Source organism: uncultured Paraglaciecola sp. (genome assembly GCF_913058035.1).
In the GTDB taxonomy this organism is placed as follows: Bacteria; Pseudomonadota; Gammaproteobacteria; order Enterobacterales; family Alteromonadaceae; genus Paraglaciecola.
This window is the reverse complement of the sequence record NZ_CAJXPA010000001.1, coordinates 1-90,265: the sequence shown is the minus strand read 5'-3', so window position 1 is coordinate 90,265 and position 90,265 is coordinate 1. Positions and strand designations below refer to the sequence as shown.

Genomic DNA, 90,265 nt, shown 5'->3' with positions numbered 1-90,265 from the left:
TTTTAATAGTATATATAGTTGCAAATTTATTTTTAGGCCTAGTGATAGGTAAAAGAATTAAAACCGATAATGATTTTTATATTGGTCAAAAGACGACACCTTGGTGGGCAATTGGTATTTCTGTGGTCGCCACCTACGTTAGCGCAATGACATTTTTGGGCGCCCCAGCTTGGGCCTATAAAGACGGACTCAGTGTCATCGCTATTCACCTTAATTACCCATTGGTAATAATGATCGTTATTATCTTCTTTTTTCCTTTCTTCTATAACTCAGGCGTAGCATCTATCTATGAGTATCAAGAAAAAAGATTTGGTAAACGCGCTAGGGCCTTAATCTCCTCTATTTGGTTAGTGTCGCAAACTATGTCTTCCGCTGCTGTTCTTTACGCAACTTCTGCAGTATTGAGTTTTATCACTGGTGTCGATGTTATAGCCGCAATATTTATTGTTACCACTATTGCATTGGCTTACACCGTTCTCGGCGGAATTACTGCGGTAATATGGACTGATGTAATTCAGTCGGTCATCTTATTTGCTGGTGCGGGTATTATCTTTTATGCATTACTTAATGAGAGCAGTTTTTCGGTCATGGATTCTCTAGTACAACTTAAAGCCGAAGGCAAACTCAACCCGCTGATCACTGATTGGGACTTTAATGCTACCACCACAGTATGGAGCGGTATTATTGCTATGACGCTCTACCATACAACGGTTTATGGTACTAACCAGATGATGGTTCAAAGAACGTTAGCCGCTAAAAATATAGGCGACGCTAAAAAATCCTATTTACTCATGGGTTTTGCTGCTTTCTTTATCTATTTATTTTTCATAATTTTAGGAGTCCTTTTTTACAGTTATTATCAAGGTAAAACATTTGATAATGAGAACCTTATTATTTTAGAATTTGCAGCTGAATATGGAATGCCAGGTTTAATGGGGCTTATAGCGGCTGCCGTAATGGCTGCATCTATGTCGAGTCTTGACTCAGCCTTCAACTCATTGTCGACTGTTACCACCATTGATTTCTACAAAAAATATTTCAAAAAGGGTGCTCCAGAAGCTCATTATTTAAAAGCATCCAGATTCTTTACGCTATTTTGGGCGTTGCTTATAATATTCCCTGCCATTATGTATCACCTACATAGTTCGGGTTCAATTTTAGAAGTGTTGAGTAAGGTTGGATCCTACTTTGTAGGTGCTCAACTTGGCATGTTTGGACTAGGATTTTTCTCTAAACAAGCGACTGAAAACGGTTTGCTTGTGGGTACTGCTGTTGGGTTTGTAACAGTCGTAGCTGTTGCTATTGGGACAGATGTAGCATGGCCTTGGTATTGTTTAATTGGTGGTGGTGCTAATGTGATTGTCACTATTATTGCGAGTCGTATTATTGATGGCAAACAACATGAATTATCAGAATACACAGTCAAAGGTCAGCAATTAAAGTTTGCTAGAGAAGGATTAGCAGAAAAAGAAAATGGGTGGTATCGCATCCCCGGTAAAGTTGACCGTGTTAACTACTGGTTATTTGCATTCTTCATTTTGACCCTGATTTTTTTATGGTCTATTCAGTACATGGTTTAACAACGGATTATTATGTCAATAATTAATCAATTTTATGATGCTCTTAGGCGCAATTTACCGCTAACTGACATAGTTAGCGAAGATATAACGTTATACGCCTGTGAACCGATGAATAAACTTCACGGCATTGATGCGATAAAGGAACATTATTGGAATGTTTTATCTCAATCATTAGACAACCTCGAACGTAGGCCATTTATTGAATTTGATAGTATTGACAATAATCATAAATGGATAGCCGCTACTGGCTATTTCATAGGTGATTTTGTGAATGATTTACTTGGAATACCTGCCACTAAAAAACCTGTCTATTTAAGATTTACAGAGATGCTGCAGTTGCAAAACGAAAAAATAATCAACTATTATATTATTATAGATTTTTTAGACGTTATGAACCAAGCAGGCGTTAATCCCTTACGAAAAAGCCTCGGGCACGATGGTTTGATGATGCCGCCATCCACTATGGATGGATTAAACCCCGTAGAATCCTATGTTGATCAAAACCAACAATCAGAGCAACTGGTGTTATCTATGCTCGAAGAACTAGGTCGTTTTGACGGTAAATCACTGGTTAGTATGCAGTTAGAAAATTACTGGCATCCAGACTTTATGTGGTATGGGCCTGCAGGCATCGGTACGACTAGAGGCATTAGTGACTTTCGAAAGAATCATCAAGGCCCATTCGTTTTTAGTTTTCCTGACAGAGTGGTTGACCATAAAGCAGCAATCATCAAAAAAGGAAACTATGTTTCAACCGGTGGTTGGCCACATATGCACGGTACACATTTAACTGGAGGCTGGCTAGGACTACCACCTTCAGGAATAAAGCTTGAGCTCAGAGTGATTGATATTTGGCGTAGAGAAAATCATCTTTTAAAAGAAAATTGGGTTGGAATAGACATCATTCATATGTGTAAACAAATGGGCTTAGATGTTTTTGCAATGATGAAAGACGCGTATCACCTTAGATGAGTATCTCTATACAAATAGATACAACTTCAGAGCCATCATCAACGTTAATTATTTATAAACGGTATAACCATGCAACAAAATAATATCACACAAGTATATTGGAAAAACTTACCAGAACTACTGTCACCTCAGGGTAAACCAAACCAATCATTAAAGAACTTTGATCCAGAGTTTATTGATATTGTGGATTATATCATTCGCATTACTCACCGTATCTGGGAACAGAAAAACATCGCGCTGTGTAACGATTATTATGCGGAATATTGTCCCGTACACACACTAGGTGGATACTCTGATGATGTTGCTACCGTAATAAAAAATACATTGTTAACTTTAGCCGCATTTCCTGACCGTACCTTAATTGGTGAAAACGTTGTGTGGCGCGACTTAGGCGAAAATAATGGTTATTACTCATCACATCGCATTACAAGCATAATGACTAATAAAAATCCTTCTGAATTTGGTGCTTCCACGGGTAAAACTGGTCGTGTTACAACCATCGCAGATTGCATCTGTTGCGAAAATAAAATTGTTTATGAATGGTTAATGCGAGATAACAGTTTTCTGGTGAAACAGTTAGGCATCAGCCTTATTGATGCGGCAACACATTTTGCTAACTTGCCCACAAATGAAGATTTTGAAGTATGGCGTGCGCAAGAAATTATCCGAATCAAAGCTCAACAAGCAACGACACATCAGTGGCATACACCATTAGATGATAGTAGTGAAAAATTTGCTCAGTTTTGGGTGAACACACTTTTCAATAAAAAAGCCCTCGGTGAAGTCAAAAATATTTATCATAAAAACGCTAAGTTACAATGGCCGGGAGGCGTAGAAGCGGTGGGTATTCCTGCTATCAGAGGGGTATTTATTCAATGGCTAGCACAGAGCCCTGAAGCGTCAGCAACTTGCGACCATATTAGTGTTGTTCCCTTTGAAGATGACGCCACAGACATTGCAATTCGTTGGTCAGTAGCCGGCACGTTTACACCTAAAAATGAACAGTTCTCTAGGTACACAGGGCAATGTTTTTTTGTAATGGCAGCAACACATATGCGAATAATAAATGGTAAAATTAGCGAAGAATGGACAGTGTTTGATGAAGTTGCAGCTTATGCAAACATGATCAGAGATTACAACAACAGCGATGCTAACCAGGGAGGTGAATAATGTTAGATATGCTGATTAAAACATTCACTCAAGGCGATGTAGCCAGTTTCAAAACAAGTTTGTTGCACTCCTCATTCTGGTCTCAACACAATACTAAAATGTTTGGAGAAGATAAGCTAACCTCTGTGCCATTAACTTGGTTGACGTCTGCAGGCCGTTGTCAAGTGTCGCAAAGCTTAGTTGTGCAGCAAGCTAATATCTCAGTTATACACTTAAAATTTAAAATACAAGATTACGATTTACCAATAAATTATACATTTTGGCTGCAAAATAATGGTGTTGTCATCAAATCCGTACATGCCATTATTGATACATTGCAACTCGCTATTGCCAAAAATATCCCTGTAGATGAAATAACGTTATCTTTACCAGAACCCGATCCATTAGTGATCCCTGATTATGATCAGCAAGATAACTTGCAGGGAGAATTTGCACTACCTTCTTGTCTTATTCCAGGGCCGTGTTCACTCAATGTTTTATTAGATTCTTGGTGGACGATTTGGGGCAACTCGCAACTATCGACCATTGATAACGTCTATACAGAAAAATCTGATATTTCTTTACCTGGATCTTTTCAACAAAAAAAACGTGGTGACATATTTGAGTTTGTGTTGTTCATCAAGTCAAAATTAACGCGTGTTTTTTGTCAATTAGAGGATGTTGTGATTGAGGGTAACAACGCAGCAGTAAAATGGTTTATTGATGGTGATGAACGTGGGCAAAAAATAAGACTACCACTCATTACTATCTTAAAAACAGATGCTGAACATATCACCTCTGAAATAATCACCTGCGACATTTTAGCCTTTAATAAACGCTATAATCATTCAAAAATTTTTGAGGTGTCGACAGTGTCAGAACTTTTTGACAAGTAGCTAAATAGTGCAAATCAACATCTAAACTCTGTTGCTTTGTGATATGTCGGAGTCGCAGCTAGTTTGCGGCTCTATGTCGACAAAGAATTATCCTCAGAGACGTTGATAACCTCCTCCAAGAGGTATATTAACTTCTACGGTGATTCTGAATTTGTTTATGGGAAGAAAAATTTGTATCAATATGACGTCACTATTTGAAACAGGTCAATTGAAGAAATTAAAGACAATTTAGCGCCTCGCTAAAAGGCTACGTGACGCAAAAACACAGCTTAGTAAATCAAGTTCACAATCGCTGTCCGCAACATCTAAAATCGTAATATTGAACATACTTTTTATTAGTCGCCAAGAGCTAGATTAACAACAAAACAAAATTTCACCTGTGAGCTGCACAAATCTTTCTGTTTTTAGTCGTTGTTAAAAACACCTCATTTTCTCAGAACACATATCAAAGAAGCCAGCAGACCGACAGAATATTCATAACTCAGTAGTTTGTTTACTATTCTTTTCCTTATATGTATTAAACTAGATCATGTATTCTATGGAACCCTCGGACTGGGTATTCGAGGTTACCTCACTGCTACCTTTGACCCTAAAAGTGACCATCTTTACATGTAACTCTGTAATAGCTTTACTACCTGTTTTAATGCACAGCCCCGGCACTAAAGCATGAATAAAACAGGCAATTGCTGCTTTAAAAAGTTTCATTGAAAAACTCATTGCAGTAAAAAAGTGTTGTATGTAAGTTTCGTTGACAGACTTTGGATGGTTAATAAATAGTTTTTTAAACATGCTTGTTTCCTATTGCTAAGCGTAACTGACTAAATTAGCTTTATCACTCAGTGTGAGTAAAAATGCCTACTCGGGTAAGGACGGATAAGTTTTGGCGCAAATATCTTAAAAATAATTTTGCACATTGATTATCGCGACCTTGTTCTTTATGAAAATTAGTTGGATTCAGGCGAAACACCATAAGCGTTCAATAACTAAACGTCTACCACAAATATCTGGAACATTGGTACTGCCCAATATTCTAGGCTCTGATTTCTACAACAACAAAAAACGCTTGGTTAGGCTTGGGTATTGACTGAGTCATTGCCCATGAGCATGGCAAAGTGTTATATGCGTTATTATGTGAATGCTGTCAAAATGATATATTGGGTCAAGGACAAAGCCGTTGTCATGTTAAATTCTATTTACCTGTGTAATAACTCTCTGATGATCCCCGCATATCGAGGGTTTTGTTACCTTAAAGTGGTGTTTCATTAAATAAAAAATCGGAATTATAACGAACAAACTAGCGCGATTTTACTATTATTTGAGTTTGTAGCCAGGCGGGTTACCCCTTTAGGACACACATCAGAAACGTCAGCAAATGTCTGCCAACCTTTATCAGTATTGGTTTTATCCCACTGCATCAATATACTATCCACTGCTGCGATAGCATAACCGTTTCCAGCCCAAGCATAATAGTAGGCTCCGCTAGGCAAAGTGGTCAGCCGTTCAATCTGGCCTGTTTCAGGGTGATAACTTTTTAACTGCCACTGAATATCCTCCCCTTTACCAATAGACGCGGTATAGCTCATCAATGACGAAAGAGGTATTGCGAATAAACTTGGACCAATATTTTCATCTAACACCTGGCTAGTCTGTGTTTGTATATCAACCAGTTGTAACGTGTTTGGTTCTCCCAAAACAAATAACATCACCCGATTACTATCTACCCATGCATGATACCCAACTGGGTTAATATTAGTTAGTAACTCACTTGCAAGCTCAGAAAACTGCTTTTCAGGGTTCAATGGGTAACGCCAAAGTTTTTGTTTATTATCGGCAGCCCGAATGACAGAAAAGCTTTTACCCGCAGGCATCAGTGTGGGTGAATATTCACTTTCTATCGAATTAGTTAGATTTGAAACCTGTCCGGTCTTAAGTGAGACAAATATGCTATCTGTTTGTTCGGCCATTTGTACTCTTTTTTGCCCATCTTTTTGCCCATCTTTTTGCCCGTCTTTTTTGCTTGTTAGTGCAGCAGTATAAAGTAGTGAATCTCCATCAGGCATGAACAAGGGCTGGTTATCATATTCTGATCTTTTGGTGAGGGCTTTAAGATGACTCACCTTAAGTCGATTATCATGAAGCTCTACATCACCCACATAAATATCAAACCCCGGCATCTTTGCTGATGCCGAGAAGATCATTACGCTTAACAAACCAGTCATTAATTTCATATCTGTCCTTTAGCCGTCAAGCATTAGTGTAATCGTATTTTATCTTAACCTTAACTTTATTGAAAATGAGCACCCTACTGTTACTAACCATCTTTAAAATAGAGTTTTAGAGATGTCACCTGAACATAGCACGCCGAATTTATTGCATTTAATTGCCGAATTTATCTTAGGTTATAAAGGCCTCTATAAGCTAGCATGATTAACATAATATTAACTTTTAGTTTTTGTTAAAGCTATGTAATAGATAACCGGTGACACCATGAAACAGTCTAAAAAAGTAAGAATGGGAATGGTCGGCGGCGGTAAAGATGCTTTTATTGGTGCAGTGCATCGAATGGCAGCCAATCTAGATGGCAATATTGAATTAGTGTGCGGCGCTTTCAGTTCAGATCCAGCTAAAAGTATATTCTCTGGTCAAAGCTTATATTTACCCGCAACACGCTGTTACGCTGAATATACACAAATGTTCGCCGAAGAAGCGAAATTACCCGAAACCGAAAGGATGCAATTTGTCTCTATAGTTACGCCCAATCATTTGCATTTTCCAATTGCTAAAGCGGCACTAGAGGCAGGATTTCATGTGCTTAGCGATAAGCCCGCTACCTTCACACTTCAAGAAGCATTAGATCTAGCTGATGTATTAAAAACATCAGGTCAACTTTATGGACTCACACACACTTACAACGGTTACCCTTTAATCAAACAAGCCAAACACTTAGTCGCGACCGGGGCTTTGGGAAAAATCAAGAAAGTAGTAGTGGAATATAGCCAAGATTGGTTAGCTAATAAAGATGATGAAATTAGCAAACAAGCACAGTGGCGTGTAGATCCATTAAGAGCAGGCGTAAGTTGCTGTATGGGCGACATTGGGGTTCACGCTGCAAATTTGGCTGAATATGTGACAGGTGCAGATATTTCAGCCATGTGCGCAGATTTAAACGCCATAGTCGATGGCCGTCAACTTGACGACGATGGCACCGTATTATTACGCTTTAATAATGGAGCTCGTGGGATATTAATGTCTAGTCAGATAGCGATAGGCGAGGAAAATAACCTGCGTTTACGGGTCTATGGAGACGCAGCAAGTATCGATTGGTCACAAATGGAACCTAATAGTTTATGGCTTAGGTCTAACACCCAATCTACCCAATTGATCCGAACTGGAGTAGGCGACTTTTGCCCCGCGGCACAGTCAGCGATGCGCGTACCTGCAGGGCATCCTGAAGGTTACTTAGAGGCCTTCGCCAATATTTATCAAAATTTCGCAAAACAGATCCGAGCGTTTGAACAAGGTTTACCATGCTCAAATGCAACATTCGACGTACCCGGTATTGATGAAGCAATCCGCGGCATGGCCTTTATTGAAAACACAGTGAAATTTAGCCAATCAGCCATAAAATGGCATGACTTCGAAATATCTCCCTCAACCGTTTCAGGAGTAGCCGAATGAAACAAATCAAAGGCCCAGGCATATTTCTTGCACAATTTACCAGCGATGAAAAACCGTTTAATTCTTTTCCTGAAATTTGTCATTGGGCGGCAGGATTAGGTTTCAAAGGTATCCAAGTTCCCTCATGGGAAGGTCGATTGTTTAACTTAGAAACGGCAGCAAACAGCCAAGACTATTGCGATGAAATCAAGGGCATTGCCAGTGAAGCGGGGCTAGAAATTACCGAACTTTCTACCCATCTTCAAGGCCAGTTGGTAGCTGTGAACCCTACTTATGATCAGATGTTTGACGGTTTTGCACCTAAACATGTACAAAATAATCCTAAAGCCCGGACTGAATGGGCTATTCAACAAATGATGTATGCTGCTAAAGCCAGTCAAAACTTGGGTTTAAAAGGTCACGCCACTTTTTCTGGCGCTTTATTGTGGCAGACCATCTATCCATGGCCTCAGCGCCCCGCAGGTTTGGTTGAACAAGGCTTTACAGAGTTAGCAAAACGTTGGCTACCTATTTTGAATGCTTTTGATGAAGCCGGCGTAGATGTTTGTTACGAGTTACACCCAGGTGAAGATTTACATGACGGTGTGACTTTTGAACGCTTCTTAGAAGCAGTCGGTAATCATCCACGTGCCAATATTTTGTATGACCCTAGCCATTTTGTTTTGCAACAACTCGATTACCTTGCCTTTATCGATATTTATCATGAGCGTATTAAAGCCTTTCATGTAAAAGATGCTGAATTTACTCCTAATGGGAGAAGTGGTGTATATGGAGGCTATCAAGCTTGGATAGATAGGCCGGGACGCTTCCGCTCTCTAGGCGACGGTCAAATCGACTTCAAAGCTATCTTCAGCAAAATGACCCAATATGATTTTGATGGTTGGGCCGTGATGGAATGGGAATGTTGCATTAAACATCCACAAGATGGTGCCGCAGAAGGCGCTAAATTTATTAGTGAACACCTGATTAGACCAACCGATAAAGCCTTTGATGATTTTGCTGGTGTAGCGCACGACATTGAAATGAATAATAAGATCCTGGGTTTAAAATGAGACTTTTAATATGAGACTATCAATATGAGACTATCAATATGAGACTATCAATATGAATAGCACCGCAGAGTTTACTGAAGCTCAAGCAAAAAGAGTATTTTTGGTTAGTTGCATAGCACTGACCGTTACCTCAATGACTTTTGCTATCCGTGCTGGGATCATCGGGGACTTAGGCATTCAGTATGGCCTTACCACAGTTCAAATGGGATGGATTTTAGGTATGGGAACCTTTGGATTCCCAGTGGCAACTATGTTGGGCGGGATTTTATATAATGCTATCGGGGCTAAGAAAATAGTCTGGTTTGCCTTTGCTGGTCACCTCATTGGCATAGGCTTAACTATTAGTTCAAATAGTTTTTGGGGTTTAATAATTTCCACATTTTTGGTTAGTTTTGCTAATGGTTTAGTCGAAGCAGGATGTAACCCCATGATTGCTGATTTATACCCAAAAAACAAAACCACCATGCTCAACAAGTTTCACGTTTGGTTTCCCGGTGGTTTGGTCATCGGTTCGCTCATTTCAGCAGGCATGACCTCCATAAATTTGGGATGGGAATTACAAGTTGCAGTCATTATTATTCCAACATTAATTTACGGCGTACTGATGCTGGGATGTGTTTTTCCGGAGTTTGATAAAATAGCTAACTCTACGTCTAACAATATTAAACATTTATTTTCACCTATGTATTTATTTTTAATTTTTTGCATGACCCTAACAGCCACCAGCGAACTAGGCACTAGCTCTTGGATAAATCAAATACTCGGTGCGTCTGGCGCGCACCCAATGCTGATATTGGCCTTAGTCACAGGTATCATGGCGGTTGGTCGTTTCTATGCTGGCCCCTTGGTTCATCGCTTTGCTCCTGCAGGTGTATTACTTATTTCCGCCATTCTGACCTCTTTCGGTTTATTCCTGATGATCCAACTTCAAGGCACTGCTGTGTACTTCGCAGCGGTAGTATTTGCACTTGGCGTAACTTATTTTTGGCCAACGATGATTGGTTGCGTGGGTGAATACGTGCCTAAGTCTGGTGCCTTGGGTATGTCGCTGATGGGTGGTGCAGGTATGTTGTCCGTCACAATTTGGAGTCCAATTATCGGCAGCTGGATTGAAAGTGCAGCTACCGAAGCTGAAGCTATCGGATTAACGGGCAACGATCTAGCTCTTGCATCTGGCCAAGCAGCTTTGAGTAATTTAGTGATATTCCCGCTAATTTTGATTGCTGCATTTACAGGGTTTTATTGGTTCATGCGGAAAAAACAGACTCAAACAGCGACCCTTTAATCAAAGAATCATGGGCGTAAGATATCATTAGCCCCCTAAAATGGTAGGTAAGACTTATGAAAAAATTGAACGGACAGGATGAAGATCAACCAACAAAAGGCACCGATGAAATCAGTCGACGCAATTTTATGCAAAAAATGGTTGAATTGTTTGGGGTGACTACAGCAGCAGCGGTGATGTCGGGTTGCAGTGTGTCAGTGGCGAAGCAATTTGCAGCACAAAGACCTAACCCACCAAAAAATAGTAAGTTGTTTTCAGAACACGAATTGACTGTTCTTTACAGTTTGTGCGAGACCATATTACCAAGAACAGACACGCCCAGTGCAGTCGAAGTTGGATGCCATGAATTTGTTCAGCATCAGCTGCAACACTGTCACTCTGAACAACAGCAAGAAGACTGTATCAACATCATAAATACGGTGGACACCTATGCGAATAGAGAATTTGGTAAAACCTTTCCACTATTGCAACCACAGCAACAGCAGCAACTTTTAACAAAAATTGAAATTGATGATAAGTCGTCAGATATTCAAAAAGAACAATTTAGTTTTCTAAAAGCGCTCATAGTATTTGGCTATTTCACCTCTGAGGTAGGTGCGACTCAAGCACTAAATTACCAAGCTGTACCTGGTAGTTTTATCGGTTCAATACCCGCTAATGCAGATACAAAATCTTGGGGTTCGCTAGCTTATTATTAAATGTTAATTGGAAGCCAGCAAACGGGCATAACCGAACAGGATCACGGGTAGATAAAATGACAACAGACTTATATATTCACGAGAGCGACCAAGTATACGACGCCATAGTAGTAGGTTCAGGTATTACCGGAGGCTTCGCTGCCAAAGAATTTTGTGAACGTGGCATGCAAACGTTAATGATAGAGCGCGGTCGCGTCGTCGAACATCGAAAGGACTATATTACCGAAGGTAAAGCTCCATGGGAGTTTGAAAACCGCACCAAGGTTGACAACTTGCTCACCGAAGAAAAATACGCCGTACAGAAAAAATGCTACGCCTTCAGTGATATGACCAAACACTTTTTTGGCAATGATAAAGACCTACCTTACAGCACTGAGCAAGGCACTGGCTTTGACTGGATAAGAGCCAACCAATTAGGTGGAAAATCTCTTCTATGGCATCGACAATCTTATCGTTTTAGTGATTTTGATTTTTCTGCCAATAAAGCAGATGGACACGGTAACGATTGGCCTATTCGTTACGAGGATCTTGAGTCTTGGTACAGCTATGTAGAAACGTTTGTAGGCATAAGTGGTAGTGATGAAAATCTTGAACAATTACCGAACAGTGAGTTTTTGCCACCACTTGAAATGACTGCACCTGAAATACATGTTAAGCAGAAAATTGAGCAACACTTTCCTGATAGGCAACTAATTATGGGCCGCACTGCCCACTTAACAAAGCCTACACAACTTCACTTGGAACAAGGCCGTGTGACTTGCCAGGCAAGAAGCGAATGTCATAAGGGGTGTTCTTTTGGTGCGTATTTTTCTACCCAAAGCTCCACACTCCCCGCTGCGGCTAAAACAGGTAACTTGTCTATTGCCCCTAACAGTGTTGTGCATAGTCTAATCTATGATGAAAAAACCAAACGAGTTAAGGGTGTCAGGGTTGTTGATAACGACGACCTGAGTACCCGTGAATATTTTGCTAAAGTGGTTTTTTTATGTGCTTCAACTTTGGGTTCTGCACAAATCATGCTAAATACCAAAACGAAGTCTTTCCCAAATGGTATTGCTAATAGCTCTGGAGTACTCGGCCATTATTTGATGGACCACAATTTCAATGCGGGGGCCATCGGCACCGTTGAGGGTTTTGAGGATGAATATTACTCAGGTAGGCGCCCTGGAGGTATCCTAGTACCTAATTTTCAGTACAAACCTTCATTATACAAGCAAGGTTATGTTCGTGGTTATGGGTTAGCAGGTGGTAGTCATCGAGAAAACTGGCCGACCAACGCCCATCAACCAGGTATAGGCGCAGACTACAAAGCCAAGCTGACCAAACCAGGAAGGTGGAGAATGGACCTTAACGCACAAGGCGAAATGTTACCTCGTTTCGATAATTACATGGCTCTGCACCCCACTAAAACAGATAAGTGGGGTATACCGCTGATACATATTGACTGCACTTGGTCAGAAAACGAAAAATTAATGATGGCAGACGCCGAGCAAACTGCGGTAGATATGCTAACCAAAGCGGGTCTGATAGAAATTGAGAGTTATAATTCGGTCGATACAAGGAACCCGGGTATCGCCATTCATGAGGTAGGAACGGCGAGGATGGGACGTGATCCAAAAGACTCTGTGCTGAATAGTTTCAATCAATGTCATGATGTGGACAATTTGTTTGTAACCGATGGAGCCAGCTTTTGTTCAACTGCGGTACAAAATCCCTCTCTTACATTTATGGCAATAACAGTCAGAGCGGTAGATTATTGTGTGAAAGAAATGAAAGAAATGAGGATATAAATCTACTCTGACTCTATAGAAATACTGCACTTTATAAATACTGCACTTTGGAGGCACTTCTATTAACAATGAGATGCTCTACAAAAAAGGCTAACCATCTTTAGCCTTTTTTTCTGAGTAATAAACGTTTTAATTTATTTTTAGCTGGTGTCCAAACGGTGAAAGGTTTCCTGGGTGCCACAGTTAACACGTGTGCAATGTCTCGCTCGGCTAATTGTACTTCGCCACCATGTGCCAACATGATAGAAGCAGGTTGCAAAGCTTGCACTTTTAAAATTGAAGCTCGATATTGTTCAGGGAAATGAACTGGAATAGGCGGGATAAAACGGTCTTTTACCTTGACCAATAAATCTGCCACATAGATACGTTTTGAAGGTCGATGCAACACAGATAAGTCCCGATCCGTGTGCCCCTCAGTCGTCAACACACACCAATCATCAAAACCAGGAACAGTATCTTGATCCATTAATGCATAATCAATTTTGAGGTGTGGTGAATACCATAAGTTTCTTCTAACTTTGCGCATTCTGCTCGCCACCCATGTGGCTAATGCAATATCGATTAGGTGTGACAATCTGCCGCTTAGTCCTGAGTACCATTGTCTCGGCATATTAGCGCTAGCAATTTTACAACCGGTAATTTTACGCAGTTTGTGGGCTGCCCCTGCGTGATCTGGATGCATATGGGTAACAACAATCATTTTTAAATCAGAGAAAGACCTGTTTAAGTCGCCAGTAATAAACTGCTCAAGCATCGTGATATCTGCGCGACAACAGCCATCAAGTAGCAACAACTTTTGCGAGTATTCGACTAAATAAATCGATTGAATATGCCCTTGTAACTGATGAATTTTCAAGAGAAAAAAACGTTAATTCTCATCACCAGAAGCAACTTTTTGTTCAATATACTCAATGGCTTTTTGTAAACTGCCAAAGGCATTAACTAAATTTTCCCGGCCTTTATTCATCAATTCTGGCTCGTTGTTTTCGGACATCATCCACACCCAGGTGCGGATCAAAGATTCTGGAGGCACATTATTCATGACGATCTTCGTATCTCTTATTATTATCAGGCAAATAAAGATTATATCGTGCTAAATCGATGTAATCGAGTAGTGTTTTAATATTTAATTTGGCTGTTAATGTTACCATTTCTTTTTTATTAACATAGTAATTTTCTAGATTGACCTTTCAAAACCTTAAAGGGATGGCATGATTAAAATTGTAGTTGGGTCAAAAAACCCAGTAAAAATTAACGCAGCTAAAGCAGCAATATGTGATATTTTTTCTTCAGATGAATTGGAGTGTGTCGGTATAAACGCGCCCTCGCAGGTAGCAGATCAACCAATGACAGTTGACGAAACACAACTAGGCGCCATCAACCGAGTTAAATATTGTCAACAGCACACCCAGGCTGACTTTTATTTGGCGATTGAAGGCGGCGTCGACCAATTTAAATACGGCCCCGCTACTTTTGCATATGTAGCCATCGCTGATCAAAAAAGAATATCTATTGGACGTAGTTGTAACCTACCTTTACCACCTGCTATATATCGAGCTCTCGAAGGTGGTGAAGAACTGGGTGATGTTATGGACAGATTTTTTAATACTGATAACGTCAAACAAAAACAAGGCGCAATTGGCCTTTTAACCAATGGTTTAGCCACAAGAGAAAGTGTATACAGACAAGCTATTTTACTCGCCATGGCGCCTTTTATTCATTCAGATTTATATAGTGAATAAACACTCAATGTTTATTGGATGGATTATCTGCGGTGTAGAGGAAAGTTAACGAATACTGAGACTAAACTCTTGGTTTTTTGAATTTAGCTGGTATCGTGTTGACCTTCAAAGTCATTGTATCAAGTCATTAGATTACGTCACAAAACCATAGAGGTTAGGTATGCAAAAAGCACCCAAAGAATCGAACTTTTCACTTTCCAAGTATCTAAGTAAAGTCGAGATATTTGGTTGGGGACTGTGCATTTTTTCTATGATGACGATCGTTTTTGCCCAACAACTTTCACCTGCAACGGAACCCTATGCTTGGATCGGCGCAATAATAGGTGCTGGCATCATAGGTTGGGGGATGGCACGTAAACACAAACAAGGCTAAATTATACTTGTGTAGATAAAGTACACCTTAAATCTTTAAATCCTTAAACACTAAAGTCACGACGACTCCAGATTGATCCTTAAGATTGTCTATTCTTATATTACCTTGATGATATCGTGCAATGATTTTAGCGATATACAAACCTAAGCCCAAATGTGATTGTTCGGTATTTTGCTGCTTACGCACTGAAACCATTGAATCAAGTAATTGGTGCTGCATATTTTTTGGTAACAAGATACCTTGGTTGGTGATGGTTAACACATAACCCGGTTCACTATTCACCATTTGTAGGTTAATGGCTGAATTTTCTTCACTAAACTCAACTGCATTAGCTATGATTTTATCTAACATCTGAGCGAATAGCTCAGGTGAACCGTGAAACGTCGAATGAGACACCGACACTTGCACATCGAATGTTCTATTGGCATAAACTAAACGATAACCAGCCACGCAACCTTTCAATAATTCCTCTAAATCAAATGTCTCATGATCGTTGCTTTGAATTGCTTGCTCTAATCGTGTTGCTTCGCTCATATTTGTGAGTATTTTACTTAACCGGGTAATACCTTGTTTAGCGCGATCTACGTATTGTTTAGTCTCTGGGTTTTGTTGTTCCAATAACAAGATATCTAAAGAGGAATTAACAATTGCCACAGGTGTTCGTAATTCATGGGATAAACGCGAAGCCATATTCTCTAAATAAGTATTATATTGACTGAGCCTGCTTAGCACATGAGCAAAAGTCCGAGATAAGTCGCCTATTTCATCTCCGGCGGATGAAGGGACTATATCTCCAATGATTTTGCCTTGTTGATCAATAGCATTTTCGGTGTCATCTCTAAGTTTACGAATACGCCAAGAAATACGTGAAGCAATTAAAAATAATGCTAATGTACTGATCAAAATAACCAGTAAAATATAATGAAACTGTTGTTCAAGCGCTTTATTTCTAAGAGTACGAATACCGTTAGTTGTTTGTTCTATTACAACTGCGCCCATAACTTTTTCATCAATATAAATAGGATGTGCAGCCGACATGATTACCGCTTTATTATCTGAGCTTAAACGCCACAATGTGCTTGGTTTACCACTTAGTGCTTGGCTTATATCTTGCCCTTGTAAGGCAAATGCGTCGCGCAAGTCATCCACAAAATCTGCAGGTGGCTTCGTCAATATTTGATAATAAAGTGGTAACAACCAGTTCTTTTCTATATATTCCCAGCCACTTTTTTGATGGTCTAGATCATTATTGCTGAATAAATTGTTGAGTGAACCACTGTGCACTCCAGATGATTTTTGAATATTTCCCGAACGTGCGAGCACTCGCATATGTTTATCTACAACCCATACTCTAGCGTTGGAGTACTGAAGCCCTTTAAGTATTTTTTCTATTTCTGGTGAAGGTACCAACACTGTGCCTAATGAATCTAATTGAGACGGATTAGCAGTGCCCATGATCTGTTCCACAGATCTAGTTTGTGGATCATCAACGTCAACAATTGCAAAGGCAATTTTGCTTGATATCATAGCTAAAGGAAAACGTAATTCGAGTTGATAACCGCTTACTGTATTTCGCCATTGGCCTTGAATTTTGGTTTCTAACCTTTCTGGTTGTAATGAGTCCAAGTCATCTTTTAACAAATATGCATTTACCCAACCTGGTTGGGTTGGCGCGATGATATAGCGCTGAAATAAACCACTTTGGTCGGTCATGGCTATTTGTAAATGATCATTTTTATCAATACGTAAACTGTTGGTTGGCCTAAGTAATACTTTGTTATCAGTGACATCAAACATCGCATACAAAAATCTATCGTACTGTCCGACCATATGTGTAAAGTGCAGGCTGTCTAATTGGTAATCTTGGATTGAATCAATTAGATTTTGCTCGTCATACGCAATGGATAAGTGTCGGTAGTCTTGCCAATCATCTAACTTGCCATCTAATTGAATAGGGTAGGCAATTTTATGGGCATACAAATCAGTACCTGGTTTAACGTCAGTCAGGTAGGCAGATTGACTATCAAACAGAGCCGGACGTTCATGTAGAGCTGTGGCTACAGCACGAGCCGTTCCCACCATAGTTTGTTCTTGACCTATCCGCAGATACGTTTCCATCTCCCACACATATTGATAGCCCAACCAAGGTATAGTTAATAAAAATGAAGAGAAAAAAAGTAATTTAAGGCGCAGACCAAAACGTAGTTTACTCATCGGTCTAACACCCAAAACGCGCAATCTAGAAGAGATAACATGTTTAAGCACTTTTCCATCTATAACCCATGCCGTAGACAGTCTCGACGTTGTCAAAATGTTGATCGACCTGCATAAATTTTTTACGAATACGTTTGATATGAGAAGTAATGGTGGTGTCATCTACTACCATTTTTGATTCATCCATCAATTGTTGGCGACTCTTGACATGCCCTGAAAACTTAGCAATCGCGTGTAACATCCAAAACTCGGTGACCGTAAGTTCAATGCCCTGCCCTTTCCAGCTGACCGTCATACGTTTGCTGTCTATCGACAGGTCGCCAGTTTGAATAAGGTCAGTTTGTGTTTGTGGCCTGTCTAGTAACTCTGTTCGTCTAAATAGTGCAGCTATTCTGGCCAATAAATGCGGCAAGCTGATATCTTTGGTTAGATAATCATCAGCACCCATTCGCAGACCACAAATAGTGTCGTAATCATTGTCTCGTGCAGTAAAAAAAATAATAGGCAAAGTCTTAGATAAATTTCTTAATAGCTGACAAACAGCAAAACCGCCGTCAATTTCATCCTCAAGCCCAATATCGATAATTGCTAGATCTGGTAATTTTTCGGAGAATGCTTGTTCTGCGCTACGTCGATTAGCATAAGGTTGCACCTCATAACCATGTTTGTTAAGAGCAACGATATAATTTTCTCTAAGTGCTTGGTCATCTTCAACCAAGGCAATACGTTTTGACATAACCTACGCCTGTTTACTGACTTTTTTTATTTTCGAAAATTAACTATATAGTAAACTTGTATAGGTTAAGTCGATAAATTGATTAAAAGTGTAATTTCCATTTTTTCGCCACAATTGACCTCAAGATTGCCATATTGTCTCCCTAAATCAGCCATATAATTTTTGTTTACTAATGAGGAACAAACAACCACCCTCTTGGAGAAGACAATGAAACTGACAAATACTAAAATCACAACCGCTATCGCGCTCACCTGCTTATTGTCTGGCAGCGCCATCGCTGAGCAACAAAAGAAGGAAGAAAAGACTAATGAAATAATTGGTTTGAGTTCTGGTGTAGTAATCGGTGCTGCCATAGCCGGACCGATAGGCGCGGTCATTACAGGCATCTTTGGTGTGATGTTAGCTGAAGACATAAACTCTGATAAAAGACTGGAAACGGTTAACCATTCGCTTCAACAAAAAGACCAACAATTATTTGTGATGCAACAAAATTTTGAACAGGCACAGGAACGCTTAGCAGTGCAAATTGCTTCAATGGATAATGCATTAGAACAAGCCTCTTATAAACAGATAGTCCCAGAAATTGAAAGTAATATTCAATTCAAAACCGCTTCCTATGTTCTGGAGGAACACTATAGGTCGCAACTCGACTTAATAGCTCAAACGCTGAAAAAAAATCCCACGTTAAGTATTACATTATCAGGCTTCGCTGATAAACGTGGCGATAGCACATTTAACCAAGCCCTTTCAGAACAGCGTGCGTTAACAGTTAAAAATTACTTAGTAGATAATAACGTTAGAAAAGAACAGGTAATCACTCAATCATTTGGAGAATCTTCATTGGTTAGCGCAGGTGTGCATTTTGAAGATGATTTTTTTGACCGTCGAGTAATGTTAAAAGTATCTGATGACCAAACAGACATGACAGCGGCCAATCAATAAATTTGATTACGTGCTTTTGATTATGTGCTTTTGATTAAATGCTATTTAAGGAACCGTTTTATGTTATCACTGCCTAAACTTGCCGTTATTAGTTTGGTAGTTATTGTGAAGGGGCATCGCAATTTGCAGTGCTCGCTTTTACCAGTAAAAAAAGGTGACAACCCTTTTAAAGACAGTCGCAACAACGATTAAAAAACAAGATAACGGTCTAATAAATCATCCCATAAATAATTATAAAGATGCCCAAAGTGGCACTTTGTATTTGATGCACGAACAATCTGAACAAGGCGAAACATCTCAACAACACTCACTTAGCCTGTTGCTTTAAATTAAAATTGATATCAAAGTGACAGCTACCGTCGCTCGAGCTTCATAGTCTCAAACGTTCAAAAATACAGGTGAAGATTGGGTTAATGTTCTTCACGTATTCCCCTTATCAAATAGTTCCACCGTTGATCATTTTTTGATAACGGTGGGGAAGCGAAACATAGAAGGGCAAATTAACGAAAAATATGAAGCAAAAGATATTTATCCTCAAGTCAAAGGCAAAAAGCGAGTTTAATAATACAACAGCGGCTCAGTATGTCTTCTAATTCCATGCCCAATATCGGCCCTGATGAAACAATTGAAGTGGAACTTGGATACCAGCAAAAACTAAACTTTGAGCAGCATCAATATAGTCTGCGGTTTTCTGCGACCATTACAAATCGATATATGCTCAGCGGTTCGAAAGAAACGCTGAGCATATATTAATAAAATCCAATCAAATCAGTTAAGCCAGCCAAATAACCTCATTGAATTGCAAGTCAGCTTGCACGCGGGTTTTAAAGTGCAGGATATTAGAAGTGCAGGACATTAAAAGTGTATTCCATGCTGTCGTTTCTTATCGGCTAAAAAACGGCAGTGAATAAGTGCAAGAATCAGATAGCAATATCGCTAATCCTGGTTTTGTATTAAGTTGGCGGCCAAAATTAAGATCAGCACCACAGTCTGCGCACTTTTTTCTGGTGGGGTTTTATATATTTGCTAAAGCAGAGTTAGCGCGATACTTAATAGCTGATGCTTGGCATAGATACTTTAGCTTGATAAAAAACACAAACCTTGGCCGTGGGTAGATACTCATCCGGTTGCTGAACTTATTATCAAGAGTAAAAGTGGGTATGTATTGACTGGTTCAAGTACCAAAAACCTAGCATTTGCATCTACCCACGACAGTTCAATAGCTCAGCCGGGAGAAAGGGGTAATAACATATTATTATGCCACCGCTACACACCGTTTAGCAGCCTAAAAAACCACGAAAAACCATGAAAAGTCACGAAAAGTCACGAAAAGTCACGAAAAGTCACGAAAAGTCACGAAAAAGTACAAAGAGGTGATGTTATCGAAGTAAAAACAAAACACAGGCGTCAGCGGTTTAAGGTGAAAATTCTAAGGATGACTTCATACTCATAGCTGGATTATATCCCAAGTAACATTAATAACGACACCTTCGATATAGACTAACCCAATTTAAAGCCGATTACTTGTTATCCATTTGACGCTGTGTTAACTGAACCAGTCCATAGGTATATCGTGGGAGCAGTAGCGATATAGAAATCACTGGTTGTGAATTAAAGACATAAATAAAAACTTTTCCCCTCTAATATGACGTAACCTTAACCCGCCCTTTATTCAACAATGTATTGGAAAAATGGAACGAGGGCCACTTTGTATGAACCAAGTGCAAATCAAGCGAAATACTATTAATAAAAATACAATTAGGAATAACATGACATTTTCAAAAATTATCCTTGCAATAATATTTGCCGTACTCAGTATCGGACTAAGCGCTTGTACTGAGAACCAAAAAGAATCAGCTAAAGAAGTAGGTTCAGAAGCAGAAGAAATCGCTACTCAAGCAAAAGAGAAGTCTTTGAATATGTATGACAAAACAAAGAATGGCGCGTCTGAATTAGCTAATAAAGCCACTGTTATGGCAAGTGAGCTAAAAGACAAAGCTATCAACACATATGATGTTACAGCCGAAAAAGCGACTGTTATGGCAAGTGATATAAAAGATAAAGCCAGTGACAAGTATGATGCCACAGCCGAAAAAGCGTCTGACGTGATGTATGCAACGAAGAAAAAAGCGAGCGAGTTAAAAACAGATGCATCTACAAAAATAAAGGAAACCTGCATAGCCACAAAGGAAAAGTTAGGCCAAGACCCAATAGACTGTTAATTGGGTTAGATTGCAAGTCGCAACAAAAGGGCGCCTGCCCTTTTACTTTTAAAAGTAATTGGAAAAAACTAACATTAAACGTCTGCACAAAATAAACACTTAGCCACAATCACCTATTCGCTGAACAAACCTAAAACAATTCACACAAAGCTTGAATTACTGATAGTAGGCACAATACTATACAACCCAAAATCTTCTTATTTCTTCTCAAAAATAAATACCACTTATGTCCTTTTAAGTCGTTGTAAGTGTTTACATCTACTAACGCGGTCTCAAAATGCGTAATTATTTTACAGTTTCGATTCAACACATTAGATGGCAGTCAATATGAACGCATTAAGTATCAAAGGATTAACCAAAACTTATAAGGGTGGTACAGAAGCCTTAAAAGGGATTGATTTAATAGTAAAACAAGGAGATTTTTTTGCCTTACTTGGACCTAATGGCGCAGGTAAGTCGACTGCGATAGGGATCATCAGCTCCCTAGTGAACAAAACACAAGGCGATATTGATATATTTGAGTATTCTTTAGCGACTCAGCCTATTGAGGCAAAATCTTGCATTGGGTTAGTACCACAAGAATTTAACTTCAATCAATTCGAACCATTAATACAAATCATGCTGAATCAAGCAGGGTATTACGGTGTTCCAAAAAATATAGCTAAACCTAGAGCCGAAAAATATCTTAAACAACTCGATCTTTGGGACAAACGCAACTCACCGGCTAGACAACTTTCTGGTGGTATGAAAAGACGGTTAATGATCGCTAGAGCCTTGATGCATGAACCTAGAATGCTTATTCTTGATGAGCCCACCGCAGGCGTAGATATTGAAATACGCCGCTCAATGTGGTCTTTTTTACAAGAAATTAATCAACAGGGTGTGACCATTATTTTAACGACTCATTATCTTGAAGAAGCTGAAATGTTATGTCGTAATATCGCAATTATTGATAAAGGTATTATTGTTAAAAATACCAGTATGAAAGCCTTGCTTGCCACCTTAAATATTGAAACTTTTGTGCTGGATTTGTCTAAGGACATGAGTTCCCTAACCTTAGATGGTTTTGAAAGCCGTTTAGTTGACGAACATACTTTAGAAGTAGAGGTGCCCAAGAAGGCCGGTCTTAACTCAGTTTTTGAACAATTAACTCAAAAAGAGATACAAGTATTAAGTATGCGTAACAAATCAAATCGACTAGAAGAACTATTTGTTAGAATGGTCGAATCTGGAAGAGCCTCTGTAGATGATAACATGACTACAAAACACCTTACAGGAGACACACATGAGTAGCCTTGAGCGTATACAGGGCTTTAAGCCTATGAACAGTCTTAATATGGTGGCCCTCAGAACAATGTGGCGCAAGGAATGTTTACGTTTTTTAAGGATTTGGATCCAAACTCTGCTGCCACCTGCGATTACTATGTCACTGTATTTTGTGATATTTGGTAATTTAATTGGTAGCAGAATAGGCAAAATGGGGGGCTTTAGTTATATGGAGTTTATTGTTCCCGGCTTAATAATGATGGCAGTTATCACCAATGCATATTCCAATGTATCTTCTTCTTTTTATAGTGCTAAATATCAACGCAACATAGAAGAGTTATTGGTTGCACCTGTTTCTAATTGGATCATTATTGCAGGTTTTGTTGGTGGTGGTGTAGTTCGAGGAATGATAGTAGGTGTAATAGTCACAATTGTATCGCTGTTTTTTGTAGATATACATATTCATAATTTTCTTATTATTATTATAACACTACTGTTAACCACAGTTCTGTTTTCTACAGCAGGTCTAATTAACGGCATTTTTGCCAACTCATTTGATGATGTAAGTATTGTACCAACCTTTATCTTAACTCCATTGACTTACTTAGGGGGTGTTTTTTATTCATTAAGTTTATTGCCTGAATTTTGGCAGTGGGTCAGTAAAATTAATCCTGTTATTTATATGGTAAGTGGTTTTAGATACGGTTTTCTTGGTGTTTCAGATATTAGTTTCTATATGTCGTTAGGCATATTGATAGGCTTCAATGTAGTGTTACTTTGTTGGGCTTATTCCCTTATCAGCCGTGGTGTAGGCATTCGAAGTTAATGCAACAACCAGCGCGCTCAATCAGTACCAACCAAACAGGTATTCATCAGAATTTACAAAAAGTTGTTACTCGTCAACTTTTAAGTGTAAGTCAAAGGCCACTGTCTTCGCATACCCAACAAGCATTTGAAGAAGCCATTAATTGGCTCGGGAAATGGCAGGGTGAGCTGATATTGGACTCTTGTTGTGGTGTGGGTGAAAGTACAGTTAATATAGCGCAAGCTCATCCAAATGCTCGGGTTATAGGTATTGATAAATCGGCACTGCGCACAGACAAACACACTTCATATGCCAGTGCGTTACAAAACTATCTGGTGCTGCGTGCAGATCTCAATGATTTTTTAAGATTACTGGTTGCGAATGATAAGAAACTAACTAAACACTATTTATTGTATCCTAATCCATACCCCAAATCGGCACATCTTCAACGTCGTTGGTATGCCACATCTGCATTAAAAGATATACTAGAACTGGGCGGTATACTTGAGGTCAGAAGTAATTGGCAGTTGTATATTCAAGAGTTTTCTGCCGCTTTAGATATTGCACATGTTAAGAATCAAATTGCACTATTTGAGAGTGATAAAGCCATGACACCCTTCGAACGAAAGTACTGGCAAAGTGGTCAAAGTAGTTGGCAGCTAACGGCTCATTTATAATAATAAAGTAATGCCAATGGCTACATTTAATGTGAACTGATGCAAGGTGATAATTCATTTTTACCCTAGGTTGGCAAAAATAAAATCTTTGAGCGCATCAAATACCTGTTGTTGCGCATCTTTTTTGATCCTCAATCTGTTCAGCTACCACCACGATATTGTTACTAGTGAAAGAACAAATGAGTCCTTTGACAAAACCTTTTGTTTTTACATCACTTGCTGCCTGATCAAATAATACCCAGAGCATCACAAAATTCAGAAAACAGACTGAGTTTAGTATTATTCATTAATGTATTTTGCGCGGTAACTTCAATAAAAATCCGATAATGGTTTGGGTAATGCACAAGTTGAGATTAAGGAGAGTTGAGATTAAAGAAGTTGAGAGTGATTGAGTCAGTTATTTTCGACAACTTAGATTAGAGTTCCAAGTCATCTGGATGTCTCTAAAAATAATCGATACTGCGACTTAGTACAGTTTGAGTTACTTGCTCGTTGATTGTTGTCTTTCAACCAAAAATAAAAATTATACCAGTGAGTAACAATGTTCATCAGGTGGTAAAAATCCAGCCTGATATGCATAGCTTCAGAACACGTTATTTTTAATTCATGATTAGATGAAAATTAGATGAAAAGAAGGCACTACGTCATAACGAGTGAAACTATCGATCACTTATTAATTTAAGTAAGTTGCATACAAAAATCGACTCATACCTCAGTTATTTAGATCATAATATAACCCGTTTAACATTCTCGGATAATACCTTTGACTGTTTAATTTGTGGTGTAGACACCTATTGGTCTATTGCAACAATTAAGGTAAAATATTTGACTTGGTTTCTTGTAGACAGGTTGGAAATAGTGGGCGGAGCCAAGGTTAGTTTAGAGCATCTGTATAAAGTATTCACCATGCCTGAAGGCAAGGACTCTAAGCTGGCACAAATTGAACAACACCTATCTGATAATTTGTCAGATTTCTTGTCACAACATGTTGTAACCAAGGTTAATTCTCTTGCACAAATTGAGAAAAATTTTGCTGAGTATGCAGTCCCTGAAACTCCAGAGTTCGTATCAAAACATGCTGAAGATCTTCTAGAAAAGTTAGTCGCTAACTCAGTTAATACATATTCTCCTAGTTTTATTGGTCATATGACCTCGGCATTACCGTATTTTCACCTGACTTTGGCAAAATTATTAGTAGGCTTAAACCAAAATTTAGTGAAAATCGAAACGTCTAAAGCATTCACTCCGCTTGAGCGGCAAATGCTGGGCATGATGCACGAGTTAGTGTACAAACAACCCGGAGATTTTTACCATACCTATTTACATAGTGCGAACCACGCTTTAGGTGCATTTTGCTCCGGTGGAACTATCGCCAATATCACTGCATTATGGGTCGCAAGAAACAAAGCCCTTCCTTCTACCGTTCAATTTAGAGGCGTGGATCAAGAAGGGCTAGCCGCAGGAATGATGCATTATGGTTATAAGAAAATGGGTATCATTTCATCTAAACGTGGCCATTATTCGTTATCAAAAACAGTCGATCTATTGGGCCTAGGCAAACAACAGATGATTACCATCGACTGTCCCTCTCAACGCTTGTCTGCTGAAAAAACGTTAGCTGTAGGAAAACAATATCAAGCAGATGGTAACAAAATACTTTCTATTATAGGTATCGCAGGAACAACTGAAACAGGGCATGTTGACCCACTAGATGAACTTGCAGACGTAGCAAAAGAACTAGGCTGTCATTTTCATGTAGACGCAGCTTGGGGTGGAGCAACATTGTTTTCTCAAGAGCACAGAGGTTTGCTTAAAGGTATTGAAAGAGCAGACTCAGTGACTATTGATGCCCACAAACAAATGTATGTGCCAATGGGAGCTGGAATGGTGTTATTTAAAAACCCCAATGACAGTAATGCGGTTCGCCATCATGCTCAATACATATTGCGCGCAGGATCGAAAGATTTAGGTGCTACCACGTTAGAAGGCTCTCGAAACGGTATGGCAATGATGGTGTATGCGTCGTTACATATATTTGGTCGTCAAGGTTATGAGTTACTCATTAACCAGAGTATAGAAAAAGCCAAAAAATTTGCCCGAATGATACAGTCACACCCCGATTTTGAGCTGATCACGGCGCCTACGTTGTCTCTATTGACCTACAGAGCAAATCCTGAGGTTGTCCAAGAAAAAATGGAGATGCAACCAGAAATTAGCCATATTTTAAATATGGAACTGGATAATTTAACGGTAATTGTGCAGAAAAAACAAAGAGAGGCAGGTAAGTCATTTGTCTCGCGAACACGATTAACAACTGAAAAATACCCCGACCAGGCGATTACTGTTTTCAGGGTAGTGTTGGCTAATCCGTTAACAACACATACTGACTTACAAAATATTTTGGATGAACAATTTACTATTGCCAGCAATACTAAGGCTTGGCGAAAACTTTATATTGAACATAAATAGGCAAGGAAAGTTAACTTGCCTATATTTCAAATTTTTGCTTTTAACCGAAATTGTAGATTATCAATCAAACGGGTTTTTCCTAAAAACGCTGCTGCCAACAAAACCAAGTCCTGATCTTCATGGCCTGGCTGTAACAAATTTTCTATATTTCGAATTTCAAGGTGGTCAGGATTAAACCCTAGTTTGGATAATTCTAATTTATATTCTTGTGTTAGCTTAATAAAATCTCTGCGACCGGTTTGGATTTCTCCTACCAATTGTTGCATTTTTTCGTAAAGAGTAGGCGCTAACTTACGGTGTGCGCCCCTTAAATATTGATTTCTCGAGCTCATAGCTAAACCATCATCTTCTCTGGTAGTTGCCACGCCAAATACTTTTAGATTCATTGATAAGTCGGTCACCATAGCTTTAATAACCTGCAATTGCTGAAAATCTTTTTCACCAAAGAAGGCTAAGTTAGGCTGTACCATATTGAATAGTTTACACACTATTGTCGCCACTCCACGGAAATGTCCTGGTCGACTGGCCCCACAAATCATATAAGATAAACCTGGTACTTCCACAAATGTTTGTTGCTCTAACCCTCTAGCATAGATGTCACTGGCGTCAGGCATAAATAGCACATCGACTCCTAAACTTTCCAGTAGACGGCTATCGCTTTGCAATGTTCTAGGGTAAGCCTCTAAATCCTCATCAGGACCAAATTGCATAGGATTAACAAATATTGACACCACGACTATGTCTGCTTGTTTTTTGGCTTCACGAACAAGGTTAAGGTGACCTTGATGTAGATTCCCCATAGTAGGAACAAAAGCAATCACCTTGGCACTGTTTTGCCAAGTCCGTCTTGTTTCCCTTAGGTCTAAAATTTTAGTGATAAGTTGCATAGTGATAAATTACTTTAATAATGAGTTGCTATTGCATACTGTAAAGATACAAACGAGCATTAGTTGAAACTGTGTTCATCTGATGGGAAACTCTGATTTTGAACTTCTTTGATATACTGGCTGACCGCTTCACGCATATTGTTAGTTTGCTGCAAATAGTTCTTTGAGAATTTAGGCATATAGTTTGCGCTAATACCGAACATATCGTGCATCACAAGAATCTGGCCATCTGTTTTCGCTCCAGCACCAATTCCTATAACTGGGATACTAAGGCGTTGAGATATTTTGGCCGCTAAGTCTGTTGGGATACACTCCAGTACTAATAACTGGATACCTGCTTGTTCTAATTCTATGGCTTGTTCGAGAATGTTTTCGGCTTGTAAGTCGTTGCGGCCCTGCACTTTAAATCCACCAAATACATGCACCGATTGAGGTGTTAGACCTAAATGCCCACAAACGGGTACACTACGTTCATTCAACCCCCTAATTGTGTGAAGTAACCAACTACCTCCTTCTAATTTAACCATGCTTGCTCCTGCACGCATCAATTCGGCAGCACTCAAATAAGTTTGTTCGGGTGTCGAATAAGACATAAAAGGCATATCCGCCACGACAAATGCTCTCTCAACGCCCTTTTTTACAGAGCGAGTATGATAAGCAATATCTTCAAGGGTAACACTTAATGTATCGTCATCACCTTTTAGTACCATCCCAAGTGAGTCACCAATCAATAAAACATCGATGCCTTGCTCATCAAACAATTTAGCAAAACTCGCATCGTAAGCCGTTAAAGCAGTGATTTTCGTATGCTCTTGCTTCATTTTAAGCAAGGTTGAAGTCGTTACTTTTTTCATTAGATATACTCCAATTTTGATGTCATCAAAAAATACTTTCTACTGCCTGGTAAGTTACGAATGGTAACGCACTATACGATTAATTTCTGAACTTCTAAATCACCACTAAACGGGCCATTTTATGTAAACCATTTTTCGGACACTTTTTGACGAGCTCTGATAGTTTATCACCGCAAGGCAGAATCAAATCGGGAGCTATTTCAAAAAGCGGATAAAGAACAAATTCTCTTTGTTTCATACCACAATGAGGAACCGTTAAATAATCGTTATCAATCTGTTGTCTACCGAACAACAGCATATCCAAGTCCAAGGTTCTAGGCCCCCATCTATCAGCCTTGCGTATTCGACCTTGCTGATTTTCTATTAATTGAGTTTGTTGCAACAAGGTGTCTGGCGAAAGCATCGTTGTGATAAGTGCAACCGCATTCACATAATCTGGTTGATCTTGCGGACCCATGGGTTGACTTCGATACAAACTTGAACACCTAATCAATTCAGAACCAGGTAACGCAGCCAAGCTCACACATGCTGCCTGTAATTGCTCTTCAGGAAGCGCTAAATTACTGCCCAAACCAATATAAACTTCAATCATACTTAGGTTTAGGTTTTTTACGATTACGTCTTGGGCGTCTGGCAAGAGCACCTTCTTGAACACGCAGGGCTTCTAGCATAGTTTTACGCTGCTCTTCATCTGCATCTTGAAAATCAGTCCACCATTGAGCCAGTTCAAATAAGTCGCCTCCTTCTATCTGACCACGTAACAATAAAAAGTCATATGCGGCTCTAAATTTTGGGTGCTCAAGTAATTGATAAGCTCTACGGCCATAACGCTTAGGTAAACGATTTTGAAGCTGCCAAATTTCCCGAATGGCTGAACTAAAGCGCTTAGGGATCATAATGCGTTGAATTTGGCGATGCATGACGTCATTTAATGCAAGGTTAAAAGCATCAAAGTGATTTAAGCCACCTTCAACCATTAATTCCTGACATCGTTCTTCTAATGGATACCACATTAAGGCAGCAAAAATAAATGCAGGAGTGACTCTTTGTCCAGTATTAATCCTATTATCAGTGTTAGTAAGCACTTGCTCTACAAATCGATTTTCGCGACTGTCGGCCTGAAGTAATAAAGGCGCTAATTGTGGAAACAAAGGTTCAAACAAATGAAACTCTGTTAATAGTTTATAGGTCGCTAAACCTTGCCCCGCTAGCAATAATTTAAGGATCTCTTCGAATAATCTGGCCGCTGGAATATTTGCCATTAAAGGTGCCAGACGTTTAATAGGCTCAGCACTTTCTTCACTTATATTCATATCAAGCTTGGCAGCAAATCTTACAGCTCTGAGCATTCTAACGGGATCTTCACGATAGCGGGTTTCAGGATCACCTATGAGTTTAATTTGTTTATCTTTAATCGCTTGCATACCGCCAGCAAAGTCACTGATTGAATAATCAGCGATATTGTAATACATGGCATTAATAGTGAAGTCTCTGCGTTGCGCGTCTTCTCCAATGCTACCGAATACGTTGTCACGCAGTAACTGGCCGTGGTCGCTCTGCTTACTGACTTTTGACTCGCCTTCATCATTGTTTTCATGATGGCCACGAAAAGTAGCGACTTCGATAATTTCACGACCAAACACAATATGCGCTAATCTAAATCTTCGTCCAATCAATCGGCAATTACGAAACAACCCTTTAATCTGCTCAGGTGTGGCATCAGTGGTGACGTCAAAATCTTTTGGCTCTTTACCTAGCAACACATCACGAACACAGCCACCAACTAAATACGCTTTATAACCACTGTTATGCAGGCGATAAAGTACTTTGAGCGCATTTTCACTCATTGAATCACGGGAAACGGAATGTTCTGCACGAGGAATGACAGTCGCAACAAGTGTAGCGGGTTTGTTTATGGTTTTAGTGCGAAGAGCACTCCTGACTTTGTCAATTACGCGAGAAATAATATGCTGTGCTCCTTATTTATTCTAGTTGCTCTATTATACACCGCCGGTTTGAGCGGAAAAATTCGGCGCTAATCATATACTGTCTGCTTACCCAATTCTATTATCAATGCATTCTGTTTTAGCGGGTATGTTACTCAAGTCCCACTCACAGATAGCCCATTCTAATATATTTTGTGCAGAATCTTGTTTCAGCTCTTTTGAAGGTGATAAACCAAGAAATGCAAGTGCGTTTATTAGGTTATTACTAGCATCATTATTGTTTATTTCACAAGCATGATTTTGCTTGCTCAGTTTTTTTCCGAATTCACTCACCACTACAGGGAAATGTAAGAACTTTGGAGCAGGACAATCAAACCCTTTATACAGTGCAAGCTGAAATAATGTTGCATTTAATAAGTCGGCCCCTCGCACTACCTCGGTAATGCCTTGTTCTATATCGTCAACCACCACAGCCAACTGATAGGCAAACAAATTATCTTTACGCTTAACGGTAAATTGCATAGGCACATCATGCCTAGGCAAATCAACTTTCCCTAACAACTCATCATAAAACGGCTTTTGGTCATCATAAGATCTGAATCTAACTGCACTATTTTCAAAGCTCATATTTTGATCAGCACAAACACATAACCGGCCAAAATCGGGGTTTGCTAACTGGGCACGAGAACACTGACATTGATAGGTTAACCCCTGCTCAGTCAAATATTGAATTTTTTCATTATATAAGTCGCCTCTACTACTTTGATAAACAATATTACCGTCCCATAGTAAATGGTGCGCTTCAAGGCAACGCTTGATTGACTCACTAGAGCCGGCGACTTCCCTAGGCGGGTCAATGTCTTCTATTCTGAGTAACCATTGTCCGCCTTGACTTTTCGCCTGTAAAAAACTGCCTAACGCAGTGACTAAAGAACCAAAATGCAGGTCACCAGATGGGGATGGTGCAAAGCGGCCAATATAACCATGGCTGCGTGAAGCAATTTTTGTACGGGGATGTTTGAGTGCAGTGATCATAAAAAAGTTTATCACCCCAAGCAGCCAGTGATGAATAAATCGCCACTTGGGATAAAAGGCAATGTTAGCCCTGAAGTTGTTTTTCTTTAATTTCAGCCATAGTTTTGCAATCGATACACATGTCTGCAGTAGGCCTCGCCTCTAAACGACGCACACCAATTTCAATACCACATTCATCACAAAAGCCAAAATCGTCTTCATCAATGCGCTTGAGTGTTTTTTCAATCTTTTTAATTAACTTACGTTCTCTGTCTCGGGTTCGTAACTCAAGACTAAACTCTTCCTCTTGCGCTGCTCTGTCTACAGGATCAGGAAAATTAGCTGCCTCATCTTGCATATGGTGAACGGTACGGTCTACTTCTTGACGAAGTTGCTCGCGCCATGCTTTAAGTAATAAACAAAAATGCTCCATTTGCTTTTCGTTCATGTACTCTTCGCCTTTCTTCTCCTCGTAAGGAAACAAACCGGCTAGTGATAATAATCCAAGTGTTTTGTTAGTTTTTGCTGTTGGCATATGCCAATTCTCCTAAACTACGGCAAGAGCTGTTTTGTGTATGAGGTTATGTATATCAAAAACTCGTATCACAGGCAATCGCTTGCTCTTAACATCTTCCGTTACAGTGAAAACGATTCATTAGCTGCCAATATGGAGGCCTTGCTGAAAAAATCAATGTCTATATTATGAAAAAAAACATAAATTCTGATTTATATAAATTTTTTCCGAATTTATGTCGCAACCGTAACATAAAATCTGGACTCCGTTTAGCATAGCCTCTTTGAGCTCTTTAGCGTAATCAGGATCAATATGCGTCGCTATTTGTACTGATTTAATGCCTGAATGTTGCACACAAAAAAACAATACGGCTCGTTTCCCTTGGCTGGAAATATGACTAAGCTCTCGCAGATGTTTTTGTCCACGTAAGGTCTTTGCGTCTGGAAAATACCCCGCACTCCCCTGTAAGGTATCTTCTTGTAATAAAGTGACGGATTTCACTTCAACATAACAATCATCCTTTTCAGGATCTGTGAGTAAAAAATCAATCCGACTATTCTCTTCCCCAAACTTTACTTCAGCCTGCAAGGTTTTGTATCCTAACAATTCAGATATTTTATTTTGTTGTATGGCTTCTTTGACTAATACATTAGCTTTTTGAGTATTGATACCAATCCAATGATGTTGATCAGTTAACACCACTTCCCATGTATACGACAACTTACGTTTTGGATTATCACTGGGCGACAGCCATACCTGCCATCCAGGCTCTGCACACCCGGTCATTGCCCCTGTGTTTGGGCAATGTGCAATAACGATGCTACCGTCAGTCAGCTGTACATCAGCTAAAAATCGCTTATAACGTTTGATCAATGTGCCTTGAATAAGAGGGGAAGAGAACTGCATAATAGCTACTTATAATGATGTTGGGTTAAAAGCGTCATGCTATTCTACCCACCTTTTTCTAGATGGAGTAGTTATGTCTTTTTTATCTGTTTTTATTACCAATCAAGCTGCAGCTGATTATTATTCATCCGGTACTGTTTTATCTGTAAATGGTCAAGCTGCACAAATTCACTTAGTGGAACATCAAAATGATTTAGACCTTGTTAAAAAAGCGGCACGTAAGCTTGATAATTTGGGTGTGTTACAAGTTGAATTGTCTGGAAGCTGGGAAATTGAACAGCAATGGGCTTTCGCTTTAAGCTTTACTACCACTAATAAGCAGCACCATATTAAGTGGTGTGACGATGCTAATATAAACGAGTTATCAAATCGATATCGAGCCATGATTTTCACTCGAAACATCACCAATGCAACACCTGAAGATTTATCTCCAGAAATACTTGCTAATACCTGCGAAAATTGGCTTTCAGGTATAGATGAAAAGCATATAAGCAGCAAAAGGTGGGTGGGTGAAGCACTCAAAGAGCAAGGCTGGATGGGTATTTATCATGTGGGTCGCGGTAGCACTCGCCCCCCAGTGTTAATTGAAATTGACTATAATCCTACAGGCGATATCAACGCACCTATTTCAGCTTGCCTAGTGGGTAAGGGCATTACATTCGATAGCGGTGGGTATAGTATCAAAAGCAGTGAGGGCATGCTGAGCATGAAATGTGATATGGGCGGCGCAGCAACCGTCACTGGCGCACTTGGCTTAGCTATGTTGCGAGGCTTAAAAAAGAGGGTTAAGTTATTTTTATGTTGTGCTGAAAACCTTATCAGTGGTCATGCTTATAAATTAGGTGATGTAATCACCTACAAAAATGGCACAACGGTAGAAGTAGTCAATACCGATGCTGAAGGCAGACTAGTTTTGGCCGATGGCTTAATGGCTGCTACTGAAACGGGTTCTAAATTAATTATAGATGCAGCCACACTGACAGGCGCGGCAATGGTGGCGTTGGGCGAAGAATACAATGCTTTTTTTGCCTTAGACAAAGTGCTTCAGCAAAGAGTTTTAGAGTATTCAGTACAAGAGTTTGAACCTTCATGGTGTTTACCTTTAGAAAAATGGCATCGATATAAATGCCCGTCTGCTTTTGCTAATACTGCTAACAGTAAATCTCAAAAAGGGGGCGGTGGAGGTGGCGCATCCAATGCAGCAGGTTTCTTATCGAGGTTCGTTAATGAAGAAGGTACCGGATGGTTGCATATTGACTTAGCCGCGGCATACAACGCCAGTGGCTCCGTAACTATGCCTGTAGGCGCAACGGCGCAAGGGGTTAGAACAATAGCGCGTGCTTTACTAGAAGAGTAAGCACCATCGAAGGAGCGTGCATTATCACGGCCGCTCCTTCGGTTTTAGGACAATTCCCAGCCCCTTAAACGCACAATAAATATCTTTTAGTCCTTTTTATTCTTTTTGTCCTTTTTATTCTTTTTGTCCTTTTTACAAAAATTGATTTTTATCGGCAGCATTCAGCAGACTCTTGCTTATCAATCGATTGCCGCATCCTAAATAACTAGAAACTCGGCTACTTACTTGACAATCATCGAACCCACTATTCAATTTTCAATTTTCTTATTATATTTTGATGAAACATTGATAAAGCGCAAAGTATGCAAATAAAAATTACCCAGCTATTCATTTGAATTCAAATCTGCATCCACTATTCACCCTTTTTCATATAATTATCAAGCTGTTGAAAATAAAACTAATCTTAGGGTGTAAGGGTGAGATAATATAAACTAATAAAAAACAATGTAATTTTAGAGTCACTGATGGATATTTGGTCTGCTGCAATCACCTTATTTTTGATTATGGATCCACTGGGTAACATGCCAGTATTTATGTCCGTGTTAAAAACAATTGAGCCTAGGCGAAGAAGAATAGTATTAGCGAGAGAACTGTTATTCTCTTTGATTATTATGTTTACCTTTTTGTTTAGCGGACAAGCTGTGTTGAACTTTTTAAACGTTCGCCAAGAAAGCGTGAGCATAGCCGGAGGTATTATTCTATTTTTGATCGGTTTAAAGATGGTATTTCCGCAGCCAGGAGGCGTGGCAGGTTTAACCTCTGATGAGGAACCATTTATTGTGCCATTAGCTATCCCAATGATAGCGGGTCCTTCCATATTAGCAGCACTTATATTATTGGCAAATCAAGATCATAACCGTATGCTAGATTGGTCTTTAGCTTTAGGAGCGGCATGGTTAGCCTCAGCGACTATCCTGATGTTATCTAGCACACTACATAGGATATTAGGTGAAAGGGGATTGATCGCCATAGAAAGACTGATGGGCATGATTTTGATCATGATTTCTATCCAAATGTTATTGGACGGTATAGGACAATATTATTCTCTCGGCTAGTTAAGTATTACATGATGTTATTTTTAATTTTTTTACACTTTGCGCTCTAAGTATTCTGTTTATTTGAATACGATGAATTTTGTGAGAAACCTTTTACATATTTGAGCTTGCATCATCCGACGCAGGCTCGTACAAATAATAATGAGAGTAACTTTGAAAAAAAAACTGAATATATTCCAACAAGTTAGAGAACTAGAAGGGTGGCATGCAGTTGCCTTTTCAGCCACACTTTTGGAACGAATGTTACCCAACTATGTGCTGTTTTGTGAAGCCACCGAATTTGCTGATCCTGCTCAATATCGTAATAGTCTGAATTCAATTTGGGAATGGTTAGCTGTGCCCAAAGCAAAAATAAACTTTTCCGTTCAACTAGAAAAAGTTGAAGACGCAGTGCCTGATGCTGTGGACTTTGATAATTATGGTGTCTATCCAGCAATTGACATGGCTATGTCCCTATCAGCGACCATTTTACTGATTCAAGGGGAAGATCCACAAGGTGCAGTTGTTGTTAGCAAATTATCTCAAGGCGGGGTAGAGGCGTTTATTGAAGCCAGTACTGAAGAAGACATCAGCGACGTAGATATTAAACAACACCCATTGATGCAATGGGAAATCGAAACTCAACAAGAGTTATTAATATTTTTGTCAACGTGCGCAAAAAATGCCGAAAGCTGTAAACAACTTAAACAATTAGCCACCGCAGAGGGTATGAGCAACATTGGTTTAGAAATCTAAATAACCTTAGCTGATGCGTTGATAAACTCTAGCCAAGATCTGCGCACTGTGTTTTTCTTTGAGCATTTTCCAGTTTTCAGGAACTGAATAAATTATACCTTGGCCTTCACATTCGATATAAATAACACCATCGATAGCTAATAAGTCTTTTTCAACGATACGTTCAATCGTTTCAGGTAGTAAATTTTGATTAAAAGGCGGGTCTAAAAAAATCAACTCATATGGCCGTTCCGTGTTACTAAGCGTCATCATCGTATTTAACGTATTACCTTGGATGATTTTCGCCTGTTGCGCAGATAAACCCAACAATTGAATATTAGCGGCTAGATTTTTTGCCACACTTTTATCTAACTCAATAAAAGTACAGCAATCTGCATAACGCGACAACGCTTCAAAACCCAAACCACCACTGCCAGCAAATGCGTCTAAACATCTTGCATCCGAGGTGTATGGGGTCAGCCAGCTAAATAACATTTCCTTATTTTTATCCGTTGTTGGTCGCAAGCCTTGAACATCGAGTACCGGTAATCTACGTCCACGAAAACGCCCACTAATGATCCGTACTAAGCCACTAGGTTTTGAGCCGGCTAGTGTATTACTCTTTGTTGAACGTTTTTCGTCTCGCTTCATTTGGTATAGAAATGCTATTATTATGAATTATTTAAATAGTTTACCCAATTACTTAGGATTTCTCACCGGTATGTCAAAGTTTTTCAAATGGCTGAAAAAAGAAAAACAACATGAAGAGCCTTCTGTTGTTGATCAAGCTCCTATTCAAACGACAATTGAACATGTAAATTTAAAGCCAGAATTAATAGAGAATGATAATTCCATCTCTACTACTTCCACCTCAAACGAGCCCATTGCCAAACCCAATGAGATAACTAAACCACAACAAATTGAAACAATGGCGAGCTATGAGTCTACGATTAATACTCGAAAGATAGAGCCATTAACAGTCAAAAACAATTGTTCCAGTAATAACACTACCTCAGAAAGTATATTAGAAAAGGGCAAGGAAACTATTGATCCTGAATCAGGTCCTGAACCTGTTGTTACTCAAGATGTGATTACAGATAATCTCAACTTGGACAACAATGTTTTAGAAGAAAATGAAGAAACATTAGATAAATCACCCATCAAACAACAAGAATTTACAGATACTGAAAAGGTTGGATTTTTTAGTAAGCTAAAACGTGGATTGTCTCGAACCAAAGAAAGTATCGGCAGTGGCATTGTTAGCTTGTTTCGTGGCAAGGCCATTGATGATGAATTGTTTGAAGAGCTAGAAACACAGCTATTGGTGGCGGATGTAGGAATGGACACAACAGTTAAAATCATCAAGCAACTAACTGAAAGTTCAAATCGTAAACAATTAAAGGACGGTGACGCCTTATACCAATTATTAAAAGAACAAATGGGCGATATATTGAAGAAAGTAGAGTCCCCGCTCACCCTTAAAACGGAGTCTGGTCCATTTGTCATTTTAATGGTCGGGGTGAATGGCGTAGGTAAAACCACCACGATTGGCAAGATGGCTAAGCAATTTCAGCAGCAAGGTAAGAAAGTGATGTTGGCAGCAGGAGATACTTTCAGAGCAGCGGCGGTTGAACAACTTCAAGTCTGGGGCGAGCGCAATAATATTCCAGTAGTTGCACAACAAACTGGGTCAGACAGCGCATCAGTCATTTTTGATGCATTTCAATCCGCCAAGGCAAAAAATATCGACGTGTTGATTGCAGATACCGCTGGCCGCTTACAAAACAAAGAACATTTAATGGAAGAGCTCAAGAAGGTGGTGCGAGTGATTAAAAAAATTGCACCTGAAGCCCCACACGAAATCATGCTGACTTTAGATGCGGCCACAGGACAAAATGCGGTAAGCCAAACTAAGCTATTTGATGCAGCAGTAGGCTTAACTGGAATAAGCTTAACAAAATTAGACGGTACCGCAAAAGGCGGGGTAATTTTTGCCATAGCCGATCAATTTACTATTCCTATTCGATATGTCGGTATAGGTGAAGGCATTGACGATTTGAGACCTTTTAATAGCCAAGATTTTGTAAATGCGTTATTTTCAGAGCCTGAACGTCAGCAATAATAAACAAATTAAGCCATTTTATGATTAAGTTTGAACAAGTCAGTAAAACCTATCCCGGCGGACAACAAGCTTTGAGAAAGGTCGATTTTCATATTGAGCCTGGAGAAATGGCTTTTTTAACTGGGCACTCAGGCGCCGGAAAAAGCACCTTGCTGAAGCTGATATCCATCATGGATCGACCGACTGTAGGTAAAGTATTAATCAATGGACATGATTTAAGTAATATTCAACGAAAACAAATTGCTTATATACGCCGAGATATTGGGATGATTTTTCAGAGTCACCAATTGTTGATGGATAAAAGTGTCTTTGACAACGTAGCGTTACCTTTAATTATTGAAGGTTATTCACATAAAGAAACAGCGAAACGCGTTCATGCAGCATTAGAGATGGTAGGTTTAAGAGATAAGGTTAAAAATTTGCCTGCTATGCTCTCAGGCGGTGAACAACAAAGAGTCGGTATTGCCCGAGCCGTAGTAAACAAACCACCTCTGTTATTAGCGGATGAACCAACAGGTAATTTAGACCCCAAATTATCAATGGAAATTATTCGTTTGTTTGAGGATTTTAATCAAGCAGGTGTATCCGTATTTATCGCGACTCATGACCTTGGACTGATTGCACGCATGAAATATAGAACACTCACACTCAAACAAGGTCAGATGATAACTGATGGTCTGACTGACGAAGTTCAAAATGGCGATCTTTATGTATAACCTTTTCTTTAATTTAGCTTTTAGCTTTGTACTAGATACCTCATTGTGTAGGTTAAGTAGATGAGCATATTGTTTAAAGGTCGAGTGCAAGGTGCACAAATTTCACAAATATCTGCATATCAGCGTTTTTTGATGTTTTTTGTTAGCCATTTTAGACAAGCACTGGCTAGCTTGGGTGAACTATGGCGCTCAAAAGCCTCGTCACTGATGACGATAGGTGTACTAGGATTAAGTATTACTTTACCTAGCACACTCTACGTAATGGTAAAAAATGCTGAAAATGTAAGCTCTGGTTGGGAACAAGCTTCTCAAATATCTTTATTTTTAAAAGAAAAAGTAAGTCAAGGAGACATAGAGCAACTTTTAAAACGAATTCAACTCTGGCCAGAAATTGATTCGATAAACTACATATCGGCAGACCAAGCACTTGATGAATTTAAACAATTATCTGGCTTTGGTGATGCTATTGCTTACTTAGATAAAAATCCATTGCCTAATGTGTTATTGGTCACACCCACAAGCCGCCATTCCGGTCCTGTTGCCGCTCGTTTACTTTTAGATAAGCTCAAAGACGAAAGAGAAGTTGATGTGGGCAAGTTAGATATTGAATGGCTTGAACGCCTGCATGCTTTGCTTAATGTCGTCAAAGATTTGGTCTCAGTTATCGCTCTTTTACTGTTCCTTGCCGTTGTTCTCATTATTGGTAATACGATAAGACTCAACATTATTAGTAAAAAAGACGAGATTTTAGTGATGAAACTTGTCGGTGCAACAGATGCTTTTATCCAGCGTCCCTTTATGTACACAGGCTTTTGGTATGGATTTTTAGGTGGTTTACTAGCGTGGATAGTGGTTATATTACTTTTATGGTGGATGAGCAGCAGTGTTAGTGCAGTCAGCGAGTTATATCAAAAGAGTTTCAATTTAACCGGTGCTGACCTCTCTACTTTCTTGTGGATGTTAGGCCTGTCAGTCCTTCTAGGTCTGACTGGTTCATTGTTATCAGTCAAACGTCATGTTAGAGAAATTGAGCCCAAGTAATTTTGAGGTTTTTGCCCCAAAATCCAATATTAAGGTAGCAGTATTGTGCTTGTAGGCACTATTTTAAGGTTCCCCAAAATGATTAAACTGAAAGTCCGTGGATAAGCCACTTAATTCCAGGCCTTATGGTCAGGACACTACTCTGAAGAAAATTAGCAATCTTGTGCCATTAAATATTGCACATTTTTAATATCTCCATCCGTGTTAGATGGTTTTATTTTTAAAGCGCAGGCCAATAATCCATATATTTCTATGTTATCGAAAGGTGCGGTCGTCAGCTTCTTATTAAATGCTGGGCCACTAGCTATGAAGATGGCGTGCATCAATGGGTCTTGATTATCATAACCATGAGTGGCAACAGGGCGACCTAATTTAGCCATTGGTTCCGGCTTTCGTTTATCTCGACTGGCATAAATACTCCAACCAGGATCAGCTAACAGCATCAGATCAGGTCCTCTTTGTGGATGGTCAAAATGATAATTAGCGGGGAAATTGCCACGTCTTAAAACGCGCATGTTGGGATGGGCCTTGTGTAATTTTGTATATGCTGTATCTACTGAAACAGGTGCTGCATAAAGATTTAGAAACGGAGCGTGTACTGAGCTTCTCTCATCTGACCAATCGGGAATAATAAAAGTTGATAAGTCCAACCACGGGTCAATATTAATCACACGTTGATCAGACAAATTAACCATTCCATGGTCCGCTACAACCACTATATTAGTTTGTGGTTCAAGTCCGAGCTTGTTGAGTCCGTGCAGCAAATCACCAATATGTTGGTCAACCTTAGCCACAGCATCTCGTTCTTGCGCTGAACCCACACCAAAATCATGTGCTGCACTGTCGACTGCTGAAAAATATAAAGTAATTAGCCTTGGGCGCTCTTTTTCAGGAAGAGCAAGCCACCCTAACACCTCTTCAACACGTTCTGCGTAGTCTTTATCTTGTTGATATGGTTTCCAAAATGATGGACGAACACCATCGATTTCAACTTCTGAACCGACCCAAAAATACGTTGCCGCTTTGACACCTTGTTTTTCAGCGGTTATCCAAATAGGTTCGCCGCCCCACCACTTAGGATCGCTTACGTCTGTTTGACGATTGAATTTACGTCCTATTTTTCGGTCATAAGGATAATTTGAAACAAAGCCATGATTTTTTGGGTGTAAACCTGTTGCTAAAGAATAAAAATTCACGAAGGTTTTTGTCGGCATAGCTGGGATCATACTGGCACGAACGCCAGAATCTGCTAATGACCGCAAATAAGGTGCAGGCATTCGTTCCAATGTATCTGCTCGAAGTCCGTCAATGCCAATCATAATGACAATAGGCTTTTCATCAGCCTCTTCCTTAGGCTCTGCAAAAGAGGTACTAAAAAAAGTCAATAAAACAAGCGCTAGCAAATACTTTAAAAAAATATTGGACATGTATATGAGACCTTATTCAGTCAACTAAAAAGTGAAGTGAGAGGCGTTTGATAGCGAAGAAAAGCGGATGAAATCGTTGCATCCACTTAACAGTGAGTCTGTTATTGCAAAGATAAACCCGAACCGTTGTTATCGGTAGGATCGATTTCATCTGCCTGAGTAGAAGCTACCCCAGCTTTTACAACTTCTATTCCGTCGACTCGCTGTAGACCTCGAGGTAATTTATTTCCGCGTCTGCCTCGATCTCCTTGATAATGTTCAAGATCAGCTGCGGTTAACGTCATACCTCTTTTACCCGCTAAGATTTTAACATTAGCGCCTTGCGGGACTACTGCTAACACTCTTACATATTCTTCTCTGGATTGTACCTTTGCCGATGGAATACTCAGCAGCTTGTTACCTTTACCTTTACCTAAACTTGGCAAATCTCGTAGCGGAAACATTAACATTCTACCTTCGCTCGAAATAGCTAAACACCAATCAGTTTTGAGATCGGATACTAGCTTTGGCCCAATAATTTTAGCGGCTGTAGATAGGGACAAATAGGCTTTTCCTGCTTTATTTTTACTGACCATATCGCTAAATTTACCAACAAAACCATAACCAGCGTCAGATGCCATTAAATACTGCTGATCATCACTCCCCATAACCATATGTTCAACATTTTCGCCACTGACAATATTAAATCGACCTGTTAATGGTTCTCCTTGGCTACGAGCTGAAGGTAAACCATGGGCGTCACAAGAAAATGTTCTACCTGAAGAGTCTATAAATACAACTTGTTGATTACTTCGTCCTTTAGCACTAGCCTGATAGCTGTCACCAGCTTTATAGCTCAGACCTTCTACATCCACATCATGGCCTTTAGCACAACGTGCCCAGCCTTTTTCAGACAACACTACTGTGACTGATTCCGAAGGAATTAATTCTTTTTCAGTTAACGCTTTCGATTCACCTCGTGCAACAAGTGGCGAACGCCTATCATCACCGTATATCTCTGCCGCCTCTAATATTTCTTTTTTGATCAGCGTTTTTAAACGTTTATCAGAACCTAACAATAACTGTAATGCATCTCGCTCTTTCGCTAATTCTTCTTGTTCACCTTGGATCTTAAATTCTTCTAATTTAGCAAGGTGGCGTAATTTTAAATCCAGAATGGCTTCAGCTTGAATATCTGACAGACTAAATTGTGTCATTAGTTGTTGTTTAGGTTTTTCTTCAAAACGGATAATGCGGATTACTTCGTCAATATTTAAGAAAGCGATCATCAAAGCTTCAAGAATGTGCAGTCTGGCAAGTACTTTGTCTAATCTAAACTGCAACCTGCGAACAACTGTACTTTTTCTGAAGCTCAACCATTCTGTTAATATCATCCGCAAGTCTTTGACCTGAGGTCGGCCATCTAAGCCAATCATATTAATATTAACTCTATAACTTTTTTCTAAATCTGTTGTGGCAAACAAATGTTGCATCAATTGTTCTACATCAACACGATTTGATCGGGGTGTAATCAACAACCGAGTTGGATTTTCGTGATCTGACTCGTCACGTAAATCACTGACCATAGGTAATTTTTTAGCCTGCATTTGTGCAGCAATTTGTTCAAGTATTTTGCCACCAGATGCTTGATGAGGGAGCGCGGTAATTATAATATCGCCACCATCTTCTGAATACACGGCTCGCATTCTGATGGAACCGCGGCCAGTTTCATAAATTTTAATAATATCTGATTTTGCTGTAATAATTTCTGCATCTGTAGGGTAATCAGGACCTTGTACAAATTCTAATAATTCGTGTAACTCGGCTTTACTATTGTCTAACAAATAAGCACAAGCGTTGGCAACTTCACGTACATTATGTGGGGGGATATCAGTTGCCATACCTACCGCAATTCCGGTAATACCATTTAACAATATGTGCGGTAAACGTGCAGGGAGTACCTTTGGCTCATCTAACGTACCATCAAAGTTAGGCTGCCAATCAACTGTTCCTTGACCTAACTCAGTTAATAGAACCTCACTAAATTTAGATAATCGAGATTCGGTATAACGCATCGCAGCAAACGATTTAGGATCGTCTGGCGCTCCCCAATTACCTTGTCCATCGACCAGTGGATAGCGATAGGAAAATGGCTGTGCCATCAGTACCATAGCTTCATAACAGGCTGAGTCCCCGTGAGGGTGAAACTTACCTAGTACATCGCCAACAGTACGTGCTGATTTTTTATATTTAGCTGCGTTATTCAAGCCCAGCTCAGACATGGCGTACACGATACGTCTTTGCACTGGTTTCAAACCATCACCAATATGTGGCAATGCTCTATCCATAATGACGTACATCGAATAGTTTAGGTAAGATTCTTCAGTGAATCGGCGCATCGTTAACTGCTCGATGCCATCTTTATTAATAATGGTTTCTTGACTCATGTTTGCTTGCTTTTACCACTTGTTCTTGTTTAAAATTTTGGTTGAAAGTAACTATTACCTAAGACCACATTTCTATATTGAATAGACTACCCTATAAATGGCACTGATTACATCACCTAAGTTTATCTTTAGTTATGCAACTACCATCAAAATAAAGCTAAGGTTTGCTATAGGTATTAGTGTGATGGTTTAATGCTGTTATCTATTCCACATACCGACTTAATTTGATGTCTTATCGAGTTTGTAGATTTTTATTGTTAACTACTTTGTTAACTACTTTTTTAACTACTTTGTTAATTCCTCTGTTTGCCATCGCTCAGGGGAATGTTCAGTTAATTACCACCAATGAATCGATTAGATTATCTCCTCAACTAAAGGTATTCCGAGAAACAGATAATCCATTAGGACTATTCGACGTTAAACAAAAACTGGATGAGTTTGTATGGCGACGCAGTAACAACCCAAACTATGGCCTCTTCGACAAAGGAATGTGGTTGCACACCACTATCAGCAACGTTACCGAAAACAAAGAATGGGTCATCGATGTTGCGTTTACACAAATAGAAAAAGTAGACATCTACGTAATGCTCGATAATGAAGTTTTGGGTCATACAAGTCACGGTAAAATTCGACAGAATCCTAAATATCGTTTCCCAACATTAAAAGTAGTGCTGCCTTATGCGGAGACCGTCGACTTATTCGTGCGTGTTGAGAGTGACCGCTCTTCCTTAGTAGCGCCAGTTGATATTCAAACCTATGACCATCACCAAAAAATCAATTTTTATGACAACCTTATATGGGGACTATTTTACGGTGGACTTCTCATGTTGGCTGTCTACAACATTATTCTCTATTTAGGATTAAGGGAAAATAGCTTGTTGGCATATGTGGGTTATATTTTTTCCGTTCTACTGTGGCAATTTGTTTGGGGTGGTCATTTACACTTATTGATGCCTAGTTCTATCACCATGTGGGTAGCCCCGCATACAGATTTGATTTATGTGATCGTTGGTATTTCTTCCGGATTATTTACTATATCTTTTTTAGAAATGTCTAAATCAGCACCTAATTCGTTAGTTTATATTAAGATTTGTATTGGTCTGTTGACAATCCTAGGCCTGCTATCGATATTTAACATATTACCTCCAATTTGGCAGAATAGATTGGTTTACCTCGCCAGTGTCCTAGCTATTATTTGTTATACTTATGCCGGTTTTGAGAGCTATAGAAATCAGTTTTATGCCGCTCGATACTTTATTTTTGCATGGGGTATCCTAGCTGTTTTTGCACTTATCGGTATGTTAAGTCTCATAACTGTTCTACCATCAAATTTCTTTACTGCTTATTGTTTTCAACTAGGTGTTTTCATTGAGGCAAGTCTATTTTCACTAGCCATAATGGACAAAAGTCGTCACCAGTTAGAGCAAGAAGTAGAACAAACAACAGAAGATTTAAGAAATAATATTGAACTTGTTGAAGAACAAAACGTTCGTTTAGATATTGCTCGCAAAGACGCGATTACAGCGAGTAAAGTCAAGTCACAGTTTTTAGCCAACATGAGCCATGAAATACGCACTCCTTTGAACGCCATATTAGGCTTCAGCAAAGAGTTACATTCAGAATCACTACCGCCAGAAAAACAAGAGCAAGTCAATATTATTAATGCAGCCGCCGACAATTTACTGAGTATTGTCAATGATGTATTGGACTTTTCTAAAATCGAAGCTGGTAAGTTGAAAATCAACAACCATCCTTTTTCACCAAATGAAATGTTAGAAGATATGGTCAGCATCATGGCTAAATCAGCTCACCTGAAAAATTTAGAATTTATTTATAACCTAGAACCTTTACCAGAAAAGCTGATTGGTGATAGTTATCGAATTAAACAGGTTTTGAACAATCTTCTAGGTAATGCGCTCAAGTTTACTGACTATGGTTTTGTCAGTCTTTCAGCCTATGGAAAAGAGCGTGAGCATGGTATTTACGAACTTGTTCTTAAAATTGAAGATTCCGGAATAGGCATAAGTCGCGAAGATCAACGAAAGCTGTTTGCCGCTTTTTCACAGGTTGACGATGCCTTAAGTCGGTCTTATCAAGGCACAGGGTTGGGTCTGGTAATCTGCCAAGAACTGGTCAAACTGATGCGCGGAGAACTCACTCTTCAAAGCGTACCGCATTCTGGTAGTGTTTTCACAGTGACAATCAGATCCAATCTACTAAATACTAATCTTTCACTTAGTCCGGACAGTGAATGGTTAGATAAGAAAATTATTTATTTTGACCCTTTTCCTCAGTCTCGCCATTGTGGTGTGAAAATACTGACATACTTAGGCGCAAATGTTACCGGTGTTGAATCACTAGCCTACCTGAGAGAATTAAAGCAACATTACGATTTAGTATTTATTTGTGTACCAAACAATAAAGAAAACATTCTACCTAGTATTTTAGAGGCCACACGACACCTTAATACAGATAAAGCCATATTGTTGTATTCAGGTGTCGAGTCATTATCAAATCGAAGCGACTTATCACAATATTTTTCACATCAAATGCGTCTTCCATTAACTTTAGGCAAATTGAATAGCCTACTGCGTGTGCCAGAAGAAAGTCCAACTGACAAGTTACAACAGCGTTTAGCTTCATTACCCAGTGCTAAGGTTTTAGCTGTGGATGATATGGAGATAAATTTACGCTTACTGACGACTTGGTTGAAAAAAACTAATTTGCAACTTACTTTGGCATTTAGTGGGGCAGATGCGGTTGCACAATGCAAAGAACATGAATTCGATTTAATCCTCATGGACGTACAAATGCCAAACATGGACGGGTTAACAGCCACCAAATATATACGTCAAACAGACTTGAACTTAGGCACACCTATAATCGCAGTCACTGCTCACGCTTTTAAAGAAGAACAAGACAGATTGCTGGCTTCAGGGATGGATGATTATTTGCCTAAACCGATTAACTTGTCGGATCTTATAGACTTAATCAAACGTTGGTGTCAGATACCGGATCCTATTAACGCACAACAGCCTAGTTTTGATTGGTCACTCGCGCTTAAGCGCGCTTATCAGAATGAAGATGCAGCAAAAGATATTTTGCAACAATTTGTACAACAATTACCGGGGCTAGTAAATTCCATAGAAAAAGCGAATCAAACTGAAGATTATGAGGAAATGCAAGCCAAGGTACATCAATTGCACGGTGCCTGCTGTTACACAGGTGTGCCAGTGATGTTAGCGCTGTGTAATGATATGGAAGGTGCATTAAAACGTAAACAAATTGAGTTAGCAAAATTACGAGTTAACAGATTAAAGAATGAGTCTCACAACCTATTGTTGGCTGTAAGACAAGCGAAGATTATTTAATCTCCGCTTTAGGAACTACTTAGCTTCATTATCTGAGTTTGACGAAGTTAATACTCGCTGCTGGCACTGCCGCATTAAATCGACAAATTTCTGTTCTGGGCGGTCTAACTCAGAACCCGCAACAAAAATATCATACCCTAAACGTGTTCTTAACTTACACATACGATTAGCAAACATAGCCTGAATACCCTTGTACTGTGTTCCATTACTATCTTTAAAATAATCGCTCTCCAACATATCGTCACTATTGCAACTTCCGCTGGCGCAGTCTTTTGTTGCAGACATATCGTAAAACAATAATGGACGCTGTTCCATCAAGATATTAGTCATTAACCGTGGCGAAACACCCTTTAAAAAGGCTGAGTAATCTTTAATCTTTATCGCTACCATATCCAGTGATTTATGCTCTAATCCCTGCGTCACTTTCGGTACATCAACACGCTGAATATTACTCCAATCAAGCTGCCATTGGCCGTGTCGATGTTTGTAAAGAATAGACGTTTTAGAAAGAAGAAAACTAAATTGGGGCTCTCTATATTTGACCCAAGCGATCAATAATGCCACTAGTGATGCACTGGTTAAAAATACTCCAATCACGTACATTGTTTCAGGTAACATCGAGAACGCGATGCTTGCTAAAAACAAGCCTACTAAACCGACTAATAAGCTGACTATCACATTACGTTTGGCTTGCCTTTTAATTTCAATCGTGTCTTGCATAATGTCTACTTTATCTCCAAAACCAAAGGTAAATTACACAACTGAATATTGCCCAAATTAGCAAAGCTCTTATCCGCTTACATCTCACACAATCAGTTTGCCACCAGCTAACCCAAAATTTTTCCACAGATTTCGTCCTCCCCTAGCAGCTACTTTGAAAATGAATCCTACCTCGCAAATAAGATATCAAGCAACAACCTTGTGATTATTTATCCCACAACACATATTTCTAGACGTATTGTAAAAAAGACTTACTTGAACGCTCGCATTAAATACCTTGCGCTGGTCTATATAATCTGGATACAACTAAAGGTGTGAATACCAAAGATAAAATAACCGAAAAGCCTACACCTCCAGCCAAAACAACGGCTAATGGCGGCCAAAAAGTGCCATCACTAAACAATAATATAGGTATAAATCCCCCTACCGTTGTGAAGGTTGTAGATAAAATATGCCGACTACAACCCATAGTTTCTTCTACAATCTGCCCAATATTGCCTGCTTTCGCTAGTGGATTGGCATTAATGGCAGCGATAACCACAATTGAGCCATTGATAGCCACACCAATAAGTCCCGCACACCCCAGCAAAGGGTTAAAACCGATAGGTAAGCCTGATAACCAAAGACTAAACATGCCTAAACCTACAGATAAAACCGCAACAGACCCAATGACCAAAGCTAATCGCAGACTTCGAAACGATAATATCAACGTAGTAATCATCAATACGAGTAAAACAGGAGCGTATGTCGCTAATTGGCCTAATGCCTCTTGTTGTTCGTCAGCATCACCAGCCAATTTAAATCGATAGCCTTTGGGCATGGTAAAATTCATATCTTCTAAACTTTTTAATACTTGTTTACTCACATCTATGGCGGTGGCACCTGGCAGCAAATAGGCTTCAACCTTATTAACTCGCTCACCGTTTTCTCTTCTAATACCCGCGACTGTTGGTTTCAACAAAAAGTCACCTAAGGCAGATACTGGCATCCACACACCTTGGCTAATCAGTTTTTCACTCAACAAAGGTAAACTCTGAATTTGTGCGAGTTCACCTCTGAGTCTGTCACCCACCCTAATTCTGATGGGAATTTCTTCAGTCCCTTCCAATATCGAGCCACCTACTTTTCCGTCCAAGGCATATTGTAATTGTTGTGCAACGTCGACTAAGGACATTCCCGCCATTTGACTCGCATCTTGAGTTGCCTCAAGTACCCACTCTGGTTCACCAAACGTGACAGAAGTAATAGAATGGGATATCCCCGGTACTCGTGACATCGCCAACCTAACTTGATCACCTAGCAGGTTTAAAGTATTGATATCTGGCCCCAGTATTTTTATTCCCACCGGGGCTGATACAGGTGGACCTTGACCAAATGCGCGTACCACGATTTTACTTTGTGGAAAGGCTTGGTCTAACTCAGTTTGTAATTGTCCTATTAATGCCTTGGCGTCTGAAACACTTTTTGCCTTTACCACTCCATTAGCGTAGTGGGCTGAATTATCTTTATTCATTGTTTGATTATAATACACAGATGGAAATGACCCGCCCACTAACCAACTAAGTTGGTCCACTTGTGGTTTTTTGCGGATCAGTTCATCTACACTTTCAACCACAGTTTGAGTCTGATTAATTGATGTGCCCTCTGGCATCCACAAGTATATTTCAAATTGATCTCTGTCAGCACTAGGGAAAAACACATTACCTAATTGTCCAGCTAAAATAAATCCAGATACTGAAATGGTAAGACACGCTAATATACCCAAAAAAGGTCTTTTGAGCGCTTTCTCTAGTGCATTCCTGTAGCCAAGACTAATTGATGGTGCTTGAATTCCAATGGAATACCATGCAGATGACACCTCTGACTTTCTGGGTAAAAATCGCGCAGCAAGTGCAGCGATAATCGTTAATGAAATAAATAATGAGCCAATCAGCGCCATAACAACGCTTATAGCGATAGAGCCAATAAAGTCACCAATATTACCTGGCAATAAAAAAATCGGCATAAAGCCTAAAATGGTGGTCAAAGTGGATGCTAGTAAAGGGACAAATAAATGTTGGATGCTTTTTAGTAAAGCATCGATTCGGCTGACATCTGGGTTGATGAGTTTAATTCTAATTTCATCGGTAATGACAATCGCGTTATCAATTAACAAACCAATGGCGATGATAATACCAAATATCGACATTTGATGAATTTGTTCGTTAAAAAAACTCAACGAAAAAATAGCAAATGCTGCGCAAAGTGGTAATGACAACCCCACTATCCATGAAGCCTTTATCCCCATAAAAATGAATACCACTGCCATAACTACTAAGCTACCAAGCAGCAAATTTATGGTTAGTTCAGATAAGCGGGTTTCAGTGTAGGTATTTTGTTCAAACACGATATTTGCCTGAACGGTGCTACCATACTGAGCATTAAACCTACCCACAATTTCTTTGGCATTGTTGGTCCACGTATCCACCCGTAGAGTCGTTTGCATTCGTGATGCAACGAATATCACCTGTTTTCCATTGACCAAACCAATCTCATTAACCGGTGACCGAGCTCCCCTTTCTACTGTTGCTATGTCGCCTATTCGCAAATACCTGCCCTGCTGTGTTACGCGTAGCGGTAAGTTTCTAATCGTAGATACGCTGTCTAGTTCTTGTGCGATTTGCATGCGTATGTTCTGTTCAGTCGAATACATCGTTCCAGCAGGTACTTTTGGATCAGCTCCAGTAATCAGTTCACTGGCTTGGGCAATAGTTAAACCTGAACGGGTTAATTGTTGAGGGTTAATCGTAACTTGAATTTCTTCATCAAGCTCTCCGTATATTCTGACTAACTCCGTACCAGGTACATTGCGTAATTGGTCCGATAAATGATCTGCCATCCGACTGATGATAGACAAAGGTGCAGTATTATCTGGCGTAGCTTGTAAACCCACTAAGAGAGTGAAGGCAGTAGATCCCCTGCGCTCATCAAGAAAAGAATCTCCGGCTCCTTTCGGGAAACTAAGTTTAGCGTTGTTTAGACCATCGCGGATTTTAGAGAATATTTGTTCATTACTGGTATTATCTACCCATGCCTGTAATTCGATAAAAACAACAGAGGTACCAGAGCGTGAGGTAGAGTTTATCTCCTTTATTTCATACAACTGTCTAAGTTCGTCTTCAATAACATCTGTGACTAATGCTTCAACTCTCTCTGCTGATGCCCCTGGATAGGGAGTGATGACTAATACGTTGCGGGTATCTATTCTGGGATCTTCTAAACGTGGGATGTTATTGATCGCAGATAACCCCGCCACCACCAGCACCATAATACTTAGAACTAACAGGTGCCCATTACGAAAAAACAAGCTATACCAGGGGTATTGCTGCTGATCATTCGACTGAATAGGATGAGACATTATAATGAACCTAAAGTAACGCTAGACAGCTTTTGAGTGTTTTCATTGATTAATACTTTTTGCCCAGATACTACGCGTTGTACACCATCTATTACCACCGTTACACCATCTTGCAAAGCCCCGCGTACGTATACTTTTTTGTCATCTGCATGCACTATTTCAACTAGCTTAGTCACTAATTGCTGCTCGCCATCAATCACTTCGACAACAAACAAACTCCATAACCCCCTGACCCCACTAACTAACGCTTTACGCGGTACCCAGAATCCTTGCGCATTGATGTTAGTACTGATAGCAATATGTAATAAGTCACCTGGTAGAATCGAGTGGATTTGCTCTGTTAAACTAACGATCACATCGACTGTACGAGTATCTAATCTGCGCTGCTGGGCAATGGATTTAACTTTTCCTGATATTTGCTCTGACTGTGTTGATAGTGTCATCAATTGATTGAGTGAAAGTTTGTCCACATAATCAGATGAGAGAGCAAATCTAGCTTCAAGTTGACCGTTTTGCTGCAGATTAAATAACGTTTGCCCAGCACCCACCACCTTACCCTTATCAACTAAACGGGTAACAACACTGCCATCGAAAGGTGCCAGTAGCTTGGTTTTTTCTATCTCAACAAATAAAGTTTGTTGGCGGGCCAAAATTTCTTCCACAAAAGCCTTGGCCGCATTGACTGACTCTCTTGATTCGTCTAAACGCTGAGCTGACTCAAGTTTTTTGTTTACCAATTTAACTACCCGCTTGAGTGAAATTTCAGCCAAATTAGCTTCAGATTTAGCACGATTTAAAATGGCAGACAACTCATTCATCTTTGCCCTAAGTCTTTGTTCGTCAAGTTTAGCGAGTATCTGTCCTTCAACCACCACATCCCCTTCATCAACCAGTATATCGACCACAGAGCCAGATAATTCAAAACCAATTTCTGCTGTTTGAAGGGCTTCAGCATATCCAACTACTAAAACTTCTTGGACATATTGATCATGCCATTCAATAGGCATAACATTAACTAGTAGTTTTTTGACCTCAATTGGCGATTGTTGATCTTGCCCATTACCAGATGCTTTCATTAACAAAACCAATGCAGTTAGTGCAATAAAAGGGAGCAGCCAAATCAAATATTTCTTGTAGCTTGGTTGTTGTGGCAACTGATTAGCATTTGTCATAAAATTCTCTGTTAATTTGATAAAACAAAATAAATTAAATACTAGACTGTCTAGTTTGATATATAATAATGTTAATTTCCGACGTTGCAAATACTTTTTTAGATCACCAGAGGTTTATCGTTGCTAAATAAAGAGACCAGTAAGGCTGGGAGGCCCAAAAGTGCAGAAAAGCGTCAGCAAGTATTAAATTCTGCAGGTAAGCTATTTTTGATGAGTGGCTTCAATGGCTGTTCTATGGACATGGTAGCTAAGCAATCAGGCGTATCTAAACAAACCGTTTATTCGCACTTTAGCAATAAAGAGGCATTATTTTCAGCTGTAATTGAGGATAAGTGTGCCGAATATCAACTAGATAATAGACACCTCGAGAGCGAAGATTATGCTTTAACTCAGGTTCTGCAAGAAAGAGGATTGCAGATAGTTAAGTTACTGCATGACGACCAAGTGATTGCCATTTATCGGGTGATAATAGGTGAAGTAAACAGCAATCCCAGAGTTGCCGAATTGTTTTACCAAGCAGGTCCAAAACATAGCCTCGAGTATTTCAGCAAGTGTTTTTTAAAATTTACTACACAGCCTATTACTGAAGAGTTTGCACATAAATGTGCGACGACTTTCCTTAGTCTGCTGCAGAGTGAGTTTCATATCAAAAGTATTTTAGGGTTAGACTTTGCGTTGTCTGATAAGGATCAAGTAGCTCATGTAGAATTTGCCATTCAACTGATTGTGAGGCTACTTGATTCTAGTGAAAGCTGAGGCTGTTTATGCATAGTCGAGACATGAACATACTTTATAAATTTTAATCAGTCACAGATGAACATACATAGAGTCTAATGTTCCTGCAGAATCGTTTACTTACCCGTCTGTGAGTTCAGTTACTCAGTTTCATTCATTTTCTATTTAATTGAAACATTTCATCAATTTAATTGGTCCTTGAGGTACATATGCAAAGTTTAGTGGTTCTATTTATGCGTCTAATTACTCGTCAATTGATACTTTTATTTACTCTCAGCTTTATCAATTTTTCAATTCAAGCTGAAACACTATGGCAAGAACAAGTTACCCAAGCAAAGTCAAAACAAGTAAAACCGCTGCGCGCAATAGCTGACAACGCAAAATACATGTACATAAATGAAGATCTATTAAACGAAACGTTTTCTAATTTACACTCGTCCACTACGATCACGTTACCTTTGCCTAATGGTTTAAACATATCAATCATACTCAACCCTTCGCCTATTTTGAGCACTGACTTAGCCGAACAATACCCACAATTTATGACCTATCAAGCACAACAAGTTGACCAACCCAAAAACATTGGGCGATTCAGTATTTCTCACCTAGGCTTGTTTGGTTTGTTTCGGTATAAAAATCAATGGATGTTATTATCACCTCGCTACCAAGAAAAAACACAGGATTATGTGAGCTATTGGTACAAAGATGCGCCTAAAGAGTATAAAAAAGGAACACTTCCCGCTGATTTTTTACTGGCAGAAACCCAACTAGAGGAGCTTAAATTAGCTCAAAAACTAGTGAGTAGTGGGGACACATTGCGCACCTATAAGCTGGCTATCAGCACAACTGGGGAGTATACCCAGAAATTAGGTGGCACGGCTGAAAATGTGATTGCAGAATTAATGAATTTAGTTAACCGCATCAATCAGATTCTATTAGTAGATTTAGGCATACAATTTGAACTCATTGATAACCAAGACATCATTTTCTTTGATGCCATTAACGACCCTTTCACTAATTCTGATGCCGCTACTGATATTGAGTTAAATCAGGATATTGTCGACCAAGTTATTGGCAGTCAAAACTACGACATAGGTCACTTACTGGGGACTAACCCTGGAGGGTTAGCCTATGTTGGTGAAGTCTGTGACAGTGAATTCAAAGCTCAAGCCTACACAGGTTTAAATAATCCGCAAGGTGAACGATTTTTTATTGATTTAGTCGCCCATGAACTAGGGCATCAGTTAGGTGCAACACATAGTTTTAACGCAACTAACTCTAAAAGTTGTGCTGAAGGACAACGCGACAATAATTCAGCTTATGAACCCGGAAGTGGCTCAACTATTATGTCTTATGCAGGCATCTGTGAATCGCAGAATCTGCAAAATGAAAGTGACCCTTATTTTCATGCCATATCCATTGAAAATATTCGTGACTATCTTGATAGTTTTTCACAGCAAAACTGCGGTGTTGAGACAGACATCAACAATGCTATTCCAGAAATACAACTTGCAAAAATTGCTTATACAGTTCCTGCTAACACACCTTTTGTTTTAAATGGTAGTGCCAATGATGCTGATGACGATTCATTAATATTTACTTGGGAACAGTTTGATAACGGTGGGATTTTAGGCGCAACAATGAACCTTGATGAACTCAGTAGTGATAACGGCAATAACCCATTGTTTCGTTCTTACAGGCCAACAGACAAAGCACAGCGTTACTTTCCGAAGTTGAAAGACGTTCTCGCAGGACAAACGAGCCTTGGAGAAACTTATGCCACTACTGACAGGAATATGCGTTTTAGACTGACGGCTAGAGACAACAAAGGCGGGGTAAGCCAACAAGACGTAGTTATTACTGTGACTACTGCCAACCAATCATTCAATATTGACTCTCCCTCCCAGTGGCAAGCATTATCGGAACAAACAGTGACTTGGGACACAGGCGACACACTAGGCCCACCTATCAATTGTTCTAACGTCGATATCTTACTGATTACTGATACAGATAACCCTTTAGAAACCTCAGTACTTTTAGACACATCCAATGATGGGCAACAAAACATCCGCGTACCCAATATAATCAGTCCTAAAGCACGACTCGTATTAAAATGTAGCGATAATGTTTTTTATGCACTTAGTGCTCAAGCATTCTCTATTATTGGTATTGAGCCTGTTGCACCCCTGATAGATAGTCAGAACACCATTAGTCTTAGTGAAGACTCAGAGAGACAAATCGATTTTGCTGATTTAAACGTCTCCGATGCAGATTCTGCTTATCCACAAGATTTCACTCTGACCATACAAAACGGCGACAATTTCATTATTAATCAACAGACTCTGATACCAAATGCGAACTTCAACGGAATACTTAGCGTATCGGTTGTTGTTAATGATGGTAATCTTGACAGCGACTTGTTTGTACTTCAGGTGCAAGTTACAGCAGTCAATGATGCACCGGTTGCGAACAACGACAGTATTTCTATTCAACAAAATAGTGCTTCTGTAATGATTGATGTATTAAGCAATGACAATGATGTGGATGTGGATGTGTTAAACATCGACTCATTTAGCTACAGTGGACGAGGTCAAGTATCAATATCAAATCAACAATTGACGTATACACCAGAAGTGGGATTTTCTGGAACAGACACCATAGTGTATGCAGCAACGGATGGCACATTAATGGATGAAGCAGTACTGAGTATTCAAGTGAATTCGGTAACACCAGTTTCAACAGAGTCTGGTGGAGGAAGTGTGCTATTCCTAAGTTTTTTGTCTTTTGTTTGTTTATTTATAAGAATGTTTAGCTCACCTGCTATGCGAAAGCCATTATGAATAATTGGTTATACTTTTTAATGTTTGCCATTGCGATAGGATTTTTAACACAGGGTTGCAGCCAAACCAATGACTCATTTTTATCTAAAACAACTGAATCAGTTCAAGATGACCGAAGCCAACACATCACTCATAATCGAAGTGGTGATCTCAAATGGCTGCATTATGCAGACCCTAAAGTGGATGCAAGTTTGGCGATTCAAAAGCAAGACTTTGCTTTGTTAGCCTTTGCTGGCAGAGCAACCTCTATTCCGGGCATTAATAATGAATCATCCTCACTAAGAAAACACTGTGGTTACCAACTGATTGCGGGAAGTGGTGATGTCTTAAAGTCAAAAAATGATTTAAAATTACGTAAACAATTATACCAATACGCAGCAACCTATAATCAATTAGTAGCAGCGGCCTGCCAAAAAATTAACGTCCACTAGTTCGAGTAAGAGTGAAGATAGGACCAGTCCATAACTCGCAATGCAAGTTATGGACTGATATTTTAGTCTGTAAATAAAGGTTACTTTTCATTAGAAAGATATTTATATACTTGTGATGATTTGCGTTGCTCTGAAAATGACATCAAATCAACACCATTACATTCCATTCCATTGGAAGAAATCAATTTTTTTAGCACGCCTTGAGAACTGCTTGCTAAAAGACCTACTTTGTCACGTACACTTCTTTTAAGCATGTTGACATCATCTTTGACAACGGCTTCACAAAACTTTTTATAAGACAAGTCGCCAGCGTATTTCACATTGTTCTGTGAGCCAAGTTTGGCATTGGCATTAAATGTAAAAATTGACATTGATATCACAGATAGTGCGATTAGTTTTTTCATCAGTTTTTCTCCAGTGAGTTCGTGTTTTGGGTAATCCCCAACTACATTTATGACTGATCGACGAATAAAATTCTGTGATTTTATTGTATACAACTAGTAAAAGTTATGTAAAACAATGGGTTAAAAATTTGTAACAGCTGTATACAATTGAAAAACATAGCTTTTTCAATCACTCTTATATCTAAAATGTCAAAAAATGATATTAATCAATCTAAAAAATAGCAAAATAAAAACCTGAAGTTCCTACGTAAATTAGTGATGTTAAACTTTGTTAACGATTTTAAGTTGAATAAATGGCAAAACATGACCCAAAAGAGTTGAACAAGAGTCAAAAACAACAAAACAAGACGATAGCAATGTTAGTAACCCAAGCTTGTGTTAGGTATTATAAGACTTGGCTATCCTAAACGAATGACACACATGTCTGACAACTATCAACTGATACCCGAATGGGCTCAACAAGAAGCCGTTATACTGGTATGGCCAGATAAATACACCGATTGGGAGCCTTGGTTGGACGCTGTACAAAATGTGTATCTACAAATTATTGACTCCCTCAACCATGCTAATACCGGTGTTGTGTTGTTAGTCCGTAATGAAGAAATTAAAAATAGCTTAAGCAGCTTGAGTATTTCTAGCCAAGTATTGATTGTGGATGCACAGTTTAATGATACTTGGATAAGAGACTACGGCTTTTTGAGCTGTATTGATGGGTCAGGAATGCAGGCTATTGAGTTTGTATTCAATGGTTGGGGAAAAAAGTTTGATGCCACTATAGATAATCAAGTCAATCAAAATGTACTGAGTCAGCTTTGTCAGCAACCGATCAAATCGATTGATCTAGTCGTTGAAGGTGGCGCATTGGAAATTGACCAATACGGTACGTTATTATCTACCGAACTATGCCTGACAAACCCCAAACGTAACGGTGATAAATCTATCGCATCTTACCAGTTAGATTTTGAACGATTTTTGGGCACTAAACAAAGTGTCGTTTTAAGGAACGGTCATTTAGATGGTGATGATACAGATGGACATATTGATACTTTGGTGCGTTTTACCCCAGATAACGGTCTAGTTATTCAATCGGCTTTTAATTGCCCGGACGATAGTCATTTTGAAGGGCTATCGGCTTTAGTCAAAGAATGTCAATATAATTTCCCCAGACACAAAATTTTTGAGTTGCCACTGCCGTATGTTGCTAATTTAAAGGGGGTCAGGCTTCCCGCGTCCTATGCAAATTTTTTGATTTCTAACCAACATATTTTATGCCCTATATATCTACAAACAGAGGATAAATTGGCTTTACAAGTTATACAAAACGCCTACCCCAGTTTTACTATTGTGCCAATAAATTGCCTACCCTTGGTTCAACAATTTGGAAGTTTGCATTGTATAAGCATGCAAATACCTTGTGGCATACTTAAACCAGAAATCTTGCAATCAATCGCTAACGGAGTCAGCGTATATGAATAGTCACAGTTTAAAGGTCGGGGTGGTTCAACAAGCCGTTGTTGATAATGATAAAAATGTGAACTGGGCCCGTAGTGCCGAACAAGTGAGTGCTTTAGCTGATCAAGGCTGTGAACTTGTGATGTTGCAAGAATTGCACAGCACAATGTATTTTTGCCAACAAGAAAATACTGATTTTTTTGACTTAGCTGAACCCATACCCGGTGCTGCTACTGATTATTTTGCTGCGCTTGCGGCCAGACTCAACATCGTGCTCATTACCTCATTATTTGAAAAACGTGGCTCAGGTTTATACCACAATACTGCTGTAGTGTTTGATCGCCAACAAGGTTTAGTCGGCAAATATCGCAAAATGCATATTCCTGATGATCCTGGTTTTTACGAAAAATTTTACTTTACTCCAGGTGATCTTGGTTTTGAACCTATTCAAACCAGCGTAGGCAAACTAGGTGTATTGGTATGTTGGGACCAATGGTACCCAGAAGCAGCAAGATTAATGGCGATGGCTGGTGCCGACATGTTATTTTACCCTACTGCAATAGGCTGGGATAAAAACGATACTGCAGCAGAACAGGCTCGCCAACACGATGCCTGGCTAACTATCCAGCGCTCTCATGCTGTAGCTAATTCGTTACCCGTAGTGGTAGCGAACCGCACAGGTTTTGAAGCGTCTCCTGTTGCAGGCGATCCTGGTATTCAATTTTGGGGGCAAAGCTTTATTACTGGTCCACAGGGAGAAATGTTAGCCCAAGCCAGCAGCGATAAAGAAGAAAACTTAATAGTAGACATCGATCTAAACCGCACAGAAAAGATCAAACGCATCTGGCCATATTTTAGAGACCGTAGAATAGATGCTTATGATGACCTAACAAGAAGATGGCGTGATTAGAACCAATATTAAATCGAATAATACCGTTTATTCATCGAACGTTAATACTATTGAGAAGTGTCCGTTATAGTCAAACTGTGCTGCAGAACTGATCATTGGCGTCCTCACATGATTAGTCATGCTGAGTTATTTAATGTTGACATTGTACCAGCCACCGATACCGCTATCCTGACGATTAGACAACTTACCGCACCAGCAAATTTAGGCTTTTGCACTTGCACGACTGCTGACTGCGGCATACCATCTTCTAAGATTAGTTTGTTCCTCAGTAATCTTAATATTCACAACTCTGGCAAAATCGACTGCGCACATAGCAGTAATATCAGCTATGGTGAATCGGCCAGCAGCAATAAACTCAGACACAGCTAAACGTTTTTCTAGTTCGTGAAGAAAACCAGCAGCGTTTTTACCCGCGACTACACCGTATTCTTTAACGGGTGTCATACGGTCTTTAAAATAGCCTGTTGTATGTTGAAAACACATACCTACTTGACCAAAAAAATAGAGTTCAACCTGTCGGTGCCACATGTCTATGGTGGCTTTTTCTAGAGCATCTTTTCCCAATAAATTGATTTCTGGATACAACTCTTCAAAATATAAACAAATTGATGCACCTTCACTAATACAACTACCATCATCTAACTCTAAAATTGGTATTTTCCCCATTGGGTTTTTCTGGCGCATTTGTGGTGATATGTTTTCCCCTTTTTGTAAATCGACCTGCACATATTCCATTGGAATATTTTTTTCTGCTAAAAAAATGCGCACCCGTCTTGGTGAAGGTGCTGTTTTAGTATCGTATATTTTCATAGTAGTTCTTCTTAGATTTTGAGTTTTGCCAAAAGCAGCAACTGAATTTAAATAGTAATTTTATAAAGACAATAACGTTTTCAATTGTTTACACACGGGTATTTTTTTACGTTTTTAATTAACTTAAGAATCATTAAGTGCAGACTTCTTGGTAACAAAAACGTACATATCTCTTTAATTAATAATATAACGTAATCGTGTAGCTAACTTCATCAAGTCGGTTATTAAACCTCAAGAATGTTATAATTTTTACTCAATCAATTAAAATGTGTAATCAATCTCTATGCCAAACGAAAAAAATGTATTAGACCAACCATTAAAACTTTGCTGTGGAAACAGTGGGTTTACCCGTGAGGGTTTTTGTTACGTGCCTTCAAGCGACCATGGAAATCACAGTGTTTGTGCTATTATCACTCACGAGTTTTTAGAGTTTTCAAAGTCTAGAGGCAATGATTTATCAACTCCGATACCACAATATCAGTTTGCCGGATTAAAAGAAGGAGACAAATGGTGTTTGTGCGCTGCAAGATGGCAGGAAGCATTTAACGCCAACTGCGCACCGAAGGTAGTACTTGCGGCGACCAACCAGGCCTGTTTAGCCATTATCAAACTAGAAGATTTACAGTCTTGTTGCGTCGCTGAATAGATGAGCTTGTCTAGATACCTTGAGACTTTTCCCACTCTTGCAAAGCTTGCTGACTGTTAGCCTGAATTAGCTGGTGGTTCTGGCTAACCCACCACTTTTCCATAATGCGTACATTTTTCTGATTTGATTTATAAAATATGTCGACTAGATCACCTACAAATGGAATTAAGCCAAGCAAAAAATCGACACCAATATTTTTTAGCATAGCGATACGTAATGCTTTTGGAACCTTCATGCTTTTAGCCATAGCAACAATACTAATCGACACTGCCACCATAATAATGTCACCCACAATGGGAATCAAACCGACTAAAAAATCTAACCCTAAACGAATACCCAAAAATGGTATGCGTATCTTGGAATCGGTCAGGTTAGCCAATTTCTGCGCCTCTAAAAGAACTTTGGGCGCCTGAACTGTTTCGGTCATTTTTGCTCCTTGATGACTATATGCTGACTAAAAATCATTATGTCTGGTTAATCACTTGCAAAATTTGCCCACAGAACCAAGCCATATAAGTGCCAACTGTATAACCAAATACCGCTAACATTACCGCAACTGGTGCCAATGAAGGATGAAATGCAGAGGCAACTATAGGTGCCGAAGCTGCACCGCCCACGTTGGCTTGACTACCTACCGCCATATAAAATAAAGGAGCTTTGATGAGCTTGGCAACAGCTAACATAAGTGCAGCGTGAATTAACATCCAAATGGCTCCAATCACAAAGAATAGAGGCTGATCTGCAATCATGGTGATATCCATCTTCATACCGATAGTTGCAATCAATATATATAAAAAAGCAGAACCTATCTTTGATGCTCCTGCCCCTTCTAGCTGTCTAACCTTAGTGAAAGATAATCCTACTCCGACTGAACTAGCAAAAACAATCATCCAGAAAAATTTACTATGGAAACTAAATTTCTCTGTTCCAGGAAAGTTTTCAACAAAATATGGCACGATAGAATCTGCAAACATATGTGCAAAACCTGTAACGCCCAATCCGACCGCTACAATCAGCATAATATCGGTTAATGTGGGGACGCGAGAGTGTTCAGCCTGAAAACGCTTAACTTTTGCTTTCAGTTCATCAATTGCTGAGGTATCGGCACCCGTTCTAGCATCAATGGACTTAGCATTGGCCGCCATAATTAACAGCACAGCCATCCATAGATTTGCCACTATAATGTCAACCGTCACCATAGCTGAGAACATCTGATCGCCTGCTCCATAAATTTCTTTCATCGCCACTTGATTAGCACTGCCACCAATCCAGCTACCTGCTACGGTCGTCATGCCTCGCCAAACCGCATTGGGTCCGTCAACACCTAATAGCTCAGGGAAAAAGGAAGCCACCAACAACAGCGCAATTGGCCCGCCAATGACAATACCCACAGTGCCTGTAAAAAATAGGATGATAGCCTTGCTACCTAATTTAGCGATAGCTTTTAAGTCGACACTAATAGTTAATAATACTAAACAAGCAGGCAGCAGATAACGGGAGGCTACATAATAAAGCTGTGAGTTCTCGCCATCGATTAGGCCAAAGGTATTAAGTAATGAAGGTAAAAAATAGCAAAGTAAAACTGACGGCACAAACATATAAAACTTGCGCCAAAAAGAAGCTTGGCTGTTAGCAGTGTAAAACACTAAACCTAATAAAATCGCCAAGATACCCATAACGCTAGCATCGTTGGTAAAAAGTGGTGTGTGGACCAAGACTTGGTCAGTGATAATTTGTGTAGACATGGAAGTTCCTGTTCTGCATCCGCTTTATCAACCCATACTGGGTTTGCGCGGCTTTTCTGATTATTATCTCGTAAGCTGTGCTGTGTTATCTCTATAATTATGACAACATGAGAGGCATACAAATGTAAACGTCATGTTAACACAAATTGTGTAATTCGGTCTTGTTAGCTATGAAGACCGAATTAAGTCGCCTTTATTACTTCTCAGCGCCTATTGATACTGCCAGTTCACTTCGAAGTTGAGTATTTTCTGGGGTAGTTGTCCATCCCTGTAGATGGGACTCAAGTAGATTTGTTAATGCTTGAATGTGCGCTTCATCGGCATTGAGCGCTGCAATATATTCGTAACGTTCGCCTCCCGCTTCAATAAAATATTCACGATTTTCTTCGCCAATTTCTTCAATTGTTTCTAGACAATCAGCAGCAAATCCTGGGCAAACAATTTGCACAGACTTAACACCTTGCTTAGGAAATGCTTTAAGCGACTCATCAGTATAAGGTTTTAACCATTCCTCGCGACCAAAACGTGATTGAAAGCTAGTGAAATGCTCATCTGCCTTTATTCCTAGCGCCTGTGCAATAAGACGTGATGTTTTATGGCATTCACAATGATAAGGGTCACCGTTTAACAGATAACGCTTAGGAATACCGTGATAGCTAAAAATCAATTTTTCAGCTCGTCCATGCTCGTCCCAATGAGCTTTAATCTTATCGGCCACAGCATTTATATAATCTGGGTTGTCGTGATAATGCGTAACAAAACGTAATTCAGGTATCCAACGTCTTTTGCTAAAACTATGAGCAATCGCATCAAAAGTTGAACCAGTGGTGGATGCGCAATATTGTGGATACAACGGCAACACTAGTAATTTTCGAACGCCTTGCTGCAACATTTTATCGACTACGGAGTCTACAGAAGGTGATCCATATCGCATGGCAAAATCAACCACTACATCGTCGCCATGTTGATGCTGTAACTTAGCTCGCAGAGCATTGGCTTGGTCGTGTGTGTAGTACATTAGCGGTGAACCACGATCTGACCACACAGTCTCATAAGCCTTAGCTGAACGCTTTGGACGAATATTTAATATGACTAAGTTTAAAATCATCCACCATAACAATCTTGGTACTTCAACCACTCTTGGATCGGATAAAAATTCTTTTAAGTAACGTTTTAACTCAGCTTTTTTAGGCGCATCAGGTGTGCCCAAATTTGTGACTAACACGCCCACTTTGTCGTTTTGGCTATGGGTAAAAGTAGGACTGCCTTGGTATTTCATGAAGAACTCTTGATGATGTTTAATAGGGGTGAATGGATAATTTTTACATAAAAACTCGTATAAAAGCCTTTTATGAAAAACTATTTATGAAAAACTATTTATGAATCTATTTATGAAAAATCCGTTTATGAAAAAGTTAAAGTGTGCGAATTTTCTTTTACCAGACAACAAACTTAAATACGAAAAAATTGTTATTTTGGACTAGTTCTATTAAAAATCAATGTATTAGTCAATTGGACTCAAAGAGCTGACCAAACGCTATCTATAATATTCAATATTTTTGATGGCGTCTTAGCTTTTAACTATTATCTGATGCTTAGTAAAATTTATGGCTAATGATCCTAAGATACCTTGTTGTTATCCATAGACAATATCTGCAACTGCAATTTTGATATTTGTTCAGATATTTCCTTGAGACTTGGTTCCCCCTCTTCTTCTAGTGCTTCGACGCGCGCTTTAGCATTTTCTTGCTCCATAACATTCACGACTATACCAATCACCATATTTAAGAAGGCAAAAGCCGTGAAGAAAATAAAACTTAAATAAAATATCCAACTGAAGGGATAAACTTCCATTGTTTCGTACATCACGTCAGTCCAATCTTCAAAGGTCATAACTCTGAATAAGGTCAACAGTGAGATGATAATATTACCCCATAAATCTGGGTTAATTGTAGCAAACAATGTGCTCCCAACCGCCGCGTAAATATAGAAGATGATAAACATCAACAACATCACATAACCAAGCTGTGGCATCGCTTTGATTAATGACACTAATAAAATTCTGAGTTCAGGGATGATGGAAATCATTCTTAATACTCTAAATACTCTGACTAACCTTGCAACCAACGCCAGCTCTGTATCATCTGCAGGTATCAAACTAATTATCACAATTAAAGTATCAAAGATGTTCCAGAAGTCTTTGAAAAAATTTCGCTTACGATGCTCAGCCAGAAACCGTATAGTAATTTCAATTAGGAAAAAAGCGCTAATAAACCAATCAAAAAACTTAGCGATAGCATAAATAGTTGCTGACATTTCGTAGGTTTTCGCTCCCACTAGCAACGCTGAAAAAATGATTACGGAAACCACAAAAATTTCAAATAGTTTGTTTGAGCGGATTTGAATAAATTTGGCTTGTAGGGTCGAAGCTTTCATATAGGGAAGTGAGTCTCGGATAATAAAAATCATCAATAGATTATTGAATTAGGTTTAGCTGTCAATCAATTATCAACAGCCAGAACAAATTTTATTTAAACATCATATTCAAATGCGTATCAAAATGGATAAAAATACAGTGACAGAAATAAAAAAGGGCAGCAAAGCCACCCTAGCGGTTATATTGCTCTTGATTAACTAATTTTATCAGACATTAACCCGCGGTTAATGTCTACTAAGTCTTGTTCGGTTAGATTACCCGAAGCACGTTTTAAATCCAAAATAGCGCTAATGAAGTCATAACGAGCGCTTGCAAGACGCTGCCTAGCATCAAACTGGTTTTTCGTACTATTAAGCACATCAACTATGGTCCTAGTTCCCACATCAAAACCTGCTTCAGTGGCTTTTAATGCGCTGTCTGCTGAGACAACGGCTTGTTTTAAGGCACGAATAGTAGAGGTAGCGGCAATCACATCATTATAAGCTGAACGCACTGAGCGAACTGTCGAACGGAAAGTAAGTTCTAAGTTCTCACTGGCAGCTACAAAGCGATATCTAGCTTGAGCGGTTTGTGCGTTCACTGCACCACCTGAGTAAATAGGGACATTTAACGTGACACCGATAGAATTCGAATCAGTAGATGGAAAACTGATACCATTTGTTTCCTCTTCTACCCTTTTACCATAACTACCTGACAGAGATAGTGTTGGATAATGTCCAGCTTTGGCAGCGGAAATATCTTCTTTCGCAATATCCTTAGCAATATTACGCACCATTAAATCAAGATTCTTTTCTTCTGCAATTTTTAGCCAATTATCAACACCTTCAGGAAATGGGCGTGAAGCACTAAAACTTTCAGTATTTAATACAGAAATGTTGCCATGATATTTACCAGTAATTTCGCGCATCTGCTCCAAGCGTAATTCAACTACATTTTCAGTAATAATTTCTTGAGCTACCGTACTGTCAAAGTTTGCCTGTGCTTCGTGCACATCTGTAATAGCCGTTAAACCTACATTGAAACGCTGTTTGGTCTGTTCCAATTGTCGCTCGATTGCGCGTTTTTCAGCTCTAACAAATGTCAAACTATCTTTTGCCCTGAGGATAGCTAAATAGGCATCTGTTGTTCTTATGATTAAGTCTTGCTTAGACAATGCGTAATTTGTGTCGCTTTGCTGTGCCACTTTCTCGGCTCTGTTTAATGCAATCCAATTTTTATGGTCGTAAATAGACATGCCTAAGTTAATATTCATATTAACCGCTTCGGAATTTTGACTAAAGTTAGCAAACACTTCTGGAGAATTTGGGTTAGCTGCCGTAGGGCCTGATATTTGTTGATTAGACTCTCTACTGCTATCGCTATAGGTAATAGAACCAGAAATTTGTGGTAATAAGCTTGCTCGGCTTATGGATATACCTTCAAAAGCGGCATCTCTATCTGCTTTGGCGCGGTTAGTGGTGGGATCTTTCTCAACAGCCATTTGATAGACTTGATACAGATCATCTGCAAAAACAGGTGAAGAGAGTCCTATGCCGATCAATAACGACAAAAATGTTTTTTTCATTGGTAATCCTATCTGTTTCTGAATCAATCTAAGCCAAATATTCAAAAAGAAGTATGCCTAGTCAAATACTAATAATAATATGTGTATTCAAAGTCTAAGCAAATCTCGTGTTAAGTAATATTGCTTTGTCGTAACACTTCGCATTCAAGTGTAACAGAATATTATGAATTAACAGACCCTAGGCGAACCAGCATATGAAACTTTGTTATGCTAGTCTTAGTCTTTTAAACGTTTAGATATGGTCTATTTATCTTAAAGATTAGTACTTAAACAATCGGAGAAAAGTTTGCAAAAAGGCCACCAAAAAATTCAACAATTTTCAGCTAAAGATATACAAATATTGAATAAGGAAACCTTGTATCAAGGTTTCTTCAAAATGGTAAAATACGCTTTTAAACACAAGCTATTTGAAGGTGGCTGGAGCAAAGTAGTCACACGAGAAGTGTTTGAACGAGGACACGCCATAGCTGTCTTACCGTACGATCCTGTTTTAGATGAGTTTGTGTTAATTGAGCAAGTGCGAATTGGTGCATTGCCCACTTCCTCTTCGCCTTGGTTGCTTGAAGTGGTTGCAGGTATTATTGATGAGGGTGAAACACCTGAAGAAGTCTGCTACCGAGAAACAAGGGAAGAAGCTGGTCTTGATATTAAAAAGTTACATAAAGCCTTGAGTTACCTATCTAGCCCTGGCGGAACGACAGAGCGCTTACACATTTTCATAGGTTTAGTCGATGCCAGTAATGCCAAAGGTGTGCATGGGCTAGAATACGAAAGTGAAGACATCTTAGTACACAGAGTACCTTCAACACTGGCGTTTGACTGGCTCAACCAAGGTAAAATCGATAATGCTGCTGCACTGATTGCACTTCAATGGTTTGCTATGAATAAACAACAGCTTTTGGAAAATTGGTCTCATGACTAAAGAAATAGGTCGTAAATATGTTCCCAAACTAGCCAACATGCACCAAGTATGTGAGGTTAATTATGGTCGTCTGTTAAAGTTGCTTCCTGATTGCGATACAGAAGACTTACAGTATCAATTTAAAGTAAACGCTAGTTTGCTATATACCATCAAGATTATTGAATGTAGTCGCTATACCAGCACTTTAGAAATGTCGCAAAAAAACCAGATAGGTTATGAATTTCTTCGGCCAGTAGTGCAGGTTAGGTTATATCACGATGCTAAAATGGCAGAAGTAATTAGTGCTCAGAATATTGGTTCTTTGAAGCCAAGCTACCAGTACCCCAATACCAAAATGTATCAGAAAAACGAAAAAGAAATGGTTAATTTGTTCTTAGCTGAATGGTTACAGTTTTGTTTAACGCAAAGTAGCCAATTATATTCTTCTGAAGCCTAAGTCATTCTAAAAATGAATATTATTCAAATTACAGATTGTCATTTATTTTCAGAAATCCAAAAAAATGGTTACAACAACATCAATCCTTATCAAAGCTTACAACACATATTGGCGGAGGTTACACTTCGCCAGCCGGATGTGTTGTTAGTTACGGGCGATATCAGTGGTGACGGTTCTGGGCAAAGTTACCAACACTTTTCTAAATTGCTTTACGAGACAGGTATCAATTGCCGAATAGGTATCATTCCGGGCAATCATGACAACCAAGCACAGATGAAATCACATATTGATAGTGATTATTTGTGGATAAATAAACATCGATTGATTTTGCCCAATCGATGGCATATTCATCTATTAGACACACAATATCAGTATGCCATGGGACAAATATCAGAATCTAACCTTGCATCTTTAACTGAATATTTAAGCCTTCATTGTAATGATTATCACTTATTAGCCGCTCATCACCATCCTATCCCTTGCGATGGTTGGATGGACAAACATGAATGGACAAACCGGCAAGAATTTAATGCGGTAGTAGCCGCAAATCCATCTATAAAAGGTGTGGTGTATGGTCATATCCATATGGCAATCGAACAACAAAAAGACCAATGTTTATATATGGCATGTCCCTCAACCTGTTGGCAGTTTGCTACTGAGTCATCTTTTGCCACAAGCGATTTATTGCCAGGTTATAGAGTGCTTAAATTGCTAGATAATGGTCAAATAGTCACATCTATTCACCGACTAAAAGCATAAGGATTGACTTTGCAATACGTTGTTATCTATTTACACGGATTTCTTAGTTCACCGCAGTCGAAAAAAGCTTCGCAAACTATCGAGTTTGTGAAGGCTAATTACCCCGATTTAATTTTAGAAATACCACAACTTGCGAACTACCCTAATGATGCCGTCGCTATTATTGAACAGAAAATTGCTGAACATCATGGCAAAAAATTACGTTTTATTGGTAGCTCATTAGGTGGGTTTTTAGCGTCGTTCATGGTGGAAAAATATTCAGGCAAAGCAGTTTTAGTTAATCCAGCAGTGCGACCTTTTGATTTATTAGTCGACTTTTTAGGCGCCCATATTAATCCGCACACGCAACAACCTTTTTTACTAAAAAACCAACATATTGACGAGCTTCGTTATCTGGATACACCCACTTTGAATCCCAAGTCTGATTATTGGGTGTTGTTACAAACTGCAGACGAAACGTTAGACTACCGCCAAGCAGAAACTAAGTACCAAGACTATAAACTAAGCATAGAGCAAGGCGGTGATCATAGTTTTCAAGATTTTCAGCGATTCTTACCAGATATTTTTAGGTTTCTACTGCAAGACTAATTGAAGCTTGGTATAACATATAAAATGCTTTTAGCATTGCCGCACATCCACCGTACGAATAACGAGAGCTTTGATTAATAAATATGTCAAACGAATATAACGCAGACGCTATTGAAGTATTGAACGGCCTAGAGCCAGTTCAACGCCGCCCTGGTATGTATACGGATACCACACGCCCAAATCATTTAAGCCAAGAAGTCATTGATAATAGTGTTGACGAAGCCTTAGGCGGATTTGCCACCACAATTCGAGTGGTACTGCATTCAGATCAATCCATTGAAGTCACAGATGATGGCCGTGGTATGCCTGTAGACATCCACCCTGAAGAAGGTATTTCAGGGGTAGAATTGATTATGACTAAGTTACACGCGGGTGGTAAATTTTCAAACAAAAGCTACCAGTTTTCTGGTGGTTTACATGGTGTTGGCATTTCTGTGGTCAACGCTTTATCCAAAAGAGTAGAGGTGAATATTCGGCGTAATGGCAACGTACATCAAATTGCTTTTGAAAACGGTGAAAAAGTTCAGGAGTTAGAAATTGTCGATACCTGCGGTAAACGCAACACAGGCACCAAAGTTCACTTTTGGCCTGACCCAAAATACTTTGACTCAAGCAAGTTTTCTGTCACTAAATTATTACATGTGTTACGTGCTAAAGCGGTATTATGTCCTGGTTTACGAATACGATTTGATGACAAAATCAGTAATGAAACTACCGAATGGTATTTCGAAGATGGTTTGCGTGACTATTTATATCAATCGGTAAAAGAATATGTGACCTTGCCACAAGACAGTCCATTTGTAGGCACCATTTCAGGTAACACCGAAGCCGCGGATTGGGCTGTTATGTGGCTGCCTGAAGGTGGCGAAATGATTAACGAAAGTTATGTCAACCTTATCCCAACGGTTCAAGGTGGCACGCACGTTAATGGTTTGCGTCAAGGCTTATTAGAATCGATGCGTGAGTTTTGTGAGTTTAGAAACTTATTACCGCGTGGAGTCAAACTCACACCAGAAGACATCTGGGATCGTTGTAGTTATGTTTTATCTACTAAAATGCAAGACCCACAATTTGCAGGGCAAATAAAAGAACGCTTATCTTCGCGTCAAGCTGCCGCTTTTGTTTCAGGTGTGGTTAAAGATGCTTTTAGTTTATGGTTAAACCAACATACCGATGTCGCTGAGTTACTGGCTGATATGTGTATTAACAATGCACAAACTCGATTACGTCAAAGTAAAAAAGTAGCCCGTAAAAAAGTGACTCAAGGACCTGCTTTACCCGGCAAACTTACCGATTGTTCTACCCAGGATACCAGCCGCTCCGAATTATTTTTAGTGGAAGGAGATTCAGCTGGGGGCTCTGCAAAACAAGCCAGAGATAGAGAATTTCAGGCAATCATGCCACTTCGCGGCAAAATTTTAAACAGCTGGGAAGTCGACTCATCTCAAGTGTTAGCTTCACAAGAAATACATGACATTTCTGTGGCTTTGGGTATAGACCCTGACTCGGAAGATTTAAGTGGCCTGCGTTATGACAAAATATGTATTTTAGCCGACGCTGACTCTGATGGTTTACATATTGCCACCTTACTGTGCGCATTATTTGTTAGACACTTTAGAACCTTAGTTAATAAAGGCCATGTTTACGTAGCTATGCCTCCACTATTTCGAATTGACGTCGGCAAAGATGTCTATTACGCGTTAGACGAAGGGGAAAAAGAAGGTATTTTGGACCGCATAGCCGCTGAGAAAAAGCGTGGTAAGGTAAATGTTCAGCGTTTTAAAGGGTTGGGTGAAATGAACCCCTTGCAATTGCGTGAAACTACCATGGATCCCAACACCAGAAGATTAGTACAGCTTATGGTGGACGATGCAGATCAAATGTTAGAAATGATGGATATGTTATTAGCCAAAAAACGCGCACCAGATCGCAAACAATGGTTAGAATCTAAAGGGGATATGGCGATTGTTTAATCTTGTGTTTTTTCAATCAGACATACTAGTTATCAAGCCTGAAGGAAAATATCTTGGCTAAGCTATTTAAAACGATTAGTTTTTTGATTCTATTGTTAACAGTAGCCGTCACGTATCTTTTTTTTACCGTTATTGAGTCGCATCCCAACGTTATTGCTAGCAGTAGTGAACAAGTCAACCAAGCTGATTCAGTTAAAAAACTGATAAAACAACTTAGTGATAGTGTTAAAAATAGAACTAACAAACAAGACATACATATTAGTCAAAATCAGCTAAATAGTTTAGTGGGTTTTGCACAACGCGCCCATGAAAAAATTAATGGTCGAGTACATATCGGCCCTAATTCAACCAGCATTTTAGCTAGCTATTTATTACCAAAAAATTCTGTAGGTCAATATCTGAATATTGACATTTTATTGCTACCTGGCCCTGGCATTAATGTCAGCCATGTGAAATTTGGGCCTGTTAATGTGCCTGGGAGTTTCGCTCTAAGCACTATTATTTATTTAGCTAATTGGTATACCAACAGCGATATCGCTAGTCAATTTGTACAACAAGTAGAGACTGTCTCTATGACTGAAGGTCAGATGCGATTGTCTGTTCTACCACTTGATCAATTTCTCAAAGAATTGAATGATATCAAAAAAAGTGTGGGCGGAACTGGTGACGAAGAAATGCGCCTTAGAACTACATATTATTTAAAACAACTTTCCCTACTAGAAGTAAGCAAAAGCCCAACACCCCAGTCTTTGGCAAAGTATATTGGTCCAATGTTTACTTGGGCAAAGAATCGCTCAACTTTTGAGACTGCGCCTAAAGAAAACGAGGCCGCCATTATGGCACTAGCAATATATGCAGGGAACCATAGGTTTGCCAATCTAGTAGGTGATGTGCAACCAAGAAAAGGCAAGGTGGCGTTTCCTAACGCTATTCCTAGGTTAAAATCTCGAGCTGATCTCCATCAACATTTTATCTTTTCTGCTGCCATCAAAATACTTTCCGAACAGGGGTTAAGTATAGCTATTGGTGAGTTTAAGGAGTTAATGGATAGAGGCGACGGTGGAAGCGGCTATAGTTTTGTCGACTTAGCAGCTGACATTGCTGGGGTGGAATTTGCGATTGCTGCATCAAGCCCCTCCAACGCTAGCTCGGTTCAAAATATATTAGCCGGTAACATCGATGAAGACCTATTTTTCCCAAACATTAACGGATTTCCTGAAGGCTTAGACAGAAGCGAATTTAGCAAACAATTTACCAAGGTCGACAGCCCTGAGTACCTTAAGATGGTAAGAAGTATCAGGCAAAGAATCGCTGAACTACCGATTCATCAGGTACGTTAAAAATCAAAAAAAGCAGTAGATTATCGAGCAGATTTCTGAAATTTACTTAACGTTTTTAACATTAACTCTATTTTCATTACCAGGCTGGGTAATTGTTCTTTTAGAGATTCTTGAGTAGCTTGTTCTAGTGCTAATACTTCATTCGCTAGTTCTTCTACATAAGGTTTGAAAAGTCGACTACTGGTAGTGAAACCTGCATCTTTGGCAAAAACTGCACTGAATTTTCCTTTGCCATCATATTGTAAACGGCTAATGACCTGATCGGCATCAATAGATTTTCGATAAATAACTTGAACGTTTTCACTGAGAGTTTGAATAATAGTTTGCATAGCTAAAGTTTTACTTAAGGTTGTCGATATATTTCTTGTGAGCAATTTTGCCCGCTTTTGTACCTTGCTACAAGTAATAAGGAGCACTGTATGGATATTTCAGGAGCGAGTCAGTCGTCGGTCAGTTCTACGCTTGAAATAAAATCTCTACAACTTGCTAAATCTCAGCAAAAAATAGAGGGTCAAGCGACAATAGAATTACTTGAAGCAGCTGCAGCACCTAAAACTTCGTCTGCCAATTCAGCAATTGGGTCTATTGTCGACACGTTTGTTTAATACTAGTGAGGCTCTTTTATTGAGTTTTGTTAAGGATGAAGCTGTAAGTCAAGCGGCGTTTTGCCAGGCTGGCCACCTATTTCTCTCACGAGTTTAGGCACCAGATAACCTGGCTGACGCTTTATCAATTCTCGCATGAGTTCTTTTGCTTTACTGTCAGGCGAATCGAAATGTTCAGCCCCCTGCACCTTATCTAAAACGTGTAAATAGTAAGGCATCACACCTATTTCAAACAACCCTTCGTTTAAAGCAATTTGTTGATCTGCCGTATCGTTGATCCCTTTCAACAGCACCGCCTGATTGAGTAACGTTACCCCTGCCTGCTTTAACTTTTGCATTGACTTTGCCAATCCTGTATCAATTTCATTGGCATGATTAACGTGCAACACCATCACAGGTTTTAACCGAGTCTGCGTGAACCATGAAATAAGCTCTGTCGTAATTCTAGAAGGGATAACCACGGGTAAACGAGTATGAATACGCAGTCGTTTGATATGTGGGATGGCTTCAATCTGGGTTGTTAGCCAGGCTAAAAAGTCATCTTTCGCCATTAGTGGATCACCACCAGAATAGATCACCTCATCGATTTGTGGATTAGCGACGATATAATCTAACGCTTTTTGCCATTGTTGCTTATTTAAATGATTGTCACTGTAAGGAAAATGTCTTCTAAAACAATATCGACAATTCACCGCACAACCGCCCCTTACTAATAACAAAAGACGATTATGGTATTTATGTAAAATACCGGACTGTTTGTTGTTTTGTTCTTGTAACGGGTCGGTAGAAAAACCTTGTGCAGTGTCAAATTCTTTACGGCTAGTGAACACCTGCATAAATAATGGATCTAAAGGGTTGCCTTTTTGCATCCTAGCAGCAAAAGGGCGCGGTACTCGCATCGGAAAAAGTTGCCGTGCTTTGATGTCATCTGTGAAGTCTTCTAGAGGTAATTCCAAATATTTAAGCAATAAAACAGGGTCAGAAAAAGACATTGCCAGTTCTTTTTGCCAGTTACTCTCTACAGTCATCAGTTTTTTAGGTATTATTTGCAACAATTACAGACTCAGCATAGTTATATTACGGGGACACATGGCGAATTTCAGCACAAATGAATTTAAATCAGGCCTAAAGATAATGCTCGACGGCGAACCTTGCAACATTCTTGAAAATGAATTTGTTAAACCAGGTAAAGGTCAAGCCTTTAGCCGGGTTAAAATTCGCAAGCTTATTTCAGGAAAAGTCATAGAAAAGACATTCAAATCAGGTGATTCGGTAGAGGGTGCAGATGTCATCGATACTGAACTCGCTTATCTGTATACAGATGGTGAGTTCTGGCACTTTATGAACAACGACACCTTTGAACAAATTGCCGCGGATGAAAAAGCCGTTGGTGAAAACGTTAAATGGTTAGTAGAAAACGACACGTGCACTATTACCCTTTGGAACGGTGCACCTATTGTAGTACAACCAGCTAATTTTGTTGAATTAGAAATTACTGAAACTGATCCAGGCCTTAAAGGCGACACTGCAGGTACTGGAGGTAAACCAGCCACTTTGTCTTCTGGTGCTGTTGTAAGAGTGCCTCTATTTGTACAAACAGGTGAAGTAGTTAGAGTCGACACGCGTAACGGCGAGTATGTCTCTAGAGCACAAAAATAGTTTGTCTATCAAAATTCAAAAGCCCACGTTAGTGGGCTTTTTTATTATTTAAAATAGGATAATAATGCGCATAGACAACTGGCGGCCCAGTGCCTCAATTGCAGTGTTAAAACAACGTGCCTTAATCTTGCAAAAAATTAGATACTTTTTTGCAGAACATGAGGTACTTGAAGTGGACACACCCGCACTAAGTCACGCGACTGTCACAGACGAACATTTACATTCTTTCTGTACTCAGTTTAATCATCCTTTTGCGGTGCAAACATCACCTTTATATTTACAAACCTCACCTGAATTTGCCATGAAAAGACTCTTGAGCGCTGGCAGTGGTCCAATTTATCAAATATGTAAGTCTTTTAGAAATGAGGAAGCTGGGCGTTATCATAATCCTGAATTTACAATGCTTGAGTGGTATAGGCCGGGTTTTGATCATCTGCAGTTAATGACCGAAATTAATGAAATCATACAAATGGTCTTAGGTTGTGATGAAGCAGATCGTGTCACCTACCAAAATATATTTGAACAACATCTGGGTTGCTGCCCATTAACCTCTACTCTGTCTGACATCAAAACCTTAGCTTGCCAATATGGATACCATGATCTGGCAGCCGCTGAAGACAACAAAGACATTTTACTCATGTTATTGTTTAGTCAACATGTAGAGCCCCAAATTGGGCAAGAACGCCCTTGTTTTGTGATGGAGTTTCCTGCTAGCCAGGCTGCTTTAGCAAAAATAAATCCCATTAATCCATTAGTAGCCGAACGGTTTGAGTTGTATTTTAAAGGTATAGAATTGGCTAATGGTTTTCATGAGTTGACTGATGGCCAAGAACAACTCAGACGCTTTGAACAAGACAATGTTAGACGACAAAATATAGGTTTAGATATTATGCCCATAGATAAAAACTTTATAGCGGCGATAAACTTTGGCCTACCAGCTTGTGCAGGTGTGGCTCTTGGGATTGATAGACTTTTAATGCTTGCATTAAGTTGCTCTGATATTGACCAAGTCATTGCTTTTGAAAATAGCCGAGCATAGATTGAACATTTTTGCTCAACACACTGTAACAGTTCTTGCTAAAGTATGAAATCTGTCGATTATCAATAAAAAAGTTAATGAATAACCTATGTCTGATGAACAACCTCACATATTACAAAGTGAGTGGATCACTTTACAAAACCAATTCGACAGCTATGAAAAATGTTCTTTAGCCATTAAGCTTTTTAACATTTTAGTTTGCTGTATTTTAGTTTTCGTATTAGATACAAAGCTATGGCCATTAGCAGTTGTTGCTATTTTATGGCTTCAAGACGGCATTTGGAAAACATTTCAAAATAGGATCGGGCGACGCTTAGAAGTTGTCGAACGAGCGATTCAAGGCAACCCAAACCACATGCCAGATAATGCATCACATATGGGTATGCAATTTAATCTTGCATGGAATCAATCTAGGCCTCATGCCGTTGGATTGGTAAGCGAGTATATCAAACAAGCACTTAAACCTACGGTAGCCTATCCTCATGTGGTTTTAATGGCATTAGTAATTGGAGAGTTGTATGTCAATTAAACAGAAACACTACCTTGTGGGCTATGGCAGTTTACTCAGCCATGATAGTCGCTCACGTCATTCAAATATTTTTTGCCCCAACATGCCAATTGTCGTAAATGGATGGCAACGGGAATGGCTAGCAAGAGGTATAGCACACTTACAGACTGCTTTAGGAGTATCCCCAGTTGAAACAGCTAACTTGAACGCAGTGTTATTGCGCATAGAACAAATATCACCTGAACTTCGCGACCGTGAGCAAGACTATCAATTTGTTGAGGTCGACCCTAATACTATAGTGGCCGCCCAAGAATCTGAATTAGCGCAGATTGAACTTGCCAATATTCGAGCTAACCCAGACACCTGTAAAATATTTATATGTGCCAATATGAATAAATTACAAGCCAACAGCCAATATCCTATCTATCAAACCTATATAGATACTTGTTTAGTAGGGTGTTTTGATATGGGTGTCGCCAATTTTGCCTCAGAGTTTATCCAAAACACTCACTTTTGGGAGCATGGTTGGATAAATGACCGCCATGATTGCCTTTATGCTAGGCCAGCGATAGTTACGCAACAGCAACAAGAACAAATAGACCGACTATTAGAGCAACACCAAGTTTTAGAATATCGCCAAGAAACAAAACGTTGAACGTCATAACGCCGTCCAAATTGAGGTCACGAAACTAACAGTAAAAGATGCGAATCTTATTAATAATCTGCTACACGTCTAGATTGACTAAAGATATTGGCGAGCGATAAGCCAAAACAGACATTAAATTGTTGTTTTTATGCAACAAGAGCCTCAAGTATATATCACTAATATGGCATGGGTTTGTTAGGAGAACTATCACAAACCCATCAACAACCTTTTGCTTTATACCGATTATTAAAACGTACTAGATTGCACCATTCAGATCTTGGCTAATGCTCAAAAAATCTTTTGAACTACTGAAAATACTAGGCCTAAGTTTTAAATGACTGAAATACTTACAAAAAAAAGTATAGAAAAATTAAGACGATTGAAGTCGGAAATCAAATCATAAGCAAAGCGCCACCTATATATAACAAATAAAAAAGCGACCATCAGAGGCCGCTTTTTATAGGACTAATCCCCACCCTGTTTAATTAAAATTGGGTGTTATACCTAATACCGAATTCACTCGCATCATTACTTAATACTTGCAAAATATAGTCGCCTGTATTTAAGCGGGCATTATCGTAACGCTCGTCAAATATATTTTTTCCGTAGAAAGCCACTTTCCAATCACCTTCAGCAGGCATGTAAGTTACATTAAAATTAACTAGCTCTCGGCTGTCAATTTCAGTTAATCTGCCGGGATCTGAGCTAGGCTCTCCATACATGTCACTACGAAATGAATAATCAATTCTAGTGTTAATAGTCGCGCCACCGGCTAGCTCAAATTCATATGACGGGCTAATTGATGCAGTCAAATCCGGAGTTAATGGTGCAACAGGTTTAATTCCATCTTGTTCAGTTACGTCAACATCCATATAACCAAGGCTAGTATGCACTTTAAAATTTTCACTAAAATAAAGTGTACTTTCCCACTCTATTCCCCGTGATGTTTGTTCAACCACTAGGTTACTAGTATCGAAACCACCTTCAGAAGTAGTACTAACTTGATATGGCAAGTCTTCATATTCAGTATTGAATATCGCAACACTCATACTGAAATCATCGGTGACTTGACCTTTAAGACCCAATTCATAATTAACTGCCGTGATATTATCTGATGCAACAAAGCATAAGGGGTCACCGAACAGACAAAAAGGTCGAGCAGGAAATTGACCTGATTGATAACCACTTTGCACACTACCGTAAAAATTAAGGCCATTTTCTAAGGTATAATTTGCTGATAGTTCAAAGCTAAGTTCATTCCAATCATCTTCTGAGGTGAAAGGGCCAATTCCCACATTTGCTGTAGCTATTTTTTCATCTTTGGTATATCGCACACCACCCGAAATACGCAGGTCGTCTGTCACTCCATAACCTAGGTTAACAAACACTGCACGACTGGTTGTTTCTTGATCAAGCTCCAATAAGTTGCCACCTCCGTTAAAACTGGAATCTGCCCCTTGACGATTACTGCCTTCTTCATTGAACCAATATATGCCAGAGACAAAATCAAATTCGTCGTAATAGCCATTTAACTGCAACTCGATTGAAGTCTGATCGGCATCACCTTTTTCAGGATAATGGTCAAGGGCAAAAATGGTGCTATCATCATCTAAACCTGCTTTATACTCAGAAGTACGATGACTCACTATTGCTTTGGTTGATAACGTATCTGAAAGACTCCAGTCTGCTGTCAATGACAGTCCTTGCGCTTCATTAGTCACGGTAGTGACTTCCTTAGTGCCTGTAGCGTTGTCGTAGGGGTCTGCCGATACATCAGTATTGCGTAGCGGTCCTACTGGAGTGGCAGAGCCAAAACGCATGCCTGTATAATAAGCTCCTGTGGGAATTTCATCAATTAGGGTCGTGTAAGGTCTGAGTCCTCCTTCACCGTCATTTGCATCAGCAGTCAACACCACACTAAAATCATCGTTGGGAGCATATTTCACTGATAAACGCCCGTATAATTCTTTGGTCTCGCCTACATCATATTCCGCATCTGGAATGTTTATAAATTCGCCTAAACCATCGCGTGCATTATATCCGGCATTAAAATTAAACGATACAGAATCACTGAGTGCCCTATTCACAAAAACATCAGCCTTAACACGGCCACGAGTACCAGCTTGAACGCCTAATTGAGTTAACGCCTCAGCATCTGGCTGTTTAGTGATGATATTGATCGCACCACCGATGGAGTTTCTGCCATAAAGCGTCCCTTGTGGCCCACGTAATACCTCGATACGTTCAATATTATTTAAATTCCAGTTCTGACCAACTTGACGTCCAAGATAGACTCCATCAACGTAAACGCTGACGCCAGGATCAGTGGTAATCAAATGGTCTTGCAAGCCAATACCACGAATAAAAGGATTGGCCGAAGAGGTATGTCCCGCTGAAAAGCCTGTCACATTGAGGTTAGGAACAAACTTTCCTATATCCGTCAAATCGCTAATGCCTTGTGCTGCGAGTGCTTCACCGCTAAAAGCGCTGATAGAAAGAGGGACTTCGTAAATCACTTGTGAGCGTTTGGTTGCAGTCACTGTGATAGATTCAATTCTATCATTGTTGTCTTTTTCAGCCGTTTTTTGTTGTGCATTCAACGACCCGCAAAAGCTAATTGAAATGGCACTGGCCAATAAAGCCAACCGGAAAGCCGGTCTGAAAGTTAGGTTGTTATGTGTACTATTCAACGTTGTTCTCCAATGTTATTATTTTAATGTTATTTTATTAATTGCTATTTGTTTTTCTTGGTATTGTATAATTATATTTCTTTAGGGTTTAGCTAAAATTGAACCATCATCAGGCATTAGCGACTATCAAGTATTTGCGTATTCGAACGTTAGGCTGCCACGGAATTACGCGCACAAGACAGAGCGTAGTAGGAAAGTTTGCAAAAAAATCACAGACACAGAACACCTAAATTAAGGATTTTTGTATTCATAAAAGGTTAAACCGCATTTGTAATGACAACAGAAATTATTTTTTAGTCAGTTTATTCCTGTCTAATGCTCATCGATGGGGCTTAAACAATATTAAAGTTTTTATACAGGTGGTAAAACAATCACTTTTTCCAAAATAACTTGCTCTACCGGTACATCTGACCAGCCATGTGTTGAGTCGAAATCTGTTTTTACATTGACCATTTTATCTAATACTTCGTAACCTTCGACAACCATACCAAATACAGTATATCCCCAATTTCTTCCAGGATCTAAGCTATCGTTATTATCCATATTAAAGAAGAATTGGCGGGTAGCAGAGTGTGGGCCCTTCTCTCTTGCCATGGTAATATTGTACATCTTATTTTTTAAGCCATTACCAGACTCATTAAATATTTTTCCAAATGATGGTTTTATTACAAAATTGGTATCGTAACCTCCACCTTGTACAACAAACTCAGGCACTATTCGATGGAAGATGGTGTCTTCGTAACTACGTTTGTCTACGTAACGCAAAAAATTATTAACGGTAATAGGCGCTCTAGAACGGTCTAATTCAACAATAATATCCCCCATGCTGGTGATCATTTTAACACGAGGGTAATAATTATTAGGTTGAATATGTGAACCATCAATTTTAGTTTTTGCAACAACTAGATTCGGGATAGTGACAAATAAACTGACAAGAAGCACCACAAAGAAAGGTGCAAAAGAAGGGCCAAAGAAAGCGGCAGAAAGTGTTTTTAACATTGTAATATTCCTAAGGCCTATTGTTTAGTAGCAGATAAAATACTAAATTTTTGATTAGTTGCAATCATTGTTGCATTGCCAAACAATCTTTTTAGTTTATTCGGGTAGTCTAAGTGGCGATTACCCACCACAAACAATTGCCCACCATTTTGAAGCAGTGACTCAGCATCTTTAAACATCTGCCACGCGATATGATCAGTAATGGCATTTTGTTGGTGAAAAGGCGGGTTACATAACACTGTGTCTACGTCAGAAAATTTAGATTGTTCAGTGAAGTCATCCAAGCAGTTGTTCACTAGGAACTCTGACTGAGACTCTTTGTCAGCTAGATTGACCAATACGTTTTGTTTGGCAGAGGCAACCGCCATATATGACTCATCAGTAAACACTACCTTGGTTTTTTTATTTTGATTTAAGATATGTAAACCCAACACACCATTACCACAGCCCAAATCAATCACTGTTTTGTTATCCATGTTCGTTAATTTAGACAAATTTTCAAGCATGAACCGTGCGCCAATATCCAGTTGCTGGCGGGCAAACACATTGGCCATATTACTGATTTCAAACCGAGGTTTATCTGTAAACCAAACAGTTGGATAAGGACTTAAATGTGATTTGTTACAACTAGGTTGACAGAAAACCAAACGTGCTTTTTTCTTAGCTAATGAAGTGGTAGTGACACCTAAATATTTTTCAAACAGGGCTAAGGTAGATTTTTTTATCAGTGCGGCTTTGCCTGCAGCGATGACTTTAGTCGATGGCAAAATCCTTGTTTGTAAGTCAATTAATTGTTGTTCAAGTAACGCCATAGTTTTGGGGATTTTCAGTAAAACAAGTTCTACTGGTAAATCTACTGGGGTGACTGAATCATAAAATTTTACTGACTCAACGGGGATGTTATTTTGCTGCAGATTAACCAAGCAAGATTGTTTAGCCACGAAAGAATCACTTATCCAAGAAGGGTTCAGGTGGGCAAACCAACACGCTAGTGAGCCAAAATCATCATTGTAAATACTCACAGTTTGGCTTTGTAAGTCTTGAATATTTTTTTCAACATATTCAATTAGGTATTCGTCTGCAGCATCCCACGCTTGCCAGCTTGGATGTTGCAATTCTTGTGGATACCTAACTAACTGCAAGTTTCTGTCTAAAAGCGTTAAACTGGTGTTCATTTATGTCCGAATCTGGTGGGTTATGCAAAAGTCACTGTTTGAATCACAATATGATAACACGCCAATACATCTGGATATGCTTGATGCAAATCTAAAGTACTATCCTAATTTTATTCCGCCACTAGAAGCAGCAAACATCATGTGCTCACTGCAACAAGAGGTAGACTGGCGCCAAGAGCAAATTACCTTGTACGGAAAAACCTTCAATGTACCAAGATTACAAGCCTGGTATGGCGATGAAAATGCGGACTATCAATACTCAAATTTGAGTATGTGCCCTTTGCCATGGAGTCCAGCATTACTTGAACTTAAACAAAAATGTGAAAACACCAGCAATAGCCGTTTTAATTCAGTATTGGCAAATTTATATCGCAACGGCCAAGATGGAATGGGACGTCATGCAGACAATGAGCCTGAACTAGGCCAACAGCCAGTGATTGCATCGCTAAGCTTTGGCGAGGTGCGCAATTTAGATTTCTATCACAATCAAACTAAGGAGAAAGTTAGATTGCCTTTAGTCAGTGGTAGTCTATTAATCATGAGTGGCGATACGCAAAAGTATTGGCAACACAGCATAGCAAAAACCAAGAAAGTGTTAGCAGCAAGAGTCAATCTCACGTTCAGATACGTACTCAACATTGGCCGTGGTTAGTACCAAATCGTATAGAAACACGTGTAAAATCTAACAAAAAAAATATAGCTAACTGTCAATCAGTTATGCTCAGTCAGCCATAAGCAAAATGTCGTACCACTTTTTTAAAGCTAAAATGGATAATACAAAAATTAATGGTGATTTAGAGCTTAAATTACCTTGGAGAATATATGAAGATTCAAAATAATATTGAAAAAAAATTACTCAATCACTTTAATCCACAACACCTTCAAGTCATTAATGAAAGTTCTATGCATAATGTGCCCGCTGGGTCAGAGAGCCATTTTAAAGTGGTCATAGTCACGCCTAGTTTCAGCGGCGAACGCCTGATAAAACGCCATAGAGCGGTTAACTCAGTACTAAAAGAGGAGTTAGCAAACGACATACATGCTTTGGCATTGCATACTTACACACAAGAAGAATGGCACAACCTATATGGTGAATTTCCAAACTCACCTAATTGCCTAGGTGGCAGTAAATTAGACCAATAATAGAATAGTTGTAGAGTAATTGTAGAATAGTAAAAAGGCGTCATAGAGACGCCTTTTAATTCACAACACATTAACGTTTGTTATCGTGTAATTACTGGTTTCAGATACCTAGAACTTATAAGTAGCTTGGAGGTAGGCAAACCTACCCTGTGCGTTATGTGTTCCTGAAACATAACCGGTCCATGAATGATAACTAAACGGTGGCTCTTCGTTGAAAAGGTTTGTTACACCTAAAGTCAATGTTGTATTTTCCAAACCTACATAATTAACCGTTGTATCAACCGTTATCATAGCTTCAATATCAGGTGCTATTGTGCCGTCTGAACGATTTCGGATAGCAGAGTCTTGTTCAAACTCGCCGATATAATTGATGGCAAAATTTGCGCTCCAGTCTGCTTTTACCCATGAACCAGAGGTTGTCCAACGGATTTCAGGTTGCTCAAATCCCCCTTCTTGGGTATCGATACGACCGCCAGTTCGAATATCTTCGTAATTCAATACGTAATTTAAGACGTAGTTGAACTTGAAATCGCCCATGTCAGAAGACATTTTGTAACCCAAATCAAGGTCTAAACCAGATGTTTTAAGATCAAATAAGTTCTCAAAGCGGTCATAAATACGAACCACTTGTCCTGGGTCACCCGCAACAGTTGAAGGTAAACGTTCAACAACCGCCGAATTGTTACCTTGAGTGGTAAATACGAACTGGGTATCTTTACCGATTACGTCTTCAATGTCGTAATTATAATAATCTAAAGAGAAATCAATATCCTCTGTGACTTCATAAATAACACCCAAGTTATAGCTCTTAGACTCTTCAGGCCCTAAATCAGGGTTACCAGCCAATATGGCCGTGTATTCAAAAATTTCACAGGCTTGGTCAACATTACCTACTGCAGCGCATCGAACAGAATCGACCAAGCTAGGTGATTCGTCAGTACTACCTAAACCTATTTGACTAAGAGAGGGCGCACGGAAAGCAGTACCATATGAACCTCTTATCGATAGTTCATCGGTAGGTGTCCAAATAAATGCAACTTTAGGATCAGTAGTCGTACCAAAATCGCTATAATCTTCGTGACGCACAGCTATCTGAATGTTGAGTGTTTCAGTTACGGGGATGGCTAGTTCAGCGAAGATAGAAGTATTATCACGCTCACCATTTGCCTGTGTTGCTTCTGTTCCAAATACATCACCACGAAGGAACTGGTCATCTGGGTTATCACTAATAGTTTCTTCACGGTATTCAGCGCCTAAAGCCAACATAAGCTCGCCTGCAGACATATCCATAATGGGACCAGATATTTTACCGTCAAAAGACTTGCTGGTTGATTTACCATAACGTGTAGTTTGAGTTTCTATAAAATCAAGGGATTCCTGACTGTTAGAAGAGGGCTCAAAGGGGTTCCATAAACCACTATCAATTGCTTCTTGAGTTCTACGAGAGTTTGGAAAACCATTGACTCCACGTTCAATCGAGTCACTTTTTATATAACTGTAAGCCGTTTCCCAATCCCATCCAGATAATTCGCCTTGAAAGCCAAAAACACTTCGATAATAATCTGAATCAACACGTTTTTCACGGTTTCCAATTTCAACCAAACGACGACGCATAGTCAATTCTTGTTCATGAAATATACTTGTATCATCATTGGCAAAAGGATGATTGATATTATCAGCAGACATAAATAGCTCATTAAAGCTTGGACTAGCTGCCCCTCTAATAGTTGTTTTTGAGTTTTGTCCATTCAACTCTACAAACGCTCTTAGAGTATCGTTAATTTCAAAATTACCCATGTACATAAAACTCACACGCTCAGATGCGGGTACAGTGGTACTCATTGGTGCATAATCGTAACGACATAAAGTGCCTACAATTTGATCAGCAGGACAAACATCATTACCAAATGTATCTGGTGTACGAACAGTATTGTCTGAAGCAAGGGCTATTGTACCTGGGTAACCTGACGAGCTTCTGCTGTCTGATACATAAGGGTCATTAGGTCTCAAAGCAGTTTGATTTGACGAACTAGTGTAAAATCTATCGGCATTAAGTATTTCTTCACGATCAAAGTAATCCAACACAAAGGTATGATTGGATTTTTCTGAGCTGCTACCAAACAATAGACTAGTGTTAGATTCTTTGCCGCCACCATCGGCTGTGTCACCAATTTTTGTAGAAACTTCTAAACCATCATAATCGTCTTTCAATATGATGTTAATAACCCCGGCAATTGCGTCAGAACCATAGGTAGCTGATGCACCATCCTTCAATATATCGACTCGTTTAATAGCAGCTAATGGAATGTTATTAATATCAACAAAGGCGGTATCTATTTCATTAGCAAAAGGAGAAACAGAAATACGACGACCATTTACAAGTATCAGAGTTGAATCTGCACCCAGACCTCTTAGTGATACACTTGAACCACCGTTACCTGTTCCATCACTGCTATTACCTTGAGTAGAAAAAGTACCTTGCCCAGCCATCGGCAGCTTAGTAAACAGACCGATTAAGTCAGTAACACCTGTTTTGGTGATGTCATCGGCAGATAATGATGTGACAGGTGAAGGGCCTTCCATATCGGTTCTTTTAATATGCGAACCGGTAACTTGTATACGTTCGACCTTATTGATTTCTTCTGACTGTGCGTGCACAGCTATGCTGCTCGAAATGGCAGTAGCTAGTAGTGTGAGTTTTAATATGCTGTGTTTCATTATTATTCCTGATAGTTTTTTATTTACTCAGGAATTGAAGTGAACTACTTCCTCAATTCCGTTGAAGTGAATTCAAATTTTATTCCATGAAATCGAGACAATTTTACGACAAAAAAAATGTTAAAGACAATGATAACTATCTAAAAATAAAACAACTTTGTAAGTAAACATTGATTTCCACCAGCAGATTAAAATTTTTGGAAGGCTTTGTAATAATCGACAAACTACATTTATTTTCAAGTATTCTTTTGTTAAAACATTTAACATCTATAAGATACTAGGCCCAGTTTTTCCAACATGGCATTAACACAATAATAAGAATACATAACATGCGCGATTTTTCGACTAATTTTGGTCTTCAGTGGATTGATTCTCTGAATGAATTTCTATGTAAAATAGTGAGCTGGTTTACCTTGACGATGGTATTACTCACATTTCTCATTGTAGTGCTCAGATACGGCTTTAATCTTGGCTGGATTGCCATGCAAGAGTCAGTAATGTATTTACATGCTATGGTTTTTTTATTGGGTGCAGCCCACACTTTGCGCGTCAATGAACATGTAAGAGTCGATATTTTTTATCGTCGCTTTAGCCCGAAAAAACAGGCTAAAGTAGATATTTTTGGAAGCTTGTTATTGCTTATGCCAGTGAATATTTTCATTTTCATGGTTAGTTTAGAATATGTATTGCGGTCCTGGCGAGTTATGGAAGAGTCTCAAGAAGCTGGTGGTATGCCTGCTGTCTTTCTGTTAAAAAGTTTAATTTTAATATTCCCGCTGACTATGTTGCTTCAGGGAATAGCCGAGACAGTGCGTAATGTCGCAAGATTATCATTAAATAAACACTTATCAAAAGATATCAATAAGTAATGGAATATATCTCGCTGTTGATGTTTTTAGCCGTATGTTTGGTGTTGTTATTAGGTTATCCCGTTGCCTATTCGCTGGCAGGCACCGCACTCATTTTTGCTGGTATAGGTGCCCTATTTGGGGTGTTCGATACTTCTTACCTACAGGCAGTACCCAGCCGCTTATTTGGGATAGTCTCTAACCAAACGTTGATTGCTGTTCCGCTATTTATCTTTATGGGTGTGATGCTAGAAAAATCTCGAGTAGCCGAAGATTTACTGCTTGCCATGGAACAAGTTCTCGGCAACTTGAAGTCAGGGCTAGCAGTTTCTGTGGTGTTAGTTGGTATGTTATTAGCTGCCAGTACAGGCATAGTCGGTGCCACGGTAGTCACTATGGGGTTGCTTTCTTTACCGACAATGCTTAAAAAAGGCTATTCACCATCTTTTGCTTGCGGGGCAATATGTGCTACCGGCACGCTGGGACAGATCATTCCTCCATCGATTGCTTTGGTTCTATTGGGTGATGTGTTATCTAGTGCTTTCCAGCAAGCACAACTGAATATGGGCATATTTTCCCCACGATCTGTATCAGTCGGTGATTTATTCGTTGGTGCATTGATTCCAGGCTTTTTGTTAGTCGCCATGTATCTTCTATATGTCTTAGTTTTTGCAAGTAGGCATATACACCCGTCACTTGAACAAAATGACCAACCACCTATTTCTATTGGTGGTTTATTTGCAGCGCTATTTCCACCACTTTTATTAATTTTCATAGTGCTCGGTTCAATTCTAGCTGGCTTCGCTACACCTACTGAAGCTGCCGGTGTTGGTGCAGCAGGTGCATTAGTGTTAGCGTTGACCAATAAAAAACTTGATTTACAAAAATTAAAAGAGGTCATGTTATCGACAACCAAGGTCACGTCTATGGTGTTTTTGATCCTGATTGGCGCATCTATATTCTCATTGGTATTTCGTGGTTTTGGTGGCGAGGAGTTAATTGAAAAATTATTTGCAAGTTTGCCAGGGGGGGTATTTACTGCGGTATTATTGGTAATGGTGGTGATATTCTTACTTGGCTTTATTTTAGATTTTATTGAAATCACTTTTGTCGTTGTCCCTTTAGTTGCTCCAGTATTATTAGCAATGGGAGTTGACCCAATTTGGCTGGGGATCATGATAGCAGTTAACTTACAGACCTCGTTTCTAACACCACCATTTGGATTTGCTTTATTCTATTTACGAGGTGTAGCACCACCAGAGGTCAAAACATCACATATTTACCGAGGTGTTGCACCTTTTATACTTATTCAACTATTGTTGCTAGCTTGTTTGGCAATTTGGCCAAATCTGGTAACTTGGTTACCTTCTAAACTTTGAGTATGACCTTCGAGAATCTATATATGAAATTACTGCAATTATTTGTTTTGCTTACAATAAATACCTTCTTGATATCTTGTGGAGGGCAATCTTCTGACGTTCCCACTTCGCGAGTAGAACAGCAAAACTATGAATGGAAACTTGTAACGTCTTGGCCAAAAAACTTCCCAGGTTTAGGTAGAGGGCCAGAAACTTTTTCCAAGTATGTTGAGCGCATGTCTAATGGCAGGCTTAAAATAAAAGTCTTTGGTGCTGGGCAAATGGTGCCCGGGTTTGAGGTATTTGATACTGTTTCTAGTGGTGCAGCTGAAATGGGTCACGCAGGTTCTTATTATTGGAAAGGAAAAGCTCCCGCATCACAGATTTTCACTGCTATTCCTTTTGGAATGAACGCTACCGAAATGAATGCATGGCTTCATTACGGCGGTGGGTTGGAATTATGGCGTGAAGTATATGAGCCTTTTAATTTAATCCCCTTTGCTGGTGGCAATACTGGGGTACAGATGGCAGGGTGGTTTAAAAAAGAAATTGATAGTGTTGACGACCTCAAAGGTTTAAAAATGCGCATTCCTGGGTTAGGTGGCGAAGTACTTAAAAAGCTGGGTGGTATTCCTGTTGCACTTACAGGAGGTGAACTATTTACTTCCCTCCAGTCTGGCGCGATCGATGCCACTGAATGGGTAGGTCCATACAACGATTTGGCGTTTGGTTTACACAAAGCCGCCAAATATTATTATTACTCAGGTTGGCATGAACCTAGCGCTAATTTAGAATTTATGGTTAACAAACAAGCATTCGAAGCTCTGCCAGATGACTTACAAGCTATTATTGAAGTAGCAACTCGTGCAGTTAATCAAGATATGTGGGACGAATATACTGCTGCTAATAATTCGGCAATGCAGGCCTTAGTCGAGACACATGGTGTTAATATGCGTCCTTTGCCTGAGGATGTGATGTTAGCATTAAAGAATGCCTCAATTGATGTGATGCAAGAACAGTCGGCCGCCGACCCGATGTTTAAAAAAGTTTATAAATCTTATTCTGACTTCCAATCAAATGTGATGAAATACCATCAAATATCAGAGTTTGAATATTACAAAAATCGTGCTGGGTATAACCAATAATCGTAAGTAGAAAATGCAGTACGTTGACTCTTTTAATTAATATTAACTTTTTTTACGACCGTCTGTTAATTTGTTACGAGTTAATGTGTCTACCCACTTATTTATTAATATTTTATTGACCTTGTTTGACATATTACCTTGGACATTCATGCCCTTTGGTTAGTGTTAAACCTTAAACAAAGTTTAACCATTGCATCTTTATCAGCTGTTCAGATGTGTTTAAGCGTTGACAAGCATTACAATGCCTTGAAAATTTTAAATAGGAAATTTATATGATTGTTAAGCCCAAGATCCGTGGCTTTATCTGTACTAATGCACATCCAATTGGGTGTGCGACTAATGTTCAACAACAAATTGATTATGTTAAAGCTCAGGGAACATTAAACAATGCGCCAAAAAATGTATTAGTTATTGGTAGTTCTACTGGTTATGGACTCGCTTCAAGGATTACTGCTGCATTTGCCGGTGGCGCTAATACTTTAGGTGTTTGTTTCGAAAAACCACCTACAGAACGTAAGACAGGTACCGCTGGATGGTACAATACCGCAAGTTTTCATTCTAAAGCATCCGCACAGGGTTTGTACGCTAAAACATTAAACGGTGATGCTTTTTCTAAAGATCTTAAGCAACAGGTTATCGACACCCTCAAAGCAGATATGGGTAAGGTAGATTTAATTATCTATAGCTTAGCCTCTCCTAGACGAACCGATCCTGAAACGGGTGAAGTATACAAGTCAACTTTAAAGCCTGTGGGGCAATCATACAAAACGAAAACCTACGATACCGATAAAAATCTTATTCATGAAATAGCTTTAGAACCTGCTAATGAGGACGAAATCCAACAAACTATAAAAGTGATGGGCGGTGAAGACTGGGAGCTATGGCTTGACGCTTTAGGGGAAGCAGACTTACTGGCAGATAACTGTAAAACCACGGCTTATACCTATGTGGGTAAAGAGTTGACCTGGCCAATATATGGACAAGCAACAATAGGGAAAGCTAAAGAGGATTTAGACCGTGCTGCAGCTGACATAGCAAAAACCAATGTTGGTAAAAATGTTCATGCTTATGTTTCGTCATTGAAAGCGTTGGTCACTCAAGCTAGTTCGGCCATTCCAGTTATGCCTTTGTATATTTCACTTATTTACAAAGTGATGAAAGAAGAAGGGACACATCAAGGTTGTATCGAACAAATATACGATTTATTTACAGACAAGCTGACCCAATCACAACCAAAAGTGGATGAGTTAGGTCGCCTTTATATGAATAGCAAAGAAACTAACGATGTGACACAGGCAAAAATTAAGTCCTTATGGGATCAAGTGACTCAAGAAAATTTTCACGAATTAAGTGACTATGTAGGTTATCACCATGAGTTTTTGAAATTATTTGGCTTTGACTTACATGGAGTTGATTATGATGCAGAAGTTGAAACCCTAATTGATTGGTAAAAGACGTTAAAAAATTTGCTTAAAATAAAAACCGCGCAAGGCGGTTTTTTTATTTTTGTGATTTGGTCTAGCTTTGAAAGAGCTAAATCTGCTCAAAACAAGTA

At 39.3% G+C, this 90,265-nt stretch carries 81 protein-coding genes and 1 pseudogene; 50 read left to right on the top strand and 32 right to left on the bottom strand.

The window, feature by feature from the left end; translation table 11 throughout:
• The 4 genes from QZ562_RS00405 to QZ562_RS00390 form a co-directional block, all read left to right on the top strand.
• A partial coding sequence (locus QZ562_RS00405) for a sodium/solute symporter (protein ID WP_293755407.1) occupies positions 1-1,580 on the top strand: 1,580 nt, incomplete at its 5' end.
• 12 nt (positions 1,581-1,592) lie between these two features.
• Positions 1,593-2,552 carry an ester cyclase gene (locus QZ562_RS00400; RefSeq protein ID WP_293755405.1) on the top strand — a complete coding sequence of 320 codons (960 nt, stop codon included), beginning with the start codon at positions 1,593-1,595 and terminating at the stop codon, positions 2,550-2,552.
• A gap of 69 nt (positions 2,553-2,621) precedes the next feature.
• Positions 2,622-3,722, top strand: a complete 1,101-nt coding sequence (locus QZ562_RS00395; RefSeq protein ID WP_293755403.1) for a nuclear transport factor 2 family protein — start codon at positions 2,622-2,624, stop codon at positions 3,720-3,722.
• Positions 3,722-4,597: a hypothetical protein gene (locus tag QZ562_RS00390; protein WP_293755401.1), complete on the top strand. Its 876-nt coding sequence runs from the start codon at positions 3,722-3,724 to the stop codon at positions 4,595-4,597. Before QZ562_RS00395 ends, QZ562_RS00390 begins: the two co-directional genes overlap by 1 nt.
• 522 nt (positions 4,598-5,119) lie before the next feature.
• On the opposite strand, the gene QZ562_RS00385 is transcribed toward QZ562_RS00390, so the two are convergent.
• Positions 5,120-5,386 (bottom strand): DUF6356 family protein, encoded by a 267-nt coding sequence (locus QZ562_RS00385; RefSeq protein WP_293755399.1) that lies wholly within the window; start codon positions 5,384-5,386, stop codon positions 5,120-5,122.
• Positions 5,387-5,877: 491 nt separating this feature from the next.
• Positions 5,878-6,825 carry a hypothetical protein gene (locus QZ562_RS00380; protein ID WP_293755397.1) on the bottom strand — a complete coding sequence of 316 codons (948 nt, stop codon included), beginning with the start codon at positions 6,823-6,825 and terminating at the stop codon, positions 5,878-5,880.
• Positions 6,826-7,084: 259 nt separating this feature from the next.
• Between QZ562_RS00380 and QZ562_RS00375 the strand changes: the two genes are divergently transcribed.
• The 5 genes from QZ562_RS00375 to QZ562_RS00355 are packed head-to-tail and all read left to right on the top strand — an operon-like array spanning position 7,085 to position 13,100.
• Entirely contained in the window at positions 7,085-8,275 is a 1,191-nt protein-coding gene (locus QZ562_RS00375; protein WP_293755395.1) for a Gfo/Idh/MocA family oxidoreductase, read from the top strand.
• Complete coding sequence (locus QZ562_RS00370) at positions 8,272-9,327, top strand: sugar phosphate isomerase/epimerase (protein ID WP_293755393.1); 1,056 nt, start codon at positions 8,272-8,274, stop codon at positions 9,325-9,327. The genes QZ562_RS00375 and QZ562_RS00370 overlap by 4 nt, the downstream gene beginning before the upstream one ends.
• Before the next feature lie 52 nt (positions 9,328-9,379).
• Positions 9,380-10,612, top strand: a complete 1,233-nt coding sequence (locus QZ562_RS00365; protein WP_293755391.1) for an MFS transporter — start codon at positions 9,380-9,382, stop codon at positions 10,610-10,612.
• A 56-nt stretch (positions 10,613-10,668) separates the two neighbouring features.
• Complete coding sequence (locus QZ562_RS00360) at positions 10,669-11,310, top strand: gluconate 2-dehydrogenase subunit 3 family protein (protein WP_293755388.1); 642 nt, start codon at positions 10,669-10,671, stop codon at positions 11,308-11,310.
• A gap of 56 nt (positions 11,311-11,366) precedes the next feature.
• Complete coding sequence (locus tag QZ562_RS00355) at positions 11,367-13,100, top strand: GMC family oxidoreductase (protein ID WP_293755386.1); 1,734 nt, start codon at positions 11,367-11,369, stop codon at positions 13,098-13,100.
• A 100-nt stretch (positions 13,101-13,200) separates the two neighbouring features.
• Here QZ562_RS00355 and QZ562_RS00350 read toward each other — a convergent pair whose 3' ends face one another.
• Both QZ562_RS00350 and QZ562_RS00345 read right to left on the bottom strand, forming a co-directional pair.
• The gene (locus tag QZ562_RS00350; RefSeq protein ID WP_293755384.1) at positions 13,201-13,956 is read right to left on the bottom strand and encodes an MBL fold metallo-hydrolase; all 756 of its coding nucleotides are present in this window, start codon (positions 13,954-13,956) and stop codon (positions 13,201-13,203) included.
• A 12-nt stretch (positions 13,957-13,968) separates the two neighbouring features.
• Positions 13,969-14,142, bottom strand: coding sequence for a hypothetical protein (locus tag QZ562_RS00345; RefSeq protein WP_293755382.1), 174 nt, complete (start codon positions 14,140-14,142; stop codon positions 13,969-13,971).
• 169 nt (positions 14,143-14,311) lie between these two features.
• Between QZ562_RS00345 and yjjX the strand changes: the two genes are divergently transcribed.
• Together yjjX and QZ562_RS00335 are read left to right on the top strand one after the other, a co-directional pair.
• On the top strand, positions 14,312-14,842 hold the full coding sequence (gene yjjX, locus QZ562_RS00340) for an inosine/xanthosine triphosphatase (RefSeq protein WP_293755380.1): 531 nt from the start codon (positions 14,312-14,314) through the stop codon (positions 14,840-14,842).
• Positions 14,843-15,002: 160 nt separating this feature from the next.
• Positions 15,003-15,215: a hypothetical protein gene (locus QZ562_RS00335; RefSeq protein ID WP_293755378.1), complete on the top strand. Its 213-nt coding sequence runs from the start codon at positions 15,003-15,005 to the stop codon at positions 15,213-15,215.
• Between the two features lie 27 nt (positions 15,216-15,242).
• Here QZ562_RS00335 and pdsS read toward each other — a convergent pair whose 3' ends face one another.
• Positions 15,243-17,429, bottom strand: a complete 2,187-nt coding sequence (pdsS, locus tag QZ562_RS00330) for a proteobacterial dedicated sortase system histidine kinase (RefSeq protein ID WP_293755376.1) — start codon at positions 17,427-17,429, stop codon at positions 15,243-15,245.
• 43 nt (positions 17,430-17,472) lie between these two features.
• Entirely contained in the window at positions 17,473-18,165 is a 693-nt protein-coding gene (pdsR, locus tag QZ562_RS00325; RefSeq protein ID WP_293755374.1) for a proteobacterial dedicated sortase system response regulator, read from the bottom strand.
• A gap of 207 nt (positions 18,166-18,372) precedes the next feature.
• Here pdsR and pdsO point away from each other — a divergent pair, with 207 nt between their 5' ends.
• The 9 genes and pseudogenes from pdsO to panP all read left to right on the top strand — a co-directional run bounded on the left by pdsO (position 18,373) and on the right by panP (position 26,546).
• A complete protein-coding gene (pdsO, locus tag QZ562_RS00320; protein ID WP_293755372.1) occupies positions 18,373-19,107 on the top strand; it encodes a sortase-associated OmpA-like protein PdsO in 735 nt (244 codons plus the stop codon).
• A 154-nt stretch (positions 19,108-19,261) separates the two neighbouring features.
• Positions 19,262-19,435 carry a hypothetical protein gene (locus QZ562_RS00315; RefSeq protein WP_293755370.1) on the top strand — a complete coding sequence of 58 codons (174 nt, stop codon included), beginning with the start codon at positions 19,262-19,264 and terminating at the stop codon, positions 19,433-19,435.
• A 60-nt stretch (positions 19,436-19,495) separates the two neighbouring features.
• Positions 19,496-19,669, top strand: a pseudogene (locus QZ562_RS21180) (VIT domain-containing protein); the annotation flags it as partial.
• A 20-nt stretch (positions 19,670-19,689) separates the two neighbouring features.
• Positions 19,690-19,860, top strand: coding sequence for a hypothetical protein (locus QZ562_RS00310; protein WP_293755368.1), 171 nt, complete (start codon positions 19,690-19,692; stop codon positions 19,858-19,860).
• A gap of 1,016 nt (positions 19,861-20,876) precedes the next feature.
• On the top strand, positions 20,877-21,329 hold the full coding sequence (locus tag QZ562_RS00305) for a hypothetical protein (RefSeq protein WP_293755366.1): 453 nt from the start codon (positions 20,877-20,879) through the stop codon (positions 21,327-21,329).
• A gap of 327 nt (positions 21,330-21,656) precedes the next feature.
• Positions 21,657-22,622 carry an ABC transporter ATP-binding protein gene (locus QZ562_RS00300; RefSeq protein WP_293755365.1) on the top strand — a complete coding sequence of 322 codons (966 nt, stop codon included), beginning with the start codon at positions 21,657-21,659 and terminating at the stop codon, positions 22,620-22,622.
• A 28-nt stretch (positions 22,623-22,650) separates the two neighbouring features.
• Positions 22,651-23,421: an ABC transporter permease gene (locus QZ562_RS00295; RefSeq protein ID WP_293755413.1), complete on the top strand. Its 771-nt coding sequence runs from the start codon at positions 22,651-22,653 to the stop codon at positions 23,419-23,421.
• Positions 23,421-24,077, top strand: a complete 657-nt coding sequence (locus QZ562_RS00290; RefSeq protein WP_293755364.1) for an SAM-dependent methyltransferase — start codon at positions 23,421-23,423, stop codon at positions 24,075-24,077. Before QZ562_RS00295 ends, QZ562_RS00290 begins: the two co-directional genes overlap by 1 nt.
• A gap of 858 nt (positions 24,078-24,935) precedes the next feature.
• The gene (gene panP / locus QZ562_RS00285) at positions 24,936-26,546 is read left to right on the top strand and encodes a pyridoxal-dependent aspartate 1-decarboxylase PanP (RefSeq protein WP_293755411.1); all 1,611 of its coding nucleotides are present in this window, start codon (positions 24,936-24,938) and stop codon (positions 26,544-26,546) included.
• A 26-nt stretch (positions 26,547-26,572) separates the two neighbouring features.
• Here the strand turns inward: panP and panC are convergent, their stop codons facing one another.
• The 7 genes from panC to sfsA form a co-directional block, all read right to left on the bottom strand.
• Positions 26,573-27,433, bottom strand: coding sequence for a pantoate--beta-alanine ligase (gene panC / locus QZ562_RS00280; RefSeq protein ID WP_293755362.1), 861 nt, complete (start codon positions 27,431-27,433; stop codon positions 26,573-26,575).
• 59 nt (positions 27,434-27,492) lie between these two features.
• Positions 27,493-28,287, bottom strand: coding sequence for a 3-methyl-2-oxobutanoate hydroxymethyltransferase (gene panB / locus QZ562_RS00275; protein ID WP_293755360.1), 795 nt, complete (start codon positions 28,285-28,287; stop codon positions 27,493-27,495).
• Positions 28,288-28,381: 94 nt separating this feature from the next.
• Positions 28,382-28,879, bottom strand: coding sequence for a 2-amino-4-hydroxy-6-hydroxymethyldihydropteridine diphosphokinase (folK, locus tag QZ562_RS00270; protein WP_293755358.1), 498 nt, complete (start codon positions 28,877-28,879; stop codon positions 28,382-28,384).
• Positions 28,872-30,170, bottom strand: a complete 1,299-nt coding sequence (gene pcnB, locus QZ562_RS00265) for a polynucleotide adenylyltransferase PcnB (protein ID WP_293755409.1) — start codon at positions 30,168-30,170, stop codon at positions 28,872-28,874. Before pcnB ends, folK begins: the two co-directional genes overlap by 8 nt.
• Before the next feature lie 171 nt (positions 30,171-30,341).
• Positions 30,342-31,268 carry a tRNA glutamyl-Q(34) synthetase GluQRS gene (gene gluQRS / locus QZ562_RS00260; protein WP_293755356.1) on the bottom strand — a complete coding sequence of 309 codons (927 nt, stop codon included), beginning with the start codon at positions 31,266-31,268 and terminating at the stop codon, positions 30,342-30,344.
• Positions 31,269-31,332: 64 nt separating this feature from the next.
• The gene (gene dksA, locus QZ562_RS00255) at positions 31,333-31,782 is read right to left on the bottom strand and encodes an RNA polymerase-binding protein DksA (RefSeq protein ID WP_293755354.1); all 450 of its coding nucleotides are present in this window, start codon (positions 31,780-31,782) and stop codon (positions 31,333-31,335) included.
• A 165-nt stretch (positions 31,783-31,947) separates the two neighbouring features.
• The gene (sfsA, locus tag QZ562_RS00250) at positions 31,948-32,667 is read right to left on the bottom strand and encodes a DNA/RNA nuclease SfsA (RefSeq protein ID WP_293755352.1); all 720 of its coding nucleotides are present in this window, start codon (positions 32,665-32,667) and stop codon (positions 31,948-31,950) included.
• Between the two features lie 73 nt (positions 32,668-32,740).
• On the opposite strand from sfsA, the gene pepB reads away from it, so the two are divergent.
• The 3 genes from pepB (at position 32,741) to QZ562_RS00235 (ending at position 35,814) form a co-directional block, all read left to right on the top strand.
• A complete protein-coding gene (gene pepB, locus QZ562_RS00245; RefSeq protein WP_293755350.1) occupies positions 32,741-34,024 on the top strand; it encodes an aminopeptidase PepB in 1,284 nt (427 codons plus the stop codon).
• A gap of 464 nt (positions 34,025-34,488) precedes the next feature.
• Positions 34,489-35,079: a YhgN family NAAT transporter gene (locus QZ562_RS00240; RefSeq protein ID WP_293755348.1), complete on the top strand. Its 591-nt coding sequence runs from the start codon at positions 34,489-34,491 to the stop codon at positions 35,077-35,079.
• 141 nt (positions 35,080-35,220) lie between these two features.
• Positions 35,221-35,814, top strand: coding sequence for a YjaG family protein (locus tag QZ562_RS00235; protein ID WP_293755346.1), 594 nt, complete (start codon positions 35,221-35,223; stop codon positions 35,812-35,814).
• 6 nt (positions 35,815-35,820) lie between these two features.
• Here the strand turns inward: QZ562_RS00235 and rsmD are convergent, their stop codons facing one another.
• The gene (gene rsmD / locus QZ562_RS00230; RefSeq protein WP_293755344.1) at positions 35,821-36,444 is read right to left on the bottom strand and encodes a 16S rRNA (guanine(966)-N(2))-methyltransferase RsmD; all 624 of its coding nucleotides are present in this window, start codon (positions 36,442-36,444) and stop codon (positions 35,821-35,823) included.
• Between the two features lie 70 nt (positions 36,445-36,514).
• On the opposite strand from rsmD, the gene ftsY reads away from it, so the two are divergent.
• Genes ftsY through ftsX form a run of 3 tightly spaced genes read left to right on the top strand, consistent with a single transcriptional unit; the run spans position 36,515 to position 39,672 of the window.
• On the top strand, positions 36,515-37,915 hold the full coding sequence (gene ftsY, locus QZ562_RS00225; protein ID WP_293755342.1) for a signal recognition particle-docking protein FtsY: 1,401 nt from the start codon (positions 36,515-36,517) through the stop codon (positions 37,913-37,915).
• Between the two features lie 20 nt (positions 37,916-37,935).
• Positions 37,936-38,631, top strand: coding sequence for a cell division ATP-binding protein FtsE (gene ftsE / locus QZ562_RS00220; protein ID WP_293755340.1), 696 nt, complete (start codon positions 37,936-37,938; stop codon positions 38,629-38,631).
• A gap of 60 nt (positions 38,632-38,691) precedes the next feature.
• Complete coding sequence (gene ftsX / locus QZ562_RS00215) at positions 38,692-39,672, top strand: permease-like cell division protein FtsX (protein ID WP_293755338.1); 981 nt, start codon at positions 38,692-38,694, stop codon at positions 39,670-39,672.
• Between the two features lie 152 nt (positions 39,673-39,824).
• Here the strand turns inward: ftsX and QZ562_RS00210 are convergent, their stop codons facing one another.
• Both QZ562_RS00210 and parC read right to left on the bottom strand, forming a co-directional pair.
• Positions 39,825-41,099: an ectonucleotide pyrophosphatase/phosphodiesterase gene (locus QZ562_RS00210; RefSeq protein ID WP_293755336.1), complete on the bottom strand. Its 1,275-nt coding sequence runs from the start codon at positions 41,097-41,099 to the stop codon at positions 39,825-39,827.
• Between the two features lie 101 nt (positions 41,100-41,200).
• Complete coding sequence (gene parC, locus QZ562_RS00205) at positions 41,201-43,525, bottom strand: DNA topoisomerase IV subunit A (protein WP_293755334.1); 2,325 nt, start codon at positions 43,523-43,525, stop codon at positions 41,201-41,203.
• Positions 43,526-43,779: 254 nt separating this feature from the next.
• On the opposite strand from parC, the gene QZ562_RS00200 reads away from it, so the two are divergent.
• Positions 43,780-46,896 carry a hybrid sensor histidine kinase/response regulator gene (locus tag QZ562_RS00200; protein ID WP_293755332.1) on the top strand — a complete coding sequence of 1,039 codons (3,117 nt, stop codon included), beginning with the start codon at positions 43,780-43,782 and terminating at the stop codon, positions 46,894-46,896.
• 15 nt (positions 46,897-46,911) lie between these two features.
• On the opposite strand, the gene QZ562_RS00195 is transcribed toward QZ562_RS00200, so the two are convergent.
• From QZ562_RS00195 to QZ562_RS00185, 3 genes are all read right to left on the bottom strand, one after another.
• Positions 46,912-47,616 (bottom strand): DUF2982 domain-containing protein, encoded by a 705-nt coding sequence (locus QZ562_RS00195; RefSeq protein ID WP_293755331.1) that lies wholly within the window; start codon positions 47,614-47,616, stop codon positions 46,912-46,914.
• Between the two features lie 268 nt (positions 47,617-47,884).
• Positions 47,885-51,013: an efflux RND transporter permease subunit gene (locus tag QZ562_RS00190; RefSeq protein ID WP_293755329.1), complete on the bottom strand. Its 3,129-nt coding sequence runs from the start codon at positions 51,011-51,013 to the stop codon at positions 47,885-47,887.
• Positions 51,013-52,185, bottom strand: a complete 1,173-nt coding sequence (locus QZ562_RS00185; RefSeq protein ID WP_293755327.1) for an efflux RND transporter periplasmic adaptor subunit — start codon at positions 52,183-52,185, stop codon at positions 51,013-51,015. The genes QZ562_RS00190 and QZ562_RS00185 overlap by 1 nt, the downstream gene beginning before the upstream one ends.
• 120 nt (positions 52,186-52,305) lie before the next feature.
• On the opposite strand from QZ562_RS00185, the gene QZ562_RS00180 reads away from it, so the two are divergent.
• The 3 genes from QZ562_RS00180 (at position 52,306) to QZ562_RS00170 (ending at position 56,191) form a co-directional block, all read left to right on the top strand.
• Positions 52,306-52,941: a TetR/AcrR family transcriptional regulator gene (locus QZ562_RS00180; RefSeq protein ID WP_293755325.1), complete on the top strand. Its 636-nt coding sequence runs from the start codon at positions 52,306-52,308 to the stop codon at positions 52,939-52,941.
• Between the two features lie 212 nt (positions 52,942-53,153).
• The gene (locus tag QZ562_RS00175; RefSeq protein WP_293755323.1) at positions 53,154-55,760 is read left to right on the top strand and encodes a reprolysin-like metallopeptidase; all 2,607 of its coding nucleotides are present in this window, start codon (positions 53,154-53,156) and stop codon (positions 55,758-55,760) included.
• Complete coding sequence (locus QZ562_RS00170) at positions 55,757-56,191, top strand: hypothetical protein (protein WP_293755321.1); 435 nt, start codon at positions 55,757-55,759, stop codon at positions 56,189-56,191. The genes QZ562_RS00175 and QZ562_RS00170 overlap by 4 nt, the downstream gene beginning before the upstream one ends.
• Before the next feature lie 80 nt (positions 56,192-56,271).
• Here the strand turns inward: QZ562_RS00170 and QZ562_RS00165 are convergent, their stop codons facing one another.
• Positions 56,272-56,595 carry a hypothetical protein gene (locus QZ562_RS00165; protein ID WP_293755319.1) on the bottom strand — a complete coding sequence of 108 codons (324 nt, stop codon included), beginning with the start codon at positions 56,593-56,595 and terminating at the stop codon, positions 56,272-56,274.
• Positions 56,596-57,015: 420 nt separating this feature from the next.
• On the opposite strand from QZ562_RS00165, the gene QZ562_RS00160 reads away from it, so the two are divergent.
• On the top strand, positions 57,016-58,071 hold the full coding sequence (locus QZ562_RS00160; protein ID WP_293755317.1) for an agmatine deiminase family protein: 1,056 nt from the start codon (positions 57,016-57,018) through the stop codon (positions 58,069-58,071).
• The gene (locus QZ562_RS00155) at positions 58,064-58,957 is read left to right on the top strand and encodes a carbon-nitrogen hydrolase (RefSeq protein ID WP_293755315.1); all 894 of its coding nucleotides are present in this window, start codon (positions 58,064-58,066) and stop codon (positions 58,955-58,957) included. Before QZ562_RS00160 ends, QZ562_RS00155 begins: the two co-directional genes overlap by 8 nt.
• Positions 58,958-59,158: 201 nt before the next feature.
• Here QZ562_RS00155 and QZ562_RS00150 read toward each other — a convergent pair whose 3' ends face one another.
• Positions 59,159-59,767 carry a glutathione S-transferase family protein gene (locus tag QZ562_RS00150; protein ID WP_293755313.1) on the bottom strand — a complete coding sequence of 203 codons (609 nt, stop codon included), beginning with the start codon at positions 59,765-59,767 and terminating at the stop codon, positions 59,159-59,161.
• Positions 59,768-60,050: 283 nt separating this feature from the next.
• On the opposite strand from QZ562_RS00150, the gene QZ562_RS00145 reads away from it, so the two are divergent.
• Entirely contained in the window at positions 60,051-60,413 is a 363-nt protein-coding gene (locus tag QZ562_RS00145) for a DUF2237 domain-containing protein (protein ID WP_293755311.1), read from the top strand.
• A gap of 10 nt (positions 60,414-60,423) precedes the next feature.
• Here the strand turns inward: QZ562_RS00145 and QZ562_RS00140 are convergent, their stop codons facing one another.
• The 5 genes from QZ562_RS00140 to tolC form a co-directional block, all read right to left on the bottom strand.
• On the bottom strand, positions 60,424-60,840 hold the full coding sequence (locus QZ562_RS00140; RefSeq protein WP_293755309.1) for a DUF4112 domain-containing protein: 417 nt from the start codon (positions 60,838-60,840) through the stop codon (positions 60,424-60,426).
• Between the two features lie 37 nt (positions 60,841-60,877).
• On the bottom strand, positions 60,878-62,158 hold the full coding sequence (locus tag QZ562_RS00135; protein ID WP_293755307.1) for a DUF819 family protein: 1,281 nt from the start codon (positions 62,156-62,158) through the stop codon (positions 60,878-60,880).
• A 196-nt stretch (positions 62,159-62,354) separates the two neighbouring features.
• Positions 62,355-63,437 (bottom strand): ferrochelatase, encoded by a 1,083-nt coding sequence (hemH, locus tag QZ562_RS00130; protein ID WP_293755305.1) that lies wholly within the window; start codon positions 63,435-63,437, stop codon positions 62,355-62,357.
• Between the two features lie 341 nt (positions 63,438-63,778).
• On the bottom strand, positions 63,779-64,594 hold the full coding sequence (locus QZ562_RS00125) for an ion transporter (protein ID WP_293755303.1): 816 nt from the start codon (positions 64,592-64,594) through the stop codon (positions 63,779-63,781).
• 194 nt (positions 64,595-64,788) lie between these two features.
• Positions 64,789-66,159: an outer membrane channel protein TolC gene (tolC, locus tag QZ562_RS00120; protein WP_293755301.1), complete on the bottom strand. Its 1,371-nt coding sequence runs from the start codon at positions 66,157-66,159 to the stop codon at positions 64,789-64,791.
• 286 nt (positions 66,160-66,445) lie between these two features.
• Here tolC and nudF point away from each other — a divergent pair, with 286 nt between their 5' ends.
• From nudF to QZ562_RS00090, 6 genes are all read left to right on the top strand, one after another.
• Positions 66,446-67,081 carry an ADP-ribose diphosphatase gene (gene nudF, locus QZ562_RS00115; RefSeq protein ID WP_293755299.1) on the top strand — a complete coding sequence of 212 codons (636 nt, stop codon included), beginning with the start codon at positions 66,446-66,448 and terminating at the stop codon, positions 67,079-67,081.
• Positions 67,074-67,517 (top strand): DUF1249 domain-containing protein, encoded by a 444-nt coding sequence (locus tag QZ562_RS00110; protein ID WP_293755297.1) that lies wholly within the window; start codon positions 67,074-67,076, stop codon positions 67,515-67,517. The genes nudF and QZ562_RS00110 overlap by 8 nt, the downstream gene beginning before the upstream one ends.
• A 12-nt stretch (positions 67,518-67,529) precedes the next feature.
• A complete protein-coding gene (locus QZ562_RS00105; RefSeq protein ID WP_293755295.1) occupies positions 67,530-68,276 on the top strand; it encodes a metallophosphoesterase in 747 nt (248 codons plus the stop codon).
• A gap of 9 nt (positions 68,277-68,285) precedes the next feature.
• Positions 68,286-68,864: a YqiA/YcfP family alpha/beta fold hydrolase gene (locus tag QZ562_RS00100; protein WP_293755293.1), complete on the top strand. Its 579-nt coding sequence runs from the start codon at positions 68,286-68,288 to the stop codon at positions 68,862-68,864.
• An 83-nt stretch (positions 68,865-68,947) separates the two neighbouring features.
• On the top strand, positions 68,948-70,837 hold the full coding sequence (gene parE / locus QZ562_RS00095) for a DNA topoisomerase IV subunit B (RefSeq protein ID WP_293755291.1): 1,890 nt from the start codon (positions 68,948-68,950) through the stop codon (positions 70,835-70,837).
• A gap of 53 nt (positions 70,838-70,890) precedes the next feature.
• Positions 70,891-72,177, top strand: a complete 1,287-nt coding sequence (locus QZ562_RS00090; RefSeq protein WP_293755289.1) for a hypothetical protein — start codon at positions 70,891-70,893, stop codon at positions 72,175-72,177.
• A 20-nt stretch (positions 72,178-72,197) separates the two neighbouring features.
• Here QZ562_RS00090 and QZ562_RS00085 read toward each other — a convergent pair whose 3' ends face one another.
• Complete coding sequence (locus QZ562_RS00085; protein ID WP_293755288.1) at positions 72,198-72,506, bottom strand: hypothetical protein; 309 nt, start codon at positions 72,504-72,506, stop codon at positions 72,198-72,200.
• 90 nt (positions 72,507-72,596) lie between these two features.
• On the opposite strand from QZ562_RS00085, the gene QZ562_RS00080 reads away from it, so the two are divergent.
• Entirely contained in the window at positions 72,597-72,782 is a 186-nt protein-coding gene (locus QZ562_RS00080; protein ID WP_293755286.1) for a hypothetical protein, read from the top strand.
• A 29-nt stretch (positions 72,783-72,811) separates the two neighbouring features.
• On the opposite strand, the gene epmB is transcribed toward QZ562_RS00080, so the two are convergent.
• On the bottom strand, positions 72,812-73,837 hold the full coding sequence (gene epmB, locus QZ562_RS00075; RefSeq protein ID WP_293755284.1) for an EF-P beta-lysylation protein EpmB: 1,026 nt from the start codon (positions 73,835-73,837) through the stop codon (positions 72,812-72,814).
• 34 nt (positions 73,838-73,871) lie between these two features.
• Between epmB and efp the strand changes: the two genes are divergently transcribed.
• The 4 genes from efp to QZ562_RS00055 all read left to right on the top strand — a co-directional run bounded on the left by efp (position 73,872) and on the right by QZ562_RS00055 (position 76,643).
• Positions 73,872-74,441, top strand: coding sequence for an elongation factor P (gene efp, locus QZ562_RS00070; RefSeq protein ID WP_293755282.1), 570 nt, complete (start codon positions 73,872-73,874; stop codon positions 74,439-74,441).
• Between the two features lie 64 nt (positions 74,442-74,505).
• The gene (gene epmA, locus QZ562_RS00065) at positions 74,506-75,480 is read left to right on the top strand and encodes an elongation factor P--(R)-beta-lysine ligase (protein ID WP_293755280.1); all 975 of its coding nucleotides are present in this window, start codon (positions 74,506-74,508) and stop codon (positions 75,478-75,480) included.
• Positions 75,481-75,568: 88 nt separating this feature from the next.
• Positions 75,569-76,009 (top strand): hypothetical protein, encoded by a 441-nt coding sequence (locus QZ562_RS00060; RefSeq protein WP_293755279.1) that lies wholly within the window; start codon positions 75,569-75,571, stop codon positions 76,007-76,009.
• Positions 75,999-76,643 (top strand): hypothetical protein, encoded by a 645-nt coding sequence (locus QZ562_RS00055; protein WP_293755277.1) that lies wholly within the window; start codon positions 75,999-76,001, stop codon positions 76,641-76,643. The genes QZ562_RS00060 and QZ562_RS00055 overlap by 11 nt, the downstream gene beginning before the upstream one ends.
• A 476-nt stretch (positions 76,644-77,119) precedes the next feature.
• Here the strand turns inward: QZ562_RS00055 and QZ562_RS00050 are convergent, their stop codons facing one another.
• From QZ562_RS00050 to QZ562_RS00040, 3 genes are all read right to left on the bottom strand, one after another.
• On the bottom strand, positions 77,120-79,324 hold the full coding sequence (locus QZ562_RS00050) for a TonB-dependent receptor (protein ID WP_293755275.1): 2,205 nt from the start codon (positions 79,322-79,324) through the stop codon (positions 77,120-77,122).
• A 351-nt stretch (positions 79,325-79,675) separates the two neighbouring features.
• A complete protein-coding gene (locus QZ562_RS00045; protein WP_293755273.1) occupies positions 79,676-80,323 on the bottom strand; it encodes a peptidylprolyl isomerase in 648 nt (215 codons plus the stop codon).
• A 17-nt stretch (positions 80,324-80,340) separates the two neighbouring features.
• Positions 80,341-81,498, bottom strand: a complete 1,158-nt coding sequence (locus QZ562_RS00040) for a methyltransferase (RefSeq protein WP_293755271.1) — start codon at positions 81,496-81,498, stop codon at positions 80,341-80,343.
• A gap of 22 nt (positions 81,499-81,520) precedes the next feature.
• Here QZ562_RS00040 and QZ562_RS00035 point away from each other — a divergent pair, with 22 nt between their 5' ends.
• Both QZ562_RS00035 and bolA read left to right on the top strand, forming a co-directional pair.
• Complete coding sequence (locus QZ562_RS00035; protein WP_293755270.1) at positions 81,521-82,150, top strand: alpha-ketoglutarate-dependent dioxygenase AlkB; 630 nt, start codon at positions 81,521-81,523, stop codon at positions 82,148-82,150.
• Between the two features lie 170 nt (positions 82,151-82,320).
• Positions 82,321-82,641 (top strand): transcriptional regulator BolA, encoded by a 321-nt coding sequence (gene bolA, locus QZ562_RS00030; RefSeq protein WP_293755269.1) that lies wholly within the window; start codon positions 82,321-82,323, stop codon positions 82,639-82,641.
• A 108-nt stretch (positions 82,642-82,749) separates the two neighbouring features.
• Here the strand turns inward: bolA and QZ562_RS00025 are convergent, their stop codons facing one another.
• Positions 82,750-85,359 (bottom strand): TonB-dependent receptor, encoded by a 2,610-nt coding sequence (locus tag QZ562_RS00025; protein WP_293755268.1) that lies wholly within the window; start codon positions 85,357-85,359, stop codon positions 82,750-82,752.
• Positions 85,360-85,688: 329 nt separating this feature from the next.
• Here QZ562_RS00025 and QZ562_RS00020 point away from each other — a divergent pair, with 329 nt between their 5' ends.
• From QZ562_RS00020 to fabV, 4 genes are all read left to right on the top strand, one after another.
• Positions 85,689-86,228, top strand: a complete 540-nt coding sequence (locus QZ562_RS00020) for a TRAP transporter small permease subunit (protein ID WP_293755266.1) — start codon at positions 85,689-85,691, stop codon at positions 86,226-86,228.
• On the top strand, positions 86,228-87,586 hold the full coding sequence (locus tag QZ562_RS00015) for a TRAP transporter large permease subunit (protein WP_293755264.1): 1,359 nt from the start codon (positions 86,228-86,230) through the stop codon (positions 87,584-87,586). Before QZ562_RS00020 ends, QZ562_RS00015 begins: the two co-directional genes overlap by 1 nt.
• A gap of 23 nt (positions 87,587-87,609) precedes the next feature.
• Complete coding sequence (gene dctP, locus QZ562_RS00010) at positions 87,610-88,710, top strand: TRAP transporter substrate-binding protein DctP (RefSeq protein WP_293755263.1); 1,101 nt, start codon at positions 87,610-87,612, stop codon at positions 88,708-88,710.
• A gap of 272 nt (positions 88,711-88,982) precedes the next feature.
• The gene (gene fabV / locus QZ562_RS00005; protein ID WP_293755261.1) at positions 88,983-90,161 is read left to right on the top strand and encodes an enoyl-ACP reductase FabV; all 1,179 of its coding nucleotides are present in this window, start codon (positions 88,983-88,985) and stop codon (positions 90,159-90,161) included.
• Positions 90,162-90,265: the final 104 nt, after the last annotated feature.

What these genes read in the sequence shown, in the direction of transcription:
- QZ562_RS00400 (WP_293755405.1), top strand. Translation starts at nt 1,593, where the DNA reads ATGTCAATAATTAATCAATTTTATGATGCTCTTAGGCGCAATTTACCG.
- QZ562_RS00395 (WP_293755403.1), top strand. Translation starts at nt 2,622, where the DNA reads ATGCAACAAAATAATATCACACAAGTATATTGGAAAAACTTACCAGAA.
- QZ562_RS00390 (WP_293755401.1), top strand. Translation starts at nt 3,722, where the DNA reads ATGTTAGATATGCTGATTAAAACATTCACTCAAGGCGATGTAGCCAGT.
- QZ562_RS00385 (WP_293755399.1), bottom strand. Translation starts at nt 5,386, where the DNA reads ATGTTTAAAAAACTATTTATTAACCATCCAAAGTCTGTCAACGAAACT.
- QZ562_RS00380 (WP_293755397.1), bottom strand. Translation starts at nt 6,825, where the DNA reads ATGAAATTAATGACTGGTTTGTTAAGCGTAATGATCTTCTCGGCATCA.
- QZ562_RS00375 (WP_293755395.1), top strand. Translation starts at nt 7,085, where the DNA reads ATGAAACAGTCTAAAAAAGTAAGAATGGGAATGGTCGGCGGCGGTAAA.
- QZ562_RS00370 (WP_293755393.1), top strand. Translation starts at nt 8,272, where the DNA reads ATGAAACAAATCAAAGGCCCAGGCATATTTCTTGCACAATTTACCAGC.
- QZ562_RS00365 (WP_293755391.1), top strand. Translation starts at nt 9,380, where the DNA reads ATGAATAGCACCGCAGAGTTTACTGAAGCTCAAGCAAAAAGAGTATTT.
- QZ562_RS00360 (WP_293755388.1), top strand. Translation starts at nt 10,669, where the DNA reads ATGAAAAAATTGAACGGACAGGATGAAGATCAACCAACAAAAGGCACC.
- QZ562_RS00355 (WP_293755386.1), top strand. Translation starts at nt 11,367, where the DNA reads ATGACAACAGACTTATATATTCACGAGAGCGACCAAGTATACGACGCC.
- QZ562_RS00345 (WP_293755382.1), bottom strand. Translation starts at nt 14,142, where the DNA reads ATGAATAATGTGCCTCCAGAATCTTTGATCCGCACCTGGGTGTGGATG.
- yjjX (WP_293755380.1), top strand. Translation starts at nt 14,312, where the DNA reads ATGATTAAAATTGTAGTTGGGTCAAAAAACCCAGTAAAAATTAACGCA.
- QZ562_RS00335 (WP_293755378.1), top strand. Translation starts at nt 15,003, where the DNA reads ATGCAAAAAGCACCCAAAGAATCGAACTTTTCACTTTCCAAGTATCTA.
- pdsS (WP_293755376.1), bottom strand. Translation starts at nt 17,429, where the DNA reads ATGAGTAAACTACGTTTTGGTCTGCGCCTTAAATTACTTTTTTTCTCT.
- pdsR (WP_293755374.1), bottom strand. Translation starts at nt 18,165, where the DNA reads ATGTCAAAACGTATTGCCTTGGTTGAAGATGACCAAGCACTTAGAGAA.
- pdsO (WP_293755372.1), top strand. Translation starts at nt 18,373, where the DNA reads ATGAAACTGACAAATACTAAAATCACAACCGCTATCGCGCTCACCTGC.
- QZ562_RS00310 (WP_293755368.1), top strand. Translation starts at nt 19,690, where the DNA reads ATGTCTTCTAATTCCATGCCCAATATCGGCCCTGATGAAACAATTGAA.
- QZ562_RS00305 (WP_293755366.1), top strand. Translation starts at nt 20,877, where the DNA reads ATGACATTTTCAAAAATTATCCTTGCAATAATATTTGCCGTACTCAGT.
- QZ562_RS00300 (WP_293755365.1), top strand. Translation starts at nt 21,657, where the DNA reads ATGAACGCATTAAGTATCAAAGGATTAACCAAAACTTATAAGGGTGGT.
- QZ562_RS00295 (WP_293755413.1), top strand. Translation starts at nt 22,651, where the DNA reads ATGAACAGTCTTAATATGGTGGCCCTCAGAACAATGTGGCGCAAGGAA.
- QZ562_RS00290 (WP_293755364.1), top strand. Translation starts at nt 23,421, where the DNA reads ATGCAACAACCAGCGCGCTCAATCAGTACCAACCAAACAGGTATTCAT.
- panC (WP_293755362.1), bottom strand. Translation starts at nt 27,433, where the DNA reads ATGCAACTTATCACTAAAATTTTAGACCTAAGGGAAACAAGACGGACT.
- panB (WP_293755360.1), bottom strand. Translation starts at nt 28,287, where the DNA reads ATGAAAAAAGTAACGACTTCAACCTTGCTTAAAATGAAGCAAGAGCAT.
- folK (WP_293755358.1), bottom strand. Translation starts at nt 28,879, where the DNA reads ATGATTGAAGTTTATATTGGTTTGGGCAGTAATTTAGCGCTTCCTGAA.
- gluQRS (WP_293755356.1), bottom strand. Translation starts at nt 31,268, where the DNA reads ATGATCACTGCACTCAAACATCCCCGTACAAAAATTGCTTCACGCAGC.
- dksA (WP_293755354.1), bottom strand. Translation starts at nt 31,782, where the DNA reads ATGCCAACAGCAAAAACTAACAAAACACTTGGATTATTATCACTAGCC.
- sfsA (WP_293755352.1), bottom strand. Translation starts at nt 32,667, where the DNA reads ATGCAGTTCTCTTCCCCTCTTATTCAAGGCACATTGATCAAACGTTAT.
- pepB (WP_293755350.1), top strand. Translation starts at nt 32,741, where the DNA reads ATGTCTTTTTTATCTGTTTTTATTACCAATCAAGCTGCAGCTGATTAT.
- QZ562_RS00240 (WP_293755348.1), top strand. Translation starts at nt 34,489, where the DNA reads ATGGATATTTGGTCTGCTGCAATCACCTTATTTTTGATTATGGATCCA.
- QZ562_RS00235 (WP_293755346.1), top strand. Translation starts at nt 35,221, where the DNA reads ATGAGAGTAACTTTGAAAAAAAAACTGAATATATTCCAACAAGTTAGA.
- rsmD (WP_293755344.1), bottom strand. Translation starts at nt 36,444, where the DNA reads ATGAAGCGAGACGAAAAACGTTCAACAAAGAGTAATACACTAGCCGGC.
- ftsY (WP_293755342.1), top strand. Translation starts at nt 36,515, where the DNA reads ATGTCAAAGTTTTTCAAATGGCTGAAAAAAGAAAAACAACATGAAGAG.
- ftsE (WP_293755340.1), top strand. Translation starts at nt 37,936, where the DNA reads ATGATTAAGTTTGAACAAGTCAGTAAAACCTATCCCGGCGGACAACAA.
- ftsX (WP_293755338.1), top strand. Translation starts at nt 38,692, where the DNA reads ATGAGCATATTGTTTAAAGGTCGAGTGCAAGGTGCACAAATTTCACAA.
- QZ562_RS00210 (WP_293755336.1), bottom strand. Translation starts at nt 41,099, where the DNA reads ATGTCCAATATTTTTTTAAAGTATTTGCTAGCGCTTGTTTTATTGACT.
- parC (WP_293755334.1), bottom strand. Translation starts at nt 43,525, where the DNA reads ATGAGTCAAGAAACCATTATTAATAAAGATGGCATCGAGCAGTTAACG.
- QZ562_RS00195 (WP_293755331.1), bottom strand. Translation starts at nt 47,616, where the DNA reads ATGCAAGACACGATTGAAATTAAAAGGCAAGCCAAACGTAATGTGATA.
- QZ562_RS00190 (WP_293755329.1), bottom strand. Translation starts at nt 51,013, where the DNA reads ATGTCTCATCCTATTCAGTCGAATGATCAGCAGCAATACCCCTGGTAT.
- QZ562_RS00185 (WP_293755327.1), bottom strand. Translation starts at nt 52,185, where the DNA reads ATGACAAATGCTAATCAGTTGCCACAACAACCAAGCTACAAGAAATAT.
- QZ562_RS00175 (WP_293755323.1), top strand. Translation starts at nt 53,154, where the DNA reads ATGCGTCTAATTACTCGTCAATTGATACTTTTATTTACTCTCAGCTTT.
- QZ562_RS00170 (WP_293755321.1), top strand. Translation starts at nt 55,757, where the DNA reads ATGAATAATTGGTTATACTTTTTAATGTTTGCCATTGCGATAGGATTT.
- QZ562_RS00165 (WP_293755319.1), bottom strand. Translation starts at nt 56,595, where the DNA reads ATGAAAAAACTAATCGCACTATCTGTGATATCAATGTCAATTTTTACA.
- QZ562_RS00160 (WP_293755317.1), top strand. Translation starts at nt 57,016, where the DNA reads ATGTCTGACAACTATCAACTGATACCCGAATGGGCTCAACAAGAAGCC.
- QZ562_RS00155 (WP_293755315.1), top strand. Translation starts at nt 58,064, where the DNA reads ATGAATAGTCACAGTTTAAAGGTCGGGGTGGTTCAACAAGCCGTTGTT.
- QZ562_RS00150 (WP_293755313.1), bottom strand. Translation starts at nt 59,767, where the DNA reads ATGAAAATATACGATACTAAAACAGCACCTTCACCAAGACGGGTGCGC.
- QZ562_RS00145 (WP_293755311.1), top strand. Translation starts at nt 60,051, where the DNA reads ATGCCAAACGAAAAAAATGTATTAGACCAACCATTAAAACTTTGCTGT.
- QZ562_RS00140 (WP_293755309.1), bottom strand. Translation starts at nt 60,840, where the DNA reads ATGACCGAAACAGTTCAGGCGCCCAAAGTTCTTTTAGAGGCGCAGAAA.
- QZ562_RS00135 (WP_293755307.1), bottom strand. Translation starts at nt 62,158, where the DNA reads ATGTCTACACAAATTATCACTGACCAAGTCTTGGTCCACACACCACTT.
- hemH (WP_293755305.1), bottom strand. Translation starts at nt 63,437, where the DNA reads ATGAAATACCAAGGCAGTCCTACTTTTACCCATAGCCAAAACGACAAA.
- QZ562_RS00125 (WP_293755303.1), bottom strand. Translation starts at nt 64,594, where the DNA reads ATGAAAGCTTCGACCCTACAAGCCAAATTTATTCAAATCCGCTCAAAC.
- tolC (WP_293755301.1), bottom strand. Translation starts at nt 66,159, where the DNA reads ATGAAAAAAACATTTTTGTCGTTATTGATCGGCATAGGACTCTCTTCA.
- QZ562_RS00110 (WP_293755297.1), top strand. Translation starts at nt 67,074, where the DNA reads ATGACTAAAGAAATAGGTCGTAAATATGTTCCCAAACTAGCCAACATG.
- QZ562_RS00105 (WP_293755295.1), top strand. Translation starts at nt 67,530, where the DNA reads ATGAATATTATTCAAATTACAGATTGTCATTTATTTTCAGAAATCCAA.
- parE (WP_293755291.1), top strand. Translation starts at nt 68,948, where the DNA reads ATGTCAAACGAATATAACGCAGACGCTATTGAAGTATTGAACGGCCTA.
- QZ562_RS00085 (WP_293755288.1), bottom strand. Translation starts at nt 72,506, where the DNA reads ATGCAAACTATTATTCAAACTCTCAGTGAAAACGTTCAAGTTATTTAT.
- QZ562_RS00080 (WP_293755286.1), top strand. Translation starts at nt 72,597, where the DNA reads ATGGATATTTCAGGAGCGAGTCAGTCGTCGGTCAGTTCTACGCTTGAA.
- efp (WP_293755282.1), top strand. Translation starts at nt 73,872, where the DNA reads ATGGCGAATTTCAGCACAAATGAATTTAAATCAGGCCTAAAGATAATG.
- epmA (WP_293755280.1), top strand. Translation starts at nt 74,506, where the DNA reads ATGCGCATAGACAACTGGCGGCCCAGTGCCTCAATTGCAGTGTTAAAA.
- QZ562_RS00060 (WP_293755279.1), top strand. Translation starts at nt 75,569, where the DNA reads ATGTCTGATGAACAACCTCACATATTACAAAGTGAGTGGATCACTTTA.
- QZ562_RS00055 (WP_293755277.1), top strand. Translation starts at nt 75,999, where the DNA reads ATGTCAATTAAACAGAAACACTACCTTGTGGGCTATGGCAGTTTACTC.
- QZ562_RS00045 (WP_293755273.1), bottom strand. Translation starts at nt 80,323, where the DNA reads ATGTTAAAAACACTTTCTGCCGCTTTCTTTGGCCCTTCTTTTGCACCT.
- QZ562_RS00040 (WP_293755271.1), bottom strand. Translation starts at nt 81,498, where the DNA reads ATGAACACCAGTTTAACGCTTTTAGACAGAAACTTGCAGTTAGTTAGG.
- QZ562_RS00035 (WP_293755270.1), top strand. Translation starts at nt 81,521, where the DNA reads ATGCAAAAGTCACTGTTTGAATCACAATATGATAACACGCCAATACAT.
- bolA (WP_293755269.1), top strand. Translation starts at nt 82,321, where the DNA reads ATGAAGATTCAAAATAATATTGAAAAAAAATTACTCAATCACTTTAAT.
- QZ562_RS00025 (WP_293755268.1), bottom strand. Translation starts at nt 85,359, where the DNA reads ATGAAACACAGCATATTAAAACTCACACTACTAGCTACTGCCATTTCG.
- QZ562_RS00020 (WP_293755266.1), top strand. Translation starts at nt 85,689, where the DNA reads ATGCGCGATTTTTCGACTAATTTTGGTCTTCAGTGGATTGATTCTCTG.
- QZ562_RS00015 (WP_293755264.1), top strand. Translation starts at nt 86,228, where the DNA reads ATGGAATATATCTCGCTGTTGATGTTTTTAGCCGTATGTTTGGTGTTG.
- dctP (WP_293755263.1), top strand. Translation starts at nt 87,610, where the DNA reads ATGAAATTACTGCAATTATTTGTTTTGCTTACAATAAATACCTTCTTG.
- fabV (WP_293755261.1), top strand. Translation starts at nt 88,983, where the DNA reads ATGATTGTTAAGCCCAAGATCCGTGGCTTTATCTGTACTAATGCACAT.